106 protein-coding genes and 3 tRNA genes (2 of these 109 only partly in view) are annotated in these 111708 nt (G+C 69.0%); 51 read left to right on the top strand and 58 right to left on the bottom strand.

Translation table 11 applies throughout. The features are described 5' to 3' along the window. Positions 1 to 3289: the 5' portion of a carbamoyl-phosphate synthase large subunit gene (carB, locus tag C6569_RS06910; protein WP_106748151.1), read on the bottom strand. 41 nt of this gene lie to the left of the window's left edge; only the first 3289 of its 3330 coding nucleotides appear in the window; its start codon is at positions 3287 to 3289; the stop codon falls past the left edge of the window. A gap of 240 nt (positions 3290 to 3529) precedes the next feature. Beyond that, complete coding sequence (locus C6569_RS06905; RefSeq protein ID WP_245898263.1) at positions 3530 to 4030, bottom strand: hypothetical protein; 501 nt, start codon at positions 4028 to 4030, stop codon at positions 3530 to 3532. Between the two features lie 240 nt (positions 4031 to 4270). Here C6569_RS06905 and C6569_RS06900 point away from each other — a divergent pair, with 240 nt between their 5' ends. Next, positions 4271 to 4990, top strand: a complete 720-nt coding sequence (locus C6569_RS06900) for a response regulator (protein WP_106748149.1) — start codon at positions 4271 to 4273, stop codon at positions 4988 to 4990. Continuing rightward, a complete protein-coding gene (locus C6569_RS06895) occupies positions 4990 to 6321 on the top strand; it encodes an ATP-binding protein (RefSeq protein WP_181313939.1) in 1332 nt (443 codons plus the stop codon). Before C6569_RS06900 ends, C6569_RS06895 begins: the two co-directional genes overlap by 1 nt. A gap of 5 nt (positions 6322 to 6326) precedes the next feature. Here C6569_RS06895 and C6569_RS06890 read toward each other — a convergent pair whose 3' ends face one another. The 4 genes from C6569_RS06890 to C6569_RS06875 all read right to left on the bottom strand — a co-directional run bounded on the left by C6569_RS06890 (position 6327) and on the right by C6569_RS06875 (position 9850). Then, on the bottom strand, positions 6327 to 7115 hold the full coding sequence (locus tag C6569_RS06890; protein WP_106748147.1) for an SGNH/GDSL hydrolase family protein: 789 nt from the start codon (positions 7113 to 7115) through the stop codon (positions 6327 to 6329). Further along, complete coding sequence (locus tag C6569_RS06885; RefSeq protein ID WP_106748146.1) at positions 7112 to 8311, bottom strand: OpgC family protein; 1200 nt, start codon at positions 8309 to 8311, stop codon at positions 7112 to 7114. Before C6569_RS06885 ends, C6569_RS06890 begins: the two co-directional genes overlap by 4 nt. A gap of 121 nt (positions 8312 to 8432) precedes the next feature. Then, positions 8433 to 9332 carry an alpha/beta fold hydrolase gene (locus C6569_RS06880; RefSeq protein WP_215905797.1) on the bottom strand — a complete coding sequence of 300 codons (900 nt, stop codon included), beginning with the start codon at positions 9330 to 9332 and terminating at the stop codon, positions 8433 to 8435. 38 nt (positions 9333 to 9370) lie between these two features. Further along, entirely contained in the window at positions 9371 to 9850 is a 480-nt protein-coding gene (locus C6569_RS06875; RefSeq protein ID WP_106748145.1) for an Lrp/AsnC family transcriptional regulator, read from the bottom strand. Positions 9851 to 10052: 202 nt separating this feature from the next. On the opposite strand from C6569_RS06875, the gene C6569_RS06870 reads away from it, so the two are divergent. The 3 genes from C6569_RS06870 to C6569_RS06860 all read left to right on the top strand — a co-directional run bounded on the left by C6569_RS06870 (position 10053) and on the right by C6569_RS06860 (position 12777). Further along, positions 10053 to 10691: a 2OG-Fe(II) oxygenase gene (locus tag C6569_RS06870; RefSeq protein ID WP_106748144.1), complete on the top strand. Its 639-nt coding sequence runs from the start codon at positions 10053 to 10055 to the stop codon at positions 10689 to 10691. Between the two features lie 199 nt (positions 10692 to 10890). Further along, positions 10891 to 11853 carry a thioredoxin-disulfide reductase gene (gene trxB, locus C6569_RS06865; protein ID WP_106748143.1) on the top strand — a complete coding sequence of 321 codons (963 nt, stop codon included), beginning with the start codon at positions 10891 to 10893 and terminating at the stop codon, positions 11851 to 11853. A gap of 33 nt (positions 11854 to 11886) precedes the next feature. Beyond that, positions 11887 to 12777, top strand: coding sequence for a LysR family transcriptional regulator (locus tag C6569_RS06860; RefSeq protein ID WP_106748142.1), 891 nt, complete (start codon positions 11887 to 11889; stop codon positions 12775 to 12777). 86 nt (positions 12778 to 12863) lie between these two features. Here C6569_RS06860 and C6569_RS06855 read toward each other — a convergent pair whose 3' ends face one another. Genes C6569_RS06855 through C6569_RS06845 form a run of 3 tightly spaced genes read right to left on the bottom strand, consistent with a single transcriptional unit; the run spans position 12864 to position 16400 of the window. Then, entirely contained in the window at positions 12864 to 14030 is a 1167-nt protein-coding gene (locus tag C6569_RS06855) for a M20 aminoacylase family protein (protein WP_106748141.1), read from the bottom strand. Between the two features lie 27 nt (positions 14031 to 14057). Further along, the gene (locus C6569_RS06850; protein ID WP_106748140.1) at positions 14058 to 15221 is read right to left on the bottom strand and encodes an amidohydrolase; all 1164 of its coding nucleotides are present in this window, start codon (positions 15219 to 15221) and stop codon (positions 14058 to 14060) included. Between the two features lie 15 nt (positions 15222 to 15236). Then, positions 15237 to 16400 (bottom strand): M20 aminoacylase family protein, encoded by a 1164-nt coding sequence (locus C6569_RS06845; protein WP_106748139.1) that lies wholly within the window; start codon positions 16398 to 16400, stop codon positions 15237 to 15239. Between the two features lie 90 nt (positions 16401 to 16490). On the opposite strand from C6569_RS06845, the gene argE reads away from it, so the two are divergent. Then, complete coding sequence (gene argE / locus C6569_RS06840) at positions 16491 to 17681, top strand: acetylornithine deacetylase (RefSeq protein WP_245898262.1); 1191 nt, start codon at positions 16491 to 16493, stop codon at positions 17679 to 17681. Between the two features lie 59 nt (positions 17682 to 17740). On the opposite strand, the gene C6569_RS06835 is transcribed toward argE, so the two are convergent. Beyond that, entirely contained in the window at positions 17741 to 18067 is a 327-nt protein-coding gene (locus C6569_RS06835) for a ComEA family DNA-binding protein (RefSeq protein WP_106748138.1), read from the bottom strand. A 292-nt stretch (positions 18068 to 18359) separates the two neighbouring features. Between C6569_RS06835 and C6569_RS06830 the strand changes: the two genes are divergently transcribed. The 7 genes from C6569_RS06830 to C6569_RS06800 all read left to right on the top strand — a co-directional run bounded on the left by C6569_RS06830 (position 18360) and on the right by C6569_RS06800 (position 26083). Then, the gene (locus tag C6569_RS06830; protein WP_181313938.1) at positions 18360 to 18986 is read left to right on the top strand and encodes a TetR/AcrR family transcriptional regulator; all 627 of its coding nucleotides are present in this window, start codon (positions 18360 to 18362) and stop codon (positions 18984 to 18986) included. Beyond that, positions 18983 to 20131, top strand: a complete 1149-nt coding sequence (locus C6569_RS06825; RefSeq protein WP_106748136.1) for an efflux RND transporter periplasmic adaptor subunit — start codon at positions 18983 to 18985, stop codon at positions 20129 to 20131. Before C6569_RS06830 ends, C6569_RS06825 begins: the two co-directional genes overlap by 4 nt. Before the next feature lie 11 nt (positions 20132 to 20142). Then, positions 20143 to 23322 (top strand): efflux RND transporter permease subunit, encoded by a 3180-nt coding sequence (locus C6569_RS06820; protein ID WP_106748135.1) that lies wholly within the window; start codon positions 20143 to 20145, stop codon positions 23320 to 23322. 158 nt (positions 23323 to 23480) lie between these two features. Next, a complete protein-coding gene (locus tag C6569_RS06815) occupies positions 23481 to 23837 on the top strand; it encodes a winged helix-turn-helix domain-containing protein (protein WP_106748134.1) in 357 nt (118 codons plus the stop codon). A gap of 55 nt (positions 23838 to 23892) precedes the next feature. Continuing rightward, a complete protein-coding gene (modA, locus tag C6569_RS06810; protein ID WP_106748133.1) occupies positions 23893 to 24681 on the top strand; it encodes a molybdate ABC transporter substrate-binding protein in 789 nt (262 codons plus the stop codon). A 3-nt stretch (positions 24682 to 24684) separates the two neighbouring features. Next, positions 24685 to 25353 carry a molybdate ABC transporter permease subunit gene (gene modB, locus C6569_RS06805; RefSeq protein WP_106748132.1) on the top strand — a complete coding sequence of 223 codons (669 nt, stop codon included), beginning with the start codon at positions 24685 to 24687 and terminating at the stop codon, positions 25351 to 25353. Continuing rightward, positions 25346 to 26083, top strand: coding sequence for an ABC transporter ATP-binding protein (locus tag C6569_RS06800; RefSeq protein WP_106748131.1), 738 nt, complete (start codon positions 25346 to 25348; stop codon positions 26081 to 26083). The genes modB and C6569_RS06800 overlap by 8 nt, the downstream gene beginning before the upstream one ends. A gap of 10 nt (positions 26084 to 26093) precedes the next feature. Here C6569_RS06800 and C6569_RS06795 read toward each other — a convergent pair whose 3' ends face one another. Continuing rightward, the gene (locus C6569_RS06795) at positions 26094 to 26981 is read right to left on the bottom strand and encodes a LysR family transcriptional regulator (protein WP_106748130.1); all 888 of its coding nucleotides are present in this window, start codon (positions 26979 to 26981) and stop codon (positions 26094 to 26096) included. 164 nt (positions 26982 to 27145) lie between these two features. On the opposite strand from C6569_RS06795, the gene C6569_RS06790 reads away from it, so the two are divergent. After that, on the top strand, positions 27146 to 28642 hold the full coding sequence (locus C6569_RS06790; RefSeq protein ID WP_106748129.1) for a CoA-acylating methylmalonate-semialdehyde dehydrogenase: 1497 nt from the start codon (positions 27146 to 27148) through the stop codon (positions 28640 to 28642). 60 nt (positions 28643 to 28702) lie between these two features. Here the strand turns inward: C6569_RS06790 and C6569_RS06785 are convergent, their stop codons facing one another. Together C6569_RS06785 and C6569_RS06780 are read right to left on the bottom strand one after the other, a co-directional pair. Beyond that, positions 28703 to 29104: a type II toxin-antitoxin system VapC family toxin gene (locus C6569_RS06785; RefSeq protein ID WP_106748128.1), complete on the bottom strand. Its 402-nt coding sequence runs from the start codon at positions 29102 to 29104 to the stop codon at positions 28703 to 28705. Then, the gene (locus C6569_RS06780) at positions 29101 to 29343 is read right to left on the bottom strand and encodes a FitA-like ribbon-helix-helix domain-containing protein (protein ID WP_106748127.1); all 243 of its coding nucleotides are present in this window, start codon (positions 29341 to 29343) and stop codon (positions 29101 to 29103) included. The genes C6569_RS06785 and C6569_RS06780 overlap by 4 nt, the downstream gene beginning before the upstream one ends. Before the next feature lie 173 nt (positions 29344 to 29516). Between C6569_RS06780 and C6569_RS06775 the strand changes: the two genes are divergently transcribed. After that, positions 29517 to 31004, top strand: a complete 1488-nt coding sequence (locus C6569_RS06775; RefSeq protein WP_106748126.1) for a M81 family metallopeptidase — start codon at positions 29517 to 29519, stop codon at positions 31002 to 31004. Between the two features lie 7 nt (positions 31005 to 31011). Here the strand turns inward: C6569_RS06775 and C6569_RS06770 are convergent, their stop codons facing one another. Further along, positions 31012 to 31266 (bottom strand): accessory factor UbiK family protein, encoded by a 255-nt coding sequence (locus C6569_RS06770; protein ID WP_106748125.1) that lies wholly within the window; start codon positions 31264 to 31266, stop codon positions 31012 to 31014. A gap of 104 nt (positions 31267 to 31370) precedes the next feature. Between C6569_RS06770 and lgt the strand changes: the two genes are divergently transcribed. From lgt to C6569_RS06745, 5 genes are all read left to right on the top strand, one after another. After that, positions 31371 to 32186, top strand: a complete 816-nt coding sequence (lgt, locus tag C6569_RS06765) for a prolipoprotein diacylglyceryl transferase (RefSeq protein ID WP_106750931.1) — start codon at positions 31371 to 31373, stop codon at positions 32184 to 32186. Beyond that, complete coding sequence (locus C6569_RS06760) at positions 32183 to 33259, top strand: class I SAM-dependent methyltransferase (RefSeq protein ID WP_106748124.1); 1077 nt, start codon at positions 32183 to 32185, stop codon at positions 33257 to 33259. The genes lgt and C6569_RS06760 overlap by 4 nt, the downstream gene beginning before the upstream one ends. A 125-nt stretch (positions 33260 to 33384) precedes the next feature. Continuing rightward, a complete protein-coding gene (locus tag C6569_RS06755; protein WP_106748123.1) occupies positions 33385 to 34464 on the top strand; it encodes a siderophore-interacting protein in 1080 nt (359 codons plus the stop codon). 47 nt (positions 34465 to 34511) lie between these two features. After that, positions 34512 to 35279: a peptidoglycan editing factor PgeF gene (gene pgeF, locus C6569_RS06750; protein WP_106748122.1), complete on the top strand. Its 768-nt coding sequence runs from the start codon at positions 34512 to 34514 to the stop codon at positions 35277 to 35279. A 164-nt stretch (positions 35280 to 35443) separates the two neighbouring features. Next, positions 35444 to 36394 carry a ribose-phosphate pyrophosphokinase gene (locus C6569_RS06745; protein ID WP_106748121.1) on the top strand — a complete coding sequence of 317 codons (951 nt, stop codon included), beginning with the start codon at positions 35444 to 35446 and terminating at the stop codon, positions 36392 to 36394. A 3-nt stretch (positions 36395 to 36397) separates the two neighbouring features. On the opposite strand, the gene C6569_RS06740 is transcribed toward C6569_RS06745, so the two are convergent. Further along, positions 36398 to 36991, bottom strand: coding sequence for an NAD(P)H-dependent oxidoreductase (locus C6569_RS06740; RefSeq protein WP_106748120.1), 594 nt, complete (start codon positions 36989 to 36991; stop codon positions 36398 to 36400). Positions 36992 to 37063: 72 nt separating this feature from the next. On the opposite strand from C6569_RS06740, the gene C6569_RS06735 reads away from it, so the two are divergent. Then, entirely contained in the window at positions 37064 to 38878 is a 1815-nt protein-coding gene (locus tag C6569_RS06735) for an ABC-F family ATP-binding cassette domain-containing protein (protein WP_106748119.1), read from the top strand. Positions 38879 to 38884: 6 nt separating this feature from the next. Here the strand turns inward: C6569_RS06735 and phoB are convergent, their stop codons facing one another. From phoB to C6569_RS06705, 6 genes are all read right to left on the bottom strand, one after another. Then, complete coding sequence (gene phoB, locus C6569_RS06730) at positions 38885 to 39589, bottom strand: phosphate regulon transcriptional regulator PhoB (RefSeq protein WP_106748118.1); 705 nt, start codon at positions 39587 to 39589, stop codon at positions 38885 to 38887. A 32-nt stretch (positions 39590 to 39621) separates the two neighbouring features. Beyond that, positions 39622 to 40329, bottom strand: coding sequence for a phosphate signaling complex protein PhoU (phoU, locus tag C6569_RS06725; RefSeq protein WP_106748117.1), 708 nt, complete (start codon positions 40327 to 40329; stop codon positions 39622 to 39624). 164 nt (positions 40330 to 40493) lie between these two features. Beyond that, positions 40494 to 41816 carry an ATP-binding protein gene (locus C6569_RS06720; protein WP_245898261.1) on the bottom strand — a complete coding sequence of 441 codons (1323 nt, stop codon included), beginning with the start codon at positions 41814 to 41816 and terminating at the stop codon, positions 40494 to 40496. A gap of 22 nt (positions 41817 to 41838) precedes the next feature. Next, positions 41839 to 42600, bottom strand: a complete 762-nt coding sequence (locus C6569_RS06715) for a TIGR02186 family protein (protein ID WP_245898260.1) — start codon at positions 42598 to 42600, stop codon at positions 41839 to 41841. Further along, positions 42597 to 43529, bottom strand: a complete 933-nt coding sequence (locus C6569_RS06710; RefSeq protein WP_181313937.1) for a sulfite exporter TauE/SafE family protein — start codon at positions 43527 to 43529, stop codon at positions 42597 to 42599. Before C6569_RS06710 ends, C6569_RS06715 begins: the two co-directional genes overlap by 4 nt. A 97-nt stretch (positions 43530 to 43626) precedes the next feature. Beyond that, complete coding sequence (locus C6569_RS06705; RefSeq protein WP_106748114.1) at positions 43627 to 44796, bottom strand: acyl-CoA dehydrogenase family protein; 1170 nt, start codon at positions 44794 to 44796, stop codon at positions 43627 to 43629. 154 nt (positions 44797 to 44950) lie between these two features. Here C6569_RS06705 and C6569_RS06700 point away from each other — a divergent pair, with 154 nt between their 5' ends. The 4 genes from C6569_RS06700 to C6569_RS06685 all read left to right on the top strand — a co-directional run bounded on the left by C6569_RS06700 (position 44951) and on the right by C6569_RS06685 (position 52617). Then, positions 44951 to 48271 (top strand): transglutaminase family protein, encoded by a 3321-nt coding sequence (locus C6569_RS06700; protein ID WP_106748113.1) that lies wholly within the window; start codon positions 44951 to 44953, stop codon positions 48269 to 48271. Between the two features lie 6 nt (positions 48272 to 48277). Then, positions 48278 to 50779, top strand: coding sequence for a circularly permuted type 2 ATP-grasp protein (locus C6569_RS06695; protein WP_106748112.1), 2502 nt, complete (start codon positions 48278 to 48280; stop codon positions 50777 to 50779). Beyond that, on the top strand, positions 50779 to 51660 hold the full coding sequence (locus C6569_RS06690) for a transglutaminase family protein (protein ID WP_106748111.1): 882 nt from the start codon (positions 50779 to 50781) through the stop codon (positions 51658 to 51660). Before C6569_RS06695 ends, C6569_RS06690 begins: the two co-directional genes overlap by 1 nt. A 135-nt stretch (positions 51661 to 51795) precedes the next feature. Continuing rightward, the gene (locus C6569_RS06685) at positions 51796 to 52617 is read left to right on the top strand and encodes a hypothetical protein (protein WP_106748110.1); all 822 of its coding nucleotides are present in this window, start codon (positions 51796 to 51798) and stop codon (positions 52615 to 52617) included. Here the strand turns inward: C6569_RS06685 and C6569_RS06680 are convergent. Further along, positions 52614 to 53411, bottom strand: coding sequence for a creatininase family protein (locus C6569_RS06680; RefSeq protein ID WP_106748109.1), 798 nt, complete (start codon positions 53409 to 53411; stop codon positions 52614 to 52616). The two genes, C6569_RS06685 and C6569_RS06680, sit on opposite strands and share 4 nt — an antisense overlap. 122 nt (positions 53412 to 53533) lie before the next feature. On the opposite strand from C6569_RS06680, the gene C6569_RS06675 reads away from it, so the two are divergent. Next, entirely contained in the window at positions 53534 to 54706 is a 1173-nt protein-coding gene (locus C6569_RS06675) for an amidohydrolase/deacetylase family metallohydrolase (RefSeq protein WP_106748108.1), read from the top strand. Between the two features lie 75 nt (positions 54707 to 54781). On the opposite strand, the gene C6569_RS06670 is transcribed toward C6569_RS06675, so the two are convergent. Further along, complete coding sequence (locus tag C6569_RS06670) at positions 54782 to 56452, bottom strand: methyl-accepting chemotaxis protein (protein ID WP_181313936.1); 1671 nt, start codon at positions 56450 to 56452, stop codon at positions 54782 to 54784. A gap of 149 nt (positions 56453 to 56601) precedes the next feature. Here C6569_RS06670 and C6569_RS06665 point away from each other — a divergent pair, with 149 nt between their 5' ends. Further along, a complete protein-coding gene (locus tag C6569_RS06665; RefSeq protein WP_106748106.1) occupies positions 56602 to 57969 on the top strand; it encodes an FAD-binding oxidoreductase in 1368 nt (455 codons plus the stop codon). A 51-nt stretch (positions 57970 to 58020) separates the two neighbouring features. Continuing rightward, positions 58021 to 58605 (top strand): NAD(P)H-dependent oxidoreductase, encoded by a 585-nt coding sequence (locus C6569_RS06660; protein ID WP_106748105.1) that lies wholly within the window; start codon positions 58021 to 58023, stop codon positions 58603 to 58605. 92 nt (positions 58606 to 58697) lie between these two features. Here the strand turns inward: C6569_RS06660 and C6569_RS06655 are convergent, their stop codons facing one another. From C6569_RS06655 to C6569_RS06645, 3 genes are read right to left on the bottom strand one after another with little or no spacing between them, the layout of a single operon-like run. Further along, positions 58698 to 59582: an ABC transporter permease gene (locus C6569_RS06655; RefSeq protein ID WP_106748104.1), complete on the bottom strand. Its 885-nt coding sequence runs from the start codon at positions 59580 to 59582 to the stop codon at positions 58698 to 58700. After that, the gene (locus C6569_RS06650; protein WP_106748103.1) at positions 59579 to 60352 is read right to left on the bottom strand and encodes an ABC transporter ATP-binding protein; all 774 of its coding nucleotides are present in this window, start codon (positions 60350 to 60352) and stop codon (positions 59579 to 59581) included. The genes C6569_RS06655 and C6569_RS06650 overlap by 4 nt, the downstream gene beginning before the upstream one ends. A 37-nt stretch (positions 60353 to 60389) precedes the next feature. Beyond that, entirely contained in the window at positions 60390 to 61424 is a 1035-nt protein-coding gene (locus C6569_RS06645) for an ABC transporter substrate-binding protein (RefSeq protein ID WP_106750929.1), read from the bottom strand. 245 nt (positions 61425 to 61669) lie between these two features. Here C6569_RS06645 and C6569_RS06640 point away from each other — a divergent pair, with 245 nt between their 5' ends. Genes C6569_RS06640 through C6569_RS06630 form a run of 3 tightly spaced genes read left to right on the top strand, consistent with a single transcriptional unit; the run spans position 61670 to position 63743 of the window. Then, the gene (locus C6569_RS06640) at positions 61670 to 63055 is read left to right on the top strand and encodes an FAD-binding oxidoreductase (RefSeq protein ID WP_106748102.1); all 1386 of its coding nucleotides are present in this window, start codon (positions 61670 to 61672) and stop codon (positions 63053 to 63055) included. 38 nt (positions 63056 to 63093) lie between these two features. Beyond that, on the top strand, positions 63094 to 63390 hold the full coding sequence (locus C6569_RS06635) for a nucleotidyltransferase family protein (protein ID WP_106748101.1): 297 nt from the start codon (positions 63094 to 63096) through the stop codon (positions 63388 to 63390). Next, positions 63390 to 63743, top strand: a complete 354-nt coding sequence (locus tag C6569_RS06630) for a HepT-like ribonuclease domain-containing protein (protein ID WP_106748100.1) — start codon at positions 63390 to 63392, stop codon at positions 63741 to 63743. Before C6569_RS06635 ends, C6569_RS06630 begins: the two co-directional genes overlap by 1 nt. Here the strand turns inward: C6569_RS06630 and C6569_RS06625 are convergent, their stop codons facing one another. The 4 genes from C6569_RS06625 to C6569_RS06610 are packed head-to-tail and all read right to left on the bottom strand — an operon-like array spanning position 63744 to position 68265. Next, positions 63744 to 64673 (bottom strand): N-carbamoyl-D-amino-acid hydrolase, encoded by a 930-nt coding sequence (locus C6569_RS06625; RefSeq protein ID WP_106748099.1) that lies wholly within the window; start codon positions 64671 to 64673, stop codon positions 63744 to 63746. Further along, positions 64670 to 65821 carry a diaminopropionate ammonia-lyase gene (locus tag C6569_RS06620; RefSeq protein WP_106748098.1) on the bottom strand — a complete coding sequence of 384 codons (1152 nt, stop codon included), beginning with the start codon at positions 65819 to 65821 and terminating at the stop codon, positions 64670 to 64672. The genes C6569_RS06625 and C6569_RS06620 overlap by 4 nt, the downstream gene beginning before the upstream one ends. A 42-nt stretch (positions 65822 to 65863) precedes the next feature. After that, positions 65864 to 67393, bottom strand: coding sequence for an aldehyde dehydrogenase family protein (locus C6569_RS06615; RefSeq protein ID WP_106748097.1), 1530 nt, complete (start codon positions 67391 to 67393; stop codon positions 65864 to 65866). Then, a complete protein-coding gene (locus tag C6569_RS06610) occupies positions 67390 to 68265 on the bottom strand; it encodes an NAD(P)-dependent oxidoreductase (RefSeq protein ID WP_245898259.1) in 876 nt (291 codons plus the stop codon). The genes C6569_RS06615 and C6569_RS06610 overlap by 4 nt, the downstream gene beginning before the upstream one ends. Before the next feature lie 134 nt (positions 68266 to 68399). Between C6569_RS06610 and C6569_RS06605 the strand changes: the two genes are divergently transcribed. Continuing rightward, positions 68400 to 69875, top strand: coding sequence for a M81 family metallopeptidase (locus C6569_RS06605; protein ID WP_106748095.1), 1476 nt, complete (start codon positions 68400 to 68402; stop codon positions 69873 to 69875). Here C6569_RS06605 and C6569_RS06600 read toward each other — a convergent pair. Further along, positions 69872 to 71773, bottom strand: coding sequence for a sigma 54-interacting transcriptional regulator (locus C6569_RS06600; protein ID WP_245898258.1), 1902 nt, complete (start codon positions 71771 to 71773; stop codon positions 69872 to 69874). The genes C6569_RS06605 and C6569_RS06600 overlap by 4 nt on opposite strands. Before the next feature lie 196 nt (positions 71774 to 71969). Here C6569_RS06600 and C6569_RS06595 point away from each other — a divergent pair, with 196 nt between their 5' ends. The 6 genes from C6569_RS06595 to C6569_RS06570 all read left to right on the top strand — a co-directional run bounded on the left by C6569_RS06595 (position 71970) and on the right by C6569_RS06570 (position 76726). Then, positions 71970 to 73352: a CmpA/NrtA family ABC transporter substrate-binding protein gene (locus C6569_RS06595; RefSeq protein WP_106748094.1), complete on the top strand. Its 1383-nt coding sequence runs from the start codon at positions 71970 to 71972 to the stop codon at positions 73350 to 73352. A gap of 26 nt (positions 73353 to 73378) precedes the next feature. Further along, the gene (locus C6569_RS06590) at positions 73379 to 73843 is read left to right on the top strand and encodes a nuclear transport factor 2 family protein (RefSeq protein WP_106748093.1); all 465 of its coding nucleotides are present in this window, start codon (positions 73379 to 73381) and stop codon (positions 73841 to 73843) included. A 25-nt stretch (positions 73844 to 73868) separates the two neighbouring features. Next, positions 73869 to 74714 (top strand): nitrate ABC transporter permease, encoded by an 846-nt coding sequence (gene ntrB / locus C6569_RS06585; protein ID WP_106748092.1) that lies wholly within the window; start codon positions 73869 to 73871, stop codon positions 74712 to 74714. 5 nt (positions 74715 to 74719) lie between these two features. Further along, complete coding sequence (locus C6569_RS06580) at positions 74720 to 75610, top strand: ABC transporter ATP-binding protein (protein WP_106748091.1); 891 nt, start codon at positions 74720 to 74722, stop codon at positions 75608 to 75610. A gap of 37 nt (positions 75611 to 75647) precedes the next feature. Next, on the top strand, positions 75648 to 76136 hold the full coding sequence (gene cynS, locus C6569_RS06575; protein ID WP_106748090.1) for a cyanase: 489 nt from the start codon (positions 75648 to 75650) through the stop codon (positions 76134 to 76136). A 110-nt stretch (positions 76137 to 76246) separates the two neighbouring features. Further along, complete coding sequence (locus C6569_RS06570) at positions 76247 to 76726, top strand: BLUF domain-containing protein (protein WP_106748089.1); 480 nt, start codon at positions 76247 to 76249, stop codon at positions 76724 to 76726. A gap of 4 nt (positions 76727 to 76730) precedes the next feature. On the opposite strand, the gene C6569_RS06565 is transcribed toward C6569_RS06570, so the two are convergent. From C6569_RS06565 to C6569_RS06520, 10 genes are all read right to left on the bottom strand, one after another. Beyond that, positions 76731 to 77519, bottom strand: coding sequence for an ABC transporter ATP-binding protein (locus C6569_RS06565; RefSeq protein WP_106748088.1), 789 nt, complete (start codon positions 77517 to 77519; stop codon positions 76731 to 76733). Next, the gene (locus C6569_RS06560) at positions 77516 to 78289 is read right to left on the bottom strand and encodes an ABC transporter permease (protein ID WP_106748087.1); all 774 of its coding nucleotides are present in this window, start codon (positions 78287 to 78289) and stop codon (positions 77516 to 77518) included. Before C6569_RS06560 ends, C6569_RS06565 begins: the two co-directional genes overlap by 4 nt. Continuing rightward, a complete protein-coding gene (locus tag C6569_RS06555; protein ID WP_146144748.1) occupies positions 78286 to 78756 on the bottom strand; it encodes a hypothetical protein in 471 nt (156 codons plus the stop codon). Before C6569_RS06555 ends, C6569_RS06560 begins: the two co-directional genes overlap by 4 nt. Before the next feature lie 15 nt (positions 78757 to 78771). Continuing rightward, positions 78772 to 79734 carry an ABC transporter substrate-binding protein gene (locus tag C6569_RS06550; RefSeq protein WP_425440701.1) on the bottom strand — a complete coding sequence of 321 codons (963 nt, stop codon included), beginning with the start codon at positions 79732 to 79734 and terminating at the stop codon, positions 78772 to 78774. Between the two features lie 175 nt (positions 79735 to 79909). Then, positions 79910 to 80998, bottom strand: coding sequence for a TRAP transporter substrate-binding protein (locus C6569_RS06545; RefSeq protein ID WP_106748085.1), 1089 nt, complete (start codon positions 80996 to 80998; stop codon positions 79910 to 79912). A gap of 81 nt (positions 80999 to 81079) precedes the next feature. After that, positions 81080 to 82198 (bottom strand): class I SAM-dependent methyltransferase, encoded by a 1119-nt coding sequence (locus C6569_RS06540; RefSeq protein WP_245898257.1) that lies wholly within the window; start codon positions 82196 to 82198, stop codon positions 81080 to 81082. Between the two features lie 88 nt (positions 82199 to 82286). Beyond that, positions 82287 to 82670 (bottom strand): DUF3726 domain-containing protein, encoded by a 384-nt coding sequence (locus tag C6569_RS06535; RefSeq protein WP_215905796.1) that lies wholly within the window; start codon positions 82668 to 82670, stop codon positions 82287 to 82289. Between the two features lie 10 nt (positions 82671 to 82680). Then, positions 82681 to 84333: a hypothetical protein gene (locus C6569_RS06530; protein WP_106748082.1), complete on the bottom strand. Its 1653-nt coding sequence runs from the start codon at positions 84331 to 84333 to the stop codon at positions 82681 to 82683. Then, positions 84330 to 85331, bottom strand: coding sequence for an Ldh family oxidoreductase (locus tag C6569_RS06525; RefSeq protein WP_245898256.1), 1002 nt, complete (start codon positions 85329 to 85331; stop codon positions 84330 to 84332). Before C6569_RS06525 ends, C6569_RS06530 begins: the two co-directional genes overlap by 4 nt. Before the next feature lie 98 nt (positions 85332 to 85429). Continuing rightward, the gene (locus C6569_RS06520; protein ID WP_106748080.1) at positions 85430 to 86419 is read right to left on the bottom strand and encodes a membrane dipeptidase; all 990 of its coding nucleotides are present in this window, start codon (positions 86417 to 86419) and stop codon (positions 85430 to 85432) included. 143 nt (positions 86420 to 86562) lie between these two features. Here C6569_RS06520 and C6569_RS06515 point away from each other — a divergent pair, with 143 nt between their 5' ends. Both C6569_RS06515 and C6569_RS06510 read left to right on the top strand, forming a co-directional pair. After that, complete coding sequence (locus C6569_RS06515) at positions 86563 to 87108, top strand: DUF924 family protein (RefSeq protein ID WP_106748079.1); 546 nt, start codon at positions 86563 to 86565, stop codon at positions 87106 to 87108. A gap of 99 nt (positions 87109 to 87207) precedes the next feature. Further along, positions 87208 to 87606, top strand: a complete 399-nt coding sequence (locus C6569_RS06510) for a (R)-mandelonitrile lyase (RefSeq protein ID WP_106748078.1) — start codon at positions 87208 to 87210, stop codon at positions 87604 to 87606. Between the two features lie 17 nt (positions 87607 to 87623). Here the strand turns inward: C6569_RS06510 and C6569_RS06505 are convergent, their stop codons facing one another. From C6569_RS06505 to C6569_RS06475, 7 genes are all read right to left on the bottom strand, one after another. Continuing rightward, on the bottom strand, positions 87624 to 87830 hold the full coding sequence (locus C6569_RS06505; protein ID WP_106748077.1) for a hypothetical protein: 207 nt from the start codon (positions 87828 to 87830) through the stop codon (positions 87624 to 87626). 196 nt (positions 87831 to 88026) lie between these two features. Then, a tRNA-Arg gene (locus tag C6569_RS06500) sits at positions 88027 to 88103 on the bottom strand. A 24-nt stretch (positions 88104 to 88127) separates the two neighbouring features. Continuing rightward, positions 88128 to 88433 carry an ETC complex I subunit gene (locus tag C6569_RS06495; RefSeq protein ID WP_181313935.1) on the bottom strand — a complete coding sequence of 102 codons (306 nt, stop codon included), beginning with the start codon at positions 88431 to 88433 and terminating at the stop codon, positions 88128 to 88130. A gap of 16 nt (positions 88434 to 88449) precedes the next feature. Beyond that, positions 88450 to 88526: transfer RNA gene (locus tag C6569_RS06490), tRNA-Pro, on the bottom strand. 57 nt (positions 88527 to 88583) lie between these two features. Next, a complete protein-coding gene (locus C6569_RS06485) occupies positions 88584 to 89039 on the bottom strand; it encodes a DUF192 domain-containing protein (RefSeq protein WP_106748075.1) in 456 nt (151 codons plus the stop codon). An 18-nt stretch (positions 89040 to 89057) separates the two neighbouring features. Continuing rightward, entirely contained in the window at positions 89058 to 89666 is a 609-nt protein-coding gene (locus C6569_RS06480; protein WP_106748074.1) for a cold-shock protein, read from the bottom strand. Positions 89667 to 89821: 155 nt separating this feature from the next. After that, positions 89822 to 90607, bottom strand: a complete 786-nt coding sequence (locus tag C6569_RS06475) for an SIR2 family NAD-dependent protein deacylase (protein ID WP_106748073.1) — start codon at positions 90605 to 90607, stop codon at positions 89822 to 89824. Positions 90608 to 90637: 30 nt separating this feature from the next. Here C6569_RS06475 and gloA point away from each other — a divergent pair, with 30 nt between their 5' ends. Then, complete coding sequence (gloA, locus tag C6569_RS06470; protein ID WP_106748072.1) at positions 90638 to 91096, top strand: lactoylglutathione lyase; 459 nt, start codon at positions 90638 to 90640, stop codon at positions 91094 to 91096. After that, entirely contained in the window at positions 91090 to 92271 is a 1182-nt protein-coding gene (locus C6569_RS06465; protein WP_245898255.1) for an aminotransferase, read from the top strand. The genes gloA and C6569_RS06465 overlap by 7 nt, the downstream gene beginning before the upstream one ends. Before the next feature lie 6 nt (positions 92272 to 92277). On the opposite strand, the gene dnaE is transcribed toward C6569_RS06465, so the two are convergent. Then, the gene (dnaE, locus tag C6569_RS06460; RefSeq protein WP_106748070.1) at positions 92278 to 95712 is read right to left on the bottom strand and encodes a DNA polymerase III subunit alpha; all 3435 of its coding nucleotides are present in this window, start codon (positions 95710 to 95712) and stop codon (positions 92278 to 92280) included. A 129-nt stretch (positions 95713 to 95841) separates the two neighbouring features. Here dnaE and C6569_RS06455 point away from each other — a divergent pair, with 129 nt between their 5' ends. Continuing rightward, the gene (locus tag C6569_RS06455; protein WP_181313934.1) at positions 95842 to 96312 is read left to right on the top strand and encodes an Imm50 family immunity protein; all 471 of its coding nucleotides are present in this window, start codon (positions 95842 to 95844) and stop codon (positions 96310 to 96312) included. On the opposite strand, the gene C6569_RS22365 is transcribed toward C6569_RS06455, so the two are convergent. From C6569_RS22365 to C6569_RS06430, 6 genes are all read right to left on the bottom strand, one after another. Beyond that, positions 96303 to 96434: a hypothetical protein gene (locus tag C6569_RS22365; protein WP_281260396.1), complete on the bottom strand. Its 132-nt coding sequence runs from the start codon at positions 96432 to 96434 to the stop codon at positions 96303 to 96305. The two genes, C6569_RS06455 and C6569_RS22365, sit on opposite strands and share 10 nt — an antisense overlap. Before the next feature lie 72 nt (positions 96435 to 96506). Next, the gene (locus C6569_RS06450; RefSeq protein ID WP_245898318.1) at positions 96507 to 97166 is read right to left on the bottom strand and encodes an ABC transporter ATP-binding protein; all 660 of its coding nucleotides are present in this window, start codon (positions 97164 to 97166) and stop codon (positions 96507 to 96509) included. 61 nt (positions 97167 to 97227) lie between these two features. Then, positions 97228 to 98496, bottom strand: a complete 1269-nt coding sequence (locus tag C6569_RS06445; RefSeq protein WP_106748068.1) for a lipoprotein-releasing ABC transporter permease subunit — start codon at positions 98494 to 98496, stop codon at positions 97228 to 97230. Between the two features lie 108 nt (positions 98497 to 98604). After that, positions 98605 to 99660, bottom strand: coding sequence for a polysaccharide deacetylase family protein (locus tag C6569_RS06440; protein WP_106748067.1), 1056 nt, complete (start codon positions 99658 to 99660; stop codon positions 98605 to 98607). A 196-nt stretch (positions 99661 to 99856) separates the two neighbouring features. Next, positions 99857 to 100924: a class I SAM-dependent methyltransferase gene (locus tag C6569_RS06435; RefSeq protein WP_106748066.1), complete on the bottom strand. Its 1068-nt coding sequence runs from the start codon at positions 100922 to 100924 to the stop codon at positions 99857 to 99859. Positions 100925 to 101137: 213 nt separating this feature from the next. After that, positions 101138 to 103261: a GumC family protein gene (locus C6569_RS06430; RefSeq protein WP_106748065.1), complete on the bottom strand. Its 2124-nt coding sequence runs from the start codon at positions 103259 to 103261 to the stop codon at positions 101138 to 101140. Positions 103262 to 103419: 158 nt separating this feature from the next. Here C6569_RS06430 and C6569_RS06425 point away from each other — a divergent pair, with 158 nt between their 5' ends. The 8 genes from C6569_RS06425 (at position 103420) to C6569_RS06390 (ending at position 109399) form a co-directional block, all read left to right on the top strand. Continuing rightward, positions 103420 to 104043: a polysaccharide biosynthesis/export family protein gene (locus C6569_RS06425; protein WP_106748064.1), complete on the top strand. Its 624-nt coding sequence runs from the start codon at positions 103420 to 103422 to the stop codon at positions 104041 to 104043. A gap of 7 nt (positions 104044 to 104050) precedes the next feature. Continuing rightward, the gene (locus C6569_RS06420) at positions 104051 to 105172 is read left to right on the top strand and encodes a glycosyltransferase family 4 protein (protein ID WP_342750257.1); all 1122 of its coding nucleotides are present in this window, start codon (positions 104051 to 104053) and stop codon (positions 105170 to 105172) included. A gap of 97 nt (positions 105173 to 105269) precedes the next feature. Then, positions 105270 to 106808 (top strand): undecaprenyl-phosphate glucose phosphotransferase, encoded by a 1539-nt coding sequence (locus C6569_RS06415; RefSeq protein ID WP_106748063.1) that lies wholly within the window; start codon positions 105270 to 105272, stop codon positions 106806 to 106808. Then, the gene (locus tag C6569_RS06410; RefSeq protein ID WP_245898254.1) at positions 106805 to 108040 is read left to right on the top strand and encodes an O-antigen ligase family protein; all 1236 of its coding nucleotides are present in this window, start codon (positions 106805 to 106807) and stop codon (positions 108038 to 108040) included. Before C6569_RS06415 ends, C6569_RS06410 begins: the two co-directional genes overlap by 4 nt. A 14-nt stretch (positions 108041 to 108054) precedes the next feature. Beyond that, positions 108055 to 108131, top strand: a tRNA-Pro gene (locus tag C6569_RS06405). 110 nt (positions 108132 to 108241) lie between these two features. Then, the gene (locus C6569_RS06400) at positions 108242 to 108541 is read left to right on the top strand and encodes a hypothetical protein (RefSeq protein ID WP_106748061.1); all 300 of its coding nucleotides are present in this window, start codon (positions 108242 to 108244) and stop codon (positions 108539 to 108541) included. Positions 108542 to 108582: 41 nt separating this feature from the next. Next, positions 108583 to 108912, top strand: coding sequence for a hypothetical protein (locus tag C6569_RS06395; protein WP_106748060.1), 330 nt, complete (start codon positions 108583 to 108585; stop codon positions 108910 to 108912). 79 nt (positions 108913 to 108991) lie between these two features. Then, a complete protein-coding gene (locus tag C6569_RS06390; protein ID WP_106748059.1) occupies positions 108992 to 109399 on the top strand; it encodes a hypothetical protein in 408 nt (135 codons plus the stop codon). 9 nt (positions 109400 to 109408) lie between these two features. Here C6569_RS06390 and C6569_RS06385 read toward each other — a convergent pair whose 3' ends face one another. The 3 genes from C6569_RS06385 to C6569_RS06375 all read right to left on the bottom strand — a co-directional run. After that, on the bottom strand, positions 109409 to 110206 hold the full coding sequence (locus C6569_RS06385; protein ID WP_342750256.1) for a MerR family transcriptional regulator: 798 nt from the start codon (positions 110204 to 110206) through the stop codon (positions 109409 to 109411). 124 nt (positions 110207 to 110330) lie between these two features. After that, positions 110331 to 110645, bottom strand: coding sequence for an integration host factor subunit alpha (locus C6569_RS06380; protein WP_106748057.1), 315 nt, complete (start codon positions 110643 to 110645; stop codon positions 110331 to 110333). Between the two features lie 140 nt (positions 110646 to 110785). Next, positions 110786 to 111708 carry the 3' portion of a beta-ketoacyl-ACP synthase III gene (locus C6569_RS06375; protein WP_106750924.1) on the bottom strand. Its footprint extends 55 nt past the window's final position, so the window shows 923 of its 978 coding nt (coding positions 56-978); its start codon lies off the right edge, out of view; its stop codon occupies positions 110786 to 110788.

The raw sequence follows: 111708 nt of genomic DNA, 5'->3' as shown, positions 1-111708 counted from the left end.
GGTCCCCCTCGAGATAGGCCTTGATGCCCTGTGCGGCGGCCACAGCACCTGCCAGAGTGGTGTAATAGGGAACCTTCTGCAAGAGGGCCGCACGGCGCAGGGACCTGGAGTCCGACAGCGCCTGCGCGCCCTCCGTCGTGTTGAAGACGAGCTGGACCTCGCCGTTCTTCAGGGCGTCGACGATATGCGGCCGGCCCTCCAGCACCTTGTTGATCTTGCCGCAGGGAATGCCTTGCTCGACCAGATAGCGCTGGTTGCCGGAGGTGGCGATGATCTTGAAGCCGAGGCCGTGCAGCATGCGGATGGCGTCGAGGATGCGCGGCTTGTCGTCGTCGCGCACCGAGACGAAGACCGTGCCGGAGACTGGCACGATGGTCCCCGCGCCGAGCTGGCTCTTGGCGAAGGCCGTGGCGAAGGTGCGATCGAGGCCCATGACCTCGCCGGTGGAGCGCATCTCGGGGCCGAGCAGAACGTCGACGCCGGGGAAGCGGGCGAAGGGGAAGACCGCCTCCTTGACGCCGACATGGTCGAGAACCTTCGGCTTCAGGCCGAAGGAGTCCAGGCTGTCGCCCGCCATGATGCGCGAGGCGATCTTGGCGATGGGCTCGCCCACCACCTTGGCGACGAAGGGCACGGTGCGGGAGGCGCGCGGATTGACCTCGAGGACGTAGATGTCGCCGTCCTTGATGGCGTACTGGACGTTCATCAGGCCGCCGACGTCGAGGGCGAGGGCCAGCGCCTTGGTCTGGCGCTCCAGCTCGGCCAGCATCTGCCCGGGCAGCGAATAGGGCGGCAGCGAGCAGGCGCTGTCGCCCGAGTGGATGCCGGCCTCCTCGATATGCTCCATGATGCCGGCGACATAGCTGGTCTTGCCGTCGGCGAGGCAGTCGACGTCGACCTCGATGGCGTCGGAGAGATAGCGGTCGAAGAGCAGCGGGTTCTTGCCGAGGACCGTGTTGATCTGGCCGGTCTTGTCGTTGGGATAGCGCGCCTTGACGTCGGCCGGCACCAGCTCCGGCAAGGTGCCGAGCAGGTAGTCGCCGAGCTGGCCCTCCTCGCGGATGATCTGCATGGCGCGGCCGCCGAGCACGTAGGACGGGCGCACGACGAGCGGATAGCCGAGCTCGGCGGCGATCAGGCGGGCCTGCTCGACCGAATAGGCGATGCCGTTCTTCGGCTGCTTGAGGCCGAGCTTGTCGAGAAGGCGCTTGAACCGGTCGCGGTCCTCGGCGAGATCGATGGCGTCCGGCGAGGTGCCGAGGATGGGGATGCCGGCCTCCTCCAGCGCGCGGGCGAGCTTCAGCGGCGTCTGGCCGCCGAACTGGACGATGACGCCCTTCAGCGTGCCGTTCTGCTTCTCCCGCTCCATGATCTCGATGACGTCCTCCGCCGTCAGGCTCTCGAAATAGAGCCGGTCGGAGGTGTCGTAGTCGGTGGACACCGTCTCGGGGTTGCAGTTGATCATGATCGTCTCGAACCCGGCGTCCGAGAGCGCGAAACAGGCGTGGCAGCAGCAATAGTCGAACTCGATGCCCTGGCCGATGCGGTTGGGGCCGCCGCCGAGGATGACGATCTTCTCACGCCCCGAGGGCCGGGATTCGTCGGCGAGCGCGCCGGCGAAGGGCGCCTCGTAGGTCGAGTACATGTAGGCGGTGGGGGATGCGAACTCCGCCGCGCAGGTGTCGATGCGCTTGTAGGCGGGGCGGACGCCGAGAGCGCGGCGCGCCTTCGCCACCTCGCCTTCCGTCTTCTCGGTGAGCACGGCGAGGCGGGCGTCGGAGAAGCCCATGGCCTTGAGGCGGCGCAGCGCGCCGGCGGTCCTCGGCACGCCCTTGGCGCGCACCTCGGCCTCCATGTCGACGATGCCGCGGATCTGCTCGAGGAACCAGGGGTCGATACGGCAGTAGGAATGGATCTCCTCGTTGGAGATGCCGAGCCGCATGGCCTGCACCACCTTCAGGAGCCGGTCCGGCGTCGGCGTACCGAGGGCGGCGCGGATGGCGTTCTTGTCGTCCCCCTTGCCGAGGCCCTCGATCTCGATCTCGTCGAGCCCCGTGAGGCCCGTCTCGAGGCCGCGCATGGCCTTCTGCAGCGATTCCTGGAAGGTGCGGCCGATGGCCATGACCTCGCCGACCGACTTCATCGAGGTCGTCAGCACCGGATCGGCGCCGGGGAACTTCTCGAAGGCGAAGCGCGGCACCTTGGTGACGATGTAGTCGATGGTCGGCTCGAAGGAGGCCGGCGTCGCGCCGCCGGTGATGTCGTTCTTCACCTCGTCCAGCGTGTAGCCGACGGCGAGCTTGGCGGCGACCTTGGCGATGGGAAAACCCGTCGCCTTGGAGGCGAGCGCCGAGGAGCGCGACACGCGAGGGTTCATCTCGATGACGACGAGGCGGCCGTCGGCTGGGTTGACGGCGAACTGGACGTTGGAGCCGCCGGTCTCCACCCCGATCTCGCGCAGCACGCGGATCGAGGCGTCGCGCATCATCTGGTATTCCTTGTCGGTCAGCGTCAGCGCCGGCGCGATGGTGATCGAATCGCCGGTATGGACGCCCATCGGGTCGAGGTTCTCGATCGAGCAGACGATGATGGCGTTGTCGGCGCGGTCGCGCACGACCTCCATCTCGAACTCCTTCCAGCCGAGGACGCTCTCCTCGACGAGGACTTCGGTCGTCGGCGAGGCGTCGAGGCCGCGCTCGCAGATCTCGATGAACTCGGCCTTGTTGTAGGCGATGCCGCCGCCCGTGCCGCCCATGGTGAAGGAGGGGCGGATGATGGCCGGCAGGCCGATGTCGTCGAGCACGTCGAGGGCGGCGCCGAGCGACTGGACGACGTGGCTCTTCGGCGTCTGCAGGCCGATCTTGGCCATGGCCTGGCGGAAGCGCTCGCGGTTCTCCGCCTTGTCGATGGCGTCGGCCTTGGCGCCGATCATCTCGACGTCGAACTTGGCCAGAACGCCCATCTCCTCGAGCTTCAGGGCGGTATTGAGCGCGGTCTGGCCGCCCATGGTCGGCAACAGGGCGAAGCCGCCGGGAACGACGTTGCGCTCCTTCTCGATGATCTTGGCGACGATCTCCGGCGTGATCGGCTCGATATAGGTGGCGTCCGCCATGTCCGGATCGGTCATGATGGTGGCGGGATTGGAGTTGACCAGGACGATCCGGTAGCCCTCCTCCTTCAGCGCCTTCACCGCCTGCGTGCCGGAATAGTCGAACTCGCAAGCCTGGCCGATGACGATCGGGCCGGCGCCGATGATCAGGATGGAGGAGATGTCGGTGCGTTTCGGCATGAGGCTCCGGCCCTTTGAAGGCTCGTCTGGATCTTCGGGGACGCGCGGCGCAAAAAAAGAGGCCGGACCCGCTTCGAGCCAGCCTCCCGCAACCGCATCCCCTGAACATCGGGTCGCGTGATTAAGCGGCCCCTATAGACGGCTTTCCCGCCGATGGGAAGCCGCGACGACGACACGGGAGCCGAGGCCCCGTGTCGCGGAGAGAAAGGCCGCCGCACCCCGGGCGCGGCGGCCCACAGGTCAGGCGGAGACGTCGAACAGCAGGGAGGTCGAGGTCCCCGAGGTCGACTGGCCGGAGGTGCCGTAGCCGGATCCCAGCTTCTCCTGGAGCTGCTTGAGGAAATCCTGCAGCGCCGTGCTCACCGCCGAATCGTTGGTGGTGATGGTGAGGCTGGTGGTGCCGGAGCTCTCGCTCTCCTCGCCCGGAGGCGGGCCGGGAGGCGGACCGCCGGGGCCACGACCGCCGCCGGGGCCATTGGCGAAGGTCTCGGAGAAGATTTCCTTGAGCTCGGCCGCCTGGTCCTCGGTGAGCGTGCCGGCCTCCACCTGCTCGGCGATGAGGCTGTCGATCTTGGACTTGGCCTCGTCGGGGCTCGGGGGTGCGGTGCGCGTGGAGGAGAAGCTGCCACGCTCGGCCTTCATGGCCTGGTCGATCTGGTCGAGGGCCGACGAAAGCGCGCTCGCGTCGGATGAGGAGACCTCGCCGGACGAAACCTGTGCGGCGAGGGTATTTTGCAGCATGTCGCGCGGCGAGGGTCGCTGCGCGGCGTACGAAGACGATGATATCGTCGTCGTCATGGGTGCCTCCTTCGGTTGCGGTGACAGGACTACACTGACACCGGCAGGACGCGCCGATATGCTTAATGCGATCTTAGCGCCGACGCCCACTTGGTTTCGGACTATTTCGGCATCCCCATACCGAAACAGACGGAAACAAATTTCCGTTTCTCGACCCGCCTGCCCTCACCTATCTGTCCGGCCATGTCCAGCGAACCCCACATTCTGATCGTCGAGGACGACCGCGAGATTCGCGGACTCATCGCCCGATTCCTGAAGTCCAACGACTTCCGTGTCTCCACCGCCGGCGACGGCCGCGAGATGGACAAGATCCTGGCCGACAGCCGCATCGACCTCATCATCCTCGACGTCATGCTGCCCCAGGAAGACGGCCTGTCGATCTGCCGCCGGCTGCGGGCGCAGACCAAGCTTCCCATCATCATGGTCTCGGCCAAGGGCGAGGAACTCGACCGGGTTCTCGGCCTCGAGCTCGGGGCCGACGACTACCTCGTCAAGCCCTTCGCCTCGCGCGAGCTGCTGGCACGCGTGCGGGCTGTGCTGCGCCGCTCCAACGGGCAGCAGGACGAGCCGCCGGTCGACAGCGCCCACCGGTTCAGCTTTCACGGCTGGACCCTGGATGCGCTGCGCCGCAGCCTGACCGATCCGGGCGGCGCCCGCGTCTCCGTCACCGACGGCGAATTCGACCTGCTGCGCGTCTTCTGCCAGCGGCCGGGCCGCCTTCTCAGCCGCGACCAGCTCATCGACCTCACCCAGGGCCGCGCCGCCGGCCCGAACGAGCGCAGCATCGACATCCTCGTGGTCCGCCTGCGCCGCAAGATCGAGACCGATCCCCAACGGCCCGACCTCATCAAGACGGTGAGGTCCGGCGGCTACATGTTCACCCCGGACGTCGAGGCGCAATGATGCCGGGCCGGCCCGGATCGATCTGGACGCGCTTCCTCCCCGACAGAATCGCCGGCCAGATCGCCCTGCTGGTCATCCTCTCGGTCTGCGCGCTCCATCTGGTGTTCTTCATCACGGTGGTCTGGTCGCGGCAGGACCGGGGCGAGCATCCGGCCGAGACGACCGGCCGCGTCGCGGGCTTCGTCCGTCTGCTCGACGTCACGCCTCCCGCCGAGCGGGCGCAGGTGATCGCCCGCATCCGCAGCAGCGCGCCGGATCTGGGCATCGAGCTCCCTCCGGCCGGATCGCCGGCCGCCCCCGCGGTCCCCGACCACCGGGCGATGCACCTGAGGCGCCTGCTGGGAGAGGGTTTCAACGTCGGCGAGCCGACGGAGGCCAGCGACCGGCCGGGCAGCGACCGGGTGCGGATCGTCATCGGCCTCAGGGACGGCACGCCGGCGGCGGTGACGCTGGTGCGGGACAGGCCGCCGCCGGCTCCGGGCGGTCCCCTGCGGGTGACGATCATCTTCGTTCTGGTCAGCCTCGCCATGCTCGGATCATGGGCGGCGCTGTCGCTGACGAAGCCGCTCCGCGCCATCGAGGCGACGGTGGAGTCCTATGGCTTCGGACAGACCGTCCAGCCGCTGTCCGAGAGCGGGCCGCGTGAGATCCGTACGGTGGCGCGCGCCCTCAACCGCATGCAGGAGCGCATCACCAAGCTGGTTGATGACCGGACCAAGACCCTCGCCGCGGTCGGCCACGACCTGCGCACGCCGATCACACGGCTGCGGCTGCGCGCGGAGATGCTCGACGAGAGCCCGGAACGCAGCCGCATGCTGGCTGATCTCGACCAGATGGACGCGCTGGTGCAGAGCGCCCTCACCCACCTGCGCGATGGCCGCAGCGACGCCGCGTCCACCACCTTCGACCTTCAGAGCCTGCTGCAGACCATCGCCGACGGCTATGCCGACGTGGGCAAGCCCGTGACTATGCAGGTCTCGGCGCGCCTGCCGGTGCGCGGCCGGCCCTTCGACGTGGAGCGCGCGGTGGCCAACGTGGTCGACAACGCCATCAAATACGGCGGCACGGCTGAACTCTCCCTCAGCCGCGAGGGGTCCATGGCCGTGATCGCGGTCGCCGACAAAGGTCCCGGCATCCCCCTCGCCCGGCGCGCCGCCATGCTGGAGCCCTTCGTGCGGGGCGAAGACGCGCGCACCATGAACGACACGGACGGATTTGGCCTCGGCCTGACGATCGCACGCTCGGTGATGGAAGCCCATGGCGGCACCATCGCCTTTGCCGACAACAGCCCCTCGGGCCTGATCGTCAAGCTCAGCCTGCCGGTGTCCTGAAAGTCTCAGGGACGGGAGGGAACGGCGCGCGGGGACAGTTTTTCCGCGAGAGTCCGCGCCAGATTGACGCCGAGGCAGTGATAGCTGCCGTCCACCAGGTTGTCTCCCGCCGTCGGCAGCATCTCGTCCTGGCGCAGCCGGCCTTCGTTGATCAAAACGGCGAAGAGGTCGTTGCGTCGGAAGACGGGCGTCTCGGTCTCGGCCGCGACCTCGTGCAGGGCTGCGACATAGCTGGCATAGGCCGGAAAGCGGTCGGCGCGCGGCAGGGGCAACTGGTCCATCAGCACGACGTCGGCACCGCCCTCGCGAATCTTGGCGATGCCCTTGCGCAGGATGCGCTTAAACTTCTCGATGCCGATGTCGTGGACCGCGTCGAAAACGCCGGTCTGCCAGACGACGAGCTGCGGCTGCTCGGACAGCACGTCCGCGTCGATACGCTGGTACATCTGGTGGGCTGAATTGCCGCCGACCCCGGAATTGACCACGTCGATCTCATGACCGTGCAGCAACGAGGCCAGCTCGCGGCGGAGGACCGCGGGATAGGCGTGTTCCTCCGACGAGGCACCGGTGCCCAGCGTCGAGGACGAGCCGAGTGCGACGATGGTGAGCTTCCGCCCGTCGGCGATGGCGCCGCGGGCTCTCGGCAGGTCGGCGGCGAAACCACGCAGCTGTGCGGCGACGGGACAGGAGGCCTCGGCCGGCGCACGCGTCTCCGACCCCAGGGCCGCGGGCCCCAGGAGAGCCATCAGGGCCAGGCACGGCCCCAGGACGCGGAACGGCGGGAAGAGTCTCACGCGGGCTTCACCTCGCTGGCGCTAGCCACAGCTTTCGCCGGCACCTTGGCGGTTGCACTCTTATACCATTCAAGCACAGCCGCCGTGCCGAGCAAGAGGGCGATGCCGACGAGGTTGACGAAGAGCTGCATCGCAGGGCCGCGGCCGATCTCGGTGAAGGCGAAGGTGCCGAGGAGCGACAGGATGACGCCGAAGCTGAACAGCGGCAGCGAATGCCGCCCGGCCTGTTCCAGCAGCCGGGCCGGTGCCGCGGCGAGCCAGGCGGCGGTGCGCGGTACGTGGGCGGCGACGAGATAGGCCAGCGACAGGGCGTGGGCGAAGCGCCACAGGGAGAGATTGGTCTTGTCGAGGTCGAGGCGCCAGTCGTCTGGCAGGACCAGGCTCTCGAAGCCGGCGACGACGGCCCAGGGCGCGGCGCTGACCAGGCCGAACAGGACGATCGCCACGGCGGCGGCGGTGATGACGGGCGAGCGCGGCAGGGCGACGCCGCGCAGCACCGCCTGGCCGGCGACGATGCCGGTGGTGAAGAGCAGTTGCCAGGCGAAGGGATTGAAGAACCAGGTGCCGCCCGTCGACATGTTGGGAATGGCCAGCTCGAAGGCCCAGGACGCCGCATAGAGCCCGGCCGAGGCGGCGAGCGCCACCGCCGGCGCAATGCGCGCCAGGAGCCACAGCACCGGCAGCATGGCGAGCAGCACGATGTAGAGCGGCAGGATGTCGAGGTAGTTCGGCAGGAAGACGAGGGCCGCCGTCTGCAGCAGAGTCGTGGCCGGATCCTGGAAGAAGGGCAGGATCGCGACGTGCTCGTAATAGACCGGGTTGCCGAAGCGCACGGCCATGAAGGCGACGGCGACGGCGGTGAACACGAACAGGCCGAGATGGGCGAGGTAGAGCTTCCAGATGCGGGCGACGACCTGGGCGGTGCCGGTGACCAGGCTGCGACGGTCCATCACCGTCCCGTAGGCGAGCGCCGCGGAGAAGCCGGCGAGCAGGACGAAATATTCCGCCGCGTCCGAAAAGCCCATGGAGGTCGGGGTGACGCGGGTCAGCACGTTGCCGGCCACGTGATCGACGAAGATGATCAGCAGGGAGAGGCCGCGGAACACGTCGACGCGCACGTCCCGCTCGACCCGCACCGCCGAGGCGGGCGAGGCGCCGAGCCAGAACCAGGAGCCGAAGGACAGCGGAGCGGGCATGGAAACCGGAGTTGAGCGGGGAACGGCGGAAGACTGCACGGCTGCACGGTCGACGTCCTGCTTCCTACGCGCTAATCATGGCTAAAGTTTCCACAACGCGATCACGATCGCCCACGGCCGATCACGACTGCGCGAGCGTCTCCGTCAGAACCTGCCGGACGCGGTCCGGGCGCTCCATGGGGAAGAAGTGGGTGGTGTCGGGAAGGGTCTCCACGCGCGCATGCGGGGCGACGCGCGCGATCCGCGCGGCCCCGCCATAGACGGTCGAGCGGTTGCTCCCGGCGAGGACGGTCACGGGCACGCGCACGCGGGCGAGCGCGCCCCAGGGGTTCTGGGTCTGCGTGGCGAAATTGGCCGCCTCCCACGCGGGCGCGCAGGCGAGACGCACCCCGTCGGGATCCTCCACGAATCCGCCCTCGACATAGCCCTCGAGGAAGCCAGGCTGCCAGGAGGCGAAGGTCTTGCGCGTGCGATAGGTTGCCACCGCCTCCGCCTTGGAGGGGAACACGGCGCGGCGCTTGGCCGCGCCGACGGCGAGGTCGAAGCGGCGCATGCGGGCGGCGCCCCAGGGCGTGCGCGCGAAGAGCCAGAACCAGGGATGCATCATCACCGGATCGAGCAGAAGGAGGGAGCGGACCCGGGCCGGCCGGCGCACGGCGGTGAGCAGGGCAGCGACCGAGCCCATGGAATGACCGGCGAGGACCGGCGGGCGGGCGCCCTCCGGCACGATACGGTCGAGGACCGCGACGAGGTCGTCGGCATAGGCGTCCCAGTTGGTCATCCGCGCCGGGTCGGCAGGCAGCTCGGAGAGGCCGTGGCCGCGCATGTCGAGAGCAATGATGCTGCGGTCCGCCGCGAGGGGCGCCAGCAGCGGACCGTAGGTCGCGGCGTTGAAGCCGTTGGCGTGGAGGAAGAGGAGGTCCGGCGGCATGCGCTCGGGCCCCCAGCGCAGGCCGGACATGACGCCGTCGGCAAGGGCGATGGTCAGCCGCTCGCCGGGTTCGCCCAGGGTCGTCGTCATCATGCCATCCATGTCATGGTCCCCTGCCCGGCCGCGCGTCAGTCGGCCGGCGCGATCTCGAGGGGAACCGCCGCCTCGTCCTTCACCTGGCCGAGGGTGAGCACGGTGCGCACGTTGCGTACGTTGGGGGTCGCGGTGAGGTCGGAGACGAAATGCTGGAAGCTGGCGAGGTCGGGGGCGACGCATTTCATCACGAAGTCGAAATCGCCCGACACCGTGTGGCACTCGCGGATGACCGGCCAGTGGCGCACCTTCTCGGCGAAGGCGTGGAGGTCGGCCTCGGCCTGGCTGGCCAGATGCACCATGGCGAAGACGGTGACGCCGTAGCCGAGCTTCTCGCTGGCGAGGAGCGCGCGATAGCCGCGGATGACCCCCATCTCCTCGAGGGCGCGCACGCGCCTGAGACAGGGCGGCGCCGAAATCCCGACGCGGCTCGCCAGCTCCACGTTGGTCATGCGCCCGTCGGCCTGGAGCTCCCTGAGAATCTTCCAGTCGATGGCGTCCAGGCGGGCCTTCACGGGGCACGTCTCCACTGTGGCGGCAGGTTGCGGCGCGGTATCAGCCGGATAGCCCAGCACCCCCTCGCACGCAACAAAATTTCGCCGCATCGGGCGCGCACGACAGGATCGCGAGGCGGTGCTCCCGGCATCGGCGCGCGCGTGGACATGCCCCCGGTCCCGGCCATATAGACGACGCATTGCAAGCCCCTGCGAGGCCCTGATGAGCTTTATCGATATTGAGCGCCTGCGCGCCACGCCGCTGGAGACCGTCCCCTACGACTATCTGGTGGTCCCCAATTTCGTCCGGGCCGACCGGCTCCAGGACGTCCTCAAGGACTATCCGGACGTGCCCGGCCCCGGCTCCCATCCGCCCTCGGTGCTCGACATCCGCGGGGACTTCAAGGCGCTGATGGAGGAACTGGACCAGGAGCCGTTCCGCAAGGCGATCGAGGACAAGTTCGGCATCGACCTCACGGGCCGGCCGACCATGTACACGGTGCGCGGCTTCACCCGGGCGACGGACGGCAAGATCCACACCGATTCCGAGACCAAGATCATCACGGTCCTGCTCTACATGAACGACGCGTGGGACTCGGACGGCGGCCGGCTGCGGGTGCTCAACAACGGCACCGACCTCAACGACTACGCCGCCGAGATTCCGCCCGACGGCGGCACGCTTCTGGTGTTCAAGCGCTCGGACACCTCCTGGCACGGCCATGAGCCCTTTACCGGCAAGCGGCGGGCCATCCAGATGAACTGGGTCACCAGCCAGTCCGTGGTGGACCATGAACAGGGCCGTCACGCCCGCTCCAGCCGCTTCAAGAAGTTCATCCGGATGATCACCGGGAAGGCGGCCTGAACCAGTCGGGATGCATCGCGGAACGCCCCCACGGTATCGCCATGCGATGCATCCCATTCACTTTTGTGACGGTTTCCATCAACGCATTTCGTTGACAATATGAAGAAGCGGCAGGAATGAGCCTTGCGCCATGCGCATAGCTGTTCCAAATTGCCGGCCCGCAGGGAACATTTTCACCCACATCCCGCGGCCGGACATCATGGGCATCCATCACGAGCGCGTCGTCATCATCGGTTCGGGACCGGCCGGCTATACCGCCGCGATCTATGCCGCCCGCGCCATGCTGAAGCCCGTGCTGATCCAGGGCATCCAGCCCGGCGGCCAGCTCACCATCACCACCGACGTCGAGAACTATCCCGGCTTCGCGGACGTGATCCAGGGCCCCTGGCTCATGGAGCAGATGGAGAAGCAGGCGGCCCATGTCGGCACCCGCATCGTCTCCGACCATGTCTCCGCGGTCGACCTCAAGCAGCGTCCGTTCCGCATCACCTGCGAGTCCGGCGACGTCTACGAGGCGGACTCGCTGATCATCTGCACCGGCGCCCAGGCGAAGTGGCTGGACCTGCCGTCCGAGCAGAAGTTCCGCGGCTTCGGCGTTTCGGCCTGCGCCACCTGCGACGGCTTCTTCTACCGCAACAAGGAGGTGCTGGTCGTCGGCGGCGGTAACACCGCGGTCGAGGAAGCGCTTTTCCTGACCAATTTCGCCTCGAAGGTGACGGTGGTCCACCGTCGCGACTCCTTCAAGGCCGAGCGCATCCTGCAGGAGCGCCTCTTCGCTCATCCCAAGATCGAGGTGGTGTGGGACAGCGCGCTGGACGAGGTCATCGGCCGTGACGATCCCGCCGCGGTCACCCGCGTGCGTCTGAAGAACGTCAAGACCGGCGAGACCGAGGAGCGCCCCGTCGACGGCGTCTTCATCGCCATCGGCCATGCCCCGGCCGTCGAACTCTTCGAGGGCCAGCTCCGCAAGAAGCCGTCGGGCTATCTGTGGACCGCCCCCGATTCCACCGCCACCGACGTTCCCGGCGTCTTCGCCGCCGGCGACGTCACAGACGACACCTACCGCCAGGCGGTCACCGCCGCCGGCATGGGATGCATGGCCGCCCTCGAAGCCGAACGGTTTCTCGCCCACCACGCGACGATCCGCCAAGCCGCCGAATAAGACGGACAGAGCAGCCGGCTCCGGGAGAGACCGATGGACTGGGACAAGCTGAGGATTTTCCATGCCGCCGCGGCAGCGGGAAGCTTCACCCACGCGGCCGATACGCTGGGGCTGTCGCAGTCGGCGGTCTCACGCCAGGTTTCGTCGCTGGAACAGGACCTGAAGGTCCCCCTCTTCCACCGCCATGCCCGCGGCCTCGTCCTCACCGAGCAGGGCGAGCTTCTCTACCACACGGCGCAAGACGTGCTGATGAAGCTCGAGAGCGCCAAGATCAAGCTGACGGATTCGAAGGAACGGCCGAACGGCGAGCTGAAGGTGACGACCACGGTCGGGCTCGGCACCGCCTGGCTCGCCCCGCGGCTCGGCGAATTCCTGGAGCTCTATCCCGACATCCAGATCAAGATGATCCTCACCGACGAGGAGCTCGACCTGTCGATGCGCGAGGCTGATGTGGGCATCCGCGTGCGACAGCCGGTGCAGCCGGACCTGATCCAGCGCAAGCTCTTCCAGATCAAGTTCCACGCCTTCGCCTCGTCCGACTACCTGAAGCGCCACGGCTCGCCGAAGAGCGCGACGGAGCTGGACGGCCACCGCATCCTCGCCTTCGGCGGGCGGGCGCCGAACTACATGCAGAACGTCACGTGGCTGTCGACGGCGGGGCGCAACGGCATGGCGCCGCGCTCCTTCGCCATGACGATCAACAACATTTCCGGCCTGGTGGCGGCGGTGGAGAACGGCATCGGCATCGCCGTCCTGCCGGACTATCTCATCCGCGACGGCTCGGGCCTGGTGCAGATCCTCGACGACGAGGAGATGCCGGTGCTCGACGCCTGGTTCGTCTATCCGGAGGAGCTGAAGTCGGTCGCCCGCGTGCAGGTGTTCCGCGACTTCCTCGTCTCCAAGGCCTCGCGCTGGCCGGCCTGAGGCGAGACTCACGCCCCCTTCCACATCCAGCAGAACAGGCTGGGGCGCCTTCCGCAAACGGGAGGCGCCCCTGCCCTTTTCGGGGCTCAGGCCGCGAGGCGGCTCTCGACGAGCTTGGCCCAGTAGCTCATGCCGATCGGGATGATCTCGTCATTGAAGTCGTAGGCCGGGTGGTGGACGGAGGCCGTGTCGCCCTGGCCGATGAAGATGAAGGCGCCGGGGCGGGCCTCCAGCATGAAGGAGAAGTCCTCGCCGCCCATCACCGGCACGGTGTCGCGATTGACGCCCTCCTCGCCGACCACGGAAGCGGCCGCGTCGCCGGCGAAGACGGCGTTCTCGGCGTGGTTCCGCGTCACCGGGTAGTCGCGGTAGTAGGTGAGCTTGGCTTTGCCGCCATAGACCGCCGCCGTGCCCTCGACGATGGCGTGCAGGCGCTTCTCGACGAAGTCGCGCATTTCCGGGGTCAGCGTGCGAACCGTGCCGAGCAGCGTGGCCGTCTGCGGAATGACGTTGTCGGTGAAGCCGGCGTTGAAGGCGCAGATGGAGACCACGGCATTGCCGAGCGGATCGACGTTGCGCGAGACGATGGACTGCACCGCATTGACGATCTGCGACGCGATCAGGATCGTGTCGATCGACTGGTGCGGCCGCGCGGCATGGCCGCCCTTGCCCTCGACGTCGATCTGGATGCGGTCGGCGGCGGCCATGAGTGGGCCGGCGCGCAGGGCGAACCTGCCGACGGGCAGGCCCGGCGCATTGTGCATGCCGTAGACCTCCTGGATTCCGAAGCGATCCATCATGCCGTCATTGACCATTTCCCGGCCACCGCCGCCGCCCTCCTCGGCAGGCTGGAAGATGACGGCGACCGTGCCGTCGAAATTGCGGGTCTCGGCGAGGTACTTGGCGGCGCCCAGCAGCATGGCGGTGTGACCGTCATGGCCGCAGGCGTGCATCTTGCCCGGAACCTTCGAGGCGTGCGGCAGGCCAGTGATCTCGCTGAGCGGCAGGGCATCCATGTCGGCGCGAAGGCCGATCACCTTGCCCGACGCGGTATTCCGGCCCTTGATGATGCCGACGACGCCGGTCTGGCCGATGCCGGTGACCACCTCGTCGCAGCCGAATTTGCGCAGCTTGTCGGCGACGATGCCGGCGGTGCGATGCACGTCGAACTGCAGTTCGGGGTGCTCGTGGAGGTCGCGGCGCCAGGCGGTGACTTCGTCGTGGAGGGCGGAAATGCGGTTGACGATGGGCATGGTGGTCTCCGGGAAGAATGACGCCGGTCAGGCCGGCAGGCGTGTCTCGACGAGTTTGGCCCAATAGCTCATGCCGATGGGAAGAATCTCGTCGTTGAAGTCGTAGGACGGGTGGTGCAGGCCGAAAGCGCCGCCCTGACCGATGCCGATCATGCAGCCCGGCCGCTCTTCGAGCATGAACGCGAAGTCTTCGCCACCCATGGGCGGCTCGACATCGCGCTGGACGCCGCCCTCACCCAGGACGGCGGCGGCGGCGACAGCCGCGGCGGCGCTTTCCGCCGGCGTGTTCACGACGCTCGGGCAGGCACGGTCGTAGGTCAGGGTGGCGGTGGCGCCATAGGCGGCGGCGGTCGCCTCCACCACCTGGCGCAGCCGCCGCTCCACGAGGTCCTGAACCTGCCTCGACAGGGTGCGCACCGTGCCGCGCAGGACCGCCGTATGGGGAATGACGTTGTCGGCCGCCCCGCTCTCCACCGCGCAGAGAGACAGCACGGCGCTGCCGAGCGGGTCGACGGCGCGGGCGACCACCGACTGGGCGGCGATGACGATCTGCGCCGCCACCAGCACCGTGTCCACCGCCACATGGGGCTTTGCGGCGTGGCCGCCCTTCCCTTCGACGCGGATGTCGATCCAGTCCACGGCGGCGCTCGCCGCCCCCGTGATGACCTGGATGGTGCCGACGGGGTCCTGGCTGTTGTGCATGCCATAGACCTCGTCGATGCCGAAGCGCTCCATCAGGGCGTCGGCGACCATGGCGCGGGCACCGTGGCCGCCCTCCTCGTCCGGCTGGAAGATCAGCACGGCGGTGCCGTCGAAATTGCGGGTCTCGGCGAGATATTTGCCGGCGCCGAGGAGCATGGCCATGTGCCCGTCATGGCCGCAGGCGTGCATCCGGCCCGGCACGGCGGAAGCGTGGGGCACGCCGCTGGTCTCGTGGATGGGCAGCGCGTCCATGTCGGACCGCAGGCCGATCACCCGTCCCGAGCTGGTGCGCGCGCCGCGGATCACGCCGACGACGCCCGAGCGGCCGATGCCGGTGATCACCTCGTCGCAGCCGAAGGCCCGGAGCCTCTCGGCCACGAGGGCGGCGGTGCGCGGCAGGTCGAAGTTGAGCTCGGGACGGCGGTGGAAGTCCCGCCGCCAGGCCGTCGCCTCCTCGTGCAGCGCGGCGATCCTGTTGACGATCGGCAAGGGCAGCCTCCGGCCTCAGGCGGGCATGCGGGTTTCGACGAGCCGGGCCCAGTAGCTCATGCCGATGGGCAGAATCTCGTCGTTGAAGTCATAGGCCGGGTGATGGACGCCGAACTCGCCGCCCTGGCCGATGCCGATCATGCAGCCGGGACGCTCCTCGAGCATGAAGGAGAAGTCCTCCGATCCCATGGTCGGCGGCTTGTCGCGGCGGACGTTCTCCGCCCCGACGATGGAGGCGGCGACGGCGGCGGCGTATTCGGCCTCGGCGGCGTGGTTCACCACCATGGGGCAGCCGTAGGTGTAGGTGAAGGTCGCGGTGGCGCCGTAGCTCTCGGCGGTCTTCTCGACGACCTCGCGTAGACGCTGCTCGACGAGCGCCTGGATGTCCTTGGTGAGGGTGCGCACCGTGCCGCGCAGTTCCGCCGTCTGCGGGATGACGTTGTTGGCGTGGCCGGCATTGAAGGCGCAGATGGAGACGACGGCCGATCCCAGCGGGTCGATGCTGCGGGCGACGACCGACTGCACGGCGATGACGATCTGGGCGGCGACGAGCACGGTGTCGACGGCGAGATGAGGCTTGGCGGCATGGCCGCCCCTGCCCTCGACGAGGATGTGGATGCGGTCGGCGGCGGCGCTGGTCGGCCCGGCGCGCACCGAGAGGGTGCCGGCAGGGTCGATGTTGTTGTGCATGCCGTAGACCTCCTGGATGCCGAAGCGATCCATCAGGCCCTCGGCCACCATTTCGCGGGCGCCGCCGCCGCCCTCCTCCGCCGGCTGGAAGATCAGCGCGACGGTGCCGTCGAAATTGCGGGTCTCGGCGAGGTATTTCGCCGCACCCAGCAGCATGGCCATGTGGCCGTCATGGCCGCAGGCGTGCATCTTGCCCGGCACGGTGGAGGCATGGGGAAGGCCGGTGATCTCGGTGAGCGGCAGGGCGTCCATGTCGGAGCGCAGGCCGATCACCCTGCCCGACGTCGTCTTCGCGCCGCGGATGAGGCCGACGACGCCGGTGCGGCCGATGCCGGTCACGACCTCGTCGCAGCCGAACTCGCGCAGCTTGTCGGCGACGATGGCGGAGGTGCGGGGCAGGTCGAAGAGCAGTTCGGGATGCTGGTGAAAGTCGCGGCGCCACGCGGTGGCTTCGTCATGCAGCCCGGCGATCCGGTTCACGATGGGCATTGATGCGTCCCTGGGGAGAAAGACCCACAGAACCGAAGGCGGGAGCGGCGGTCAACCGGGCTGCCATGCGATCGGGTGCTCTTGACGCGCATGGCTGCTGTCGGCTCCCTCGGTGACATGAACCTCACCAGCATCGAACTCCTCGACCGCCTCGTCGGCTTTCCCTCGGTGTCCGACGCCAGCAACCTCGACCTCGTCGCCTTCATCGGCGAGTACCTGATGGCGCACGGCGTCGCCTACGAGGTGATCCCCCAGCCGGACGGGCGGAACGCCAACATCTGGGCGACGATCGGCCCGCGTATCGACGGCGGCGTGGTGCTCTCCGGCCATCTCGACGTGGTGCCGGTGGAGGGCCAACCCTGGACGAGCGACCCCTTCACCCTGACCCCTAAGGGCGACCGGCTCTACGGCCGCGGCGCCTGCGACATGAAGGGCTTCGACGCCTGCGTGCTGGCGGCCGTGCCGGCCATGGTCGCCGCCGACCTGAAGCGGCCCATCCACATCTGCCTGACCGCCGACGAGGAGATCCGCATGGACGGCGCCCGCGCCGTCATCGAGCGGCTCGGCAAGGACTGGACGCGGCCCTCCGTCTGCATCGTCGGTGAGCCGAGCCGGATGAAGGTGGTCACCGGCCACAAGGGCTACATGCGCATCGACACCCATGTGCGCGGCCACGAGGTGCATTCCTCCAACCGCTATGCCGGCGTCTCGGCGATCTTCGTCGCGGCACGCCTGGTCACCTGGATGGAGGAGCGCGACCTGAAGAACAAGGCTGAGGCGGAGGCGAGCGGCGGCGCGCCCTATTTCGATCCCGGCTGGACGATGCTGCATGTCGGCACGCTGTCGGGCGGCACCGCCCACAACATCACCGCCCTCGACTGCCATTTCGTCACCGGAATCCGGGTGGTGCCGGGCGACGACGGCATGCGCTACCTCAGGGAATACGAGGATTTCGTCCGGCGCGAGATCGAACCGGCGATGAAGGCCGTCCACCCCGACGCCGGGGTCAACATCACCTGGCGGGTCGGCGGCGAGCCGCTGGTGCGCGAGGAGGACGGCGAGGCCGAGCGCATCGCCCGCCGGCTGACCGGCGACAACGGCATCCAGGTCGTGCCCTACGGCGCCGAGGCCGGGCTGTTCCAGGCGGCCGGCATCTCCACCGTCATCTGCGGGCCCGGCGACATCGCCCAGGCGCACCAGCCCGACGAGTGGATCGAGGTGTCCGAACTCACCAAATGCGACGCCTTCCTCGCGGGGCTGATCCGCGAGTGCTCCCTCTGAGACGCTGATCCGGTGACGCCGCCCGCCACTTCCGGGGCGGACGGCGTCCTGCCGGCCGGTCAGCGCTGGCGGGCGATGATGCGCGCCTGGATGCCGTCATAGACCCCCTGCGGGATGATGTTCTTGCGGACGAGCTCGTCCTTGCCGCGATAGGGGCGGCCGGCGATGATCGCCTTGGCGCGGACCTCGCCGATGCCCGGCAGCACGCGCAGCTCGGCCTCGGTGGCCGAATTGATGTCGATGAGGGCGGCGGCCGGCGTCGTGGCCGCCGGAGCCGGGGTCGTCGCCGGCGCGGCCGGGCGGGTGGCCGGCTGGGTCGCGGTCTGCGCCATGGCGGCGGTGCCGGCGAGCGCGAGGGAAGCGGCGAGCATCAGGGTCTTGAGCATGGACGTGTCCTTCCTTGGGGTCGGGTCCAGGGGCCTCGCAAGGCTGCGCCGTTCCCTGCCGACCATGCGAGGTCACCACCCGTTGATGGCGCATGCAAGACGCCATTTCGCTGCGACCGTGTTCCTCCGATGAACGCCGGCCGAACGGCGCGTTGAGGCGTTGGTCAGGCGGCAGGCCCAAGGGGCACTGCCTTACGGGCGGTCTCATAAAAATGAATGTTCATTCTCTTTTTTGTTGCAGTGCGTTTCGCCCTGTTTTATGGAGTTCCCTGCCCCGAGGACACCCGTCGCCATGCCGCGGATCGACACTGCCCAACGCATCGACCGCAAGACGGCCATTCTCGATGCCGCCGAGCGCTGTTTCGTGCGCTCCGGCTTCCACGGCACGTCGATGAGCGAGATTTGCGCCGAGGCCGGCATGAGCCCGGGCAACCTCTATCGCTACTTCCCCTCCAAGGAGGCGATGATCGAAGGCCTGTGCGAGCGGGACTTCGCCGAGGTGGGCGATGGTTTCGCAGCCCTCGCCCAGGCTCCGGACATCTGGGCCGCCTTTGAGGCCCTCGCCCGCTTCCACATGATCGAGGAGCCCAGGGAGAGCTGCCAGCTCTGGGTCGAGATCATGTCGGAGGCGACCCGAAATCCGCAGATCGGCGACCTGCGTAAGAAGATCGACGCCTTCATCGAAGCGAAAATGCGATTCGCGCTGGATATGGCCCGCGACCGCGGACAGACCCATCCCGACGCCGACCTCGAACGTGCCGTGCAGTTCCTCATCACCTTCGCCGACGGCCTCATGCTGCGGCGCGCCCGCGACACCCGTTTCGACCCCGAGCCCCATGTCGCGCTGATGTTTTCCATCCTGCGTTCCATGCTGCTGCCACCCGCCACGCCGGCCGACGATAGGCTGAACACCCCATGACCGCCCCTGTCCGCTCCCTCGTTCTCGCCGGCATTCTGGCCGGCGCCCTCGCCGGCGCCGCAGGTGCCCAGACGGTCGCGCCCGCCATCACGGTCGCGGCGGCCGCACGCACCGAGCTGCGCGAGACCGTCATCGTCACCGGCTCCTTCGTCGCCCGCGACGAGGTCATGGTCTCGCCGGAGGTCGACGGCCTGACCATCGTCGAGATCCTCGCCGAGGAGGGAAACAAGGTCGTCGCCGGCCAGGTGCTCGCCCGCCTCAACCGCGAGATGCTCGACGTCCAGCTCGCGCAGAACGCCGCCCAGATCAGCCGCGCCGAGGCCGCGATCGCCCAGGCGCGGGCGCAGATCACCGAAGCGACGGCCGCCCGCACCCTCGCCCAGCAGCAGCTCGAGCGCACCCAGCAGCTCCAGCGCAGCGGCGCATCCACCGCGGATGCGCTCGACCAGCGGACGAGCGCCGCCCGCAGCGCCGGGGCGCGGGTCGAATCCGCGACCAACGCCCTCGCACTCGCCGAGGCCGACCTCGTGCTCGCCCGGGCCCAGCGCCGCGACATCGAGCTGCGCATCGCGCGCACCGAGATCAAGGCCAGGGTCGGCGGCACCATCTCCCGCCGCACGGCACGCCTCGGCGCTCTGGCCGCCGCGGCCGGCGATCCGCTCTTCCGCATCATCGCCGACTCCGAGGTCGAGCTCGAGGCCGACGTGCCGGAGACGACGCTGGCCCGCATGCGTCCCGGCCAACCGGCGACGATCGAGGCGGCGGGCTACGATAAGCCCTTCGCCGGCACCGTCCGTCTGGTCGCGCCGGAGGTGAACCGCACAAACCGGCTCGGCCGTGTCCGCGTCACCCTGACCGCCGACGAGCGCCCGCCGCTCGGCGCCTTCGGCCGTGCGACCGTCGAGGTGGCGCGCTCCACCGGCCTCACCGTGCCGCTGTCGGCGGTGATGTTCGGGCCGACCACGACCGTCCAGGTGGTGAAGAACGGCGTCGTGGAGACGCGGACCGTGGTGCCGGGCCTGCGCGCCCAGGGGCGGGTCGAGATCCGCGACGGCCTCGCCGAGGGCGAGGAGGTGGTCTCGGTTTCGGGCAGCTTCGTGCGCAACGGCGACCGGGTGACCCCGGTCGCGGCCGTGCAGCGCTGAGGAGGCGGGCCATGTCGTCCTTCAACATCTCCGCCTATTCGATCCGGCAGCCGGTCCCCTCGATCGTGCTGTTCATCGTGCTCTGCTTCCTCGGCTGGATGAGCTACAACAACCTGCCGATCACGCGCTTTCCCAACATCGACGTGCCGCTCATCCAGGTGCGGGTGACCCAGGCGGGCGCCGCGCCGGCCGAGCTCGAGAGCCAGATCTCCAAGCGCGTCGAGGACGCGGTCGCCAACATCACCGGCGTCAAGAACGTCATCTCCAACCTCACCGACGGCCAGTCGTCGACGGTGGTGGAGTTCCGCCTCGAGGTGAACACCGACCGGGCGCTGAATGACGTCAAGGACGCCATCGCCAAGATCCGCGCCGATCTGCCGCGCAACATCGACGAGCCGATCATCGAGCGGCTCGACATCGAGAATCAGGCCATCATGACGGTGGCCGTCGCTGCCCCCGCCAAGACCCTCGAGCAGCTCTCCTGGTTCGTCGACGACACGGTGAAGCGCGAGCTGCAGGGCCTGCGCGGCATCGGCCGCATCAGCCGCAACGGCGGCGTGCTGCGCGAGATCCGCGTCGCGCTCGATCCCAACCGGCTGATGGCCCTCGGCATCACCGCGGGCGACGTCAACCGCCAGCTTCGCGCCACCAATGTCGACCTCGCCGGCGGCCAGGGCGACATTGGCGGCCAGCAGCAGTCGATCCGCACGCTGGCGGGCGCGCAGACGGTGGAGGAACTCGCCTCCACCCGCATCGTGCTCCCCGCCGGGCGAGAGGTGGTGCTCTCCGACCTCGGCACGGTCACCGATCTCTACGAGGAACCGAAGAGCTTCACACGCCTCAACGGCGAAATCCCGACGGTCGCCTTCCAGGTCTTCCGCTCGAAGGGCGCCTCCGACGTGCGGGTCGCGGCGCTGGCCCGCGCCAAGATCAATGAACTGCGGGCCGCCCATCCCAGCATCACCTTTACCGAGATCGACAACTCGGTGAACTACACGGCCGGCAACCACACCTCGGCCATGACCATGCTGCTGGAGGGCGCCGGCCTCACCGTCATCGTCGTCTTCCTGTTCCTGCGCGATTTCCGCGCCACGCTCATCTCCGCCGTGGCGCTGCCGCTGTCGATCATCCCGACCTTCTGGGTGATCGACATGATGGGCTTCTCGATGAACCTCGTCTCGCTGCTGGCCATCATCCTGGTGACCGGCATCCTGGTCGACGACGCCATCGTCGAGATCGAGAACATCGTCAGACACATGAAGATGGGCAAGTCGCCCTACCGCGCCTCCATGGAGGCGGCGGACGAGATCGGCCTCGCCGTCATCGCCATCTCGCTGACCATCGTCGCCGTCTTCGCGCCGGTGTCGTTCATGGGCGGCATCGCCGGCCAGTACTTCAAGCAGTTCGGCCTCGTCGTCGCCATCGCCGTGCTGTTCTCGCTGCTGGTGGCCCGACTGATCACGCCCATGCTGGCGGCCTATTTCCTCAGGCCGCACGCGCACAAGGAGCCGAAGGACGGCATCCTGATGCGGAGCTATCTGCGCTTTTTGTCGGGAACGATCCGCTTCCGCTACCTGACGCTGCTCGCCGGCATCGGCGTCTTCGCGGTGTCGATCTGGGCGGTGAAGTTCCTGCCCACCGGCTTCATCCCCTTCCCCGACGAGGCGCGCTTCGTCATCTCCATGGAGCTGCCGCCGGGCTCGACGCTGGAGGACACGCGGGCGCGCTCCGACCAGCTCGCCAAGCTGATCCGCGAGAAGACGCCGGAGGTGGAATCCGTCCTCGTCATCGGCGGCTCGAACCCGGTGGGAACGCTGGAGATCCGACGCGCCACGGTGATCGTCCGACTGGTCCACAAGTCGAAGCGCGAGCGCAAGCAGCGCCAGATCCAGCAGGCGACCTCGCCGCTCTTCACCCAGATCCCGGACATCCGCGCCTGGTACGTCAACGATCGCGGCGAGCGGGAGCTCTCCATCATCGTGCGCGGCAACGACGCGGCGAACCTGTCGAAAGCGGTGGCCAATCTCGAAGCGGAGATGCGCCAGATCCCCGGCTTCGTGAACGTCGCGGCCACGGCGGGCCTCGACCGGCCGGAAATCCGCATCGTTCCGAAGACCGACGAAGCCGCGCGCTACGGCATCACCACCGACCAGATCTCCGAAGCGGTGCGCATCGCCACGATCGGCGACGTGGCGGCGAACCTCGCCAAGTTCAATGCCGGCGACCGGCTCGTCCCGATCCGCGTGCAGCTCGACACGGACGCGCGCGCCAGGCTCGACATCCTCTCGGCGCTGACGGTGACGACGCCGTCGGGCCAGCAGGTGCCGCTGACGGCCGTCGCCGACATCACCTTCGGCCAGGGCCCCTCCTCCATCGAACGCTACAACCGGGTGCGCCGCGTCAATATCGGCACCGACCTCGGCGGCGGGCTGGAGATCGGCCCGGCCCTGGAAAAGGTCTTCGCCCTTCCGGCCGCGCGCAACCTGCCCGCCGGCGTCTCGTTCCAGCGCGGCGGCGACGCGGAGGTGATGGAGGAGGTGTTCCAGGGCTTCGCCATGGCCATGGGCACGGGCCTGCTGATGGTGCTCGGAGTGCTCGTGCTGCTGTTCCACTCGGTGTTCCAGCCGCTGACCATCCTGATGTCGCTGCCGCTCTCCCTCGGCGGCGTCATCATCGCCCTGCTGCTCACCAACAACGCCATCTCCATGCCGGTGGTCATCGGCATCCTCATGCTGATGGGCATCGTCACCAAGAACGCGATCATGCTGGTCGATTTCGCGGTGGAGAAGACGCGTGAGGGCATGAGCCGCCGCGAGGCCATTCTCGACGCCGGCCGCAAGCGCGCCCGCCCGATCATCATGACCACCCTCGCCATGGGCGCCGGCATGATCCCGCCGGCCCTCGGCGCCGGCGACGGCGGCGAGTTCCGCGCGCCGATGGCCATCGCGGTGATCGGCGGCCTCCTGGTCTCGACCGTGCTCAGCCTCGTCTTCGTGCCGTCGTTCTATACGGTGATGGATGACGTCGGCCGCTTCTTCGGCTGGATCTTCGGCCGTTTCGTCGGCCCCTCCGACGAAACGGACGAGGCCCATGCGGGCCATGGCGGACACGGCGCACCGCCGCTGCTGCTGCCCGCCGACGCTTCGCCCCCGGGCGAGGCGCCGCGCCCCATCCGCGTCGCCGCGGAATAGCGAACGCGTCCCTGCGCGGCCTCGACGGCGCGCGGGGGCACGGGAGCCCGGCCTCCACGGGTCCGCCCCCGTGGGCGCCGGGCTCTTTTCCTTCCGGCTGACAGTTAGCTTCGCCGTGGCTAGGCTGCGGCCTCCTCCGCCGCACCGATGGGACCCACGTGGCCAGCGCTCCGCTCATCACCCTGCGCGTCGATTTCGCCCCCGGACTGAGGCTCGGACCGGGCAAGGCCGACCTGCTGGAGGGGATCCGCGACACCGGCTCCATCGCTGCGGCCGGGCGCCGCATGGGCATGAGCTACAAGCGCGCCTGGCTGCTGGTGGAGGCGATGAATGCCATGTTCGCCGCACCGCTCGTCGCTTCTTCCAAGGGCGGACGGGACGGCGGCGGCGCCGAGCTGACGGAGGCCGGCCGCACCGTGCTCGCCGCCTTCCGCGCCATGGAGGACAAGCTGAGGACGGGATCGGCCGCCGAGACGGCGACCCTGGTGGGGCTGCTGCGCCGGGACGGCGATTGACAGGAGCCGCGCTCCGACGCGATATAGCCGTACGGAAATATCGCTGGAGCCGACCATGGCCCTCACCGACCCTCTCCGCCGCCTGATGCTGGCGGCCGGCCTCGCCGCCGCGCTGGTCACGCCCGCCTTCGGCCAGGCGCCGCAGATCGCCGTGGCGGCCAGCGTCAAGGCCGCCATGGACGAACTCGTCGTCGCCTTCCGGCAGGCGACCGGCCAGGAGGTCTCGGTGGTCTATGGCGCCTCCGGCAACTTCACCCGGCAGATTCGCCAGGGCGCGCCGTTCCAGCTCTTCCTCTCCGCCGACGAGGGCTTCGTCTTCCAGCTCGCCGATGCGGGCCTCGCGGCCGACCGCGGCGAGGTCTATGCCGAGGGGCGCCTCGCGCTCTTCGTCCCGCACGGCTCGCCGCTGAAGGCCGATGCCGCCCTCGCGGACCTGCGCGCGGCACTGATGGACGGCCGGGTCACGCGCTTCGCCATTGCCAGCCCGGAACATGCGCCCTATGGCCGCGCGGCGGAACAGGTGCTGAAGGGCCAGGGCCTGTGGGAGCCGCTGCAGGGCCGGCTCGCCATCGGCGAGGACATCGCGCAGGCCGTGCGTTTCGCCACGAGCGGATCGGCCCAGGGCGGCCTCGTCGCCCATTCGCTGGTGCTGGCGCCGCAGGTCAGGGCGCTCGGCAGCTTCGTCCTCGTTCCGGCGGACTGGCACCTGCCGCTGCGCCAGCGCATGGCGCTGATGAAGACGGCGGGTCCGGTGGCGCGCGACTTCTACGCCTATCTCCGGACGCCGGAGGCGCGGGTGATCTTCCGGCGCCACGGCTTCCTCATCGCCGGCGAAGAGTCCTGACGAATGGACTGGGTCGCGCTCTCCCTGTCGCTGAAGCTCGGCGCGGCCACCGTCCTCATCCTCCTGCCGATCGGTTTCGTCGTGGCGCGCCGCCTCGCCTTCCGGCCCTTTCGCGCCCAGGGTCTGGTGGAGGCGCTGATCGCCCTGCCGCTGGTGCTGCCGCCGACCGTGCTCGGCTATTACCTGCTGGTGGGGCTCGGGGCCGCCTCGCCCGTCGGCCAGATCTGGCAGGCGCTCGTCGGCCGCCAGCTCGTCTTCCACTTCGAGGCCCTGCTGATCGCCTCCGTCATCGCCAACCTGCCCTTCGCCATCCAGCCGATGGTGCAGGCCTTCCGCGCCATCCCGCGGGAGGTTCGGGAGGCTGCCGCCGTCTCCGGCATGGCGCCGCTGACGGTCATGCGCCGCATCGACCTGCCGCTGGCCTGGCCGGGAATCGTCACCGGCATGGTTCTCACCTTCGCCCATACGCTCGGCGAGTTCGGCGTGGTGCTGATGGTCGGCGGGTCTCTGCCGGGCGAGACGCGCACCCTCTCCATCGCCATCTACGACCGCGTCCAGGCCTTCGACGATGCGGCGGCCCACGCCATGGCGGCTGTCCTCGTCGCCGTCTCGGTGGCGGCTCTGGCGACGACCTCGCTGCTCTCGGCCCGCCTGGTGCGCCGCCATGGATGAGCCGGGGCTGACGGTTGAACTCCATCAGGCGGCGCCCATTCCGCTCGCCGTGACGCTGTCCTGCGCGCCCGCCGAGATGCTTGCCCTCGTCGGCCCCTCGGGCAGCGGCAAGACCACCATCCTGCGCGCCATCGCCGGGCTCTACACCCCTTCGGCTGGCCGGGTGGTATGCGGCGGCGAGACCTGGCTCGACACCGCCGCCGGCACCGCCCTGCCGCCGCACCGGCGGCGCGCCGGCCTCGTCTTCCAGCACTACGCGCTCTTCCCGCACATGACGTCGCTCGCCAACGTCACCGCCGCCATGGGCCACCGTCCCGCGGCGGAGCGGCAGGCCGAGGCGCGCCGGCTCCTCGCCCTCGTCCATCTCGACAGGCTGGAACGGCGCTATCCCGCCGAGCTCTCCGGCGGCCAGCAGCAGCGCGTGGCGCTGGCGCGGGCGCTGGCCCGCGACCCCGCCGTGCTGCTGCTCGACGAACCCTTCTCGGCCGTGGACCGTCGAGTGCGCCGCGAACTCCACGCCGAGCTCGCCACCATCCGCGCCGCGGTGCGGGTGCCGATCCTGCTCGTCACCCACGATCTCGACGAGGCGGCGGGTCTCGCCGATCGCCTGGCGGTGATCGACCGCGGCGACATCCTGCAGGTGGGGGTGCCGGCGGATGTGCTGGCTCGACCGGCGAGCGCGCGGGTCGCCGAGGCGCTCGACCTCGCCATGCCGGCGCCCGGCGGCTGATGCCCTGCCGTCAGAGGAACAGTCCTTCCGCCGCCTCCACCTCGTCCACGAGGAACCGATAGGCCTCGTCGATGCGGGCGATGCGCCGGGTGTCGACATGGGCGACGAGATGGTAGGTGCGCCGGATCGTCAATTCCGGCAGCACCCGCGTGAGGCCCCCGGCATCGCGCGCGGCATAGTCGTGGAGCACGCCGATGCCGACGTCGGCCTTCACCGCCGCCATCTGGGCGAGGACGCTGGCGCATTCGAAGCGTCGCTGTCCCGCGTCGAAGGCCGGCGGATAATAGGTCAGCGACTGGGAATAGTGCAGGTCCTGCACCGAGGTGACAAGCAGGTGGCGGCGCAACGCCTCCGGCGTCTCCGGCGTGCCGTGCCGGGCGAGGTAGCGCTCCGTCGCATACATGCCGAGGCCGTAATCGGTCAGCTTGCGCACCGTGAGCCGCCCGTCCGTCGGCGGATCGATGACCACGGCAAGGTCGGCGTCGCGCTTCGACAGCGACATGGTCCGCTGCAGCGGCACGAGCTGGATGGTGAGGTCCGGATGGCGCGCCGCGAGACGCCCGAGCCGGGCGCTGAGGAACAGGGCGCCGAAACCCTCCGGCGCGCCGATGCGCACCGTGCCGGAAATGACCCGGTCGACTTGCGAGACGTCGGCCTGGGCGTCGAGCCAGGCGGTTTCCATGGCCTCTGCCGCGGCGACGAACTTCTCGCCGGCGACCGTCAGGGCGATGCCGGCCGTCGAACGGGCGACGAGCTGGGTACCAAGCTGTTCCTCCAGCAACGTGATGCGGCGGGCCACCGTCGCGTGGTCGAGCGACAGCGCCCGCCCGGCGGCGAGAAACTGGCGCGCGCGCGCCACGGCGAGGAAGACCCGGACATGATCCCAATTTGGCGTCATGCGATCATCTTACGCCATTTTGCGCACAAGACATGCGCCAACTTGGCGCTTGGTTGCCGCATGGCTTCGCTCTAGGGATGGCGCGGGTCCATTTCGATCTGACGCTTGGCCGGGGCGCGACGCTTTTCGCCCGCCGAAGCCAGGTACCGAGGGAGACGACGTCCATGCGCAACTATGGTCATTTCATCGGCGGCAAGCACGTCGCCGGCAAGTCCGGCCGCACCGCCGACGTGTTCCAGCCGCTGGACGGCTCGGTCTTCGGCAAGGTGGCGCTCGCCTCCAAGGCCGAAGTGCGCGAGGCGGTGGAGAACGCCAAGGCGGCGCAACCGGCCTGGGCCGCCACCAATCCGCAGCGCCGCGCCCGCGTGCTCATGAAGTTCCTCGAGCTCTGCGCCCGCGACAACGATAAGATGGCCGAGCTGCTGGCCCGTGAGCACGGCAAGACCATTCCCGATGCCAAGGGCGACATCCAGCGCGGCCTCGAAGTGGTCGAGTTCGCCATCGGCGCGCCGCAGATGATGAAGGGCGAATATACCGAGGGCGCCGGCCCCGGCATCGACATCTATTCGATGCGCCAGCCGCTCGGCGTCTGCGCCGGCATCACCCCGTTCAACTTCCCCGCCATGATCCCGCTGTGGAAGGCAGGCCCCGCCATCGCCGCCGGCAACGCCTTCGTGCTGAAGCCCTCCGAGCGTGACCCGGGCGTGCCGCTGATGCTGGCCGAGCTCTTCCTCGAGGCCGGCCTGCCGCCGGGCATCTTCAACGTCGTCAACGGCGACAAGGAAGCGGTGGACGCGGTCCTCGACGACGAGGACATCAAGGCGGTCGGCTTCGTCGGCTCGACCTCGATCGCGGAGTATGTCTATTCCCGCGGCTGCGCGGCCGGCAAGCGCGTGCAGTGCTTCGGCGGCGCCAAGAACCACATGATCATCATGCCGGATGCCGACATGGACCAGGCCGCCGACGCCCTGATCGGTGCCGGCTACGGCTCGGCCGGCGAGCGCTGCATGGCGATCTCGGTCGCCGTGCCGGTCGGCGAGGACGCCGCCAACCGCCTGATGGACAAGCTGGTGCCGCGCGTCGAGGCGCTGAAGATCGGACCGTCGACCGCAGCCGACGTCGATTTCGGGCCGCTCGTCACCGCCCAGGCGCTGGAGCGCGTGAAGGGCTATGTCGACATCGGCGTGAAGGAAGGCGCCAAGCTCGTCGTCGACGGCCGCGGCTTCAAGATGCAGGGCTACGAGAACGGCTACTACATGGGCGGCTGTCTGTTCGACAACGTCACCAAGGACATGCGAATCTACAAGGAAGAGATCTTCGGCCCCGTGCTCTCGGTGGTCCGCGCCAAGACCTACAACGAGGCGCTCGACCTCGCCAACGACCACGAATACGGCAACGGCGTCGCCATCTACACCCGCGACGGGGATGCTGCCCGCGACTTCGCCGCCAAGGTGAATGTCGGCATGGTCGGCATCAACGTGCCGATCCCGGTGCCGCTGGCCTATTACACCTTCGGCGGCTGGAAGCGCTCGTCCTTCGGCGACCTCAACCAGCACGGCCCGGACGCCTTCCGCTTCTACACCAAGACGAAGACCGTCACGTCCCGCTGGCCCTCGGGCATCAAGGACGGCGCCAGCTTCGTCATCCCCACCATGGGCTGAGGATATCGGTCAGATCCGACGTCATGACAACGCCGTCGCGGTTTCCGCGGCGGCGTTTGCCTATCCGGCTGCCGTCTCCAGCGGCCGGGCATACTGCGGGAAAGCCCGGGCTAGCCTCCTGTCCGCCGTCACCAGCGGAACGCCGAGGAAGCGGGCGAGCACGACGAACTCGCAGTCATAGGCGGAGCATCCGCTGTCCCGGCTGAGCGCCAGAACGTCGGCGGAAACCACGTCATACTCGTTGCCTCGGAGGAGATCCTCGGCCTCCTCCTGGAGCGCAACCGCCTGATCCAGCGACAGCAGAGAGCGCCGCATATAGAGGGACAGGACATTGCGGAACTCGCTCCGCCAGAGTGCCGGCGCAACCCATTCCGTGTCCTGCGTGTAGAGTTGCTCGGCCATTTCCGTGAAAGGCGAGGGAATCAGCAGATAGGCGATGACGTTGGTATCGGCGACGATCACGGGCGGCCTTCATCGATGGCTGCGACGAGGTCTTCGTGGGTCACCGCCTGCGGATCGATGGCGGGCCTCAGGGACCGGATGCGTTGCAACCGATCCTCCGGCGTGAGCCTGCGCGGCTGCAGCGCCTGCTCCAGACAATGGATCATCTCCCCGTTGATCGAACGGCGATGCAGGGCCGCACGCTCGCGCAGCCGCTCGTAGAGATCATCCGGGATGTTCTTCAACGTCAGCGTGGCCATCGCAGAAACCTCCGATATGGAACCATTATGGTTTCAGCGGCTGCCGGCATCAAGGGTTTGCCCCGCCTGTGCGTCAAGGGCCAGGGGCGCGACGGCGCCATGCCGTGGACCGACTGGCAGCGTCGCGCGCCATCGTCTTTGATGCTTCAGGCCCCAAGAGGAAAGTCATTCCCATGCGCATTGCCGTCGGCGGTTTCATGCACGAGACCAACACCTTCGTTCCCGCGCCGACCCCCTGGGCCATGTTCAACCAGGAAGGCGCCTGGCCGGGCTTCACCCGCGGCGGCGAGATCCTGACGAAGTTCCGCCCCTTCAACATCGCCGTCGCCGGCTTCATGGGCGTCGCCGAAAAGGCGGGGCACGAGATGGTGCCGCTGTCGTGGTCCTTCGCCCAGCCCTCGGGGCGGGTGGAGGATGCCGTCTTCGAGCGCGCCGTCTCCTACATTCTCGCCGACATCGCCGATGCCGCGCCCGACGCCGTGTTTCTCGAATTGCACGGCGCCATGACCACCGAGACCATCGAGGATGCCGAGGGGGAACTGCTCGCCCGCGTGCGCCGCCTCGTCGGGCCCGACATGCCGGTCGTCGCCTCCCTCGACCTCCACGCCAACGTCACGCGGCAGATGGTCGACAACGCGAGCTTCATGTCGGCCTACCGCACCTATCCGCACATCGACTGGCTGCAGACGGGCCAGCGCGTCGCCGAGTGGTTCGACCGGGTGGTGTCGTGGGGCCCGCGTCCCGCGCGCGCCTTCCGGCAGTTGCCGTTCCTGATCCCCATCGCCTCGGGCTGCTCGATGATCGAGCCGATGAAGGGGCTCTATGCCCTGCTCGGCGAGATCGAGGCCGAGACCGGCGTGCATCTCTCACTCTGCCCGGGCTTTCCCTCCGCCGACATCTTCGACATGGGCGCCACCGTCATCGGCTACGGCGCCGACCAGGGGGTCGTCGATGAGGCCGTCGATCGCCTGTTCAAGGCTGTGCTGCGTTCGGAGGCGGCCTTCCTCGAGCACCTCGCCAAGCCGCAGGACGAGGCGGTGACCCTCGCCTTCTCCCGCGCAGCGCTCGCCTCCAAGCCCGTCATCATCGCCGATACCCAGGACAATCCGGGGGCCGGCGGCTCCTCCATCACCACCGGGTTCCTGCGCGCCATGATCAACCGCGGCGCGAAGGAGACGCTGATGGCGCTCTTCCACGAACCCGAGATCGCCGGGGCCGCCCATGCCGCCGGCAAGGGCGCGACCATCGAGGTGACCTTTGCGGCGAACGGTTCAGGCCCCGGCGAGCAGCCGCTGACGACGAAGGCGGAGGTGGTCGCCGTCTCGGACGGGCGCTTTACCGGCACCGGGCCCATGGTGGGCGGCCAGCCGATCAACATGGGCCCGTCGGCCAGGCTGAGGATCGGCGGCATCGACCTCGTCGTCGGGTCGGTGCGCCAGCAGCCGCATTGCGTGGCGGTCTGCACCCATCTCGGCGTCGACATCACCGCCTACAAGGTGGTGGTGCTGAAGAGTTCGGTGCATTTCCGCGGCGACTGGCAGCCCTATGCGGATTCGGTGGTGGTCGGGGCCTCGCCCGGCGCCGCGCTGGACGACACCGGCGTCATTCCCTTCCGGCACCTCAGGCCGGACGTGCGGCGCCGGCCGATGTCGAACCAGTAAGGGCCGTTCAGCCGGCGGAGAGCCGCGCCTCCAGCGCCTCGATGCGCGCCTTGAGGGCCTCGTTCTCCTCGCGGGCCTTTACGGCCATGTCGCGCACCGCCTCGAATTCCTCGCGGCTCGGCAGGTCCATGTCGCGCAGGAAACGCTCGGCCTGGGTCTTCACGAAGGTGTCGGCCTCGCGCTTCATGCCCTGGGCGAAGCCCGCGGCGTCGGTCATGAGCTTGGCGAATTCGTCGGCGATGCGGCCGCTGGTCTGGGTCATGGGAAATCTCCGCTGCTGGTCAGGGTATGGGGTCGCCGGAGCGCCAGCGCAAGGGTGCGCGGGCGTGGCTTGACCTCGCGGGCGGCGGCGGGCACATCCCCGCCATGGCCCTCCTTGCCCTGCCCTTTCCCGTCATCGACCCGGTGCTGATCGAGATCGGTCCCATCGCCATCCGCTGGTACGCGCTGGCCTATATCGGCGGCTTCCTGTTCGGCTGGTGGCTGGCGAAGCGGCTGGTCGCGACCGACAGGCTCTGGCCCGGTGGCAAGGCGCCCTTCGCGCCGGCGGTCATCGACGACGCCATCGTCTGGGCGGCGCTGTGCGGCATTCTCGGCGGCCGCCTCGCCTTCGTCTTCGTCTACAACCTCGACTACTACCTCGCGCATCCCGCCGCCGTCCTCGCGGTCTGGGAGGGCGGCATGGCCTTCCACGGCGGCATCGTCGGGGCGGTGGTCGGGCTCCTGATCTTCGCGCGCCGCAATTCGCTGCCGCTGCTGCCGCTCATCGACCTCGCCGCCGTCGTCGCGCCGATCGGCATCGCGCTGGGGCGGCTGGCCAATTTCATCAAGCCGGAGCTCTGGGGCCGCGTCGCCGACGTGCCCTGGGCCATCATCTTCCCCGGTGCGGGACCCGAGCCACGCCACCCGAGCCAGATCTACCAGGCGCTGACCGAGGGCCTGCTGCTCTTCATCGTGCTGCTGCTGATCGCGCGTTCCGGCGGCCTGAAGCGCCCCGGCCTCGTCGCCGGCTGCTTCGGCATCGGCTACGGCCTCGCCCGCTCCTTCGGCGAGCTGTTCCGCCAGCCGGACCCGCAGCTCGGCTTCCTGTTCGCCGGCGCCACCATGGGCCAGCTGCTGTCGGTGCCGCTGGTCGCCGTGGGACTGTGGCTGGTGCTGAGGGCGCGGCGCCTGCCGGCATGAGCGCGCTCGCGACCGAGCTGGAGGCGCTGATCAGGACCGAAGGGCCGCTGCCAGTCGACCGCTTCATGGCGCTGGCGCTCGGCCATCCCCGCCACGGCTATTACATGACGCGCGATCCGCTCGGGGCTGCGGGCGATTTCGTCACCGCGCCTGAGATCAGCCAGGTCTTCGGCGAGTTGATCGGCGTCTGGGCGGCGGCGGCCTGGGAGGCCCTGGGACGGCCGGAGCGGGTGAACCTCGTCGAACTCGGCCCCGGCCGCGGCACGCTGATGGCGGACATGCTGCGCGCGGCGCAGGCGCTCCCGGCCTTCCGGGCGGCGCTCTCGGTGCATCTGGTCGAGACTTCGCCGGTTCTGACGGCCCGCCAGCAGGAGACGCTGGCGTCGGTCGGGGTTTCCTGCGCCTGGCATCGGGACCTCGCCGCCGTGCCGGCGGGCCCGGCCATCCTCGTCGCCAACGAATTCCTCGACGCGCTGCCGATCCGCCAGTTCGTCATGACGCCGCAGGGCTGGCGCGAGCGGGTGGTGGGCCTGGTCGACGGTGCGCTCGCCTTCGGGCTGGCCCGCGACCCCGTGCCGCTCGAGGTCATCCCCGCCGCCCTGCGCGCGGCGCCGGCCGGGGCGGTGGTGGAGATCTGCCCGGCCTACCGCCCACTCGCGGCGACGCTCGCCGGACGCGAGGCTCCCCTCGCCGCCCTCTTCGTCGATTACGGCCACGCGCGATCCGCCCACGGCGAGACATTGCAGGCTGTGCGGGGCCATCGCTTCGCCGATCCGCTGACGGCCCCCGGCGAGGCGGACCTGACCGCCCATGTGGACTTCGAGGCCTTCGCGGCGGCGTCGACGGGAGCGGGCCTCGCGGCGGGCGAGCCGGTGACCCAGCGGGCGCTGCTCTTCGCCCTCGGCCTGCGCGAGCGGGCGGAGCGCCTGGCGGAAGTACGTCCCGGTGCCTTCGAGACCATCCGCGCCGGCGTCGAACGCCTGATCGATCCGGCACCGGCGGGAATGGGAAGCCTGTTCAAGGCGATTCCCGTCGCCTCCTCGCCGCCGCTCCTGCGGCGCCTGCCCACCTGATTGTTGACTTCACGTGTCTACTTTTCTATGCCTCCCGGGCCTCCCCGGAGGAGGCTGTCGCGCCAGCCCGCCAGCGAGTGACTTCCGCCAGCCAGCCGCTCCCGCCGCGCCCAGAGGTTGGACCCATGACGATGCTGAAGGCCGAGGCCACCATTCCCACCACATCCGGCCAGTCCTATGTCGCGGCGGTCTGCGCCCGGCTCGCAGAGGCCGATTTCGAAACCGAGGCGGCGGCCGGCCGGGGGCGGATTCAACTGGTCGACGGACTGGGGACCGGAACCCTGGAAGCTGGGGCCGACCGGCTGCACGTCAGGCTGGAATCGCGCACCGAACAGGGGCTCTCGGTGCTGAAATTCGTCCTCAGCAGCCAGATCGAGGAGGTCGCGGCGGCGGAGAAGCCGGAGGTGGTCTGGACCGGCGACGGCTGCGACGTCGACGTCCTGCCCAGCCTGCGGGAACTGACGGTGCTGCGGGTCGCCGACGTGACACCGCAAGTGCGTCGCATCACCTTCACGGGCAAGGACCTCAGGCGTTTCGAGGGCGACAGCCTGCACGTGCGCCTGCTCTTCCCCCCCGCCGGCGTCCATCCGCCGGAATGGCCGAAGCCGGGCAAGAACGGCCGGCCGCTCTGGCCGCCGGAGGAGCGCCGCCCGGTTCAGCGGGTCTATACGATGCGCCGCATCGACGCCGCGGCGGGCGAGATGGACATCGACTTCGTCCTGCACGCGGCGCCGGGCGTCGCGTCCGACTGGGCAGCCTCGGCGCGGGCCGGGGCGGTGATCGGCGTCATGGGTCCCGGCGGCCGGGAGATGCGGCCGGCGGCCCATGTGCTGCTCGCCGGCGACGAGACCGCCATTCCCGCCATGGCGCGGATCCTCGAGCGGTTGCCGGCGCAGACGTCCGGCCAGGCCCTGATCGAGGTGGAGAACGAGGCCGAGGTGCAGGACCTCTCCCATCCCGCGGGGGTGACCCTGCTCTGGCTGTTCAGGCGGGGGCGCGAGCCCGGCCGCAACGATCTGCTGGCCGATGCGGTGATGGCGGCAGCGCTGCCGGACCACGACGACGTCGTCTGCTGGCTCGGCGCGGAAGAGGCGATCGCCCGCCGCATCCGCACCTATTGGCGCGACGAGAAGGGCCTCGACCGCGCCAGGTGCATGGCGGTCGGCTACTGGAAGCACGGGCTGACGGGAGACGAGGCCGCCTGAGGGCCGCCGATTGACAGCGGCGGGCGAAGCAGATTTCGCTTTGCCTCATGTTCGTCACCTCCCCTGCCCTCGCCGCCCTGCCCGGCATCCGCCACGCCTTCTTCACCCGCGAGGGCGGTGTGTCGGAAGGGCTCTACGCCTCGCTCAATGCCGGGCTCGGCTCCAACGACGACGGTGCCAGGGTGCGCGAGAACCGGCGGCGCATGGCGGAGACGCTCGGCGTCGCCGAAAACGCCCTGATCTCCTGCTTCCAGATCCACTCGCCCCAGGTGATCGTCGCCGAGACGCCGCACGATGGCGGCGACCGGCCGCGCGCCGATGCGGTGGTGACGAAGGTTCCGGGCATCGCCTGCGGCGTCGCCGCCGCCGATTGCGGCCCGGTGCTCTTCGCCGACCCGCAAGCCGGCGTGGTCGGAGCCGCCCATGCCGGATGGAAGGGCGCCGTCGGCGGCGTGCTGGAAGCCACCGTCGCCGCCATGGAAGGGCTCGGCGCCGACCGCGCCCGCATCCACGCCGCCATCGGCCCGCTCATCCGCCAGCCGAGCTACGAGGTGTCCCAGGCCTTCGTCGACCAGTTCCGCGTCGCGGACGAGAGCTACGAGCGGTTCTTCGCGGCGGGGCGGCCGGGCCATGCCCAGTTCGACCTGCCCGGCTTCATCGCCCACCGGCTGCAGGCGGCGGGCATCGCCGCGATCGACGATCTCGGCCTCGACACCTATGCGGACGAGACCCGCTTCTACTCCTACCGGCGAACCACCCACCGCAAGGAGCCGGACTATGGCCGCCACATCGCCGGCATCGCGCTGTCGGGCTGACACCGGCCTCCGGCGTATCGCAGTGCGGGACGAAGAGGTGACTTCTTCGTCGCGCCACCGTCACAGCCTGTTGATTCAGTCGTGCTGGCAGGCCGCGCGGCATTGTGGCGCGGGGGATCGGTTGCTATGAGGGCCGCACCCTTGCCGCCCCGAGAACCTTTCCAATGTCGCGCAAACCCGGGATCAAGATCGTTTCCGGCAATTCGAACCGGCCGCTCGCCGAGGCGATCGGGGCCTATCTGAACACGCCGCCGGCCAAGGCGTCGGTCCGCCGCTTCGCGGACATGGAGATTTTCGTCGAGATCCAGGAGAACGTGCGCGGCGAGGACGTCTACATCGTCCAGTCGACGTCGTTTCCGACCAACGACCACCTGATGGAGCTGCTGATCATCTGCGACGCGCTGCGCCGCTCCTCGGCCAAGCGCATCACCGCGGTGATCCCCTATTTCGGCTATGCCCGCCAGGACCGCCGCTCCGGCTCGCGCACGCCGATCTCCGCCAAGCTCGTCGCCAACCTCATCACCCGCGCCGGCGCCGACCGCGTCATGACGCTGGACCTGCATGCCGGGCAGATCCAGGGCTTCTTCGACATCCCGACCGACAACCTCTTCGCAGCGCCGCTGCTGGCCAAGGACATCCGCGAGACCCGCAGCATCCAGGACGTGATGGTGGTCTCGCCCGACGTCGGCGGCGTGGTGCGCGCCCGCGCGCTGGCCAAGCGCATCGACGCCCTGCTCGCCATCGTCGACAAGCGCCGCGAGCGGCCGGGCGAGAGCGAGGTGATGAACGTCATCGGCGACGTCGAGGGCAAGAGCTGCATTCTCGTCGACGACATCGTCGATTCCGGCGGCACGCTGGTGAATGCCGCCGAGGCGCTGCTGGCGCGCGGCGCCAAGGATGTCTCGGCCTACATCACCCACGGCGTGCTGTCGGGCGGCGCGGTCGCCCGCATCACCGCCTCGAAGCTGAAGGAACTGGTGATCACCGATTCCATCCAGCCGACGGAAGCCGTTCGCGTCGCCCGCAACATCCGCACCCTGTCCATCGCCAGCCTCATCGGCGAGGCCATCGCCCGGACGGCCAGCGAAGAGAGCGTGTCGAGCCTGTTCGACTGAGGCTCAGCGGAGTGCCGCCAAGCGGCGCTCGACCTTCTCCAGAAAATCCGTCCGCTGCGCCGGCGTCGCCCCGTCGATGCCGTGCAGGGCGAGCCACAGCGTCCGGCAGCGCGGGTTCACCAGCGGCCTCAGGCCCCTGAGCAACGTCCGGCGGCCGGGCTCCGACATGACGAGGCGCCACCACCACCATGGCGAGCCGAGGGTCGACACCGCGCCGATGAAGCGGATGTTGGTCAGCACCCGGCCGATGGGCTTGCCGGCTTCCGGCATTGTGAAGGTGGCGTGCGGGATCCAGACACGGTCGAGCCAGCCCTTGAGCATGGCCGGCAGGCCGTACCACCAGGTCGGATAGACGAAGAGCAGCCCCTCGGCCCAACGCAGGGCGTCGAGGTGGGCCGCGACAGGGGTCTCGTTGGCCCCTCGCTCGTGGTAGCGGCGCCGCTCCTCGCCCCCCATCACCGGGTCGAAGCCCTCGCCGTAGAGGTCGATCAGCCGGATTTCGTGGCCGGCCGCGGCCAGCGCCGCCAGGGCACGGTCGCGGATGGCGGCCGTGAAGCTCTCGGGACAGGGATGGCAGTAGATGACCAGCATGCGCATGGGCGGGGTCCGGCGGCAGAATCGTCAGGCTCCAGCGTGCACGGGACGCGCAAGGATGCTAGACGGCGCGCCATGGCTCCTCCGCTCCTGCAACTCCAAGACATCGCCCTCACCTTCGGCGGCACGCCGCTGCTCACCGCCGCCGCCCTGTCGGTGGAGGCGGGCGACCGGCTGGCCCTCGTCGGCCGCAACGGCTCGGGCAAGTCGACGCTCCTGAAGATCGCCGCGGGGCTGATCGAGGCCGACGGCGGCAGCCGCTTCGCCCAGCCCGGCGCCACGATCCGCTACCTGCTGCAGGAGCCGGACCTCTCCGCCTTTCCGACGACGCTCGCCTATGTGGAGAGCGGCCTCGGGCCGAGCGACGATCCCTACCGCGCCCGGATGCTGCTTCAGGACCTCGGCCTCACCGGCGAGGAGGGCACGACCTCCCTCTCGGGCGGCGAGGCCAAGCGCGCGGCACTCGCCCACGCCATCGCGCCCGAACCTGACATCCTCATCCTCGACGAGCCGACCAACCATCTCGACCTACCGGCCATCGAATGGCTGGAGGCGACCCTGAAGCGGCTCTCCAGCGCCATCGTCATGATCAGCCATGACCGGCGCTTTCTCGAGACCCTGTCGCGGGCGACGATCTGGCTCGATCGCGGCACCACGCGCCGGCTGGACAAGGGCTTCGCCCATTTCGAGGCCTGGCGCGACGAGGTTCTGGAGCAGGAGGAGAAGGACCAGCACAAGCTCGACCGGCAGATCGCCCGCGAGGAGCACTGGCTGCGCTACGGTGTCTCCGCCCGGCGCAAGCGCAACGTGCGCCGGCTCGCCAATCTCCAGGGGCTGCGCAAGGATTTCCGCGAGCACCGCAAGGCGGTCGGCACCGTGTCGATGACGGTGAGCGAGGCGGAGGTATCGGGCAAGCGCGTGGTGGAGGCCCGCCACGTCTCCAAGCGCTACGGCGACCGGCCGATCGTCGAGGATCTCACCATCCGCGTGCTGCGCGGCGACCGGCTCGGCATCGTCGGGCCGAACGGGGCCGGCAAGACCACCCTCGTCCAGCTCCTCACCGGGACGCTGTCCCCCGACGGCGGCACCATCGACCTCGGCACCAACCTCGCCATGGCGACGCTCGACCAGAAGCGCGAGGCCCTCGACCCCGCCATGCCGCTGACGGAGGCGCTGACGCGCGGGCGCGGCGACTACGTGACGATCAACGGCGAGAACCGCCACGTCATCGGCTACATGAAGGACTTCCTGTTCTCCCCCGAACAGAAGGGCACACCCGTCGGCGTGCTCTCGGGCGGCGAGCGCGGCCGCCTGCTGCTGGCGCGGGCGCTGGCATCACCTGCCAACGTGCTGGTGCTGGACGAGCCGACCAACGATCTGGACCTTGAGACGCTCGATCTCCTTCAGGAGATGCTGACCGACTTCCCGGGAACGGTGATCCTGGTCTCGCACGATCGCGACTTCCTCGACCGGGTCTGCACCTCGGTCCTCGTCAGCGAGGGCAACGGGCGCTGGGTCGAATATGCCGGCGGCTATACGGATATGGTCAACCAGCGCGGCGCCGGGGTGGAGGCGCGGACGGTGGCGAAGCCGGCGCGGGGCGAGGCGCCGTCGGCGGCCGCCAAGGCCGCGCCGCAGGCGGAACCGGCGCGGCGCAAGATGTCCTTCAAGGACAAGCACGACCTCGACACGCTGCCGGCCCGGATGGAGGCCCTGCAGCGCGACATCGCCAAGCTCCAGACGATCCTCGCCGACACCGGCCTGTTTCAGCGCGACCGCGCCGCCTTCGACCGGGCAAGCGCGGCGATGGCCAAGGCGCAGGGCGAACTCACGGCGGCGGAGGACCGCTGGCTGGAGCTGGAGTTGTTGAAGGAGAGCCTGGAGGCGTGACGGCGCTCAGGCCGCCGCGCCGGCGAAACGCTCGTTGAAGGAATAGCCGGAGCCGCGCACCGTGCGGATGGGATCGGCCTCGCGGCCACGCTTCACCGCCTTGCGCAGGCGGCCGATGTGAACGTCCACGGTGCGCTCGTCGATATAGACGTCGCGGCCCCAGACGCCGTCCAGGAGCTGCTCGCGGGTATAGACGCGGCCGGGCGACTGCATCAGGAATTCCAGCAGGCGGAACTCGGTCGGCCCGAGATTGATCTCCCGGCCGGCGCGATGGACGCGGCGCGTCTCGCGGTCGAGTTCGATGTCGCCGGACTTGAGGAGGCTCGACAGGTGCTCGGGCTTGGCCCGGCGCAGCAGCGCCCTGACGCGCGCCAGCAGTTCCGGCACGGAGAAGGGTTTCACCACGTAGTCGTCGGCGCCGATGGCGAGGCCCCTCACCCGTTCACCCTCCTCGCCGCGGGCGGTGAGCATGATCACCGGCAGCCGTTCGGTCTCGGCCCGCAGGCGGATGCGGCGGCACAGCTCGATGCCGGAGAGGCCGGGCAGCATCCAGTCGAGCAGGACGAGGTCGGGAACCGCCTCGCGCAGCCGGACCTCGGCCTCGTCGCCGCGGCCGACGACCTCGACCTGATAGCCCTCGGCCTCGAGATTGTAGCGCAGAAGAACCGTGATCGGCTCCTCGTCCTCGACCACCAGAATGCGTGCGGTCATGGATTGATTCCCCGTCGTGCCGGTATCCGCGATCAGAGCCCGACCGCGGCCATGGTCGTGGTGTCGAGCTTGGGCCGCTCGTCGGCAAGCGGAACGCCCTTCACCATGTAGTGGATGGTCTCGGCGATGTTGGTGGCGTGGTCGCCGATGCGCTCGAGGTTCTTGGCGCAGAACAGGAGGTGCGTGCAGGAGCCGATGTTGCGCGGATCCTCGAGCATGTAGGTCAGGAGTTCGCGGAACAGCGAGTTGTAGAGGGCGTCGATGTCGCCGTCGGCCTTCCAGACGTCCAGCGCCGCGTCCACGTCGCGCTGGGCATAGGCGTCGAGCACGCGCTTGACGCGCTCCAGGGCGAGGCGGGCCATGGCGTCGAAGCCGCCCGTCACCTTGGCCAGCGGCAGCGTGCCGTTCATGGCGATGACGCGCTTGGCGATGTTCTTGGCGAGGTCGGCGATGCGCTCCAGGTCGGAGGCGATGCGCAGCGCGCCGACGATCTCGCGCAGGTCGATGGCCATGGGCTGGCGCTTGGCGATGACGAGGATGCCGACCTCCTCGATCTCCCGCTGCAGCGCATCGATCTGCGGGTCGACGGCGCGGACCTGGCGGGCGAGGTCGAGATCGCTGCGGATCAGCGAATCGATGCTGCCGACGATCTGCTTCTCCGTGAGCCCGCCCATCTCGGCCACGCGCTGCGCGAGGCCCCTGAGTTCGTTCTCATAGGCGCTCACGGTGTGTTCGGTCATGGCAGGCTCCTGCGAGGGGCGACGGGGAGTTGTTCAATAGCCCTGCGCCGCGACGGTTCTATGCCCGTCAGGTGACGCATCAATGACACCGATCGCCTCGTTGTTTCAACGGGTTGTCGGGGTTGCGACAGAACGGCCGGGCGATTCCGACCGCCATGGCTGTATCACGGGCCGGCCGCGGCGGGCAGATCCGCCGCTCCGTCGGTGTCCACCGCCTCGATGCGCACGGTGAAGGTCGCCCCCTCCCCCTGCACGCTCTCGATGGCGAGCCGCCCGCGATGGCGGTTGAGGATGTGCTTGACCAGCGCGAGGCCGAGGCCGGTGCCGCCCTTGTCGCGGCTGGAGGCGACGTCCACCCGGTAGAAGCGCTCGGTGAGGCGCGGCAGGTGCTCGGCGGGAATCCCGGGCCCGTGGTCGCGGACGCCGACCACCGCTTCGGCGGTGCGGCCGTCGCGCGCCTCTCGGTCGAGAGTGATCTCCACCCGCTTGCCCTCCGCGCCATATTTGATGGCGTTCTGGACGAGGTTCTCGAAGAGCCGGATGAGCTCGTCGTTGTCGCCGAGGACCGGCAGGGCGGCGGCGCGCGCGTCGATCTCGACCGTGACGCCCTGGGCCTTCGCGAAGGGGCCGAGCGTGTCGCGGACGTGGCGCAGGAGCTGGACGAGATCGACCACCGCGCCGGGCCGGACGTGCTCGTTGAGCTCCACGCGCGACAGCGAGAGCAGGTCGTCGATGAGGCGCGACATGCGGCGCGCCTGGGACAGCATGATGCCGAGGAAGCGGTCGCGCGCCTCCGGATCGTTGCGGGCGGGCCCCTGGATCGTCTCGATGAAGCCGACGACGGAGGCGAGCGGCGTGCGCAGTTCGTGGCTGGCATTGGCGACGAAATCGGCGCGGAGCTGTTCGAGCCGGCGTTCCTCCGTGAGGTCGCGCAGCGACAGGAGGATGAAGTCGGCCCGGCCGCCGTCGCGCGCCTCCGGCGTGACGACGACTGGCGTGGCCTCGACGCTGAACCAGCGGGCGACGGGCACCCGCTCGGCATAGTCGATGACCTGCGGGCTGTTGCTGGCGAGCGCCCGGCGCACCACTTCGACCACTTCCGGCGCCCTCAGCGACAGGGTGAGCGGCTCGCCGCGGCGCAGGGCCGGCAGGAGCGTCGCGGCCCTGGCATTGTGGGTGCGAACGACCAGCTTGGTGTCCAACAGGATGGCGGGCACCGGCAGGGCCGCCATCAGGCCCTCGACGGTGAGGTCGGTCAGGCGGGCGGCGCGGCGCGCCAGAACCTCGTCTTCGAGCGGCGCACGGACCCGTGGACGGCGGCGCACCAGGGTGCCGGCGGCGACGAGGGCGAGGCCGGCTCCCGCCGCGCCCGACCAGCCGAGACCGCCGCCGGTGGCGAGGGCCACTGCCAGCAGCGCGCCGGCGCCATAGAGGAAGACGGCACCGAGCCATCCTTCGTTCCAGCCGGCATCGATGTCGTCACCCACGGACAGATTCCCGCCTTCGCATTCAGTCGCGCCGGAACACGACGCTCGCCGCCCAACCGGTGAACAGCGCCAGCACCGCCGCCGCCAGGCCGTAGAGAACGCCGTTGTCGCGGGCGGCATTGGCGACGAAGGCCTCGAAGCCGGTCTTCGCCACCTCGAAATTGGTGCTCTCGCGGGCGAGGATGACACCGCCGGACATCAGGAAGATGTCGACGTCGAAGGAGCCGACGGGCGTGTTGGGGACGACGGGAATGTTGGCGCGGAAGAGGTTGGGCGTCAGGAAGGTGACGCCCGTCGGGTTCTCGCGGTAGAGGCCCTTGGCGCGGTTGATGCGCAGGAGCGCCTCGCGGAAGGTGGGGGTGGCGCCGGGATTGGTGCCGAGGCGCGGGGTGATGGCGGTGATGGCGTCGACGCCGATCTGCTGGCGGGCACGCAGTTCGAGATCGGCGAGTTCGGCGGCCGGCTTGTTGGAGAGCAGCGCGTAGAAGGACGGCACCTCGACGAATTCGCGCGCGTCGGTGTTCACCCAGATGCCGAAGACGCGGGTCTTCTGGCGGGTGACCATCATGGCGCGGGGGCCGCGGACGATGACGGCCATGTCGTAGCCGCCCGGGCGGGAAATGGTCTGGGCGTCGCGCTCGATGGCGCCGAACAGGACGATTTCGGACCCGGTGAAGTTCGAGGTGATCTGCAGCCGGTGCGTCGAGAGCGAGGTGATCATGGTCTCGGCCGCGGCGGGCGAGACCCACAGGAGGGCGGAGAGGACGAGGAGGAGCCGCCTCATACCCGTGCCACCCATTCCATCACCGTGTTGGTGAAGGGGTCGTCGGGGCGCACGACGAGGTCGATGAGGAACCGCATGCCGACCGCGAGAACGACGAGGCCGAGGAGCAGGCGCAGTTCCTCGCCCTTCATGGCGAGCGAGGTGCGGGCGCCGAACTGGGCGCCGACGACGCCGCCGATCATCAGCAGCAGGGCGAGCACGACGTCGACCGAGCCGTTGGTGACGGCGTGGAAGACCACCGCCATCAGCATGGTGATGAGGGTCTGAAGGCTCGACGTGCCGATGACGACGGCGGTCGACACGCGCAGGAGATAGACCAGCGCCGGCACCAGCAGGAAGCCGCCGCCGATACCCATGATGGACCCGAGAAAGCCGATGCCGAGGCCGATGGCGACGATGGGCAGGGCCGAGACGGTGATGCGCGAGCGCGGGAAGTGCATGACGAAGGGCAGCGCCGTGCCCACCCGCCGGTCGCGCGCCGGCGGCAGTTTCGGCGGCTCGCCGGAGCGCGAGCGGGCGATGGCCCGGCCGCTCTCGATGACCATGAGCAGGCCGATGCCGCTGAGCAGCGTGACGTAGGACAGGGCGATGAAGAGGTCGAGCTGACCCTCGCGCCTGAGATAGGCGAAGGCGGCGACACCGGTCGCCGTGCCGACGGCGCTGCCTATGAGCAGGACGCCGACGAGCTTCGGGTCCACCGCGTTCTTGCGCCAGTAGCTCAGCGTGCCCGACAGCGAGGAGGCGGCGATCTGGCCGGAGACGCTGGCGACCGCGATGGCGGGAGGGATGCCGATGAAGATCAGCAGCGGCGTCAGCAGGAACCCGCCACCGACGCCGAACATGCCGGAGATGAAACCGATCGCCAGCCCCATGCCCAGGATGAGGAGCATGTTGACGGGCAATTCTGCAATCGGGAGGTAAAGTTGCACAGTCGTCCCCGGCGAGGGTGTGCACCCATCGAAGGCCGTAAAAGGCCGACCGCGTCAAGGCCGAAGGATCGGAATGCGCAATCTTTTCCGTGCAGGGCTAATATGAGCGGGGCATGCCCAGCACGTGCTCGCCGACATAGGCGAGGATGAGATTGGTGGAGATCGGCGCCACCTGGTAGAGTCGCGTCTCGCGGAACTTTCGCTCGACGTCGTAGTCCGCCGCGAAGCCGAAGCCGCCGTGGGTCTGGATACAGGCGTTGGCCGCCTCGAAGGAGGCGTCGGCCGCCAGCAGCTTGGCCATGTTGGCCTCGGCGCCGAAGTCCTGGCCGGCATCGCAGAGGGCGGCGGCCTGGAAGCGCATGAGGTCGGCGGCACGGATGTTCACATAGGCGCGGGCGATGGGGAACTGGATGCCCTGGTTCTGCGCGATGGGGCGGTCGAAGACGATTCGCTCGGCGCCGTATTTCTTCGCCCGGTCGATGAACCAGTAGCCGTCGCCGATGCACTCCGCCGCGATGAGGGTGCGCTCGGCGTTGAGGCCGGAGAGAATCGTCTTGAAGCCCCTGCCCTCCTCGCCGATCAGGTTCTCCGCGGGGATTTCCAGATCGTCGAAGAAGACCTCGTTGGTCTCGTGGTTGACCATGTTGCGGATCGGCCGGACGGTCATGCCCTTGCCGATCGCCTCGCGCAGGTCGACGAGGAAGACCGACAGCCCCTCCGACTTCTTGCGCACCTGGTCGAGAGGCGTGGTGCGGGCGAGGAGCACCATGAGGTCGGAATGCTGGACGCGGCTGGTCCAGACCTTCTGGCCGTTGACGACCCAGCGGTCGCCCTTGCGGACCGCCGTGGTCTTCAGCTTCGTCGTGTCAGTGCCGGTGGTCGGCTCGGTCACCGCCATGGTCTGCAGGCGCAGCTCGCCCGCCGCGATCATGGGCAGATAGCGCGCCTTCTGCTCGTCGGAGCCGCCGCGCAGGATCGTGCCCATATTGTACATCTGACCATGGACGGCGCCGGAATTGCCCCCGGACCGGTTGATCTCCTCCATGATGATGGAGGCTTCCGTCAGCCCGAGGCCTGAGCCGCCATATTCGGCCGGGATCAGCGCGGCGAGCCAGCCGGCCTTCGTCAATTCCTCGGTGAAGGCTTCCGGATAGCCCCGTTCCTCGTCGATCCTGCGCCAATAGGCGTCGTCGTAGCGCCCGCAGAGGTCGCGGACGGCCTCCCTGAGGTCGGCATGGTCGTCGGCATGGGGAATGGTCAGCGGCATCACGGGTTCTCCAGCGCCGAGGTTATGGGTCGCTTCGCCCCGGGTGGGAAGCCCGCCGGAGGAATGACGGCGGCGCGGTCCTTGCTTGCCTCCCGATCCGCCGGGCCATCTCAGGCTTTGACCGGCCGGTCGTCACCCTTTACCCATCGTTGCCATGGCCATTCTCGCGAAGCTGCATCACGTCACGCGCTATCTCTACGACCGTCCGGTCACGCTGGGCCCGCAAGTGATCCGCCTGCGCCCGGCGCCGCACAGCCGCACGACCATCCCGAGCTATTCGCTGAAGGTCGTGCCCGAGCAGCATTTCGTGAACTGGCAGCAGGACCCGCACGGCAACTGGCTGGCGCGCTTCGTCTTCCCCGAGAAGGCGACCGAGTTCTCGGTGACCGTCGACCTCGTCGCCGAGATGGCGGTCGTCAACCCCTTCGATTTCTTCATCGAGGCCTATGCGGAGACCTTCCCCTTCGCCTATGCGCCGGCGCTGGCGGAGGAACTGGCGCCCTATCTCGTCACCGAACAGGGCGATGCCGCCTTCGAGACTTACCTCGCCGGCCTGTCGCGCGAGCCGAAGCAGACCATCGACTTTCTGGTGGCCCTCAACCAGAAGCTCCAGCAGGACATCCGGTACATCGTGCGGATGGAGCCGGGGGTGCAGACCCCCGACGAGACGCTGGAGAATGCTTCGGGCTCGTGCCGCGATTCGGCCTGGCTGCTCGTCCAATTGGCGCGGCGCCTCGGGCTCGCCGCCCGGTTCGTCTCCGGCTACCTCATCCAGCTCAAGCCCGACCTGCAGGCCCTCGACGGCCCGTCGGGAACCGACAAGGACTTCACCGACCTGCATGCCTGGACCGAGATCTACATCCCCGGTGCCGGCTGGATCGGCCTCGACCCGACCTCGGGCCTGCTCTGCGGCGAAGGCCACATTCCGCTGGCGGCGACGCCGCACTATCGCTCGGCGGCGCCGATCTCGGGGGCCGTGGACCCGGCGGAAGTCTCGTTCGCCTTCGACATGCGGGTGGACCGCATCGACGAGCGGCCGCGCGTCACCGCGCCCTTCTCGGACGAGGCCTGGGAGCGGCTCGACGCGCTCGGCGACCGGGTCGACGCCGATCTCGCGGCGGCCGACGTGCGGCTCACCATGGGCGGCGAGCCGACCTTCATCTCCATCGACGACTACGAGGGCGAGGAGTGGAACACCGCCGCCGTCGGCCCGACCAAGCGCGAGCGCGCCGACGCCCTGATCCGCCGGCTGCGCGACACTTTCGCACCCGGCGGCTTCCTGCATTACGGCCAGGGCAAGTGGTATCCCGGCGAGAGCCTGCCGCGCTGGACCTTCGCCCTCTACTGGCGGCGCGACGGCAAGCCGGTCTGGCGCGACGAGAGCCTGATCGCGCGCGAGGACGGGCCGACCACGGCGACGATCGACGGCGCCGGGGCGCTCGCCGCGGGCATCGCCGAGAAGCTCGGCCTCGACGGCGAGGCGGCGCTGCCGGCCTATGAGGACCCGGCGCACTGGGTGATCAAGGAGGCGGAGCTTCCGGTCAACGTGGATGCGCTGGATTCCAAGCTCGAGGATGCCGAGGCCCGCGCCCGCATCGCCCGCGTCTTCGAACGCGGCCTGACACACCCCTCCGGCTACGTGCTGCCGATCCAGCGCTGGAACGCGGCACCGGCGAAGTCCAACTGGATGACGGAGAAGTGGAAGCTGAAGCGCGAGAAGCTCTTCCTCGTCCCCGGCGACAGTCCGGTCGGCTACCGCCTGCCGCTGGCCTCCCTGCCCTATGTGCCGCCGGCGTCGTACCCCTATGTGGTCGCCGCCGACCCGTGGACGGTGCCGTCCGATCTCCCAGACCCGCAGGACATCGAGGGACGCATCGCGCAGCGCGTCTCGGTGGAGCGCGAGCGGGAGGCGGACCGCGCCGAGCAGGTCGAGCAGGTGCTGACTGAGGACAATTCCGTGCGCACGGCGCTCGCCGTCGAGCCGCGCGACGGCAAGCTCTGCGTCTTCATGCCGCCGACCGAGCGGCTGGAGGACTATCTGGAGCTCCTCACCGCGACCGAGGCCACCGCCAAGGAACTGGGCCTCACCGTCCACGTGGAAGGTTATCCGCCGCCGACGGACCCGCGGCTCAACGTCATCAAGGTGACGCCCGATCCCGGCGTGATCGAGGTGAACGTGCATCCGGCCGCGTCCTGGCGGGAATGCGTCGCCATCACGCGCGGGCTCTACGAGGAGGCGCGGCTCGCCCGCCTCGGCACGGAAAAGTTCATGCTCGACGGCCGCCATACCGGCACAGGCGGCGGCAACCACGTGGTGGTGGGCGGCGCGAGGCCTGCCGATTCCCCCTTCCTGCGCCGGCCGGACCTGCTGAAGAGCCTGGTGCTCTACTGGCAGCGCCATCCCTCCCTGTCCTACCTGTTCTCCGGCCTCTTCATCGGCCCGACCAGCCAGGCGCCGCGGGTGGACGAAGCCCGCCACGACGGGCTCTACGAACTCGAGATCGCCATGGGCATGGTGCCGAAGCCCGGCGAGGGCGAAGCGCCGCCGCCTTGGCTGGTGGACCGCCTGTTCCGCAACCTGCTGGTCGATTCCACCGGCAATACCCACCGCACGGAACTGTGCATCGACAAGCTGTTCTCTCCCGACAGCCCCTCGGGACGGCTCGGCCTCGTCGAGTTCCGCGGCTTCGAGATGCCGCCCGACGCGCGGATGAGCCTCGCCCAGCAGCTCCTCATCCGCGCCCTTATCGCCTGGTTCTGGAAGGAACCGCAGGACGGGCCGCTGGTGCGCTGGGGCACCGCCCTGCACGACAGGTTCATGCTGCCGCACTTCGTCTGGGAGGATTTTCTCGGCGTGCTCGGCGATCTCGGCCGCGCCGGCTACGCCTTCGACCCCGCCTGGTTCGAGGCGCAGTTCGAGTTCCGCTTCCCCCTCGCCGGCCAGGTGGACCACGCGGGCGTCCGCATGGAAATCCGCCAGGCACTGGAGCCCTGGCACGTGCTCGGCGAGGAAGGGGCGATCGGCGGCACGGTGCGCTTCGTCGATTCCTCCGTCGAGCGCCTGCAGGTCCGGCTCATGGGTCTCCAGCCGGAACGGCACACGGTCACCTGCAACGGCCGTCCCGTCCCGCTGACCGCCACCGGCCGCAGCGGCGAGTTCGTCGGCGGCGTGCGCTTCAAGGCCTGGCAGCCGCCCTCGGGCCTGCATCCGACCATTCCGGTGCATGCGCCGCTGACCTTCGACGTGGTCGACATCTGGAGCCGGCGGTCCATGGGCGGCTGCGTCTATCACGTCGCCCATCCCGGCGGGCGCAACTACGACACCTTCCCCGTCAACGCCTACGAGGCCGAGGCGCGCCGCCGCGCCCGGTTCCAGGATCACGGCCACACCCCGGGCCTGATCGATCCGCCGCGGGCCGAACGCTCGGGAGAGTTTCCGGCGACCCTCGACCTGCGCCGCCCGCCGGTGCATTGAGGAACCATGACGTTCCGCAGCCAACGCACGAGCGACAACCGCGCCGAGCGCATCCTGGCGATGCTGGCCCGCTATCAGCCCGTGCCCGGCGTCTATGACGAGATCCTGGACGAGCGGGGCGAACCGCGGGCGCACTGGCAGCCGGTGCTCGCCACCCTCGCCGATCTCGGGCCGCGCGAGCTGGAAAAGCGCTTCGCGGGGGCCGACCGCTACATGCGCGATTCCGGCGTCTTCTACCGGGTCTACGATGACCCGAAGAACGGCGAGCGGGCCTGGCCGCTGGCGCATCTGCCGTTGGTCATCGCGCCGGAGGAATGGCGCGCGCTCTCGGAGGGCCTGCGGGAACGGGCCGAGCTTCTCGAGTTCGTTCTGAAGGACCTGCTCGGGCCGGCCGAGCTCGTCAGCGACGGCCTCGTGCCCGGCGCCACCATCGCGGGATCGCCGGACTATCTGAGACCGCTGGTCGGCACCAAGCCGCGCGGCGGCTCGCACCTCCTCTACTATGCCGTCGACGTCGGCCGCGGCCCCGATGGGCGATGGTGGGTGCTCGGCGACAGGGCGCAGGCACCCTCGGGGGCCGGCTACGCCTTGCAGAACCGCCTCGCCATGTCGCGCTCGCTGCCGGAGATCTACCGCAACCTGCCGGTGGAGCGGCTCGCCGGCTTCTTCCAGGCGCTGCGCTCGGAATTTTCCTCCCACGCGGCGGCGACGGATTCGCGCGTCGCCGTGCTGACGCCGGGCCCCCTCAACGAGACCTATTTCGAACACGCCTTCCTCGCCCGCTATCTCGGCTTCCTGCTCGCCGAGGGCGCCGATCTGACCGTGCGCGACGACACGCTCTACGTGCGCACCGTTTCCGGGCTGAAGAAGCTGGACATGCTCTGGCGCCGCCTCGACGCCGACTTCGCCGATCCGCTGGAGCTCAATCCGCGCTCGCAGCTCGGCGTCGCCGGCCTCGTCCACGCCATCCGCTCCGGCAAGGTGACCCTCGCCAATGCCCTCGGTTCGGGCGTCCTGGAGGCGCGATCGCTGCTCGCCTTCCTGCCCTCCGTTGCCCGGGCGCGGCTCGGGCGCGACCTCGCCATTCCCCACGTCGCGACCTGGTGGTGCGGCCAGCCGATCGAGCGCGGTGCCGTCATCGCCGACCTCGACTCCTTCGTCATCGCGCCGGCCTTCACCCAGACCATTCCCGGCCTCCTCGACGAGGGCGCGGTGCTCGCCTCCAGCCTGCCACCCGACAAGCGGTTGCGGCTCGCCGAGGAGATCCGCCTGCGCGGCTCCGACTTCGTCGCCCAGGAGGTGGTGAAGCTCTCGACTATGCCGGTGTGGAACGACGGCTATCTGGAGCCCCGCCCCTTCATCCTGCGCCTCTTCCTCACCCGGGTGGGCGACGGCTGGGAGGTGATGCCCGGCGGCTTCTGCCGCATCGGCGATCGCATCGACGCCCGCGCCGTGACGATGCAGCGCGACGGCCGCTCGGCCGATGTCTGCGTGCTGGCGGAGGGGCCGGTAGCGGAGACGACGCTGCTGCCGACGCCCGACAAGGTCGAACTCAGGCGCTCCACTTCTTCGCTGCCGAGCCGCGCAGCCGACAACCTGTTCTGGCTCGCCCGCTACATGGAGCGCGCGGAAGCGACGCTGCGGCTTCTGCGCGCCCTCGGCGACCATGTCGGCAGCGGCGAATCGACCGGTCCGGACATGTTGAAGCGGCTCGTCGACCTGCTGGTTGCGTGGGAAGCCCTGCCGAAGGACACCGGCCTGACGGACCCGCAGGCGGTGGCGGCCGCCGTGCTGCACGGCGACCGGCCCGGCGGGCTCCTGTCGCTGTCGCGTGCCGCGCTCAACGCCGCCTCCGTCATCCGCGACCGCTTCTCCCCCGACGCCTGGAAGACGATCGGCGACATGGTCCACCTCGCCGAGGACGGCCGGAAGCCCGAATCCGGGGCGATCGACCGGGTGGAGGCGGGCCTGCGGCTGTCGGCGGTCTTCTCCGGCCTCGCCCAGGAGAACATGAACCAGCTCATCGGCTGGCGCTTCCTGAAGATCGGCAAGCGCATCGAGCGGGCGCTGGCGATCTGTCGGTTCGGGCGCAACTTCTCCGACCAGCGGACGGGCACGGCCGGTCTCGACCTCTTGCTGGCGCTGGCCGACAGCCAGATTACCTACCGGCGCCGCTACGTGATGATCGCGGCGCGCGCCCCGGTGCTCGACCTCATCATCCTCGACCCGAACAATCCCCGCTCGGTCGCCTTCCAGGTGGAGCGGATCGCCGACCACCTCGCCCACCTGCCGGACCACGTCTCCGACGGGAGGCTGAACGTGCCGGAAAAGCTGATCGCGCGCGCGCGCGTGGACTTGCAGACCGCCGATGCCCACACCCTCGACAGCCGCCAGATCCTCGCCATCGAGCAGCGCCTGATGGCCATCTCCGACGAGATCTCCGAGCGCTATTTCACCCACCGCGACGGGGCGACCCCCGTCGGCCCAGCCGCCGGCGATCTGTTCTGATGCGCTACCAGGTCCGCCAGGTCACCGACTACACCTATGCGCGACCGGTGGTCTTCGCCCAGCACGTGCTGCGTATCGTCCCGGTGGACCGGCCGGGGCAGACGGTGGCGCGCTGCGACATCGAGATCACCCCGGCGCCGGCCATGCGGCGCGACGATACCGATTTCTTCGGCAACCGGCGGATTTTCCTCGACTTCGACCGGCCGCACCGGTCGCTGCAGATCGAGATGCGCGCCGAAATCACGGTGGCGGGCTTCAGCCGCCCCCTGCCCGGCATGGACCCGCCCTGGGAGCGCGTGCGCGAGACCGCCTTCGCCAGCGCCGACATGTCGCCCGCTTCCCCGGTCCATGCGCTGTTTCCCTCGACCTATGTGCCGCGCGATCCGGCGATCCGCGCCTATGCCAGTGCCTCCTTCCCGCCGGGACGGCCGATCCTCGAGGCCGCCTTCGACCTGGCGAAGCGCATCCAGTCCGACTTCACCTATGCGCCCGGCGCCACCGACACCTCGACGCCCGCGGCGCGCGCCTTCGCCATGCGCAAGGGCGTGTGCCAGGACTTCTCGCACATCATGATCTCCGGCCTGCGCGGACTCGGCCTGCCGGCGGCCTATGTCTCCGGCTTCCTGCGCACCATACCGCCCGCCGGACAGCCGCGGCTGGAAGGCGCCGACGCCACCCACGCCTGGGTGTCGCTGTGGTGCGGGCCGGCGCTGGGATGGTGGGGGCTCGATCCGACCAACGGCCTGATCGTCGGCGAGGATCATATCGTGCTCGCCATCGGCCGCGACTTCGTCGACGTGGCGCCCAATGGCGGCGTGGTGATCGCGGCGGGCGACCACGACATCTCGGTCGCCGTGGACGTCAAGCCGCTGGGGGCGTGAAACCGCCGGGCGGCGCCCCGCCCGTCCGGTTCGTTAACCGGCGGCAAGCTTGATCGTTAAGCCGCTGTTTCCCTTCTCTTTTCTCGCTTTTTTTATGGATTTTTGGGATGATCGGTTGAAAGAGAGGGCACGGTTATGTCCCTGCTTCTGTCGCCGACTGCCACCACGGGACTGCCCCAGATCGCGGCGCCGCCGCTGTTTGCCGACGAGCCCGGCGGCGCGCCGCGGGAGAGCGAACTCCTCCGGCTGCTGCGCATCCACAGCTGGTCGATCGACCTGAAGACCGAGCGCGTGCGCTGGGAGACCCTCGATGCCAACGACCGCACCGTGGTCATCAAGGCGACGCTGACGGACCTCCTGAAGCAGGCCAATGACGAGGATGCCGGCAAGTTCCGCGCCCATCTGAAACAGGCCATCGACACCGGCAGCGCTGGCCCGGACCATTTCCGTTTCGACGACCTCGACCATGCCGGTAGCCAGATCGAATCCGTCTGCGTCCTGAAATGGCTGTCAGGCCATCCCGTCGTCGTCGGCCTCTACCGGAACTGCGAGAAGGAACGGCGGCAGGCCGCGGTCGTCGGCGCCATGCGGGCAAACCTCGAGACGATGATAGCCGAGTCGACCAGTTGCATCGCCGTCCTCGCCCGCGACGGCACGATCCTCAACTGCAACACCGCCTTCGCCAAATGCCTCAACCTGCGGGACAGGCGTATGGCGATCAGGCAGAACGTCATCGAGCTCGTCGGCAGCCTGTCCGATCGGCTCGAAGGGATCGTGCGCGGCGCATTGCTCTCCAGCGAGGCGCTGTCCGGCCAGTTCGTCATGACCTTCCCGGGCGGTCAGGTGCGCGGCGTGCGCTGGAAGGCCTTCGGACTGGATCTCCTGAGAGGCGAGTCCGCGACCCGCGTCTTCGCCTTCGACCTGCGCCGGACCGAGGCCGACGACATCATCGACTAGGCCGGCGCCCACAGCCGGCCGGTGTCGAAGCGCGCCATGTCGTCGAGCAATCTGACGAATTCCGCCGCCTGGAAGGCGGCGGTCGCCCTGCCCTTCTCCGCCGTCGCGCGCGAGGCGTCGCCCGCCGCGCCGTCCGGGTTGATGTCCTGGGCCATCCAGCCGAAGGCGTGGTTCAGCGTCGGCCGGAGATAGGCGAACTCCTTCTCCATCGACACCATGACGGGTTCGAAAAGCTTCGCCCGGCTCATGTCCACGAGGTCCGGGCGGAAGTGCAGCATCAAGGAGGTCTCGACGTCGCCGCCGTGGATGCCGTGCTTGATGTCGAGGTCGCCATAGAGGCCGGGCGGGCGGCCGAAGGCGGTCCAGCTCGTCACCACGGCGAGCTGGCGGAAGCGGATGCGCAGTTCGCGGGCGACGACGCGCATGGGGTCGAGATTGCCGCCGTGGGAGGTCAGCAGCACGATCTTGTCGATGCCGGCGCGCTTCACGCTCTCGCCGATCTCGATCCAGCTCTTCAGCACTGTCTCGGCCGAGAGGGTCAGGGTGCCCTTCGAATGGAGGTGCTCGTTCGACTTGGCGACCGCCTCGATGGGGAGGAAGAGCGCGGTGACGTTCGGTCCGACCAGCGGGAAGGCCGTTTCGATCATGCCCTGCATGATGGAGGTGTCGGTGGAGACCGGCAGATGGGGTCCGTGCTGCTCGATTGCGGCCAGCGGAAGGACGGCGACGGTGGTCGCCGGATCGAGCCGGTCGAAATCGGTGGTCTTCAGGTCACCCCAGTGACGGGCCGGCATGGGAGGTCTCCGCAAGGCTCATGTCACGGCTGTTGGCAAGCCGCGCTCCGGCGCGCAATGTGCGCGCCGGACAAGGGCCGCGCAATGCACCAGACCGGCCTTTGCAGCAAGCGGAGCATCTGATGACTTTCGACCTGATCCTGCGCGGCGGCCGCGTGATCGACCCCTCGCAGAAGATCGACGGGGTGCGCGACGTGGCCTTCACCGGCGGCAAGGTGGCCGCCGTGGGCAAGGATCTGAAGCCCGGCCCCGGCACCGAGATCCGCGACGTGTCGGGCTATATCGTCACTCCCGGTCTCATCGACTTGCACACCCACGTCTATTGGGGCGGGACCTCGCTCGGCATCGACGCTGAAGAGTTCTGCCGCACCTCGGGCGTCACCACCGCCATCGACACCGGCTCGGCGGGCCCCGGCAACTGGATGGGCTTCCGCAAGCACGTCATCGAGAAGAGCCAGGTTCGTATCCTTGCCTATCTCCATGTCAGCCATGCCGGCATCTACGGCTTCGACAAGCGCGTGATGGTCGGCGAGAGCCGCGAGATCGACCATCTCAACCCCTGGGACTGCGCCAAGGTGGCGGACGAGAACCGCGACCTGATCGTCGGCATCAAGGTGCGCGTCGGCCGCAATTCCTCCGGCACCAACGGCGAGGCGGCCCTCGACATGGCGCTGCAGGTGGCGAACGAGGTGGGCATGCCGCTGATGGCGCATATCGACCATCCGCCGCCCTCCTACGAGCACGTCATCGGCCGCCTGCGTCCGGGCGACGTGCTGACCCACGCCTTCCGCCCCTTCCCCAATGCACCGGTCACCGCCCAGGGCGCGGTGAAGCCGGAGGTCGTCGCCGCCCGCAAGAAGGGCGTCATCTTCGACATCGGTCATGGCAAGGGCTCGTTCTCGTTCAAGACGACGCGGGCCATGCTGGCGAACGGCTTCGAGCCGGACGTCATCTCCTCCGACGTGCACACGCTCTGCATCGAGGGCCCGGCCTTCGACCAGGTGACGACCCTGTCGAAGTTCCTCTGCCTCGGCATGCCGCTCGACCGCGTCATCGCGGCGTCGACGGTGAACGCCGCCATGGCGCTGAAGCGCCCGGAGCTCGGCAGCCTGAAGCCCGGTTCGGCGGGCGACGCCACCATCCTCTCCATCAAGGAGGGCAAGTTCGACTATGTCGACGTGGTGGGCGAGCACCTGATCGGCGACAGGAAGATCGTCTCCGAGGGCACGGTGATCGCCGGCAAGTGGTGGCACCCGAAGCGCTCCAACAGGTTCCGCAAGCTGGCGACGGCCTGACCGTTCCACCCGAACGAAACGACAAAGCCCGGCGGTGACGCCGGGCTTTGTCGTGGTGGGGAAACGGTGAGGCGATCAAGCGGCGCGGATACGGCCGAGGAAGCCGGACACCGCCCGGTCGAGCTCGACCGAACCCTGCTTGAGGTGGCGGGCCGCGTCGTTCATGGCATTGGCGGCCTTGCCGGTCTCGTCGGCGGCGCGGGTGACGCGGTTGATATCGGTCTCGACCGAGCGGGTGCCGCCGGCAGCATCGGAGACCGAGCCGGCAATGCCGTTGGTGACGGCCGACTGTTCCTCGACGGCGGCCATGATCGAGAACGACACGGAGTTGATCTCGCCTATCGTCTTGTTGATCGCCTCGATGGCGCAGACCGCATCGGCGGTGACCGACTGGACGGCGCCGATCTGGCTGGCGATCTCCTCCGTCGCCTTCGAGGTCTGGGCGGCGAGGCTCTTCACCTCGGTGGCGACCACCGCGAAGCCCTTGCCGGCCTCACCCGCGCGGGCCGCCTCGATGGTGGCGTTGAGGGCGAGCAGGTTCGTCTGCGCGGCGATGGCATTGATGAGGGCGACGACGTCGCCGATCTTCTGGGTGGAGGTGGCGAGGGTCGCCACGATCTCGCCGGTGCGGGTCGCCTGCTGCACGGCGGAGGCGGCGATGTGCTGGGCCTGGGCCGTGCGGCTGGAGATCTCGCCGATCGAGGAGGCGAGTTCCTGGGCCGAACTGGCGGCGCTCTCGACGCTCTGGGTGGCGCCGGCCGAGGTCGCTGCCACGGTCTGCCCCAGTTCGGCGACATTGCGCGCGACGTCACCGACGCGGCTGGCATTGCCGACGATCTCCTCGGCCGACCGGGTCACGGTCTGGACGACGGACTGGACGGTGGCGGAAAATTCGTCGGCCAGGGCCGCCATCTCGCGGACCCGCTGGGCGCGGACCTCCTCCTCGCGCTCCGCCTCGGTCGCCTTGAGGCGCTCCACCTCGCGGACGTTGTCGCGGAAGACAAGGACCGAGCGGGCGAGGCCGCCGATCTCGTCGGGGCGGTCGGTATCGCCGACCTCGACGTCGGTGCGCCCCTGGGCGACGCCGTCGACGGCGCCGGTCAGGCGGTTGAGCGGACGCGTCACACCGGTGACGATGGTCCAGAAGGCGGCAAGGCCGGCCGTCAGGGCAAGCGCAATCATCGCGCCGATGAGCCAGGTCAGGGTCCGGCGGGTGGCGTCGACCTCGGCGGTAAGAGCCGCGACGCGACGGGCATTGGCCTGCGCGAAGGCTGCCATCTCGGCATTGAGCTTTTGGCGCGTCGCGCGATTCGGCTCGTTGTCGCCGATGACGCGGGCCGCCTCGTTGCCGCTGGCGCGGCCGACCTGGGCAAGTTCGGTGCGCAGGCGGATGAAGTGGTTCGCCTGTTCCAGCAGGCGGCTCTTCAGCGCATCGTCCTCGGGGCTGGCGAGGGCGGCCCATTCGGTCACGACCTCCCTCAGCTTTGCGAGTTCACGGTCCTGACCGGCGGCGAAGCGCTCCAGGGCGCTCTTCTCCGCCGACATGTAGATGCCGCGCGATTCCATCACGACCGCATAGATGAGCCCGTTGGCGCGCTCGGCAAGCTGGGTCACCCGCGCGGTCTTCTGGTTCGCTTCTACGGCCTGCTGATAGCGCTGGAAGCCGTACATGGCGACGCCGGCAACGACCAGGGAGGCGGCGGTCAGTCCGGCGACAATGGAAAACAGCTTGGTCCTGATCTGCACGAGACACTCCGAGTGATTTCGCAGAAACATGCTGCATATTTTCTTGCCGCTGCGTTAACGCGCACTTTTGCTGGATATTAAGATGCATGACTCCGGCGGGAAAAATGGCTAGAGGCCGGGGCGAAGCCGGCCAGAGACACGAGAATTCCATGATCAGTGAGGGACATCCGCCCCGTGCCACAGTCGATGTCGACGCGCTGGTCCGACTGCTAGGCGATGTGCCGACCGAACGCGAGCCGACCATCGTGCGTCGACGCTCGCGTGACTTCTTCTGGTACTCGCCGATCCTGGCGGACGCGCTGAAGCACGTGGCCGCCGACATCATCGTCAGGCCCCGCGATGAGGCGGACGTGATCCGGACGGCGTCAGCCTGCGCCAAACTGCGGATTCCCCTGACGGTCAGGGCCGGCGGCACCGGCAATTACGGGCAGGCCATGCCGCTCGCCGGCGGCGTCCTCCTGGAGATGACCGAGCTCACCGGTGTGGTCTGGCAGAAGCCGGGGTCGGTGCGGGTCCGGGCCGGCACCAACATTCTCGCCCTCGACCAGGAGACGCGGCCGAACGGCTACGAACTGAGGATGCATCCCTCCACCAAGCGGACGGCGACCATCGGCGGCTTCGTCGCCGGCGGATCGGGCGGCGTCGGCTCGGTGGCCTATGGGGGTTTGCGCGAACCCGGCAACATCCTGGCGGCGCGTGTCGTCACCGTGGAGGAGGAGCCGCGGATTCTCGAGCTGCGACAGGATGCCGCGCAGAAGGTCAACCGCGCCTACGGCACCACCGGCATCATCACCGAGCTGGAAATGCCCACGGCACCCGCCTGGGCCTGGATCGACGTCATCGTCGCCTTCGACAGTTTCGCCGAAGCCTTTGCCGCCGGCCGCGACATCGCCCATGCCGACGGGGTGGTGAAGAAGCTGGTGACGCCCATCGCCTGGCCGATCCCCGGCCATTTCGTGTCCCTGAAGGACGCCTGCCCAGAGGGCAAGGCCATCCTCATCTGCATGATCGCCGAGCCCTTCATGGAGAGCTTCGAGGCGATCCTCGGCGGGCGGGGCACCCTCACCTATCGGGCGCCGTCGCGGGAGGAGCCCGGCGAGACGCCGCTCTACGAATATGCCTGGAACCACACCACCCTGCAGTGGCTGAAGACCGACCGCTCCATCACCTATCTGCAGCTCCTCTATCCGCATGACCGGCTGGAGGAGAGCGTCCGGCAGATGGCGGCCCTCTTCGAGGGCGAGGTGCTGCCGCATCTCGAATTCATCCGCTTCGGCGGCAGGGTCACCTGCTCGGCGCTACCCGTGGTCCGCTACACGAGCCCCGAACGGCTGTTCGAGATCATCCGCCTGCACGAGGAGCACGGCGTCATGGTCGCCAATCCCCACGTCTTCGGGCTGGAGGGCGGCTCGCGCCACAAGCGGGCCGAGGCGGACCAGCTCGGCTTCAAGGCGCAGGTCGATCCGATGGGCCTGCTCAACCCCGGCAAGATGGAGAGCTTCGTGCCGGTGCGCTGAGGCACGGGACTTGCTGCCCCCGTTCCATCATCTCCTCAGCCGGTTGCCTCCATGCGCGTGCTCTACCTCTACTGCCACCCCCTCCCCGAGAGCTTCCATGCGGCGATCCGCGCCGAAGCCCTAGCCGCCCTGACAGCGGCCGGTCATGACGTCGATCTCCTCGACCTCTATGCCGAGGGCTTCGATCCCGTGCTGTCCGAGGACGGGCGGCGGCGCTACCACGACGAAAGCCGCAACCAGCAGGGGCTGGAACCGCTGATCGCGCGGCTGCGGGCGGCCGAGGCGCTGGTGGTGCAGTTTCCGACCTGGAGCTTCGGCCCACCGGCCATGCTCAAGGGCTTCTTCGACCGCATGTTCATGCCGGGCGTGGGCTTCGACATCTCGAATCCCGCGGCGGTGAAGCCGCTGCTCGGCCACATCCGCTCCATCACCGGCATCGTCACCTATGGGCGCCCGTTCTGGTACGCGCTCTACATGGGCGACCCGCCGAAGAAGATCGTCATGCGCTACCTCTGGTGGTTCACGGGCCGCAAGGCGAAGCGCCGCTATCTCGCGCTCTACCACCTCAACGTGGCGACGCCCGAGCAGCGGACGGGCTTCATCGCGAAGGTGAAGGCGGCGATGGCGGGGGTGTGAGGGCTGCCCCTACCCGCCCCGCTCTGGATGGCCGAAAGTGAGCCCTGGACCACCAGACCGTGGCCGGACATGGCCATCCATGGCTCCGGGCCTCAATTCTCCCGCTTCAGCGCACTCTCGTGCCACCGGCGCAGCAGCAGGTGGGACACCCAGCTGATGGTCAGGAAGATGGCGATGCCGGACATGGAGATCATGATCAGCGCCGCGAACATGCGCGGGATCTTGAGCTGATAGCCGGCTTCCAGGATGCGGTAGGCGAGGCCCGAGGCCGAGCCGCCGGAACCTGCCACGAACTCCGCCACCACGGCGCCGATGAGGGCGAGGCCGCCGGAAATCTTCAGGCCCCCGAGGAAATAGGGCAGCGCCGCCGGCAGGCGCAGGTGGCGCAGGGTCTGCCAGCGCGAGGCGCCGTAGAGCTCGAAGAGGTTGCGCAGGTTGTGGTCGGCCGAGTTGAGGCCGAGGATCGTGTTCGACAGGATCGGGAAGAAGGCGACGATCCAGGCGCAGATCAGCAGCGACAGGTTGATGTCCCCGACCCAGATGATGATCAGCGGCGCGATGGAAACGACCGGCGTCACCTGCAGGATCACGGCGTAGGGAAACAGCGACTTCTCCAGCCATTTGGACTGGGTGAAGAGCACGGCGAGGCCGACGCCGAGTGAGACCGCGGCGATGAGGGCTGCGGCGGTGATGCGCAGCGTCACCCAGAGTGAGGCCGAGAGCGTGCCCCAGTCGGCGACGAGGGTCTTCGCGATCAGCAGCGGCCCGGGCAGGATGAAGGGCGGGATCTCCCGCCACCAGACGATGAACTCCCAGGCGGCGAGCGCGAGGATGCCGATGCCGAGCGGGGCGAGGATGCCCGGCCAGGCCTCGGTGGAGATGCCGAGCACCTTGCGGTCCTCGCGGAAGATCGGGCGGGCCTCGGCATCGGTCCCGTCATGGGGGACGGCGGCGGGGGGAAGCGTCGCGTCGGTCATGCGGAGATCGCCTCCTTCAGCTTCTCGGATGCGATCCGGCACCAGTGGGCATAGTCGGCCGAGGTGCGGAACAGGTCGTCGCGCGGATAGGTCGCCTCGACCCGCAGATCGGCCATGACGCGGCCGGGCCGCGCCGCCATGACGACGATGCGCTGGGAAAGATAGACGCTCTCGAAGACCGAATGGGTGACGAAGACGGCAGTGAAGCGGTTCGCCTCCCACAGCCTGAGGAGGTCGTCGTTCAGCTTGTGGCGGGTGATCTCGTCCAGCGCCGCGAAGGGCTCGTCCATCAGGAGGATCTTCGGATGGGTCACCAGGGCGCGGGCGATGGAGACGCGCATCTTCATGCCGCCCGACAGTTCGCGCGGATAGCTCTTCTCGAACCCCTTGAGGCCGACGAGCGCCAGCATCTCGGCGCCGCGCGCCTGCGCCTCGCCCTTGTTCGTCCCGCATAGCTTCAGTGGCAGGATCACATTGTCCAGCGCGGTGGCCCAGGGCATCAGGGTCGGGTCCTGGAAGACGAAGCCGAGTTCGCGCGCCTGCCGCCCGCGGGAATCGTGGCCCAGGGTGGCCCAGTCGATCGTTCCGACGCTCGGCTCGCCGAGGCCGGCGATCATGCGCAGCAGGGTCGACTTTCCGCAGCCGGACGGGCCCAGCAGGCTGACGAACTCGCCGCGTGCCAGGTCAAGGTTCACGTCGCGGACGGCGATGGTGCCGTTGGCGAACTGCTTGGAGACATGGCGGACGGCGACGAGCGTGGATGCGCCCATCGCCACCGGCCGCTCCCGTGTGGAGACCTGCGCCACCTCAGGCCTTGCCCACGCCCTTGTTGACGAAGCGCAGGTCGTAGGCCTTCTTCACGTCGATGCCGGCCGGGAAGACTCCGGCGTCACGCATCTGGGTGTAGAAGGTCTGCCAGCGCGCATCGGTCATGGCGCCGATGCCGAGTGTGGTGGCGTCGCCCGACAGGACGATGCCGTTCTCGGTCATCACCTTGATCGCGTAGTCGATCTTCTTCTGGTCCATATCCGGGTTGTCGCGCATGATGAGCTTGTTGGCCTCGGCGATGGCCGGCCCACCCTTCATGTACTCGGCCCAGCCCTCGAGCGAGGCGGTGACGAAGCGCTGCACCACGTCGGTGCGCTCGTCGACCATCTTCTTCGAGATGTTGATGGTGGTGTTGTAATTGGCGAAGCCGGCATCGGCGATGAGGTGGACCAGCGGCTTCACCCCGCCTTGCTGCTCGATGGCGAAGGGCTCGGAGGACAGAAAGCCCTGCTGGCAGATGTTCTTGTCGGCCAGGAAGGGCGCCATGTTGAAGGTATAGGGGCGCACCTGCTCGTCGGTGAAGCCGAAGCGCGCCTTGAGGTAAGGCCAGAACGAGGTGCGCCCGCCGGCGCCGACCAGGATCGTCTTGCCCTTCAGCGCGGCGAAAGTGTCGTTGCCGACGCCGGGATGGCAGATGATGACCTGCGGGTCCTTCTGGAAGATCGACCCGATGCACAGGAAGGGCAGGTTCTCCTGGACATAGCGGATGGCTTCGAAGGAGTTCGACATGATCATGTCGACCCGGCCGCCGAGCAGGAGCTGCGACGGGTTCTGCTGGGGGCCGCCCATGCGGATGTCGGCCTCGATGCCGTACTTCTTGTAGATGCCGGCGGCGACGGCCTGATAGAAGCCGCCATGCTCGGCCTGGGCGCGCCAGTTGGTCTGGTAGGACACCTTGTCGAGGCCCTGGGCCGTGACGAGATCGGACCGCATCACGTGGGCGGCGGCGAGGCCGGCTCCGAGCGCCAGGGCGCGGCGGCGGGTGATGCGGAAAGCGGGGGACGTGACGGACATGCGACCTCTCCTGAAGCGGGCCTTGCGGAGACCCTTGAAATCCATGATGGCGGCCAGAGCAACGGGCATGCCGGCTTATCCTACGATATCGTAAAGCCCCCGGGATCATGTTGCACATTGTTTAGGCACTGGACCAACCGGTCGCGCAAATTCTCATCCTTGCGCTGCGGATTTCGCCGACCCTCCGGCATGGCGGAGCCGATCGCGATTTGGCACTGTGCCCCCCTCTTCGAACGGATCCTGTCATGAGTGCTCTCGATCGCCTTCGCGCCGACCTTGCCGGCATCGCCCTCGCCGAAGATGCCGCCACCGTGCGGATGGCGAGCCGCGACTTCTTCTGGTTCTCGCCGGTGCTGAAGCCCGAACTCGAGGGCAAGGTCGCCGACCTCGTCGCCACGCCTGCCGACAAGGACGAGCTCCGCCGTATCGCGGCGGCCTGCGCGCGCCACCGCGTGCCCCTGGTGATCCGCGGCGGCGGCACCGGCAATTACGGCCAGGCCGTTCCGCTCGCCGGCGGCGTGGTGGTCGACATGCGGCAGATGAATCGCATGGTCTTCGCGAAGCCGGGCGGAGCGCGCTTCGAGGCCGGGGCCAACATGCTCGACATCGACAAGCTCCTCGACCCGCACGGCCAGGAGCTGCGCTTCCACCCCTCGACTCGGGCGCAGGCCACCATCGGCGGCTTCGTCGCCGGCGGGGCTGCTGGAGCGGGCTCCTGCACCTGGGGCCAGATCGACAATCTCGGCGCGGTGACGGCGCTCGAGGTCATGACGGTGGAGGCCGAGCCGCGGCTGATCGAGCTGCGGGGACGCGAGATCCTCAAGGTCATGCATGCCTATGGCGTCAACGGCATCATCACCGAGGTGGAGGTGCCGACCGCCCCCGCCCACGACTGGGCCGAGCGCATCGTCACCTTCGACAGCCTGACGGCGGCGGCGCGCTTCGGCCAGGCCTTCATGGAATGCGACGGCATCGCCAAGAAGCTCGTCTCGGTCCACGACCCCCGCATCGTGCCCTACCTCAAGCGCCTCGCGCCCTACCTCCAGGAGGGCCGCGCCTTCGCCATCCTGATGGTGTCGGAGCCGCAGGCGGACACGCTCGACCTCCTCATCGCCGACCACAAGGGCGAGGTGACGTTCCGCCGCGGCGCGGCGGAGGCCAAGGCGGTGGCCTTCGGGACACACAAGGGCCGCGGCGGCCCCGGCCCGCTCTACGAATACACCTGGAACCACACGACGCTGCACGCCCTGAAGATGGACCCTTCCATCACCTATCTGCAGCTCCGCTTCCCGGCGCCGAACAATCTCGCGCTGGTGGAATGGGCGGCGAAGGAGTTCGAGGAGGACGTCTATTTCCACCTCGAATTCCAGCGCCGGGAGGGCAAGGTCATCACCTCCTCGCTGCCGCTGGTGAAGTACACGACCCAGGCGCGGCTCGAGGAGATCATGGCGCGTGCGGCGGAGGGCGGCGTGCAGCCGTCGAACGCCCACACCTTCGTTCTCAACAATGCCGGCTGGAAGCGGATCGATGCGCCGCAGCCGGAGTTCAAGCGGCTCGCCGACCCGCACGGGCTGATGAACCCGGGCAAGCTCCTCGGCTGGGAAGCAGAGGCGCAGCAGGCGGCGGAGTAGGCTTGGGCCACGACCTCGACCCATGCTAAATTCGGCTCATGACACGTGAGGAGGTCATCGCCCGCCTGAAATCAGCCGAGAGCGACCTGCGCGCGCTCGGCATCGGCGAGCTTTACCTTTTCGGATCCTATGCCCGCGGCGAGGCGACCGAGGACAGCGACGTGGACGTGATGGTGGCGTTCGCGCCAGATTCCGGCAATCGCTTCCGCACGTTCATGACGTCAATCGACGTGATTCAGGACGCCGTCGGCAGGCCTGTCGACGTTGGAACCGCGGAAGGCTTTCATCGCCTCGTCCGTGCCGAGATCGACCGCGATTCCATTCGCGTCTTCTGATGCCGAAAGCCGTCAGAAGCATCCCTCTTCGGTTCGAGGATGTTCTTGAGCAAATCGCAATTGCGAGAGAAGCCGTGCGACGGGTCACATTGCCTAGCGCCATCGCCGATCCCGTCTATCGCAATGCGATCGAACGCTGTGTTTCAGTCATCTCGGAGGCTTTGCGGCATGTCCCCGCGGACGTGACCGATGGCTATCCGGCGGTCCCATGGAACAAGATCCGCGGCATCGGCAACATCATCCGGCACGATTACGAGCGGATCGATCCCGGCGTGCTCCATGACATCGTCCTCTATGAACTCGAGCCGCTCGAAGACGCCTGCCGGCGAATCCTGGCAGGCCTTGCACGTTGATCACCCCTGCGGCGCCACCGCCCCCCGCTGCTCGACAATCCGCCTATAATGGTCCGGCTGGCGGTGCATGTCGAAGTTGAAGATGGTCGCCTTGTAGCTCTTCGTCAGGTCGAGGTCGCAGCGGGCGACGACCAGCTCGTCCTCTTGAGTGAGAGCCTGGCCGATCACCTCGCCGGTGGGGGCGATGATGGAGGAGCCGCCGATCATCTCGCAGCCCTCCTCCACGCCACATTTGGCGACGCCGACGACCCACGTGCCGTTCTGGTAGGCGCCGGCCTGCATGACGAGCTGGTTGTGGAACTCCGACAGGCGGTCGTGGTCGGGGGCCGGCGGGTTGTGGCGCGGCGTGTTGTAACCGAGGAGGATCATCTCCACCGACTGCAGGCCCATGACCCGGTAGCTCTCCGGCCAGCGGCGGTCGTTGCAGATCATCATGCCCATATGGCCATTGAGGGCGTTCCAAACGCCCCAAGAGAGGTCGCCGACCTCGAAATAGCGCTTCTCCAGATGCTGGAAGGCGCGCCAGGGCTCGTGCCCCGCATGGCCCGGAAGATGGATTTTCCGATATTTGCCAACGATCTGCGCAGACTTGTTCACGAGGATTGCGGTGTTGAAGCGCCGCCCCTCGGGGGTGAGCTCCGCATAGCCTAGCGAGAAGCCGATGCCGAGCCGCGCGGCCTCGTTGAACAGCGGTGCGGTCTCGTTCGAGGGCATCTCCCGCTCGTAGAAGCTGTCGATCTCCTCCTGGCTCTCCATCCACCAGCGCGGGAAGAAGGTGGTGAGGGTCAGTTCGGGAAAGACGACGAGGTCGCAGCGGTGGGACGCCGCCTCGCGCATGAGCTCGACCATGCGGGCGACGACCTCGCGCCGGGAATGGGCCCGCTGGATGGCGCCCATCTGGGCGGCGCCGACGGTGACGATACGGCTCATGCAGGCTCCTTCTCGACCTCGGCGGCGTCACGGCCGACGATCTCGCGGTAGATGGCGGGGTCCGTGGCTCCCTCGGTGCCGATGCACAGGACGCGGGAGCCGGCATCCAGTCGCAGCAACCGTCGTGCCGCAGGGTCGGCAGCCGCGGCGACGAGGCCGGCGAGGCCGGCGACCCCCGACTCGCCGGCGGCGATGCCGTCCTGCGCCAGCCGGCGCATGGTCTCTGCGGCGCGGGTGTCTGGAATGGCCATGAAGGCGTCGGCGCCCGGCGACAGCAGCGCCCAGGCGAGCTCGGAGGGTTCGCCGCAGGCAAGGCCCGCCATGATCGTGTCGAGGTCTCCGCCGACGGTGGTCCAGCGGCGGGCCGCGGCGCTTTCGAGCAGGCAGGCGGCCCGTTCCGGCTCGACCACGACGAGGATCGGCCGGTCGGCGCCGAGGCTCTCCCAGGTCCAGGAGAGGATCGCCGCGGCGATGCCGCCGACGCCGCCCTGGACGAAGATATGGGTCGGGCGCGCGCCCTGCCCCTCCGCCTCGATGCCGAGCACGGCATAGCCTTGCATGACGTCTCGGGGGATCAGGTCGTAGCCCGGCCAGGAGGTGTCGGAGACGATGGTCCAGCCGTTGGCCGCGGCGGCCTCCGCCGAGGCGCGCACGGCGTCGTCGTAATTGCCGGAGACACGGCGGACCTCGGCACCATAGGCGGCGATGGCGTCGACGCGGCCCTGGCTCACCGTCTCGTGGACATAGATCACCGCGCGGACGCCGAGCCGGCGCGCGCCCCAGGCGACGGCGCGGCCGTGATTGCCGTCGGTGGCGCAGGTCACCGTCAGGCCTTCCGCCGAGCCGCGGGCGGCGACCAGACGCTCCACCGCATAGGCGCCGCCCAGCGCCTTGAAGCTCTTCAGCACGAAGCGATGCGCCTCGTGCTTGTAGAGGATGGAGCCGACGGCGGCCTCGCGGGCGAGACCGTCCAGCGACAGGAGCGGGGTCGGCCGGTAGCCCTCCCACGCCGTGATCGCGGCATGGGCGGCGCGCGCGCCCTCCAGCGACAGGATGGCGCGCTCGTCGGCCCCATAGGGTCGCCGACGGTCGAGACCGGGATTGGCGAGAAGCCGGCTGTCGCCGGAGACGGTCAGGATGTCGGGCATGATGGCGCGGTGGACGCTCCCTGATGGACGGCTCGAGCCGGCTCAACCGGCATAGCCGAAGCCGACGGGGGGCGCTTCGGCGGTCTCGACCCACACGCTCTTCGTGGTGGTGTAGGCGTGCAGGGCCTCGAGACCGGAGGAGCGACCGTAGCCCGACTGACCGAAACCGCCAAACGGCGTCATCACGCTGATCGTCTTGTAGGAATTGATCCAGAACGTGCCGGCGCGCACCTTGGCGGCGACGCGGTGGGCGCAGCCGACATCCCGCGTCCAGACCGCCCCGGCAAGGCCGTAATCGGTCGCGTTGGCGAGGCTCACCGCCGCCTCCTCGCAGTCGAAGGGGGTCACCGCCACGACCGGACCGAAAACCTCCTCGCGGGCGATCTCCATGGTGGGCGCGACGCGGTCGAGCACGGTCGGCGCATAGAAGAACCCGTCATTCCGGCCCTCCGGTCGCCCGCCGCCTGTGGCCACGACGGCGCCCTGTCCGACGCCGGCCTTCACCATGCCGTCGATCTTCGCCCATTGCCCGCCATGGACGATGGGGCCGATCTGGGTCGCCTCGTCGAGCGGATCACCGACGGGAATGCGGGGCGCCGCCGCGGCCAGCCGCTCCACGAATTCGGCGTGGATCTGGCGATGGACGAGCAGCCGCGAGCCGGCGACGCAGGACTGGCCGGCGCCGGAGAAGATCGCGGCCTGCGCGCCGAGCACCGCCCGGTCGAGATCGGCGTCGGGGAAGACGATGTTGGCGGACTTGCCGCCGAGCTCCAGGAGCGAGGGCACGACACGCCGGGCGGCGGTCGCCGCAATGCGCGCGCCGGTCTCGCGGGAGCCGACGAAGACGACGAGCCGCGTCAGCGGATGGGCGACGGCCGCCGCGCCGGTCGTCGCGCCGTAGCCTGCGACGACGTTGACGAGGCCCTTGGGCACGCCGGCCTCCTCGCAGATCACCGCGAGCGCGAGCGATGTGAAAGGGGTGAGTTCGGAGGGCTTCAGCACCACCGCATTGCCGGCGGCGATGGCGGGGGCGATCTGCCACCCGGCGGTGAACAGCGGTGCGTTCCAGGGCGTGATCTGGACCACCGCGCCGAAAGGCTCGCGGCGCACATAGTTCAGATGCGAGGTCGGCACGGGAATGACGTCGCCGTGGAGCTTGTCGGCCCAGCCGGCATAGTACTCGAACATCTCGGCGACCTTGGCGACCTCGACGCGGGTGTCGCGGATCGGCTTGCCCGAGGCGAGCGTCTCGAGCTCGGCCAGCGCCGCCGCCTTGGCGCGCACCCCCTGCCCAATCGCCCAGATGACGCGGCCGCGGGCGGAAGCGGGCATGGAGGTCCAGGCGGCGAAGGCGGGGACGGTCGCCTCCAGCGCCTGGGCGGCTGCGGCCTCGCCGCCGTCGCGGAAGGTGGCGAAGGGCGCGCCGGTGACGGGATCGACGAGGGTGATGACCTCGCCGGCACCCGCCAGGCTCTCGCCGGCGATGCGGCTGCCGAGGAGGCCGCCGGGGACGAGCGAGGCGAAGAGCGTCGCGACGCGGGAGGCGGTGTCGGGACGGTGGTGGAGCGTCATGGGGTCGGCCTGTCCTCGACGATGCGGTTGAAATCCTCGCCGTCGGCGAGGCGGGCGGCGCTGTCGGCCCAGATCCTGGCCACCAGCTCGCTGACCGGCAGATCGACGCCGCTTTCGGCCGCCAGTGCCGCAGCGAGGCGCACGTCCTTGCGCATGAGCCCCATGGTGAAGCCGGAATCGAAGGCGCCATTCAGCACCCAGCGGGGATAGTTGACCTCGGAGACCGCCGAGCGTCCGGAGGCCGCGTTGACCACGGCGAGGACATCCGCCGCGGGCACGCCCGCCGCCTCCGACAGGCGCACCGCCTCGGAGACGGTCAGGAGATGGGCGCCGACCAGCAGGTTGTTGACGAGCTTGGCGACATTGCCGGCGCCGGGGCCGCCCACATGCAGCCGCTTCGCGCTGATCGCCTCCAGCGCCGGCAGGGCGCGGGCGAGATGGCGGGCCTCGCCGCCGATCATCATCGTGAGCGTGCCGGCCTCGGCGCCGGACGGGCCGCCGGAGACGGGCGCATCGACGAAGCCGAGCCCCTTGGCGGCCGCGAGCGCCGCGAGGCGGCGGGAGACACCGGCCTCGGAGGTCGACGTGTCCACTAAGACGGCATGGGCGGGCGCCCTGGCCAGAAAGCCGCCCGGTCCCTCGACGACGGCGGCGACGACATCGGCGGTGGGGAGCGAGGCGATCACCACGTCGCTCGCCGCGACGAGGTCGGCGAGTCCGGCGGCGAGCATGACCCCTTTACCGGCCGCCATCGCCATGCGCTCGGGCGACGGATCGCTGCCCAAGGTGCGGAACCCCTTGGCGGCGCAGTTCGCGGCCATCCCGAGCCCCATCCGGCCAAGGCCGACGATGCCGATGGTCAGTGCGGTCACGGGAACCCCCTTCCCTGTCCCGAGGCATGCGCAGAACGGATGGCCTCCGCGCCGGCGCTTCCGTGGAAAAGCACGCGCGACCATGAAAGGGTCAAGGCGAAACGTTGGGCAGACCCTCGGGGGACACGGCAGCCATGCGCATCTTCACGGCCAGTATCGCGACGGAGACGAACACCTTCTCCCCCATCCCGACCTCGATGGAGAGCTACCTGACGAGCCTGGCGGCGCGCCCCGGCGAGCACCCGACGGACAAGCCGACGCTCTGCACCGCGCCGCTCTTCGTCGCCCGACGCCGCGCGGCGCAGGAGGGTTTCACGCTGATCGAGGGCTCGTGCTTCTTCGCCCAGCCCGCCGGGCCGACGACCAAGGTCGCCTACGAGACGATGCGCGACGAGATCCTCGTCCAGCTCGAGGCGGCGCTGCCGGTGGAGGGCGTGCTGCTCGGCATGCACGGCGCCATGGTGGCGGACGGCTACGAGGACTGCGAGGGCGACATGCTGGAGCGCGTGCGCGCCCTGGTCGGTCCCGACTGCGTCATCGGCGTCGAACTCGACCCGCACAACCACATGACGCTGAAGCGGGTCGGCCTCGCCGACATCATCATCTGCTTCAAGGAATACCCGCACGTGGACATCGTGCCGCGCGCCGAGGAGCTGGTGACGCTGGTGCTGAAGACCATCCGCAAGGAGATTCGCCCCGTCGCCTCGCTCTACGACTGCGGCATGATCGCCTTCTTCCCGACGACGTCCGAGCCCAATACGTCCTTCGTCGCCCGGCAGAAGAGCTTCGAGGGCCGCGACGGCGTGCTCTCGGTCTCGCTGGTCCACGGTTTTCCCCATGCCGACGTGCCGGAGATGGGAACCCGCGTGCTGGTCTATACGGACGGCGCCAAGCCGGCCGGCGACGCCCTGGCGACACGGCTCGGCGAGGAGATCATCGCGCTGCGCGGCAAGACGGCGCCGCCCAATCTCGATTTCGCCGAGGCGCTGGACCAGGCGCTGGCGGCCGATACGGCGAAGGGTCCCGCCATCATCGCCGAGCCCGCCGACAATGCCGGCGGCGGCTCGGCCTCCGACAACACGATGTCGCTGCGCGAACTCGTCGCCCGCGGCGTCGAGAATGCCGCGGTCGCGCCGCTCTGGGACCCGATGGCGGTCGCCTTCTGCCATGCGGTGGGCGCCGGCGGGCGGCTGCGGCTGCGGATCGGCGGCAAGACCTCGGAACTCTCCGGCGACCCCTTCGACGCCGATTGCGAGGTGCTGGCGGTGGCGAAGGACTGCCACCAGAGCTTCGGCGAGGCCAAGGGGCCGGTCGGCGACCTCGCGGCGGTGAAGATCGGCGGGGTCACCGTCGTCATGAACAGCAACCGCGCCCAGGCGCTGGGGCGGGAGCTGTTCACCGAGCTCGGTCTCGATCCCTCGTCCTACAAGCTGCTGGTGCTGAAGTCGGCGCAGCATTTCATGGCGGCCTATGGGCCGCTCGCCTCCCAGGTCTTCTATTCGGAGACCCAGGGCCCCTCGACCCAGCGCTACGAGAAGCACCACTACACGCGCATCGCCCGGCCCAAATGGCCGATGGATGCCGAGGCGGCCGGTCGCCTGATCCTCTAGGCGGCCGGCGCCCGGCCGCGGTGGTCCCGCGGATCGAGGCCGTGAGCCTTCAGGCGTGAGGCGAAGGTGGTCGGCCGGATACCGAGCCGCTCGGCGGCCCCGCCGGGTCCGGAAACCTTGCCGCCGGCGAGCTCCAGAGCCGCCACGAGGTTCTGCCGGTCGCGGGCGCGGCGCTGCTCCTCGGTGAGCACGCCCTCCCTCGGTGCGACAGCCGCGGCCGAAGGCGCGGCGCGGGTGGCCGTGCCCGGCAGGTCGATGGCGAGGCGGCCCCTGTGGGCAAGGATTGCGGCGCGCTCGATGACGTTCTGCAACTCGCGCACATTGCCCGGCCAGGCATAGCCGGCGAGGCGACGCACGTCCTCCTCCGACAGGCCGAGGCCGGAGATCTTCAGCTTGCGCTCGGCGTGGCGGAGGAAGTGAAGCGCCAGCGGCGCGACGTCGTCGACGCGCTCGCGCAGCGGCACGGAATGGATGGGGAAGACGTCGAGACGGAAGTAGAGATCCTCGCGGAAGCGCCCTGCCCTCACCTCGGCCCTGAGGTCGCGGTTGGTCGCGGCGATGACGCGCACATCGACGCTGCGGGTGCGCTCCTCGCCGACGCGCTCGAACTGGCCCTCCTGCAGGATGCGCAAGAGCTTGCCCTGCAGCTCCAGCGGGATTTCGCCGACCTCGTCGAGGAAGAGCGTGCCGCCGTCGGCGAGTTCGAAGCGGCCGATGCGGTCGCGCAGGGCGCCGGTGAAGGCGCCGCGCACATGGCCGAAGAACTCACTCTCGAAGAGCTCGCGCGGGATCGCGGCGCAGTTGACGCGGATCAGCGGCCGGTCGCGCCGGCCGCTCGCCTCGTGGATGGCGCGGCCGATCAGCTCCTTGCCGGTGCCGGATTCGCCGGTGACGAGGACCGTGGCGTCCGTCGGGGCGACGAGGTCGATCTGACGCAGCGTCTTCTGGATGGCCGCCGAGCGCCCGATGATGCCGCGGTGGTTGCTCTCGAGGCGGATCTCCTCTTGGAGATAGGCGTTCTCGCGCTCCAGGCGCTGGCGCAGACTGTCGACCTCGGCGAGGGCCTGGCGCAGCTTCTCCTCGGCCTCGCGGCGCTGACTGACATCGCGGAAGACGATGACCGCTCCGATGATGGCGCCGCGCTCGCGGATGGGCGTGGAGGTGTACTCGACCCAGAGCGGCGAGCCGTCCTTGCGCCAGAAAACCTCGTCCGCCACGGTCTGCACCGCGCCGTCGCGGAAGGCCGCGTAGATCGGGCAATCGTGGTTGGGATAGGGCGAGCCATCGGCGCGGTGGTGGTGGACGAGCGAGTGCATGTCCTTGCCCACCAGTTCCTCCGCCGTCCAGCCGAGCAGCGCTTCCGCCGCCGGGTTGACGAAGGTGGTCTTGCCGTCGGCATTGACTCCGTAGATGCCCTCGCCCGCCGCCTTGAGGATGAGCTGGTTCTCCTTCTCGATCGTGTGGAAGAGGCGCTCGACCCGTTTCCACTCGTCGATGCCCTGGCGCAGCGTGCCGTCGGCGTCGGCGTCGACGTCGCGGCGATGGCGCGCGTCGAGATCGGCCATGGCGAGGAGGATCAGGGGGTCGGCGCCGGACCGCAGCACCGTTCCGGTATATTCGACGCGCAGCGTTCCGCCGCCGGCCTTCAGCGGCGAGAGGCTGCGGGTATGGGCGAGGCCCTTGTGCAGAACCTCCTCGGTGAAGACGACGAGAGCGGGGCGCTGCCCCCGGTGGAGATCGGTGATCCGCAGGGCTCTGAGCGCCGCTGCCGGATAGCCGAGAAGCCGTTCGGCGGCAGGATTGGCGTCGATGACGGCAGCGGAGCGCGGATCGACCACGAGCGCGGGATCGGCCAGAGCGGTAAAGGCGGCCCCGGCGGGAGAAGCGGTGGGGATCACGGGCGGCGGCTCCTGGAATGACGACTTATCGTGAGCACCCTCATGAGATGTCGTCAATTCCGATTTTTCGTCATCAGCACCCCGGGCCGCACTTTTCAGCCCGGCTGCGGTTTTGCGCCCTCCGTGGAAACTGGCCTCGACCTTGCAAGCCCCGGACATGCGATCGCCGTCCACCGCAACGCCGAAGGATGATCCCATGGCCCTGTTCGACAACCCGTTCAATGCCGCGAAGCGTTTCCTCAAGGGCTGCGTCTGCGGCCGGCACGCCTCCGATGCCGAGCACGAGGCGTCGATCAAGGCCGAGGCCGTCGCGGTCGAGGCCGCCGGCGAGGAGAGCCGCTACCGGCGCATCGTCGAGCAGGCGGTGATGCGGGCCCTCTTCCCCGAGGACCACCAGCGCCGCGCCTTCCTGAAGGCGGTGGGTGCCTCCACGGCCGCCGCCGCCATCGCCACCTTCTTCCCCATCGGCGCCGCCACGGAGGCCCTCGCCCAGACCGGACCGATCGAGAAGAAGGATTTGAAGGTCGGCTTCATCCCGATCACCTGCGCGACGCCGATCATCATGGCGCATCCGCTCGGCTTCTATTCCAAACACGGCCTCAACGTGGAGGTGGTGCGCACGGCCGGCTGGGCCGTCATCCGCGACAAGACCATCAACAAGGAATACGACGCCGCCCACATGCTGGCGCCGATGCCGCTCGCCATCACCATGGGCGCCGGCTCGAACCCGATCCCCTATGCCGTCTCGGCCATCGAGAACATCAACGGGCAGGCGATCACGCTCGCCAACAAGCACAAGGACAAGCGCGATCCGCGGCAGTGGAAGGGCTTCCGCTTCGCCGTGCCCTTCGACTATTCCATGCACAACTACCTGCTGCGCTACTATCTCGCCGAGCACGGCATCGATCCGGACCGCGACGTGCAGATCCGCTCGGTGCCGCCGCCGGAAATGGTCGCCAACCTGCGCGCCGACAACATCGACGGCTATCTCGGCCCCGATCCGTTCAACCAGCGCGCGGTCTTCGACGGCGTCGGCTTCATCCACATTCTGTCGAAGGAGCTGTGGGACGGCCATCCCTGCTGCGCCTTCGCTGCCAGCCGCGAATTCGTCACCGGCATGCCCAACACCTACCGGGCGCTGCTGAAGGGCATCATCGACGCCACGGCCCATGCGCAGAAGCCGGAGAACCGCAAGCAGATCGCCGAGGCGATCGCCGCGCCCAACTACCTCAACCAGCCGGTGACGGTGCTGGAGCAGATCCTCACCGGCACCTATGCCGACGGGCTCGGCCAGGTGAAGCGCGACCCGAACCGCATCCAGTTCGACCCCTTCCCGTGGGAGAGCTTCTCGGTCTGGATCCTCACGCAGATGAAGCGCTGGGGCCAGATCAAGGGCGACGTCGACTATGCCGGCATCACCCGCCAGGTGTTCCTGGCGACCGATGCCGCGGCGATGATGAAGGAGCTCGGCCTCACCCCGCCGACGGCGTCGAGCAAGACCTTCTCCGTCATGGGCAAGGCCTTCGATCCCGCCAAGCCGGAGGACTACATCGCCTCCTTCGCCATCAAGCGGACCTAAGCGCGGCGGAAACCGGAGCCCAGCCGATGACCCGGCCTCCCCTGCCGCCGTTCACGCCGGAGACGGCGCGCCAGAAGGTGCGCGCCGCCGAGGATGCGTGGAACACGCGCGATCCCGACCGCGTGGCGCTGGCCTATACCGAGGGCAGCACCTGGCGGAACCGATCGGAGTTCTTCTCCGGCCGGCCGGCGATCCGCGCCTTCCTCGCGGCGAAATGGGCGAAGGAACAGGACTACCGGCTGATCAAGGAGCTCTGGGCCTTCCACGAGAACCGCATCGCCGTGCGCTTTCAGTACGAGTGGCACGACGATGCCGGCCGGTGGTTCCGCTCCTACGGCAACGAGCAGTGGCAGTTCGACGCCGAGGGCTACATGGAGCGGCGCGAGGCCAGCATCAACGACGTGCCGATCCGCGAGGCGGATCGGCTGTTCACATGGGACCCGGGCCCGCGTCCGGCCGGTTTCCCCGGTCTGACGGAGCTCGGACTGTGACGCCGGCAAGCCAGGAGACCCCGACATGACCCGTTCGGTCGGCGCGCGCGCGCTCGTCCTCTCCCTCGTCATCCTCGGCGTCTTCCTCGCCGCCTGGCACGTCGCCGTCAGCAGCGGCGGCGCCGGCGGCCAGGCGGTGGATCCGGAATATGCCAAGCTCGTGGGCGCGGCGGCCGCCACCGGCGGCCAGACGCCCATGCCCGGGCCCGTGGACGTCGGCAAGGCGATCTGGAAGCACCTGTCCGACCCGTTCTACGTGCGCGGCACCAACGACATGGGAATCGGCATTCAGCTCGCCTATTCGCTCGCCCGCGTGCTGATCGGCTTCGGCATCGCCGTGGCGGTCGCCGTGCCGCTCGGCTTTCTCATCGGCATGTCGCCCGTCGTCTACCGGGCGCTCGACCCCTTCATCCAGGTGATGAAACCGATCTCGCCGCTCGCCTGGATGCCACTCGCCCTCTACACGATCAAGGATTCCTCGCTCTCCTCGATCTTCGTCATCTTCATCTGCTCGCTCTGGCCGATGCTGATCAACACGGCCTTCGGCGTGGCCTCGGTGCGCAAGGACTGGCTCAACGTCGCCCGCACGCTCGAGGTCGGACCGGTGCGCAAGGCCTTCACGGTGATCCTGCCCGCGGCGGCGCCGACGATCCTCACGGGCATGCGCATCTCCGTCGGCATCGCCTGGCTCGTCATCGTCGCCGCCGAGATGCTCGTGGGCGGCACGGGCATCGGCTATTTCGTCTGGAACCAGTGGAACAACCTGTCGCTCACCGACATCATCACGGCCATCCTGCTGATCGGCCTCGTCGGCATGGCCCTGGACCAGATCCTGGCGCGGCTCACGCGCCTCGTGACCTATCCGGAGTGACGCGCGTGGCCGGTTCCTACATCTCCATCGAGGGCATTGCCCGCCGCTTCCCCGCCCCCGAGGGCGGCAGGACCACCATCTTCGAGGATCTGTGGTTCGCGATGGAGCGCGGCGAATTCGTCTGCGTCATCGGCCATTCCGGCTGCGGCAAGACGACGGTGCTGAACATCCTGGCCGGCCTCGACGAGCCGAGCGAAGGGGCCGTCATCATCGACGGCAAGGCCATCGAGGGGCCGAGCCTCGACCGCGCCGTGATCTTCCAGAGCCACGGGCTGCTGCCCTGGCGCACGGTCCTCGGCAACGTCGCCTACGCCGTCTCGTCGAAATGGCGCGATTGGCCGAAGGCGAAGGTGGAGGATCACGCGCGCAAGGCCATCGCCACGGTCGGCCTGTCGGGCGCCGAGGGGAAGAAGCCGGCCCAGCTCTCCGGCGGCATGAAGCAGCGCGTCGGCATCGCCCGCGCGCTCTCCATCGAGCCGAAGATCATGCTGATGGACGAGCCCTTCTCGGCCCTCGACGCGCTGACCCGCGGCACGCTGCAGGACGAGGTCCGTGGCATCTGCCGCACCACGGGCCAGACCGTCTTCATGATCACCCACGACGTCGACGAGGCCATTTACCTGGCCGACAAGATCGTGCTGATGACCAACGGCCCCGATGCGCGCGTCGCGGAGATCGTCGTCAATCCTTTGCCGGCTGACCGTTCGCGCAACGAGGTGCACAAGCACCCCGCCTACTATCCCGTGCGCAACCACATCATCGATTTCCTCGTGGCGCGGTCGAAGAGCTTCGCGGCCGAACTCGCACAGCCCGGCAAGGTGTGGAACCGCCGGGCACCGCCCCTCGTCACGCCCGGCGCTCCCGGCGGCGTTCCGCCGCTGGTCCGCGCGGTCTGACCCTCAACCCCCAGAACAATCCCCAAGGAGACGGACGATGATCCGCGAAGAGCTCACGGAAAAGATCCTCGACATCAAGCGCGAGAAGGGCTGGACCTGGAAGCACATCACCGACGAGATCGGCGGCATGTCGCCGGTCCTGGTCATCGGCGCGCTGCTCGGCCAGCACAAGCTGGTGAAGCCGCTGGCCAAGAAGGCGGCGGCCCTGTTCGGCCTCACGAGCGCCGAGGAGGCCATGCTGAACGAGGTGCCGATGCGCGGCACCGGCACCTCCATGCCGCCGACCGACCCGCTGATCTACCGCTTCTACGAGCTCGTGCTGGTCAACGGTCCCGCCTGGAAGGCGATCATCGAGGAGGAGTTCGGCGACGGCATCATGTCGGCCATCGACTTCAACATGGAGTTCGAGCGCGAGCCGAACCCGAAGGGCGACCGGGTGAAGATCACCATGTCCGGCAAGTTCCTGCCGTTCAAATATTACGGCAACGAGCAGGGCATTCCCGATTACGGCTTCAAGGAGGCGTAAGCTCCACGACAGGCCGGGCGCCGCCCCGCCCGGCCACGCCGCGCGCAAAAATGCAGGCCGCACCTGTCAAAAGACACTTGGCTTGCGTCCGACTATGAGCATGATGCGCGATGGACAGGACGACCGACACCCGCGACCCGCGCATGAGCGACACCACCGACCTCATGCGCCTGACCTATTTCAGCCGCCACGACCTCCCCTGCGACGCCGACGGGTTCAACCCCGCCTTCACCGCGATCGAACAGGTGGCGGTGCCGCGCAACGGCGATATCGGCGTCACCGGCTTTCTGATCTGCGCCCGCGCCTGGTTCGCCCAGGTCATCGAGGGACCGGCGGCGAGCATCGAGCAGCTCTACGCGGAGATCGAGGGTGATCCGCGGCACCATTCCCTGCAGGTGGTCGAGCACATCGCCGCCGAGCGGCGCCTCTTTCCCGACTGGCACATGGCCATCGGCCATGCCTCGCCCCAGGCCGGCATGGTCTTCGCCACGCTGGACTTCTCCGAGGTCGAGGCGCCGCACGGCCGGCAGCCGCGCGACTTCCACGACCTCGCGACCGACCTCGCCGCCCTGAAGCGGCTGACGGACTGACGCCTCAGAACCCCGCCTGCACCGCGATGATCGTCTCGCCGCGGATATCCTCGGTGAGCTGTTCCTCGAGCCGGCCGAAATCGGGCGTGGTCTTGAGCTTGTAGGACCGCGGATGGGCAAAGGGCACCTGGACCTCGCTCTTGAACCGGCCGGGCCTCGCGCTCATCACCAGCACCCGGTTGGCCATGAACACGGCCTCCTCGATGTCGTGGGTGACGAAGAGCACGGTCTTGCGGTGCTGCTCCCAGATGGAGAGCAGCAGTTCCTGCATCAGGGAGCGGGTCTGGTGGTCGAGGGCGCCGAAGGGCTCGTCCAGCAGCAGCACCTTGGGATCGTTGGCGAGCGCCCGGGCCAGCGCCGCGCGCTGCTGCATGCCGCCGGAGAGCTGTTTTGGGTAATGATTGGCGAACTGGGTGAGGCCCACCTGCGCCATCAGTTTCTCGGCGACGGCGCGCCTTTCCGCCGGGGGTACGCCGCGCTCGCGCGGGCCGAACGCGATGTTCTCCGCGACGGTCAGCCACGGAAACAGCGTGTAGCTCTGGAAGACCATGCCGCGGTCGGCGCCGGGGCCCGTGACGGGCTTGCCGTCGAGCGTGACGGTGCCGGTGGTCGGCCGGTCGAGGCCGGCGACGATGCGCAGGAGCGTGGACTTGCCACACCCGGAAGGTCCGAGGATGGCGACGAAGTCGCCCTCGCCCACCGTCAGGTCGACCGGTGCCAGCGCCTGGACGGGCTCGCCGCCGCGCACGGCCGGGAAGGTGCGCGAGACGCCCCTGACGACGACGCCACTCATATCGTGCTCCAGGGAAACAGCTTCTGGTTGACCGCCTTGAACAAGAAGTCGGAGATGAGGCCGATGACGCCGATGATGATGATGCCGAAGATCATCTGGCCCGTGGCGAGCAGCGCCTGGCTCTCGATGATCATGTGGCCGATGCCCGAGGACGAGCCGATGAGTTCGGCGACGATGACGTAGGTCCAGGCCCATCCGAGGACGAGGCGCAGGATCTCGGCGATCTGCGGGGCCGCATAGGGCACCATGACGCGGCCGACGATGCCGGCGTCGCGGGCGCCGAGGGTCAGCGCCGCCTCGACGAGGTCGCGGCGAATCGAGCCGACCGCCACCGCCACCATCAGCACGATCTGGAACACCGAGCCGACGAAGATGACGAGCAGCTTCTGCTTCTCGCCGACGCCAGCCCAGAGGATGAAGAGCGGGATGAAGGCCGAGGCCGGCAGGTAGCGGGCAAAGGAGACGAAGGGCTCGAAGAAGGCCTCCACCGGCTTGTAGGCGCCCATGGCGAGCCCCAGCGGCACTGCGATGAGCGCCGCCAGGACGAAGCCGCCGACGACGCGCCAGACGGTGACGCCGATGTCGACGAGGAAGCCGTGGTTGGTGATGAGGTTCCAGCCCTCACGCACCATGGTCACGGGGTCGGCGAGGAAGATGCGCGGCACCAGGCCGCCGAAGGTGATGGCGGCCCAGGCGGCGAAGAAGATCACGAAGAAGGCGATGCCGAGGACGACGCGCGCCGTCGCCGATACGGGCTCGAGGGGTTTCATGGCGTGTCCTGTTCGCGGGGACGATAGGGCAAGGTCGCGGCGACCTCGCCAAAGTACATGAGAAGCTCCGCGACCTCGGTCAGGGAGTAGGCGCTCACTTGCTCAGGTCCGTCAGCCAGATGATGCGTCAGCTCCCAATCATCCCGCAGGCGGCCCACTTCAGTTGCAACAGGCCGAGTTGCCATGTCCCGCTTCTGTGCCGGATCGAGTTGCCAATAGAAGTCGCTTTCCGGCAACGCCACCTCCGTGGTGTTCGCAGTGACGGCGAACTCATCGATGAGGCGGCAAACCACGGCCTTCAGCTTCTCAAGGTTGACTGTAGTCGCCAATGCGACCTCCAACGCGTCATGGCCGGGCTCGTCCCGGCCATCCACGACTTGAACACTGCCGATGAGAGAAATTCGTGGATGCCCGGGCCAAGCCCGGGCATGACGACTTAGGCGGTCGCGGCCTTCGCGCACGACCACCGCACTGGTCCGCGCTTACTGGATGAAGCGCGTGTCGACCATGGTGTCGAAGTTCGGCTTCTGCCGGATGACGCCGATCTCCAGCAGCAGGTCCGCCGCCTTCTCGGTGAAGCGGCGCCATTCGCCGGCGAAGAAGGTCTTGTTGGCCTCGCGGTCCTGCCAGCGCAGGTACTGCGCCGAATTGCCGAACTGCTCGGCGGTCTGGCGCACGTCGGCTCCCATGATCCGGTAGGCCTCGGCCTGGTTGGTCTTGATCATCTCCAGCGCCTCGAAATAGCTCTTGGCGAGCGCCCGGGCGGCGGCTTCGTTGGCCTGGAGGAATGCCGGCGTGCAGCCGAAGGTGTCCATCACCATGGGATAGTCGAGGGTGGTGGCGATGATCTTGCCGGACTGCGGCGCGGCGCGCACCGAGGACAGGTAGGGCTCGTAGGTCATGGCGGCGTCGTTCTGGCCGGCGACGAAGGCCTGGGCCGCCGGGCCCGGCTCCATGTTCACGACGGTGACGTCGCGCACCGACATGCCGTTCTCCTTGAGGAACCAAGCGAGCGCGAAATAGGGCGAGGTGCCGGGCGCCGAGGCCGCCACCGTCTTGCCGCGCAGGTCGCGGATCGAGTTGATGCCGTTGCGCACCACCATGCCGTCGGCGCCGTAGCTCTTGTCGAGCTGGAAGATCTGCGTCGTGGCGATGCCGCTGGCGTTCCACGAGATCCAGGTCTCCACCGTGGTGGCGGCGCACTGGATGTCGCCGGAGGCGATGGCGAGGTGCCGGCTCGCCTGCGGGATCTTGCGGATCGTCACGTCGAGGCCGTTGCGGGCGAAGATGCCGGCTTCCTTGGCCAGGGTGAGCGGCGCGAAGCCGGTCCAGCCGGAAATGCCGATGGCGACCTTGGTCTGGGCGAAGGCCGGACCGGCGAGTGCCAGGCCGGCGGCAAGGGCCGCGCCGGCCATGAGGCCGCGCAGGGTGGACGGTTGCGACATCGTCGTTCTCCTCTGGCGGCTCTGACGAACATGAACCGCTTCTGCCGTCACTCTAGGGGGGAGCTTCCATCCCGCGGCATACGGACTTCTGCGTATACGCCGCAGATTCCTGTGCAGCGCAGCACGGGGCTGCGCCGCCAGGGATGCCGACATCGGCGCGGCCAACCCGCCGGGCTCAGCTCTTCACCCAGCCGGGCGCCGCGAAGCGGAACTGGTCGAGGGTGTTCTCGGCGATGCGGAACCAGAGGTTCGAATCGTCGGTGAACTTCTTCCAGCTGTCGTAGACCGTCTTGAATTCCGGGCTCTTCGCCGCGAAATCGTCCAGCGTCTCCACCGTCGCCCTCAGGCAGGCGTCGAGAACGGGCTTGGGGAACGCGCGGAGCTGGGCGCCGGCGGCCACGAGCCGGCGCAGCGCGTCCGGGTTCTTGGCGTCGTAGTTCGCCATCATCTGCACGCACTGCTCGCTGGCCGCCGCCTCGAAAGCGGCCTTGAAGGCGGGCGGCAGCTCGGCCCATTTCGCCTGATTGACGAAGGAGGTGATCTGCGCCGACCCCTCCCAGAAGCCGGGCGTGTAGTAGAAGCGCGCCACCTTGGCGAAGCCGAGCTTCTCGTCGTCGTAGGGGCCGATCCACTCGGCCGCGTCGATCGTGCCGCGTTCCAGCGCCGTGTAGATGTCGCCGGCGGCGATCTGCTGGGGTACGACGCCGAGCTTGGACAGCACGGTGCCGCCGACGCCGCCAATGCGGAACTTCAGGCCCTTGAGGTCCTCCAGCGTGTTGATCTCCTTGCGGAACCAGCCGCCCATCTGCACGCCGACGTTGCCGCAGGGCACGTTGACGAGGCCGAACTTGGCGAAGACGTCGCGCATCAGCTCCTTGCCGCCGCCCGCCACCATCCAGGCCTGCTGCTGGCGGGTGTTGAGGCCGAAGGGCATGCCGCCGTCGAAGCCGATGGCCGGGTTGCGCCCGAAGAAATAGCTGGAGAGCGTGTGGGAGCACTCGACGGTGGAATTGGCCGTCGCGTCGAAGACGCCGAGGGCGGGCACGATCTCGCCGGCGGCGAAGACCTGGATCTGGAACTTGCCCTCGGTGATCTGGCCGATGCGCTCGGCCATGGCGAGGGCCGAGCCGTGGATGGTGTCGAGGCTCTTCGGCCAGCTCGTCACCATGCGCCAGCGCACGGAGGGAGTCTGGGCGAGCGCGGGGGCGGCGACGGCCGCGGCGGCGGCTCCCGCCGTTCCCGCCAGAAAGTGACGTCTCTTCATGCTGGTCTCCCGTGTGTTCGGCGTCGGTGGCACTTTGTGTGCCTTCCTCGACGTTCCCCCAAAGACTGGTCGTGCGATGCGTCAGGTGCCGGCCTTCTTGCTGATGACGGTGACGCAGTGGACGTAATCCATGGCGTGACCGGCGGGATTGGCGGCGACCTCCGCCTCGTAGGCGCCGTAGAAGGCGTCGACGATGGCGGCCCGCTCATGGGCGGTGCGGTGTGCGTCGAGGGCCCCGGCGAAGACCGTCTCCGACCAGGAGCGCAGCGTCGGCACATAGGCCCGGGCGAAGGCCGCGGCGTCGCCGTGGCGGGCGAAATCCGCCGCATAGGGACAGGCGGTCACCGTGGTGGAGATGTGATCGAGAACGAGGCCGGCCTTCGCGACGGCGGAGGCCGGGTCGCGGAAGGGCGCGGCGAACTCGTCCGGGGTCTTGTAGAACTGCTGGAAGGTGGCGCCGCGATATTCGGCCTCGGTGATGCGGCCCGCCTTCCACAGATCGCGCCAGTGGCGGGCGAATTCGTCGAACATGTTGACGCCGCCGGTATGACCGAGATAGCGGCCCTGCTCGTCGGCGCAGAAATTGGCGAGCACCAGCTTGCCGCCGGGGGCGAGTTCCCTCGCCCGCGCGAGCAGGATCGTGTCCCAGTCGGCCATGGCCTGCCGGCGGAACAGGGCCTGCTCCTCCGGCGTCGCGCCCACCGCCTGGACGTGGTCCGCGATCAGCCCCGGGCGCTTGCTGAGCCAATGCATGGCGGTAGCGGAAAAGCCGAGATTGAGCGTCCCGTCCGGCACGATCTGCCGATAAAAGCTCGTCCCCGAGCCGAGGATATAGAGGTTCGGCGTGTCGGCAATGGGCGGTTTCGCCTGATCGCCGAGCAGACCCTGGGTCAGCCGGAACAGAGCCGAGAAGTCGTTGTGCGGCAGGTCCGTATAGGTGATCTGGATGGCGCGGCCGGGCGCCCGCTGCCTGACGGTGTCGACCAGCCGCCGCATCATGTCGAGCGAGGTTCCGCCGTCCGCCGCGCCGTAGTCACAAACCGAGAAGGTGGTCTCGGCCGCCTCCAGGGCCATGGACCCGAGCGCCTCGACCACGAGATCGCCGGCCTTGTCGATGACGGCCTTGGCCCCGACCGTATTGGAGGAATAGTAGCCGGCGCCGCGCATCGCGATCACCTGGGCCGATGCCTTGCCTGCCATGCGCATTCCCCTACGTGCGGGTTTGAAAGAACAGCCTATCTGCAACGGTCACTGACGCAACGCGAAAACACCTGCGGTATTCTCCGGATCAGTCATTGTCGGTCAGCCCTGCCCCGGCCCCCGACACGCGCGAGCGCGCCGAGGCCGGCACATAGGTCATCGCCGCCAGCGCCTCGAGCGCGGCGACCGTCTCGGCGGCCACGGCGGAGCGGGTGCGCATCTGCGACCCGTCCACCGCCGCCAGCGCCGCCTCGACCCGCGCCAGAGCCGATGTCTCGGCGGCCGGCTCCGCATAGGCCGGCCCGTCCAGCGCCAGCACGAGGGCCGTCCAGTCGGCACCGGCGCGCGCGAGAGTGCGGGCGGCACGGCCGACCTCCTCCGCGCCGCCCCAGGAGAGCCCCGCCCCCCGCGCCGCCTTGGCGGCGAGGGTCTCCACCTCGTTGAGCGAGAGATCGACCGACGAAAGGCTCACGACGGGATCCTCACGACGCCATGCGCTCCGCCGCGAGGCGGCAGATCTCCTCCGGAAAGGGCGCATCGGCGAAGAGCGCGATGCGCAGCCAGCGGTCGGAGCGCGGATCGAAGCGGCTGGCGCCGAAGAAGGCGAGCTTGGCGCGCAGGAGATCGACGGGGCGCATGCCGGCCGCCACGAGATTGTCGCGCACCTCGGCATAGGGGTGGGCGACGGCGATCTGCGCCCGCCGCACCAGGTGGCGGACGTCCGGCCGGCGCATGAGGAAGGCGGCGAGGCTCTCCTCCGCAGGGGCGGCCGCAAGGGTATCGATGAGCCGGCTCATATCCCGCGCCACGGCGAGGGGCTGCTCGCGCTCGGCGCCCTCCTCCGCCCGGCGCTCGCCCAGTCTCGGCTCCAGCTTTTCCTCCGAGACGTACCAGAAGCGGGCATCGTTCGCGGGATCGGCAAAGTCGAAGCGGCGAACCCAGGCATAGGCCTCGCCGAGCCGGGCGCGAAGGTCCGCAACGCTCATCCGGCCGTCGATGCGGAAAACGGCGTCCTCGTCGGCGCCCATGGCGTCGGCGAGATCGTCGACGACGGCGCCGTTGGGTTCGAGGACGAGGGCGACGACCGCCTCCTGCGCCTCGAGCGAGAGGCACGCCTCGGCATGGCGATAGAGCGCGTCCCAGGGTGCCGGCCCGACGAGGAGCGGACCGGCCGCCTCAGCCAGCGCGTCCAGATCGGCCGCGAGCCCGGCGACGCGCGGCGCCTGGACGGGATCCTCGGTGTGCCACCGGGCGACGGTGGAGCGCATCGCCGTCAGCGCCGCACGGAAGACCGCCTGCTGTGTCTGCGAGGCGGCGGGCAGCGCGCGCACCCGCGCCAGCGCCGTCTCGCGCGCGTTGAACCAGCGGTGGACCAGGAGGGGGTGGCGGACGAGGAAGGGCGCCATGCCGAGGCCGGTGGAATTGCCGACCCCGAGACTGCGGCGCAAATCGGGATCGAGGCGGACCGCCGAGGCTCCGCCGCGGGCCGCGGCGACATGCTCGACGAGATCGAGGGTGAAGGAGCGGATGAGCCAGACCGCCAGCATCTCGGCGCGGAAGGGGCCGGCGAGTTCCGGCCGGCCGGCGATGTGGTCGCGGTCGGCGATGCCGAACTTGCCGTTGCCGTAAACTGCGGTGGTGCGCATCAGATAGCCGACGCCGGCCAGCAGCGCGGCATCGGGCTGGCGCCCCCCCGCGAGGCTGTCGGCGACATGGGCGAAGAGCCGCACGCTCTTGTTGGCGCGGGCGAGGACCAGGTCGCGTTCGGTGAAGCGGCCGGCCTCCTGCCGTGGTGCATTGGCGCGCAGTCGCTCGATCTCGGCGGCAGCCGGCACGCCGTCATAGAGCACATAGCTCGTGTCCCAGGCCTCGGCGATGACCCGGTCCGTGCGCATCTCGTCGGCGAGCGGAGTGGAGAAGGCGACGAGGGAATAGGTGCTGCGGGGCGAAGCCACGGTGAGCACCGCATGGCCGAAGCCCTCCGGGTCGATCTCCCACGCGGTGCGGGAATAGGTCCAGCCCTCGGCCTCCACCCGCCGCAACAGGGCGCGAAGGAAACTGAGGCGGGTGGCATGGGCGGCGCCGAGCCGGTCCAGCCTCATCACCTCGTCGGGCGAACGCAGCGCCGCGGTCATGCGCCCTGCCCTGCGAGCCGCAGCAGCATGGCCTCGGTCGTCTCATCCACCTCGACACCCTCGGACGCGATGCGCGCCCTGGCTGCCGCGCGCCGGCCGCCGGGCAGCCGGCCGCCGGTCTCGGCGCCGAGCGCCTCCACCACCACGGCGAGGCGGTCGGCGAAGGCGCCGCCGGAGGAGATGTCGGGGGCGAGCGCGATGAAGAACTGGCCCGTCTTAGGCGGGCCGCCGGCGGGACCGGAGAAGGGGCTCGCCTGGATGCCGGGCGTCGCGCCGGCGAGGCAGGCGGCGAAGACCTCGACGAGAAGAGCCGCGCCGACGCCCTTGTAGCCGCCAGACGGCACCATCGTGCCCTTGAGGCCCGCGGCGGCATCGGTGGTCGGCTTGCCCTCGGCGTCGAGCGCCCAGCCCTCGGGGATGGCCTCGCCGGACTTGGAACGCTTGATCACCTCGCTCTTGGCGATGACGCTGGCGCTCTGGTCGATGACGAAGCGCGCGCCGCCCTTCCCGTCCGGCACGGCGAGCGACCAGGGATTGGTGCCCAGCACCGCCCTGCGGCCGCCCCAGGGCGCGATGGAGGCCGGGGCATTGGTGAAGCCGAGGCCGACGAGGCCCGCTTCGGCGATGCGCTCGGTGTGATAGGCGAGGATGCCGCAATTGTAGGAGTTGCGGATGGCGAGGCTGGCGATGCCCTGGCTGCGCGCCGTGTCGAGGAGCGCCGGCAGGCCGAGGTCGATGGCGGCATGGGCGAAACCGGAGCCGGCATCGACGACGAGGCTCGCCGGCGCCGGGCGCGAGAACACGGGCTCGGCGCCGCCGACGACCTTGCCGCAGGTCAGGTGCTCGCAATAGACCGGCAGGTACATGAGGCCGTGCGAGCGGATGCCGTCGCGCTCCGCGCCCGCGAGACCGGCGGCCAGCGCCCTCGCCTGCGCCTCGCTCGCACCATGCCGGCGAAGCGCCGCGGCGGCGAGGGTCTCGATGGCATCGACGGTCATGCGCGGCATCTGCAATCCTCACCCTTTCGCGGCCTACCGGACCCTTGTCCGCCGCCGCGCCTGGGCGCAGCCGCGTCCAAGCACGGTTCGGGCCAAGCTCACACGGTCCCGAGGGTCCGCCTGAGAAAACGCATCCAGTTCTCACCCATGATGCCGTCGACCTCGTCCGGGGCGAAACCTGCGGCACGAAGCCCGGCGGCGATGCCGGGAAAATCGGCATTCGAGCGAAACCACGCGGGCTGCGCCGGGAAGACCGGCGGTCCGTTCGGATTGGCCGCCGTCTCGAAGGTCCAGCGCCCGTCACGCATCCAGGCGATGGCCGAATCCGGCCTGTCCTGGCAGAGGTCGGAGCCGATGCCGATGCGCTCGGGTCCGATCTGCTCGGCGAGCCGCGCCGCCATGACCGCGAAATCGGCGAGCGTGCAGGCGGACCCGCCGGCCATGTGATGGGGATAGAGCGACAGGCCGAGAAGCCCGTCATGGGCCTCGAGCGCGTCGATGATGCGGTCGGAGACGTTGCGCGGCGTGTCGCGCCACCAGCGTGGATTGGCATGGGAGACGGTGACGGGGCGGGCCGAGCGCTCGATGGCCTCGACCGTCGTGCGCTCGCCGGCATGGGACATGTCGATGACCATGCCGAGGCGGTTCATCTCGGTGATCACCTCCCGCCCCATGCGGGTGATGCCGCCGTCCTCGAATTCCTGCCAGCCGGCGCCGAGCAGCGACTGGTTGTTGTAGGTAAGCTGGAGGAAGGTGAGGCCGCAGTCGCGCAGCACTTCGAGAAGGCCGAGATCGGCCTCGATCGCGGACGGGTTCTGCATGCCGAAGAGGATGGCCGTGCGGCCGGAGGCGCGCGCCGCCTCGATCTCGGCGACAGACCGCGCCCGGGCGATGAGATCGCCATGTTCGGCGAACCGGCGGTTCCACGCGACGAGGAGATCGACCGTCTCGCGGAAATTCTCGTGATAGCCGACGGTGGCATGGACGGCGCCGACGCCGCCGGCCCGCATCTCCTCGAAGATCTTGCGCGACCAGTTCGCGTACTGGGCGCCGTCGACCGTGAAGGGGCGGGATGCGGGAACCGGCATGCAATACACCCGTTGGACTGGCGCGAGCGGTATTCGGCCGCCACGTTAGAACGAGGTCCGGCGCCCGGACCAGTGCGCTGCCGGCGTGGCTGGTCCCGTGCCGGTGATACCCTCGTCGCCCGTCCACCGCCTGAGGAGCGCCCATGGCTTCCCCGACAACGCCCGCCGACGTCATCGCCTTCTGGCGCGAAGCGGGCCCCGACGCCTGGTTCACCAAGGACGCCGCCTTCGACGCGCGGTTCCGGGACGCGTTTCTCGACGACCATTTCGCCGCGGCGCGACGCGATCTCGACAGATGGACGGAGAGCGCCGACGGCATGCTGGCGCTGATGATCCTGCTCGACCAGTTCCCCCGCAACTGCTTCCGCGGCACCGGCCACATGTATGCGACCGACCCGCTCGCCCTCTCCTTCGCCCGCCGCGCCGATACGCGCGGCGACGACGGGCGCATCGACCCGGCGCTGCGTGTCTTCCTCTACCTGCCCTATTCCCATTCCGAGGTTCTGGCCGACCAGGAGCGCGCCGTGGCGCTCAACCGGCGCATCGGCGCCCCCTATCTCGACCACGCCGTCGGCCACCTCGACGTCGTCGCGCGGTTCGGACGGTTTCCCCACCGCAACGCCCTCATGGGGCGGGAGACGGCGGAGGAGGAGCGCGCCTTCCTGGCGGAGGGAGGTTTCGCCGGCTGAGCCGCTCGCTCGACAGGGCCGGCACTTGCGTCTTTACTGCCGCGCCCGCCCCGCCCCGCACGCGGCGGTGCCCACGACAACACCATTCGAGGAGACACCATGGACATCCGCCGCTGCGGCTCGATCGAGTCCCGCCGCCCTCCCGCCGACTGGTTCACCGGCAGCGTCTGGCAGGATCCCATCGTGGAGGCCGAGGCGCCGGCCCGCGTGCGCGCCGCGGTCGTCCGCTTCGACCCGGGCGCCCGCACAAACTGGCACACCCACCCGCTGGGGCAGACGCTCTACGTGATCGAGGGCGCCGGCCTCGCCCAGACGCTCGGCGGCCCGATCCAGGAGATCAGGGCCGGCGACACCGTGTGGATCCCGCCGGGCGAGAAGCACTGGCACGGCGCCGCGCCGGGAACCGCCATGACCCATATCGCCATTCACGAGGCGCTCGACGGCAAGCATGTCGACTGGATGGAGCCGGTCACCGACGCCCAGTATCAGGCGCGCTGAAAGACGTCGGCCGCAGGCTAGTTGCCGCTGCGGCCGTCGCCCTCGTCGACGTCGCGCGGCTGGGCCTCGTCGGGCTTGCGCGTGCGGTCGGGGACGCCGGCCGGCTGGTCGGTCGCCTGTGAAGCGCCTCCGGCCGGCTTCTGGCCGCGGCGCGCGACGTCCCAGTGCGCCTGATCGTCGAGGGTCTTGTCGTCCGTGCCGGTCAGATCCCGCGTCTTGCTCATGGCTCGTCTCCCCGTTGCTGGGTGAGCAACAGGCGATTAGGGGCTGCGGTTCCAAGCGGTACGCTGCAGCCGTGAGACAGCGCTACCTGGCCGTGCCGCGGGCGGGTGACGGGTCAACGCAACGGAGGGCTGTGTGCCACTTCGGTGGCCGAATAGACTTTCGGCTCGACCCGGCAGGACGTGGCAAAGCAGATCTTGGCGATCCCGGCAGGGCTCGAACCTGCGACATTCTGCTTAGAAGGCAGATGCTCTATCCTGCTGAGCTACGGGACCGGAACCCGGCCGCCGCCCTCGCCCTCAATGGGTCCAGGCGCCGACCCGGTTGAACTTGAAATTGTCGGAATAGGCGGCGAGGCGGCGCTTCGGGGCCTCGGCCTCGAAGACCTGATAGGCGATGCCGTTCTTCTCCGCATAGGCGATCGCCTCCTCGCGCGTGTCGAAGGAGAGGCGCACCTGCTGGGCCATGTCGGTCGAGCTCGTATAGCCCATCAGCGGCTCCACCGTGCGCGGGGCCTCCGGCTCGAATTCGAGACGCCAATGGTCGGTCTTGGCGAGACCCGACTGGGTGGCGGTCCTGGCGGGCTTGTAGATGCGGGCGACCACGTTGTTCCTCCGGATCTGGTCGGGGCGACTGGATTCGAACCAGCGACCTAGAGTACCCAAAACTCTCGCGCTACCAGGCTGCGCTACGCCCCGTCAGCTTGGCAATAGCCGAGGCGACGGGCAGCGGCAAGCAGGATGGCCGGTGGCCGCTCAGCCGCGGAAGAAGGGATGCTCGACCCGGTCGCCGGCGGCGATGCCGAGGCGACGCGCCGTGCCGCCGATGACCTCGAGCACGCCCTTCACCGGACCGTTCGACGAGATCGTTGCCTCCGACAGGGGCGTGGTGTTCTCGGCGATGTGGTTGATGAGGCCGTTGGCGCGGATGAAGACCATGTCGAGCGGAATGTAGGTGTTCTTCATCCACATGGTGACCTCGGTCTCGCGGGGGCCGAAGTCGAAGAGCATGCCGCGACCGTCGGGCAGTTCACGGCGGAACATCAGGCCGCGCGAGCGGGTCTCGGGCGTATTGGCGATCTCTAGGACGAAGGGATGGCTGACGCCGGCGCGGGTGACGATGGTCAGGCGGCCGGTATCGCCGCGCGCCAGGGCGGGTGCTGCGGGCAGGACGAGGGCAGCGGCGAGGAGACGGCGGCGATCGATCATCATGGCCGCTGTTCTAGCCCGTCAGTGGGAGGCTGGAAAGGGCGCTCCGTCGGGCCGGACCTCGGCCGCCATCAGGCCCTTCGAGCCGTCGCCGAAGCGGACCAGCACCCACTGGCCCGGGCGCAGCTCGGTCATGCCGTAGCGGCGCAGGGTCTCCATGTGCACGAAGATGTCCGGCGTGCCGGGACCGCGCGACAGGAAGCCGAAACCGCGCAGGCGGTTGAACCACTTGACCTCGGCCCGTTCCAGCCCGCTGGTCGGCACGACGGCGACATGGGTGCGGGCCGGCGGCATCTGCGCCGGATGGATGGCCGTCGAATCGTCCATGGACAGGACACGGAAGGCCTGGAGGCCACGGGCCCTGGCCGTCGCCTCGACGACGATGCGGGCGCCCTCGAGCGCGGTCTGGAAGCCGTCCCGGCGCAGCGTGGTCACGTGCAGCAGCACGTCCGATCCGCCGCCGTCGGGAACGATGAAGCCGTAGCCCTTGGCGACATCGAACCATTTGATGGCGCCGGAAATCTCGACCAGGTCGGTGGGCGCGGCTTCCGGAGCGGAGGATACGTCCGCCCGCAATGCCAGCCCGCTCTTGCCGCCGAGGCCGTCTGCATCGGAACCGTCCGACGTCATCACTCTCACCGCCGCGCTATCGGGATCGTGGCCTCGATCCCGCCCCACCCTGATTCTCGACTGAAAGGATAACACCCGCCCGGCTTCGGCAAAGCCCAAAATGCAGTCGCGGCCAGTCGTCCCCAGCACTTTGGTGGATGGCGGGTTGACGATCGTCAGGAAAGGCCACCGATGCCGAGCCGGCGGGTGAGGCCCTCCAGCACCTCGCCGATATCGGCCCGGATGATGAGGTGGGCGGCCTCGTCGAGCGGGGTCTCCTCGCGGTTGATGATGACCAGGTGCGCGCCGCTCTCCCGGGCCGCCAGGGGAAGGCCGGCGGCGGGGTAGACGACGAGCGAGGAGCCGATGGCGAGGAAGAGGTCGCAATCGGTCGACCAGGCTGCGGCCTGGCGCATCTTGGCCTCCGGCATGGCCTGGCCGAAGGAGATGGTGGCGGACTTCACCGGTCCGCCGCAGGCCTCGCAGTCCGGCGGCTCGCCGCCGCTCGCCTCGAAGCGCTGCCGCACCCAGGAGAGTTCGTGGCGCCGGCCGCAGGCGAGGCAGGTGGCATAAGTGCCGTTTCCGTGGATCTCGATGAGCTGCGGATCGGGAGTGCCGGCGTCCTGGTGCAGGTTGTCGATGTTCTGGGTGATGATGCCGGAGAGGTGCCCGGCGCGGATCATGGCCGCGAGGGCGAGATGGCCGCGGGCGGGCGCCGCCCCGCGATAGCTGTCGTCCATGGTGAACTTGCGGCGCCAGGCCTCGGCCCGGGCCTCGCGGCTCTGTATGAAGGCCTGGAAGGGGATGGGCTTGTTCTGCGTCCACAGCCCGCCCGGCGAGCGGAAATCGGGAATGCCGCTCTCGGTGGAGATGCCCGCTCCGGTGAAGGCCACCGCGCGGCTGGACTGCCGGAACAGACTTGCCAGATCATCCGTGGCAGTCTTCAACTCCGCTTCCGTCATCGACACCTCCGGCGAGAACGAGGGTTCCCCATGCGCTATCTGCACACCATGGTCCGTGTGACCGATCTCGACCAGTCGCTCGATTTCTACTGCAACAAGCTGGGTCTGGTTCAGGTTCGCAAGAACGATTTTCCGCAGGGAAAGTTCACGCTCGTCTTCCTCTGCGCGCCGGAGGACAAGGCGGCGGCGGAGGCCGACATCGCCGCCGGCCGGCGCGACGCGCCGATGCTCGAGCTCACCTACAACTGGGATCCGGAAGCCTATTCGGGCGGCCGCAATTTCGGCCACCTCGCCTATGAGGTCGACGACATCTACGCCACCTGCGAGAAGCTGCAGAAGGCCGGCGTCACCATCAACCGCCCGCCGCGCGACGGCCGCATGGCCTTCGTCCGCTCGCCGGACAACATCTCCATCGAGATCCTGCAGAAGGGCGAGGCCAAGGCCCCGGCCGAACCCTGGGCCTCCATGCCGAACACGGGCGCGTGGTAAGCCGCTTGTTCGCGCTCAATTCCAACGTTGTCGACACCGGCACGCCGCCGATCCCGGCGGCGCGCGCCTGGATGGCCGCCTATGACGGCGCCGCCGGGCCGCCGATCGACCTGTCGCAGGCGGCCCCCGGCTCGCCGCCGCCCCCTGCCCTGCTCGAGCGGCTCGCCGCCGCCGCCGGGCGTCCCGACATCGCCCGCTACGGCGCGATCCTCGGCGATGCGCCGCTGCGCGAGGCCTACGCGGGCGAGGTGTCACGGCTTTATGGCGCGGATGCCGGCCCCGACGACATCGCCGTCACCGCCGGGTGCAACCTCGCCTTCCTCGCCGCCGCCCTGGCGGTGGCCGGTCCCGGCGCTTCGGTGATCCTGCCGGCTCCCTGGTATTTCAACCACCAGATGACGCTGCAGATGCTGGGCATCGGGGTCACGCCCCTCGCCTGCCGGCCCGAAGACGGCTTCGTGCCGAATCCGACTGCGGCCGAGGCGCTGATCGACGCGACGACGCGAGCCATCGTGCTGGTGACCCCGAACAATCCGACCGGGGCCATCTATCCGGAAGGGGTCATCGCCGCCTTCGAGGCGCTCTGCCGCCGTCGCGGCCTCGCGCTGATCATCGACGAGACCTACCGCGACTTCCTCAGCAACGGCACGAACCGGGCGCACGGCCTGCTGGCGGCGCCGGGATGGCGCGGCACGGTCGTCCAGCTCTATTCCTTCTCCAAGGCCTATGCGGTGCCGGGCCATCGCATCGGCGCGATCACGGCCGGACCGCAGGCCATGGGGCAGATCCTCAAGGTCCTCGACAGTTTCCAGATCTGTGCCGCCCGTCCCGCGCAGGACGCGCTCGCCTGGGGAATCACCGGCGTCGCCGAGTGGCGGGCCGAGACCCGGGCGACGATCAATCGCCGGATCGCGGCCTTCGAGACCGTAGTGAACGCCTGCGAGGGCTGGCAGATCTCCTCCATCGGTGCCTATTTCGCCTATGTGCGCCATCCCTTCGCGGGGGTCGCCGCCGAGCGCGTGGCGGAGGCGCTGGCGCGCCAGCGGGGCGTGCTCGGCCTGCCGGGCTCCTTCTTCGGCCCCGGACAGGAGGGCCACCTGCGCTTCGCCTTCGCCAATGCCGACGAGGCGGCGATCGCCACCCTGCCCGGCCGGCTCGGCGGCCTCGCACCCTGACGCCGCCTACATTTCCATGACGGCCTGAACGCCGGGCACGGCCTTGATGGCCCCCGCGATCTGCGGCGAGACGGCGAAACGGCCCGGCAGCTTGACCTCCACCTCGCTCGCGGCATCGGTGAGGCGGATGACGAGGCTGACCTCGCCGTCGCCCTTGGAAGGCAGACGGCGGGCGATGGAATCGATGGCGCCGAGGTCTTCCACGAAGACGCGGAAGCCCTTTTGGACGCGCACGGCCGCCGCATCGAGCGGCTCGACGGACTGGATGCGCACGCGCACGTCGTCGCCCTGCAGCTCGGCGCCTACCGCGAGCAGCACCGCCTTGCCGGGCTCCAGCAGATCGCGGTAGAGCGCCAACCCCTCGGAGAAGAGCACGCCCTCGTAGTGGCCCGAGGGGTCCGAGAAGGTGACGATGCCCATCTTGTTGCCGGTCTTGGTGCGGCGCTCCTGGCGCGAGGTGACGACGCCCGCCAGCCGCCCGGCGCTGGCGCCCTGGCGGACGCTGCGGGAGAAATCGGCGAAGGGCTCGATGCGCAGGCGCTTCAGCGCCGCCTGATAGTCGTCCAGCGGGTGGCCCGACAGGAAGAAGCCGATAGCTTTGTATTCCTCGTCGAGCTTCTCGGCCGGCAGCCAGGGTTCGACCTTGGGCACGCGGATGAGCGGCGCGCCCGAGCCGCCGAAGAGCTCGTTCTGGCCGAGCGCCCTGCCCTCGGCCTGGCGCTGGGCTTCGGCGAGGACCTGATCGATGGCGGCGAAGGCGGCGGCCCGGTTCGGTTCCAGGTCGTCGAAGGCGCCGGCGGAGGCGAGGTTCTCCAGCGTCTTGCGGTTGAGCATGCGCGGGTTGATGCGCTGGGCGAAGTCGCCGAGGTCGCGGAAGGGTTCGCCGTCGCGGGCCGCGACGATGGCCTCCACCGCCTGCTGGCCGACACCCTTCACCGCCGCCAAGGCGTAGAGAATGCGCCCCTCGGAGACGTCGAAATGGACGCCGGAGCGGTTGATGCTGGGGGGATCGACGGGGATGCCGAGGCGCACTGCCTCGCGGCGGAATTCGGAGAGCTTGTCGGTATTGGAGAGGTCGAGAGTCATGGAGGCCGCCATGAACTCGACGGGGTAATTCGCCTTCAGATAGGCCGTATGGTAGGATACGAGGGCGTAGGCGGCGGCGTGGCTCTTGTTGAAGCCGTAATCGGCGAACTTGGCGAGAAGGTCGAAAATCTCATCCGCCTTGGCCTTGGGGATCGACCGCTCGACGCAGCCGGAGACGAAGCGCTCACGCTGCTTGTCCATCTCAGCCTTGATCTTCTTGCCCATGGCGCGGCGCAAGAGGTCGGCCTCGCCGAGCGAATAGCCCGACAGAATCTGCGCCGCCTGCATCACCTGTTCCTGGTAGACGATGATGCCGTGGGTCTCGGAGAGCACCTGTTCCAGCAGCGGATGGGGATATTCGGCCTTTTCGAGGCCGTGCTTGCGGGCGCAATAGACCGGGATGTTGGCCATCGGGCCCGGACGGTAGAGGGCGACGAGGGCGATGATGTCCTCGAACCGGCTCGCCTTCATCTCGACGAGGGCCTTGCGCATGCCCGCGCTTTCCACCTGGAACACGCCGACCGTCTCGCCGCGCGCCAGCATGTCGTAGGTCTTCGCATCGTCCAGCGGGATGGTGGCGAGATCGATGGCGATGCCGCGCCGGGCGATCAGGTCCACAACCTTCTGGAGGACGGTCAGCGTCTTCAGGCCGAGGAAGTCGAACTTCACGAGGCCCGCCTGCTCGACCCACTTCATGTTGAACTGGGTGACCGGCATGTCGGTCTTCGGGTCTCGGTAGAGCGGCACCAGCTCGACCAGCGGCCGGTCGCCGATGACGAGGCCGGCGGCGTGGGTGGAGGCGTGGCGGTTGAGACCTTCGAGCTTCGTGGCGATGCCGAAGAGGCGGGCGACGACGGGGTCCTCGTCGCGGGCGGCCTGGAGCTTGGGCTCGCCCTCGATGGCCTTGTCCAGCGTCACCGGGGCCGCGGGGTTCTGCGGCACGAGCTTGCAGAGCTTGTCGACCTGGCCGTAGGGCAATTCGAGGACGCGGCCGACGTCGCGCAGCACGCCGCGCGCCTGCAGGGTGCCGAAGGTGATGATCTGTGCCACCTGGGCGCGGCCGTAGCGCTCCTGCACGTAGCGGATCACCTCGTCGCGCCGGTCCTGGCAGAAGTCGATGTCGAAGTCCGGCATCGAGACGCGCTCGGGATTGAGGAAGCGCTCGAAGAGCAGCGCGAAGCGCAGCGGGTCGAGGTCGGTGATGGTGAGCGCATAGGCGACGAGCGAGCCGGCGCCCGAGCCGCGGCCGGGACCGACGGGAATGTCCTGGGCCTTGGCCCATTTGATGAAGTCCGAGACGATGAGGAAGTAGCCGGGGAACTTCATGCGCTCGATGATCGAGAGCTCGAAGTCGAGGCGGTCGCGATAGTCCTGCTCGGTGAGGCCCGGCGCCGGCCCGTGCACCGCGAGACGCCGGTCGAGGCCCTCGCGGGCCTGGCGGGCGAGGGCTGCCGCCTCGTCGAGGGCGACGCCGCCGGCCTCCTCGGTGAAGCTCGGCAGGATCGGCTTGCGGGTCTTCGGGCGGAAGTGGCAGCGGCGGGCGATCTCCACCGTGGAGGCCACCGCCTCCGGCAGGTCGGCGAAGAGCGCCACCATCTCGGCTTGCGTCTTGAACCGGTGTTCGGGCGTCAACTGCCGCCGCTCGGAATCGCCGAGCACCCGCCCCTCGGCGATGGCGATCAGCGCGTCGTGGCTCTCATAGTCGCCGAGGGAAGCGAAATAGCACTGGTTGGTGGCGACCAGCGGCAGGCCGCGCCGGTAGGCCTCCTGAATGAGGTCCGGCTCCACCGCCTTCTCCTCCTCGAGGCCATGGCGCTGAAGCTCCACATAGAGCCTGTCGCCGAAGATCGCCTCCAGCCGGTCGAGGCGGCCGCGGGCAAGGTCCGCCTGGCTGTCGCGGAAGGCCTGGTCGACCGGGCCGCCGGGGCCACCGGTCAGCGCGATCAGACCGTCGCCATGGGCGGCGAGCACGGCGAGCGGGACACTGGCATCGCCGACGTCGGCGCTCTCCATGAAGGCGCGCGAGGATAGCGCCATGAGGTTGCGGTAGCCCTCCTCGCTCGCCGCCAGCAGGGCGATGCGGGGCTTGGCCGCCTGGAGATTGGGCCGCTTGGGATCGACGGTCCTGTCGCCGCAGTCGAGACCGAGGGTGAGGCCGACGATGGGCTGGATGCCCTCGCCCTTCATCTTCTCGGAGAATTCGAGCGCGGCGAACAAATTGTTGGTGTCGGTGACGGCCACCGCCGGCATCCGGTCGTGGCCGGCGAGCTTGGCGAGCTTGCCGATGGAGAGCGCCCCCTCGAGCAGCGAGAAGGAGGAATGGACCCGCAGGTGGACGAAATGCTGGTCGGCCAAAGCGTCTGGTCCCGTCGCGAGGTTGAGTCTGTGAGGCTCACTCTTGCCCGCCCATCAGTCGCCGGGCAATGCGGATTGCGCGGCCGGCGTGCACGATGCACAGTCCCGTATCGACGGGAGCCGGCCCGGATGTCCTTCGATATCGCCTCCATCCTTCATCATCACCGATTGACCAGCCATTTCGGCCGGTGGCCATCGTTTCACGATGCGGAAGTGATCGACCTCCATCTCTGGCGCGGGCAAATCGCGCCGGGCGACTGGAGCGAGAGCAACTGCTTGCCGGTCGCCACCGCCAGCATCCTCGTGCTGCGGGCGACCCAGATCGACTGGCGCGGACCCGATGTGCTTGCGACGCTGCGCTTCCACGATGTCGATTCATTCCGGCTGGACGGCTTCGACGGCATCAATCAGATTGTCGATCTCACAATCTCGACGGAAGCGCGCGGCCATTTTTCCAGTGGCGAGGCGCTGCCGCCCCACCACATCGTCTCGTTCGAACGCGGCGTCGGCCTCGCGGCCCAGCTCCGCTGTCTCGGTATCGAGGTCGTGGCGGCGGAGCCCGTCGTAGAGGGGCGCCTGCCTCGCCTGACCTACCCCTGAAGCGCCTGCGCCCAGACGGTGATCATGCCGGTGAAGAGCCCGAGGGCGACAAGGGCGGCTGCGTCTTCGATGAAGCTGCGGATCATGATGTCCTCCCGCGTTTCCGAAAGCCAGGACATCATGTTCCTTTTTTGTTCCACTCGCAATCCACGAGAACAAACTCGGAACGATCGGAGTTACCGGAAGGTTAATCGCTAGAGCTCGACGATGAGCCCGTCGCGGATGGTCACCCGCCGGTCCATGCGGCCGGCGAGGTCCATGTTGTGGGTGGCGACGACGGCCGCCAGCCGCGAGGCGCGCACCAGTTGCCCGAGCGCGGAGAAGACGTGGTCGGCGGTCTTCGGGTCGAGATTGCCCGTGGGTTCGTCCGCCAGAAGGAGCCGCGGGGCGTTGGCGACGGCGCGTGCGATGGCGACGCGCTGCTGCTCGCCGCCGGACATTTCGGCCGGCCGGTGCGTCTGGCGCTCGCCGAGGCCGAGATAGGTCAGGAGCTCGCTCGCGCGGTCCTTGGCTTCCTTGTAGGTCAGCCCCCGGATCATCTGCGGCAGGATGACGTTCTCCAGGGCCGAGAACTCGGGCAGGAGGTGGTGGAACTGGTAGACGAAGCCGATCTCCAGCCGGCGGATGCGGGTGCGCTCCTTGTCGGCGAGCTTCGAGGTCGCCTGCCCGCTGATATAGACCTCGCCGCCATCGGGGGCTTCGAGCAGGCCGGCGAGATGCAGGAGCGTGGATTTGCCGGTGCCGGAGGGCGCGATCAGCGCCACGGTCTCGCCGGGCCAGATGGCGAAGTCGGCGCCTTTGAGGATTTCCAGCGGCGCGCCGGCTTCCGCATAGCGGCGCTCGACTTTCTCCATCCACAGGACGGGGGCTTCCTCGCCGGCGGGGGCGGCCACGGCGGCTTCGGCGGTCACGACATCACTCATAGCGCAGCGCCTCGACCGGATCGAGCTTGGCCGCCCGCCAGGACGGGTAGAGGGTGGCGAGCAGGGAGAGGACCAGCGCCATGACCAGCACGGTCAGCGTCTCGCCCGTCGACATGTCGGCGGGGATCTGGGTGAGGAAGCGCACCGTCGGATCCCAGAGCGTGGTGCCCGTCGCCCAGGAGACGAATTCCTGGATCTTCTCGATGTTCAGGCAGACGACGACGCCGAGGATGAAGCCGGCGATGGTGCCGACCACGCCGATGGAGGCGCCGGTGATGAGGAAGATGCGCATCACCGCGCCGCGCGTCGCGCCCATGGTCCTGAGGATCGCGATGTCGCGCCCCTTGTCCTTCACCAGCATGATGAGGCCGGAGATGATGTTCAGCGCCGCGACGAAGACGATCAGCGTCAGGATCATGAACATGACGTTGCGCTCGACCTGCAGGGCCGAGAAGAAGGTGGCGTTGCGCTGTCGCCAGTCGACGATGAAGACCGGCCGCTCGACCCCCTCCGAGACCCGTCGCCGGTACTCTTCGATGCGGTCGGCGTTATCGGTGTAGACCTCGATGGAGGAGGCATCGCCCTCGCGGTTGAAATAGGCCTGTGCCTCGGTGAAGGGCATGAAGACGAAGGCGGAATCATATTCCGTCATGCCCACCTCGAAGATCGCCACGATCGGATAGGCCTTGATCCGCGGCGTCATGCCCATGGGCGTGGACGAACCCTTCGGCGAGACGAGGGTGAGGCTGTCGCCGAGGCGGAGCGAGAGCTGGTTGGCGAGGCGCTGGCCCACCATCACGCCCTCGCTGGTGTCGAAATCCTCGAGCCCGCCCTGCTTGATGTTGGTGGAGATCAGCGGAAGGCGGCGCAGGTCCTCGGCGCGCATGCCGCGCACGATGGCGCCGCCGGCATTGAAGGCGGAGGAGGCCAGCGCCTGGCCCTCGATGACCGGGGCCGCGAGGCGGACGCCCTGGATGCGCATCAGCCTCTGGGCCACCTCGGCATAGTCCGTCAGAGGCGTGTCGATGGGCTGGAGCACCATGTGGCCCTGGACGCCGAGAATCTTGCCGAGCAGCTCCTTCCGGAAGCCGTTCATCACCGCCATGACGATGATGAGCGTGGCCACCCCCAGCATGATGCCGATGAAGGAGAACCCGGCGATGACCGAGATGAAGCCCTCCTTGCGGCGCGCCCGGAGGTAGCGCAGCGAGAGCATCCATTCGAAAGCGGAGAAGGGTCGTGTTCCGGTGGCTTCTGACATCGGCCGATCATGATGGTTGATCCGCGGGGAGCGGGTCAGCCAGCACAAACTATCTGATTCAGGCCTTCTCGCGACGGGGGCGCGGCGGAATTTACGGGAACAGGCCGATCAGGCCGCATTGACCCGCCGAAACCTGTTGAAAACGGCGAAGGCAGCGCCCGAGAGCAGCACGTCGACATAGCGCATCGATTGGAAATGGCCGTTGAGCGAGACACGCGGCAATGCGGTGAGGTGGTCGCGGTGCTCGGGGAACAGGAGGCCGGGCCGGGTCGTCACCGCGGTCTTGAAGCCGAGTTCGCGGGCGATCGAGAATTCGCGGGGACCGGCCGAGGTCGGATCGCCGACCGGATAGGCGAAATGCTCGATCTTGCGGCCGAGTTCGGCCTCGATGCGCTGGCGCGACACGCTCATCTCCCGCCGCACCGTCTCCTCGGGGAATTTCGCCAGCATGAGATGGTCGACCGTATGAGCGCCGTAGGTGACGAGCGCATCGGTGCCGAGCGCCCGCACCTCGTCCCAGGTCATGCAGAGGTCGCGGCAGGTGCTGCGGAAATCGAAGCCGTGGCGGCCGGCAAGGTCACGGACGCAGGCGCGCAGCTCCGTCTCGGGGAGCGAGCGCAGCAACCAGTAGATCCGGTGAAACGCCTCACGCTTGCGCTGGGGCGTCGAGCAGTCGAGCTGCACGGTCTCGCCGGCGATCGTCGCCGTCACCGTCTGCTCGTTGCGGATGGTGTGTTCCAGCACCAGCCACCAGAGCTCGCCCTCGTGGTCCATGAAGGAGGTCGGCAGATAGATGGTGAAGGGTACGCCGTGTTTCTTCAGCACGGGATAGGCATATTCCGCATTGTCGCGGTAGCCGTCGTCGAAGGTGAAGGTGACGAAGGGCCGGCCCTCCTCCCCCGCGACGAGACGGTCATGGGCCTCGTCCATGGTCACGATGTCGAAGCCGTTGGCGCGGACGCGCTCGACGACGCCGTCGAGATAGTCCGGCGTCACCTCGAGCAGGGCGTTGGGCGCAAAATCCTGCTGCCGGGCCGGGCGGACGTGGTGGAGCATGAGGACGGCGCCGACACCGCCGACATAGGGGCGCATCAGCCGATGGGCTTTGGTCAGGTAGAGCGCCTCCAGGCCGGCCTTGAAGACGTTCATCCTGAGATCGCTCATGCTCTCGCCCTCCCGTGCAGTCCCGCGCTTCTGCGGGTTTCCTGCCAGAAACATTGCCGATGATGTCTTGAGACTTCTTTGACGCCCTCGTCTTCTCGTCAGACCGGTTCGACGCTGAGTAACGATGGCCGAAAGCTGTCCAAGCGTGTAAAGAGGCTTTTCGAGACAACGTCGGCGGGCGTCGGCCCCGGTGCGCTCAAAGCCCCGCTACCAGCCGGTCTCGGATCCTGCGAAGCCGCCGCTCCTCCGCGTTCAGTTGCTCCGTCGCCCGCGTGAAGGAGTCCTCCGACAGCGGGTTCATCACCGCCCCGGCCGCCAGCGCTTGGTAAAGCTGCCCGTAGGCCGGAACATCGCGGGCGCTCGTCTTGTGCCGATAGAAATCGCACTCGTGGTGTCGGGCGATGACCAGCGCCCGCGCCGCGTAGTAGTCGCGGACGATGTGCTCGGCCACGGGTTCGCGCGGGCCGTCGTAGCCATTGGGTTTTCGGCCGACGACGACCAGGGAGGCCGCGAGAGAGCGGCGGTCGTGCTCGGTCATGTCCGCCGACACCCGGCCGGCGTCCATCGCGGCGAGCGCTTCGGCGACGGTCATCTGCTCGAGCCGATACCGCTCGGCCGCCCCAAGCGCATCGAGGTAGCGCCGGAGAAGCATCGAAACGGCCATGGTGGGGGAGCCGCTGTCGGGCACGACGGAGTGCTCGAGAACGAAGTCGCCGACGAGATAGGTCTCGACCGCCTGTGCTGTCATGTTGAAGAAGTGGCTCGGGAAGCCGTGGTAGCCTTGCAGGAAGGCCGTATCGATATAGAAGCTGCCCTGATCGCGCAAAACGCGGCGCACCTCCGCCGCGGCGGCCAGCGGGTTGTGAACGTGCTCAAAGACGGCTCCCGAGCAGACGAGTCCGAAAGTGCCGGTGGCGAAGGGCAGGTTCTCCGCCTCTGCGACCAGATCAACGTTCTCGGCCGGCAAGATGTCGAGGGATATCACCCTTGGGTCTGACGAAGGCACGTTGCCGGAGCCGAGGTTGAGCACGGGGCCCGCGTAGCTGCTGTCCACCGAGAACTCGTCGATCGTTCGGGAGATGTGCGCGGGGTCCGGCGGGGTGACATGCAGGCCGCGGATGTGCCGCACCAAAACCGGCTTGCCGTTGATGATCGGATACCGGTGACCGCTCGGGGAGACCAACTCGTCGGACTGGCGGGTAAGTGCCTCGCCCGACCACGGACAACGCAGGATGGGCATCATCCGCTCCAGCCCGAATGCCATCGTTAACCTCCCATTTTTTGCTGCCTAATTTTTGCGCTCCATAATCCTGACTTCTAACCACTCTGCAACCTGGCCGCGGTACCGCCGGCCGACCGCACTATCGCGGTGGTCATTCGCCGGCGGCGGATTGAGCACGACGCTCCGCTCGGGAGGGTCGCCCAAAAGACGCGGTATCCGATCGCCGCAGGCGCCTCTCCGACGCGATCAATCCTCTCAGGCGGCGACCATCTCGTCGGCGGTCGCCAGCATCACCACCACCGGCTTCAGCCCGGCACCCACCAGCCTGTCATGGGCCGCCCGCACCTCGGGATCCGTCGCCTCGCCCTCGGCGACGACCACCGCATCGCCGGCCATGGCGCCCATGGCGTCGAAGGTTTCGGCTTCCGCCGGGATGACGCCGGCGGACAGCACGACGGCCTCGTAGCTCCGCGACAGCGCCTCGACCGCGAAGGCGGTCATGTCGGCGCCCGGAGCGCCGAGATTGCCGGCCGGCACGACGTGGCAGGCCGATTGCGCATCGGTGTGGATGATGTCGCCGAAACCGGCGGCGCCGGCGGCGAAGTCGGACAGGCCCGCGGCCCCCTGCCCGACCATGAGGGAGAGGAAGGCGTTTTCCTCATCGAGATCGACCAGGACCACCCGCCGGCCGCCGGCCGCGAGTTCACGGCCGAGGGCGAGCGCCACGCCCGAGGCGGCGAGCCCGTCGCGGGTGGCGATCACCAGGGTCCGGCGGCAGCCGGCATCATCCGGCCCCGCCTCCAGCATATGGGCGAGGGCCGCGATGCTGTCCGGCGTCGCCGGAACCGGCGGCTGCCCGACCTCGTCCATGAAAGGCTCGCCGGCCGCGGCGAGCGGCGGGGCTTCGACCGCCTGGAGGCGATCGGGGGCCGCCGGCCCCGTGTCGGAACCCTCGGCGGCATTCACCGGCGCCCCGGCGAGCAGGGCCAGGGTCACGACGACGGTGATCGCCAGCAGCATGGTGCCGAGCGTCACGACCAGGATGGTCGGCAGCTTCTTGGGGAAGGCCGGAACGTTGGAGACGAGGGCGCGGGATATGACGCGGGCGTCGGCCGGCAGGGCGGCCAGCGTGTCGCGGGCGGAAGCGTCGCGGTAGCGGGCGAGCAGGGTCTCGAGCTGGTCGCGCAGCGACTTCGCCTCGCGCTCCAGCACGCGCAACTGCACCTCCTGCTCGCTCGCCTCCCCGGCCTGGCGCTTCACCTGATCGAGGTTCTGCTGCAGGGCCTCGACGCGGGCGCCGGCGAAACGGGCGTCGTTCTCCAGCACCCGCACGAGCTTTTCGGCCTCGGTCCGGATCTGTCCGTCGAGATTGACGCGCTGGGCCTGGAGCTCGGCGATGCGCGGATGACGCGGGCCGAGCGTGGAAGACTGCTCGGCGAGCTGGGCGAGAACGGCGGCGCGTTGCTCGTTGAGGCGGCGAATGATCTCCGAATTGAGGATCTCGCCCGATTCGATCGGTCGGCCCGTCCTCAGGAAGTCGCGCAGCAGACGCGCGCGGGTCTGGGCATCGGACTGCTGGGCGCGGGCGGCGGCGATCTGGCTGTTGACCTCGGCGAGCTGCTGGGCGGTGAGGCTGGTGTTGTTGGAGCCGACGAAGAGATTGGCGCGGGCGCGGAAGCTCTCGACGCGGCCCTCGGCCTCCTCCACCTTGCGGCGCAGGCCGTCGACCTCACCGGAGAGCCATTGGCTGGCATTGCGCGTCTGGCTGCGCTTGTTCGCCTGCTGCGCCTCGATGAACTGCGCGGCGACCATGTTGGCCGCCTCGGCGGCGAGCGCCGGATCGTGCGAATCGAACTGGATCGAGATGATGCGCGACTTGTCGACCTGAAAGGCCGTCAGCTTCTCGAAATAGCTGCGCAGCACCCTTTCCTCGGCCGTCATGCGCATCGGGTTTTCGGCGAGGCCGAGGAAGATCAGCACCTGCCTGACAGGGTTGAAGCTGCGCAGTGCCGGATCGAATTCCGGCTTGCGGGCGAGATCGAGCTTCTGCGCCACGGCCTTGGCGACGTCGCGGGAGAGAATGAGCTGGACCTGGCTGAGCACCGTCTCCTGATCGATGGCGGCGCGCTCGCCGCCCGAGCGGTCGCTCTCGGGGCGGGTGAAGGCGCTCTCGCCGTTCTCGACGAGAATGCGCGCCTCCGACCGATAGGTGGGTGTCTTCAGGGTGACGGCGGCGAAGCTGCCGCCGAGGGCGACGAGCGTGGGAACGGCGATCCACAGGCGCGCCGCCCAGACCGCGCGGGCGAGCCCGGCGAGATCGAGGTCGATCAGGGACGCCCTGCCGCGCCCTGCCGGTACCGTATCTCCTGCCCCGCCCATAATGCCACCTTCTTCATGCGACGCTCACGGGACTGATTAGAAATCATTAGGGTTGCCATCGGGTTAATCCGCCTCCCGAAGCTGTGGCCGGTGAGGCTTTCTTAACCACGTTGGCCGATGATGAAACCCATGAGCATGACAGGTATCGAGGTGCAGCCGTGAAGCGCTCCATCCTGCTGGTTGCGGCGGCGGCGTTGGCCGTGGCCGGCTGCGCGGGCCGGCCGGGCGCCGGCCCCGGCACGCTCGTCGACACCACACGCGGTACGGTCGGCCCCGTCGACCCGCGCGGCACCCTCGTGCCGCATGAGCAGATCATGCCGCGCGGCCCCTATCTCCTCGACACGGGCGACCGCCTGCGGGTGGTGGTCTTCGGCCAGGAGGGCCTCACCAATTCCTATGCCGTGGACGCCACGGGCGCGATCGCGATGCCGCTGATCGGTCTGGTGCCGGCTGCCGGCCGCTCCACCGAGGTGCTGGCGCGGGAGATCGCCGCCAAGCTGCGCGGCGGCTTCATCCGCGAACCCAGCGTCTCGGTCGAGGTCGAGACCTACCGCCCCTTCTTCATCATGGGCGAGGTCGCCGCCGGCGGGCAGTTTCCCTTCGTCACCGGCATGACGGCGCAGAACGCCATCGCCATCGCCGGCGGCTTCACGCCGCGCGCCAACCGCTGGAACATCGAGGTCACCCGCAAGATCAACGGCCAGCTCTACCGCGCCGACGTGCCCCTGACCCATCCGCTTGCCCCCGGCGACACGGTGGTGGTGCGCGAGCGCTGGTTCTGATTCCGCCGTGGAGCAGCTTTCGATCCTCCACGTCATGCGGGCGCCGGTCGGCGGCCTGTTCCGCCATGTCGTCGACCTGGCGGCGGCGCAGGCGGCGCGCGGCCACCGCGTCGGGATCGTCGCCGACGCCAGCACCGGCGGAGACCGGGCGGCCGCCGTCTTCGAAGGGCTGAAATCCGCGCTCGCCCTCGGCCTCGCCCGCGTGCCGATGAGCCGCGAACTGGGCGCCGCCGACTGGTCCGCCGGCCGGGCGGTGGCCCGCTTCATCGCCGACAAGCAGGTGGACGTCGTCCACGGCCATGGATCCAAGGGCGGCGCCTTCGCGCGCCTCGCCGGCGGCTCGCGGCTGAAGGTCTACACGCCCCACGGCGGAAGCCTGCACTATTCGCGCGGCACGCCCGTGGGCTTCGTCTACCTGACCCTCGAACGGGTGCTCGCCGCGCGCACCGATCTCTTCCTGTTCGAGAGCCTGTTCGGCCTCAACGCCTTCGCCGCCAAGGTCTGCAAGCCGCGCGGCACGGTGCGCGTGGTCCATAACGGGGTCAGCGAAGGGGAGTTCGCGGCCGTGCCCCTGCGACAGGACGCGACCGACCTGCTGTTCATCGGCGAGCTCAGGCACCTCAAGGGCATCGACGTTCTCATCGACGCCATCGCCCTCCTGCGCGGCCGCGGCCGGGCCCTCACCGCCACCATCGTCGGCGACGGACCCGACGCCGGGCTGTTCCGGCAGAAGGCGATGGATGCGGGATTGTCGGGGGCGGTGACCTTCGCCGGCGCCCTGCCGGCGCGCGAGGCCTTCGCCCGCGGCCGCCTCCTCGTCGTTCCCTCGCGCGCGGAATCCCTACCCTACGTCGTCCTCGAGGCGGGCGCGGCGGGCCTACCAGTGCTGGCGAGCGCCGTGGGCGGCATCGGCGAGATCTTCGGACCCGATGCCGACAGGCTGGTCGCTGCGGGCAGTGACTGGGCGCTGGCCGGCGCCATCGAGGCCGCTCTCGACGATCCCGACGAGACACGCGCGACGGCGGCGCGGCTGCGCGACCGCATTCAGGCCGGCTTCTCGGTCGACGCCATGGCCGAGGGCGTGCTGACCGCCTACGGCGCGGCACTGGCGGCCCGCAGGGCCGGCTGAACCCGTCGCGGGATCAAGCGAAAAGCAACCTTTGGCGGTTAATGCTGTCCGGCGAGTGCAGTCACGCGCTTGGGTGGCGCGACGGAGTAGCCGGAACATGTTGGGATTCACCGGTCGGGACATCATCCAGGCGACGGAGGCGGGCCGCACGGGCCAGCCGGCTGCGGAGGGCCGCCGCCCTCTGTCGGAGCTCGCGGCGCGGATCGCCGACGAGGCGGTGGGGCCGGTCTATTCGCCGGTGGTCCTCTCCGGCCTCGTCCGGCTGGTGGAATTCGTCATCGTCCTGGCGCTGGGCGCGGCGATCTATCTCGGCTGGGTCTATCCGCAGCACGGGGTGCAGTGGACCTCGCTAGTCGGGCTCTTCGGCCTCTCCGCTCTGGCGCTGGCGGCCTTCCAGTCCGCCGGACTCTACGACGTCCACCTCTTCCGCACCCATGTGGCGCAGTTCAGCCGGCTGTTCTTCACCTGGACCATGGTCTTTCTCGTCGCCATGGCGGTGGCCTTCTTCGCCAAGGCGGGTGACGCCTTCTCGCGGGTGTGGCTGGGATCCTGGTACGTGGCCGGCCTGCTCTCCCTGATGGCGCTCAGGATCGGGCTCGCCCAGCTCGTGCGCACATGGTCGCGCGCCGGGCGCCTGCAGCGCCGTGCCGTCGTGGTCGGCGGCGGCGAGCCGGCGGAGGAGCTGATCCGCTCGATCCTCGCCCAGTCCGACACCGACGTGACCATCTGCGGCACGTTCGACGACCGCACCGACGAGCGCTCGCCGGCCCATGCCGCCCATGTGCCGAAGCTCGGCACGGTGGACGACCTCCTGGAGTTCGCCCGCCGCACCCGCGTCGACCTCGTCATCGTCACCATCCCGATGAGCGCCGAGAAGCGCGTGCTCGACATGCTGCGCAAGCTCTGGGTGCTGCCGGTGGACATCCGACTGGCGGCGCACACCGCCAAGCTCAGGTTCCGGCCGCGTGCCTATTCCTATATCGGCAACGTCCCCGTGCTCGACGTCTTCGACAAGCCGATCCAGGACTGGGACGTCGTTCTCAAATGGGTCTTCGACAAGATCGTCGGCACCGCCGCACTGATCGCGCTGTCGCCGATCTTCATCGCCACCGCCATCGCCGTGAAGCTCGATTCCAAGGGCCCGGTGTTCTTCCGGCAGAAGCGCTACGGCTTCAACAACGAGATGATCGAGGTGTTCAAGTTCCGCTCCATGTACACCGACATGAGCGACGCCACCGCCTCGAAGCTCGTCACCAAGGGCGACCCCCGCGTCACCCGCGTCGGCCGCTTCATCCGCAAGACCTCCATCGACGAGCTGCCGCAGCTCTTCAACGTGGTCTTCAAGGGCAACCTGTCTCTGGTCGGCCCGCGCCCCCACGCCGCCCATGCCAAGGCCGCCGACAAGCTCTACGACGACGTGGTCGACGGCTATTTCGCCCGCCACAAGGTGAAGCCGGGCATCACCGGCTGGGCGCAGATCAACGGCTGGCGCGGCGAAACCGACACGCCGGAGAAGATCCAGCGGCGCGTCGAGCACGATCTCTACTATATCGAGAACTGGTCGGTGCTCTTCGACCTCTACATCCTCGCCAAGACGCCGATCTCGCTGGCCAGGCACCGCGAGAACGCGTTTTGACCCTCGCTCTCCCCGCGCCCCGGGCCGGGGGGATTCGCAGCGGCGGTGAGCCCTTCCGGCTCGCCGCCCTCTGGCTGATGATGGTGGGTGGAGCCTTCGTCTTCGCCGAGCCCTCCCCTTACGAGGTCGGTGCGCTCCTCGCCATCGCCGCCTTCGCGCTCACCGGCGGCCTGAAGCTCCGCGCCGCCCATGCGCCGCTCCTCGTCGTCCTCGTCCTCTATTGCCTCGGCCTGACCATCGCCGCCATCCCGGTCATGGCGGGGCCGAAAGTGGCGGCCTGGATCGCCGTCTCCTGGTATCTCGCCCTCACCATGGTCTTCTTCGCCGTCGTGGCGGCGGACAACACGACGGCCCGCATGAGGGTGATCCTCCGCGGCTGGACGCTGGCGGCGCTGATCGCGGCGCTGGCGGGTATCGCCGGCTATTTCCGTCTCTTTCCCGGCGCCTTCGACCTCTTCACCCTCTATGGCCGCGCCAAGGGCACGTTCAACGACCCCAACGTCTTCGGCCCCTTCCTGGTGCTGCCCATGCTGGTGGCGATGCAGGCCTTCCTCAGAGCCTCGCCGGGCTCGATGGTCAGGGCCGGCTCCGTCTTCGCGGTGCTGCTCGTCGCGCTCCTGCTATCCTTCTCGCGCGGCGCCTGGATCCATTTCGGCCTGTCGGCGGTGATCATGATCGCCCTGATGGTGCTGACGGCGGAGACGCCGGCGCAGCGGTTCCGCATCCTTCTGGTGGTCGCCGCCGGCCTCGTCCTGCTGATGGCCTTCGTCGCCGTCCTCCTCAGCATCGACAAGGTGGCAGACCTGATGCGGGAGCGCGCCAGCCTCAACCAGAGCTACGATTCGGGGCCGATGGGCCGATTCGGCCGGCACGCCTATGGCTGGCAGATCGCCCTGGACAAGCCTTTCGGTATCGGCCCCCTGCAGTTCGCCCGGTTCTTTCCGGAGGATCCGCACAACGTCTACCTCAATTCCTTCATGGCCGGCGGCTGGATGGGCGGCATCGGCTATCTCGTGCTGACGGGATCGACGCTGATCGTCGGACTGGTCGCATCCCTCATCCGGACGCCCTGGCAGCCCCTCACCATCGCGGTTTTCGCCACTTTCTGCGGCCTCGCCTTCGAAGGGCAGATCATTGACAGCGACCACTGGCGGCACTTCTGGGTGCTGGCAGGACTGCTCTGGGGCCTCGCCGTCACCAAGCGGGTTGCGGCGGCGCGCGAAACGTCCTAAATCCCCCGCACGGTCGGAGTGTAGCGCAGCCCGGTAGCGCACTTGCATGGGGTGCAAGGGGTCCCGAGTTCAAATCTCGGCACTCCGACCAATTCCTCCCACATCTTCCTCGTCCCGCCGGCGCCCTGCGACGGCGCATCGCCGTGCCTCCGCGGAACCGCGGTGCGTCCCGGGGGTTCATGCGGCAGGAGGATTCCCCACATGACCCAGCACGATCCCCGCGACGACCGCCTCGCCGCCGAGCCGACCCGCCTCGACGGGGGACGGCGCGCCGATCTCGACCCGCCGACCGATCCGCGCGTCACCCGCAGCACCTCCGGCAACTGGGGCCTGATCGGCGGCCTCGGCGTGGTTCTCGTCCTCGGACTCGTCGTCTTCTCAATGATGGGCGGCAACCCCAGCGGCCAGACCACCATGGAGCGGAACCAGACCACGACGGCGCCCGCCCCCGCCCCCGCCGATCCGTCGGCGACCGGCTCGACGCCGCGCCAGGCGCCTTGAGCCACCCCCCGTCCCGCCGCGCCGCCCCCCGAGGAGCCGACATGATCACCCGCCGCCTGATGACCGCCGCCGCCTTGCTCGCCGTTCCGCTCGCCGCGGCGTATGCGCAGGTACCGCCCGCCCAGCCTGACGGCGGGATGGGTGGCGCGAGCTCCGCCGGCGGATCGTCGGGCGGCGGCATGACTGCCGACGACGAAGACGCCCAGGGCGTCGAGGCCGGGCGGGAGGGCCGCACCGTCCGCGACCGGGAGAACGCCGAGCGCGGCCGCGAGGCGGTTCAGGTCGATCCCCGCCCCGATCCCCGCAGTCCCGCCTCCGGTGGTGTCCCGGCGACGCCGTCTTCTACCCCACCCACCGCCTCTCGCCCCTGACGCGACGGCATGGGGTCTTGCCGGTGACCCTCGCCTCGTCCCACACTGAAGCCCGACGGGCGTTCGGACGGGACGGGCCATGCAGATCACGACGCGATTGAGGCCGCGGTTCATCGGATGGGTGGGCATCGCCATCGTCCTGCTGTTGCCGCCCGCCATCGGCGCGGCCTATCTCGGCGCGTTCAACGCTCCGACGCTCGACGACCGGACCCTGCTCTGGCAGGTCACCATCGGCCTGCTGCTCTTCGTACCCGTCGGCCCGCTGCTCATCGTCTTCGGTGCGGAACTGGTGACGCGGCCGGACCCCGAGGCCCTCGCCAAGATCGACAAGATCATTTCGGAACTCGAGTTCGCCAATGTGCAGGCAGGCGAACTCGACCGCGGGCTTGAGCCCGTCAGGGACGTCGCCGACCACATGCGCCGCAGGATCGAGGAAGGCGTGCGCGCTCCGCCGCCGCCTCCCGTGCCGCCGAGCTGGCGGCGCTAGCGCGAGCGTTCAGCGGTCGTCGAAGGCCGCGTCCAGCCGCTTGCGGCATTCCAGAAGCTCGTAGAGGGCGGCCTGCAGGCGGCGCACGTCGTCGGCGGCGAGTCGCGCCGGGGCCGGTGCGGCAACAGCGGCGCCGGCGGGCGACGCAGGCCTCATGGAGGGCATGTCGGCCGGCCGCACCACGGGCCGCGGTTCGGGTGCCGACGGGGGCGGTACCGGCACGGGTTCCGGTGCCCGGACCGCTTGCTGCACCGGCGCATGGCGCTGGATGGCGGGCTCTTCCGCCGGGACGGGAGCCGGCCGCGGCGCCAGGACGGGCTCGAGCCGCATCGGCTCGTCGGCCATGTCACCCTCGTCCTCGTCGTCCCCATGGCCGGGCGCGGCGAAGGGTGGTTCGCCATAGGAGGCCGGGGCGAAAGGCGGCACCGCACCGCCGAGAGCGGGCGGGCGCCCCATCTCCATCGGCTCGTCGTCGCCGGCTGCGGGATCGATGATCTCGGGCCCCTTGGGCTTCTGCAGGGCGGCGGCGCCCTCCCCGCGACCCAGGGCCTGGATCGCCTTGACGCCGCTCTCCTTGATGATCCGCTGCACGCCGCGGATCGTGTAGCCCTCGCCGTAGAGGAGATGGCGGATGCCCTTCAGGAGGTCGATATCCTCGGGACGGTAATAGCGGCGGCCGCCGCCGCGCTTCAACGGCCGGATCTGGCCGAAACGCGTCTCCCAGAACCGCAGCACGTGCTGCGGCAGGTCAAGGTCGTCGGCGACCTCGCTGATCGTGCGGTATGCGTCAGGGGCCTTGTCCACCACGATCCGGGCTCTGTGTGAGGGCGCGCGCGATGGCGCGAAGGCATCGGGCCGCGCAACGGTGGCGGATTCGGGGCGATGCGGCAACGCCGAACCGACGCCTGCCGCGGCCGGCGCGCACCGGCCGTCAGTCGCGGACGCCGTCGACGCTCTGGCCGTTGATCTTGGCCTTGAGGATGTTCGACGGCTTGAAGACCATGACGCGGCGGGGCGCGATCGGCACTTCCTGGCCGGTCTTGGGGTTGCGCCCGACCCGTTCGCCCTTGGAGCGGACGACGAAGGAGCCGAAGGAGGAGAGCTTCACCGTCTCGCCGTCTGCGAGGCAGTCGGTGATCTCCTTCAGGACCAGTTCGACGAGTTGTGCCGACTCGGTCCGCGACAGACCCACCTTTTGATAGACGGCCTCGCAAAGATCAGCTCGCGTGACTGTCTTGCCCGCCATTTCGACCCCCACCACTTGTACCTGGATATGGCGGCCTTGCTTCGGCACATCGCACCGAAACCGCTCTTATCACTCTGATTTTCCTATCACTATGGACTCGGCCCGCGGCGGTCAACCCATTGCGGGCCGAACGCCGCGCTTCACCAGCGGATCAGCGCCGAGCCCCAGGTGAATCCGCCGCCCATCGCCTCCAGCATGACGAGATGGCCTTCGCGGATGCGTCCGTCGCGCACGGCCACGTCGAGAGCCAGCGGAATGGAGGCGGCGGAGGTGTTGCCGTGGCGGTCCACCGTGATGACGACCTTCTCGGGCGCGATCTTCAGCTTCTCGGCGGAGGCGTCGATGATCCGTTTGTTGGCCTGGTGCGGCACGAACCAGTCGAGATCGTCCGAGGTGGTACCGGTGGCGGCATAGGCGTCGTTCATCACGTCGGTGATCATGCCCACGGCATGTTTGAAGACCTCGCGGCCCTCCATCCGCAGATGGCCCACGGTCTGGGTCAGCGAGGGGCCGCCGTCGACATAGAGCTTGGCGGTGTGGCGGCCGTCGGAGCGCAGATGCGTCGTCAGGATGCCGCGGCCGGCCAGGCCGTCGGGCTGCTCCTGCGCCTCGAGGACCACGGCGCCGGCGCCGTCGCCGAAGAGCACGCAGGTGGTGCGGTCGGTCCAGTCGAGGATGCGCGAGAAGGTTTCCGCGCCGATCACCAGGGCCCGCTTGTGGCTTCCCGAGCGCAGGAACTTGTCGGCGGTCGACAGGGCGAAGACGAAGCCCGAGCAGACCGCCTGCAGGTCGAAGGCAGCACCGTGGCGGATGCCGAGGCGATCCTGGATGGTGGTGGCGCTGGCGGGAAAGGTGCGATCCGGCGTGGAGGTCGCGAGGACGATCAGGTCGATGTCCTGGGCGTCCATGCCGGCGGCGGCGAGCGCCGCCCTGGCCGCCGCAAGGCCGAGGTCGGAGGTGGTCTCCCCCTCGGCAGCGATATGGCGCTCGCGGATTCCCGACCGCTGGACGATCCACTCGTCCGACGTGTCCACCAGCGTCGAGAGTTCGGCATTTGTCAGGA

This window comes from Phreatobacter cathodiphilus, assembly GCF_003008515.1.
In the GTDB taxonomy this organism is placed as follows: Bacteria; Pseudomonadota; Alphaproteobacteria; order Rhizobiales; family Phreatobacteraceae; genus Phreatobacter; species Phreatobacter cathodiphilus.
Note: the sequence above shows the minus strand (reverse complement) of the source record. Positions and strands in the feature narration are given on the sequence as shown.

Coding starts and splice junctions, on each gene's coding strand:
- C6569_RS06905 (WP_245898263.1), bottom strand. CDS start 4,030: ATGCTGCAAAATACCCTCGCCGCACAGGTTTCGTCCGGCGAGGTCTCC.
- C6569_RS06900 (WP_106748149.1), top strand. CDS start 4,271: ATGTCCAGCGAACCCCACATTCTGATCGTCGAGGACGACCGCGAGATT.
- C6569_RS06895 (WP_181313939.1), top strand. CDS start 4,990: ATGCCGGGCCGGCCCGGATCGATCTGGACGCGCTTCCTCCCCGACAGA.
- C6569_RS06885 (WP_106748146.1), bottom strand. CDS start 8,311: ATGCCCGCTCCGCTGTCCTTCGGCTCCTGGTTCTGGCTCGGCGCCTCG.
- C6569_RS06880 (WP_215905797.1), bottom strand. CDS start 9,332: ATGACGACGACCCTGGGCGAACCCGGCGAGCGGCTGACCATCGCCCTT.
- C6569_RS06870 (WP_106748144.1), top strand. CDS start 10,053: ATGAGCTTTATCGATATTGAGCGCCTGCGCGCCACGCCGCTGGAGACC.
- trxB (WP_106748143.1), top strand. CDS start 10,891: ATGGGCATCCATCACGAGCGCGTCGTCATCATCGGTTCGGGACCGGCC.
- C6569_RS06860 (WP_106748142.1), top strand. CDS start 11,887: ATGGACTGGGACAAGCTGAGGATTTTCCATGCCGCCGCGGCAGCGGGA.
- C6569_RS06855 (WP_106748141.1), bottom strand. CDS start 14,030: ATGCCCATCGTCAACCGCATTTCCGCCCTCCACGACGAAGTCACCGCC.
- C6569_RS06845 (WP_106748139.1), bottom strand. CDS start 16,400: ATGCCCATCGTGAACCGGATCGCCGGGCTGCATGACGAAGCCACCGCG.
- argE (WP_245898262.1), top strand. CDS start 16,491: ATGGCTGCTGTCGGCTCCCTCGGTGACATGAACCTCACCAGCATCGAA.
- C6569_RS06835 (WP_106748138.1), bottom strand. CDS start 18,067: ATGCTCAAGACCCTGATGCTCGCCGCTTCCCTCGCGCTCGCCGGCACC.
- C6569_RS06830 (WP_181313938.1), top strand. CDS start 18,360: ATGCCGCGGATCGACACTGCCCAACGCATCGACCGCAAGACGGCCATT.
- C6569_RS06825 (WP_106748136.1), top strand. CDS start 18,983: ATGACCGCCCCTGTCCGCTCCCTCGTTCTCGCCGGCATTCTGGCCGGC.
- C6569_RS06820 (WP_106748135.1), top strand. CDS start 20,143: ATGTCGTCCTTCAACATCTCCGCCTATTCGATCCGGCAGCCGGTCCCC.
- modA (WP_106748133.1), top strand. CDS start 23,893: ATGGCCCTCACCGACCCTCTCCGCCGCCTGATGCTGGCGGCCGGCCTC.
- modB (WP_106748132.1), top strand. CDS start 24,685: ATGGACTGGGTCGCGCTCTCCCTGTCGCTGAAGCTCGGCGCGGCCACC.
- C6569_RS06800 (WP_106748131.1), top strand. CDS start 25,346: ATGGATGAGCCGGGGCTGACGGTTGAACTCCATCAGGCGGCGCCCATT.
- C6569_RS06795 (WP_106748130.1), bottom strand. CDS start 26,981: ATGACGCCAAATTGGGATCATGTCCGGGTCTTCCTCGCCGTGGCGCGC.
- C6569_RS06790 (WP_106748129.1), top strand. CDS start 27,146: ATGCGCAACTATGGTCATTTCATCGGCGGCAAGCACGTCGCCGGCAAG.
- C6569_RS06780 (WP_106748127.1), bottom strand. CDS start 29,343: ATGGCCACGCTGACGTTGAAGAACATCCCGGATGATCTCTACGAGCGG.
- C6569_RS06775 (WP_106748126.1), top strand. CDS start 29,517: ATGCGCATTGCCGTCGGCGGTTTCATGCACGAGACCAACACCTTCGTT.
- C6569_RS06770 (WP_106748125.1), bottom strand. CDS start 31,266: ATGACCCAGACCAGCGGCCGCATCGCCGACGAATTCGCCAAGCTCATG.
- lgt (WP_106750931.1), top strand. CDS start 31,371: ATGGCCCTCCTTGCCCTGCCCTTTCCCGTCATCGACCCGGTGCTGATC.
- C6569_RS06760 (WP_106748124.1), top strand. CDS start 32,183: ATGAGCGCGCTCGCGACCGAGCTGGAGGCGCTGATCAGGACCGAAGGG.
- C6569_RS06755 (WP_106748123.1), top strand. CDS start 33,385: ATGACGATGCTGAAGGCCGAGGCCACCATTCCCACCACATCCGGCCAG.
- pgeF (WP_106748122.1), top strand. CDS start 34,512: ATGTTCGTCACCTCCCCTGCCCTCGCCGCCCTGCCCGGCATCCGCCAC.
- C6569_RS06745 (WP_106748121.1), top strand. CDS start 35,444: ATGTCGCGCAAACCCGGGATCAAGATCGTTTCCGGCAATTCGAACCGG.
- C6569_RS06740 (WP_106748120.1), bottom strand. CDS start 36,991: ATGCGCATGCTGGTCATCTACTGCCATCCCTGTCCCGAGAGCTTCACG.
- C6569_RS06735 (WP_106748119.1), top strand. CDS start 37,064: ATGGCTCCTCCGCTCCTGCAACTCCAAGACATCGCCCTCACCTTCGGC.
- phoB (WP_106748118.1), bottom strand. CDS start 39,589: ATGACCGCACGCATTCTGGTGGTCGAGGACGAGGAGCCGATCACGGTT.
- phoU (WP_106748117.1), bottom strand. CDS start 40,329: ATGACCGAACACACCGTGAGCGCCTATGAGAACGAACTCAGGGGCCTC.
- C6569_RS06715 (WP_245898260.1), bottom strand. CDS start 42,600: ATGAGGCGGCTCCTCCTCGTCCTCTCCGCCCTCCTGTGGGTCTCGCCC.
- C6569_RS06705 (WP_106748114.1), bottom strand. CDS start 44,796: ATGCCGCTGACCATTCCCCATGCCGACGACCATGCCGACCTCAGGGAG.
- C6569_RS06700 (WP_106748113.1), top strand. CDS start 44,951: ATGGCCATTCTCGCGAAGCTGCATCACGTCACGCGCTATCTCTACGAC.
- C6569_RS06695 (WP_106748112.1), top strand. CDS start 48,278: ATGACGTTCCGCAGCCAACGCACGAGCGACAACCGCGCCGAGCGCATC.
- C6569_RS06690 (WP_106748111.1), top strand. CDS start 50,779: ATGCGCTACCAGGTCCGCCAGGTCACCGACTACACCTATGCGCGACCG.
- C6569_RS06685 (WP_106748110.1), top strand. CDS start 51,796: ATGTCCCTGCTTCTGTCGCCGACTGCCACCACGGGACTGCCCCAGATC.
- C6569_RS06680 (WP_106748109.1), bottom strand. CDS start 53,411: ATGCCGGCCCGTCACTGGGGTGACCTGAAGACCACCGATTTCGACCGG.
- C6569_RS06675 (WP_106748108.1), top strand. CDS start 53,534: ATGACTTTCGACCTGATCCTGCGCGGCGGCCGCGTGATCGACCCCTCG.
- C6569_RS06665 (WP_106748106.1), top strand. CDS start 56,602: ATGATCAGTGAGGGACATCCGCCCCGTGCCACAGTCGATGTCGACGCG.
- C6569_RS06660 (WP_106748105.1), top strand. CDS start 58,021: ATGCGCGTGCTCTACCTCTACTGCCACCCCCTCCCCGAGAGCTTCCAT.
- C6569_RS06655 (WP_106748104.1), bottom strand. CDS start 59,582: ATGACCGACGCGACGCTTCCCCCCGCCGCCGTCCCCCATGACGGGACC.
- C6569_RS06650 (WP_106748103.1), bottom strand. CDS start 60,352: ATGGGCGCATCCACGCTCGTCGCCGTCCGCCATGTCTCCAAGCAGTTC.
- C6569_RS06645 (WP_106750929.1), bottom strand. CDS start 61,424: ATGTCCGTCACGTCCCCCGCTTTCCGCATCACCCGCCGCCGCGCCCTG.
- C6569_RS06640 (WP_106748102.1), top strand. CDS start 61,670: ATGAGTGCTCTCGATCGCCTTCGCGCCGACCTTGCCGGCATCGCCCTC.
- C6569_RS06635 (WP_106748101.1), top strand. CDS start 63,094: ATGACACGTGAGGAGGTCATCGCCCGCCTGAAATCAGCCGAGAGCGAC.
- C6569_RS06630 (WP_106748100.1), top strand. CDS start 63,390: ATGCCGAAAGCCGTCAGAAGCATCCCTCTTCGGTTCGAGGATGTTCTT.
- C6569_RS06625 (WP_106748099.1), bottom strand. CDS start 64,673: ATGAGCCGTATCGTCACCGTCGGCGCCGCCCAGATGGGCGCCATCCAG.
- C6569_RS06620 (WP_106748098.1), bottom strand. CDS start 65,821: ATGCCCGACATCCTGACCGTCTCCGGCGACAGCCGGCTTCTCGCCAAT.
- C6569_RS06615 (WP_106748097.1), bottom strand. CDS start 67,393: ATGACGCTCCACCACCGTCCCGACACCGCCTCCCGCGTCGCGACGCTC.
- C6569_RS06605 (WP_106748095.1), top strand. CDS start 68,400: ATGCGCATCTTCACGGCCAGTATCGCGACGGAGACGAACACCTTCTCC.
- C6569_RS06595 (WP_106748094.1), top strand. CDS start 71,970: ATGGCCCTGTTCGACAACCCGTTCAATGCCGCGAAGCGTTTCCTCAAG.
- C6569_RS06590 (WP_106748093.1), top strand. CDS start 73,379: ATGACCCGGCCTCCCCTGCCGCCGTTCACGCCGGAGACGGCGCGCCAG.
- ntrB (WP_106748092.1), top strand. CDS start 73,869: ATGACCCGTTCGGTCGGCGCGCGCGCGCTCGTCCTCTCCCTCGTCATC.
- cynS (WP_106748090.1), top strand. CDS start 75,648: ATGATCCGCGAAGAGCTCACGGAAAAGATCCTCGACATCAAGCGCGAG.
- C6569_RS06570 (WP_106748089.1), top strand. CDS start 76,247: ATGGACAGGACGACCGACACCCGCGACCCGCGCATGAGCGACACCACC.
- C6569_RS06565 (WP_106748088.1), bottom strand. CDS start 77,519: ATGAGTGGCGTCGTCGTCAGGGGCGTCTCGCGCACCTTCCCGGCCGTG.
- C6569_RS06560 (WP_106748087.1), bottom strand. CDS start 78,289: ATGAAACCCCTCGAGCCCGTATCGGCGACGGCGCGCGTCGTCCTCGGC.
- C6569_RS06550 (WP_425440701.1), bottom strand. CDS start 79,734: ATGTCGCAACCGTCCACCCTGCGCGGCCTCATGGCCGGCGCGGCCCTT.
- C6569_RS06545 (WP_106748085.1), bottom strand. CDS start 80,998: ATGAAGAGACGTCACTTTCTGGCGGGAACGGCGGGAGCCGCCGCCGCG.
- C6569_RS06540 (WP_245898257.1), bottom strand. CDS start 82,198: ATGGCAGGCAAGGCATCGGCCCAGGTGATCGCGATGCGCGGCGCCGGC.
- C6569_RS06530 (WP_106748082.1), bottom strand. CDS start 84,333: ATGACCGCGGCGCTGCGTTCGCCCGACGAGGTGATGAGGCTGGACCGG.
- C6569_RS06525 (WP_245898256.1), bottom strand. CDS start 85,331: ATGACCGTCGATGCCATCGAGACCCTCGCCGCCGCGGCGCTTCGCCGG.
- C6569_RS06520 (WP_106748080.1), bottom strand. CDS start 86,419: ATGCCGGTTCCCGCATCCCGCCCCTTCACGGTCGACGGCGCCCAGTAC.
- C6569_RS06515 (WP_106748079.1), top strand. CDS start 86,563: ATGGCTTCCCCGACAACGCCCGCCGACGTCATCGCCTTCTGGCGCGAA.
- C6569_RS06510 (WP_106748078.1), top strand. CDS start 87,208: ATGGACATCCGCCGCTGCGGCTCGATCGAGTCCCGCCGCCCTCCCGCC.
- C6569_RS06505 (WP_106748077.1), bottom strand. CDS start 87,830: ATGAGCAAGACGCGGGATCTGACCGGCACGGACGACAAGACCCTCGAC.
- C6569_RS06485 (WP_106748075.1), bottom strand. CDS start 89,039: ATGATGATCGATCGCCGCCGTCTCCTCGCCGCTGCCCTCGTCCTGCCC.
- C6569_RS06480 (WP_106748074.1), bottom strand. CDS start 89,666: ATGACGTCGGACGGTTCCGATGCAGACGGCCTCGGCGGCAAGAGCGGG.
- C6569_RS06475 (WP_106748073.1), bottom strand. CDS start 90,607: ATGACGGAAGCGGAGTTGAAGACTGCCACGGATGATCTGGCAAGTCTG.
- gloA (WP_106748072.1), top strand. CDS start 90,638: ATGCGCTATCTGCACACCATGGTCCGTGTGACCGATCTCGACCAGTCG.
- C6569_RS06455 (WP_181313934.1), top strand. CDS start 95,842: ATGTCCTTCGATATCGCCTCCATCCTTCATCATCACCGATTGACCAGC.
- C6569_RS22365 (WP_281260396.1), bottom strand. CDS start 96,434: ATGATGTCCTGGCTTTCGGAAACGCGGGAGGACATCATGATCCGCAGC.
- C6569_RS06450 (WP_245898318.1), bottom strand. CDS start 97,166: ATGGAGAAAGTCGAGCGCCGCTATGCGGAAGCCGGCGCGCCGCTGGAA.
- C6569_RS06445 (WP_106748068.1), bottom strand. CDS start 98,496: ATGTCAGAAGCCACCGGAACACGACCCTTCTCCGCTTTCGAATGGATG.
- C6569_RS06440 (WP_106748067.1), bottom strand. CDS start 99,660: ATGAGCGATCTCAGGATGAACGTCTTCAAGGCCGGCCTGGAGGCGCTC.
- C6569_RS06435 (WP_106748066.1), bottom strand. CDS start 100,924: ATGGCATTCGGGCTGGAGCGGATGATGCCCATCCTGCGTTGTCCGTGG.
- C6569_RS06430 (WP_106748065.1), bottom strand. CDS start 103,261: ATGGGCGGGGCAGGAGATACGGTACCGGCAGGGCGCGGCAGGGCGTCC.
- C6569_RS06415 (WP_106748063.1), top strand. CDS start 105,270: ATGTTGGGATTCACCGGTCGGGACATCATCCAGGCGACGGAGGCGGGC.
- C6569_RS06400 (WP_106748061.1), top strand. CDS start 108,242: ATGACCCAGCACGATCCCCGCGACGACCGCCTCGCCGCCGAGCCGACC.
- C6569_RS06395 (WP_106748060.1), top strand. CDS start 108,583: ATGATCACCCGCCGCCTGATGACCGCCGCCGCCTTGCTCGCCGTTCCG.
- C6569_RS06390 (WP_106748059.1), top strand. CDS start 108,992: ATGCAGATCACGACGCGATTGAGGCCGCGGTTCATCGGATGGGTGGGC.
- C6569_RS06380 (WP_106748057.1), bottom strand. CDS start 110,645: ATGGCGGGCAAGACAGTCACGCGAGCTGATCTTTGCGAGGCCGTCTAT.